The organism is Methylomonas rhizoryzae (genome assembly GCF_008632455.1).
GTDB lineage: Bacteria > Pseudomonadota > Gammaproteobacteria > Methylococcales > Methylomonadaceae > Methylomonas > Methylomonas rhizoryzae.
This window is the reverse complement of sequence record NZ_CP043929.1, coordinates 4,033,972-4,149,314: the sequence shown is the minus strand read 5'-3', so window position 1 is coordinate 4,149,314 and position 115,343 is coordinate 4,033,972. Positions and strand designations below refer to the sequence as shown.

The following is a 115,343-nucleotide window of genomic DNA, read 5'->3' as shown; positions in this document are numbered from 1 at the left end:
TGTTGATACAGGCGCTGGTAACGACATCGTCAAGCTGGTCGGTAAATTCGTCGGTACCGCTGTGGTAGACGGCGGTGCGGGCAATGACAAACTTGACTTGAGCGCTGTCGATATTGCCGACGTAACGGTTGCCGGTACTTCCGTATCGATTACGTTGCAAAACGGCGGTGTGATTAACGCCAGCAACTTCGAGAAATTCGTATTCGACTCGAATGGTACGCTGAGCAATGGCGGCATTAAAACCGTAGGTTTGACTCAACTTGACGACTTTTTTAACCCAGGTAGCTAAGGAGTTTCTTAGCTAAGAGTTTTACAGTCTAAATTGTTAAAACCGGGGCAGGCCTAAAAAGCCTGCCTTTTTTTTGTCCGAATTTTTTGATGATAGATTTAGCCGTTGCCGCCGAGTTCTGTTTGCCGACTAAGTTGACGGATTTACTGGAACTGGCGTTCCATGCGCTCGAAGCGGGAAATCTTCCGGATGCTTTAGCGTTCTCGGAGCGAGCCTGTCAGCTGACATCCCCTCCGCAAGCCAGTGCGCTGTTAGTCAGAGCCAATACCTTGATAAGGCTGGATAAACTGGATTTAGCGCTAGCCGATTATTGTGCTGCATTGCAACTATTGCCTACCAATTTGGACGTTGCTCGCGCGTTGTTGCGAGCCTGTTGTCTTGATAGGGTCCGCTACCGGGATTTGTATCGGCGCACACTGACCAATATCTTACGATTGGCGCCGCAATTAGCCCATGAACCGGAAGTGGCGGAATGGGTCAACGCGGCGGAATTGGCCGCTTTTGGTTGCGTTTGGCGCGACGGCGAGTTTATATGCGGTTGGGCTGTCCGGCGAGATATGCCTAGTAGGACATTACAAGTTGAAATAGATGGAAACTTCTTCGAAGCCGAATGTTCGATAGCCACACCCGGCTTGCAACAATTGGGGATAGGTGACGGCTTGAATGGTTTTCGCTTCCAATTGCCGGACGAATTTTCATTGTTGAGGCTGGGCATCGCAGGAGTGAGTCTTTGGGGTTGCCCGATCCAAGGGAGGTCGGTAACACCTGCACAGGCAGTAGTCCAAACCCGCGTTGCCATTTCCGAAGCCGTTGATGTCGTCGTGCCGGTATATGGCGGTCGTCAGGAAACCCTGCAATGCATTCAGTCCGTGCTGTCGGCTAAAACCAATATCGCTTATAGAATTGTGGTGGTGGATGACTGTTCGCCCGATCCGCAACTAGGTCGAGAACTGCGACGCCTGGCGTCGGATAAAAAGATTATCTTGCTGTTGCGGCCGATCAATGCCGGATTTTCCGGTGCGGTGAATACCGGGGCGAGTCTGGACGACAACCGTGATTTGGTTTTGTTGAACGCCGACACCCAGGTATTCGATTATTGGTTGGACAGGCTGCACGCGGCGGCATACCAAAGCGAAGACATCGGCACGGTCACGCCGCTATCTAATTTCGGAGAATTGGTCAGCTATCCGCAAGCCATGAAAAATAATCCGGTAGGCGATATACGGCAGGCTGAGCAGTTGGACGCGTTATTGCGCGTCATTGCATCGGAGCGAGTGATCGACTTGCCGGCCGGTGTCGGGTTTTGCATGTACATTAAACGGGTTGTTTGGCATCGGGTCGGCGGATTGGACGAATTCCTGTTCGGACGCGGCTACGGCGAAGATACCGACTTGTGTTTGCGGGTTCGGCAAGCCGGCTGGCGTAACGTTTGTGCGGCGAACACCTATGTGGTGCATTGGGGCAGCAAGTCTTTCGGCGCGGAAAAAGCCCATCTGGTCGCGCAAAATTTGCCTAAGCTGTATGCCAAATATCCGGGGCATGAGGCCGAATACGACCACTTTTTGAATACCGATCCATTAGGACCGTTGCGCCGGCAATTGCAGCGAACATGGTTGGCGCAAACGGCGGCCGGCAGCAAGGCGGTGCTGACGTTATCGCCTACCGATGCTGACGACCCGGACGGCCCGAGGTTTGAATTGAACGCCGTTGAACATCGGCCGGGACAATGGCGTTTGAATTTAAAGATGTACGGCATCACCGGCTTAGCGGTCATTTCCTACGATTGGCCGGAGCAAGGCGAACAATTGCAGCAAGACCTATTAGCCGCCGGCTTTTCCTGTCTGCACATTTCCGGATGGGCCGATTGGCCGGCCCGGCCGCTCGATTTTCTCACCAACGGTTTCCTGCCCTATCGGTTGAGATTGGATGACTATAGCGCTTATTGCCCGCGTCGGTACCGCTTGCAGGAGCAGGCAACAGCCTGCGCCGATCCTGCGGATATTGCGATCTGCCAAGCCTGCGTGCACAAATTCGGGCCTTTGGCATACGGTTACCAAGGGATGGACGCCTGGTTGTCGCGCGCCAGACGATTATTGGGCGGCGCGGAAAAAATCACTGCCCTGAACGACGAGATAGGCGAAGCCCACAGTAAGCGTTTTCCTGAATTGGCACAGCGCATCGACATCGACAAGCCCGCTCGGTCTGCGGCTAAAGGGCAAAATCGTAAAAAACCGGGCGCAAGCGTGTTGGTCAGGGCGATGCGGGTGGCGGTATTCGGTCAGGCCTCATCCAGCGGTTACTATCGCTTACAGCAGCAGGTGAAAAACGCTTGGGAGAGGCAAATTGATGTACAGTGGTTCATATTCGGCCATAGCATTAGCGACAACGATTTGCGGCGCTGGCCCAATGTCCATCTGGTCGAGGTTAGCGATACCGCTGACATCATCGGCAAGCTGGAGCTTTACCACGTTCAAGCTATTGCCGCCTTTGCCGATGACGAATACGAGCGTAAATTGGTCCACGATGTCGCTGGTCGACTTAACATACCTTTATTACAAGAAACCCACTTCACTCATTAGCAATGACAAGTTCTGTTGGCGATAGCCGTTTTAGCGGTGCTTTATTGGGCCGCAACGGCGATTATTTGCTGGGCTGGGCCTTGGATAATCGCAATCCGGATGCTTTGGTCGTTATCGATGTTTGCGGAGACGGACAATGGTTAGGCACCGTCAGGGCCGGGCACCACATGCCGGTCAAACAAGCCGAGCTCCCCGATAGCGCCCAAGGCCATTTTTTCATATTCCCGGTTCCGCGCTACGTTTGGCAAGGTGTAGCGAGAATCGACGCTAGGATCAGCAACCACGATCACTGCTTGCCCGGCAGCGTGTTCACCCGCTTGGAAGCGGATAGACCGTTGCCTAGCCAGACCGATTATGTCGAAAACGACGGCAGTTTAAGGCTGTGGGGTTGGGCCTGGGATTTGATGGAGCCGCAAGCCCAACTGAGTGTGCGCGTCTACGAAGGCGACTCGCTACTGGCCGAATGCGAGGCCAAAGAACCCAGCGCCGAACCGGAAGCCGATTCCGGCAACGGCGTTGCGCACGGCTTCAGCCTGACATTGCCGTTTTCGTTGGCCGACGGCCGCGTGCACGAAGTCCGCGTGGTCACTGCCAGCGGCAAGCCGCTGGCCGGTAGTCCGTTGCGCGTGTTTTTGCCCGCCGGCGTGAAATCATGGGCGGCGGCGCTGGCATTGCCGGACGACGACCGGCGCATACTTAGCGCCATGATGGAACGTTATGTCTGGCATGTGCCGGTTTCCATGGACTTTTCCGCGTATCCGGTTTGGCGGCGCAAATTCGCCGCGGCATCGCCCGCGCACAGCGATACGATGCCGGTACTAGTCGCGGTGATTGGCGCCGGCGATATTTCGGTGACTATCGACAGCTTACTGTCGCAAACCCACAGTAACTGGGAGGCTTGGGTGCTAAGCGCCCCAGCCCGGCAACCGGCCAAGGACGCCCGCATCCTATATGTCGATGCCGGCCAATGGCTGCAACGAATCAAACAAGGTCCGAACCACTTCGCAGGAATTTTAAGTTTCGTAGAAGCGGGAGATGTGTTATTGGACGATGCGCTAGCGGAGTTGGCGCGACCATTCGCCGAACAGCAGGTGAACGTTGTTTATAGCGACTGTGAATACCTCGGCTCTGACGGCAGGATCATGCCCTGGTTCAAACCGGATTGGGATCCGGATTTGTTTCTTGCCGCGACCCCGTTGCATTATCTGTTCGGCGTTCGTGCGCAACTTATCGCAACGGCGAGCCAAGCCTTGCAAGACCCGAACGCTTGGCCATGGTTGGCGGTGCGGGCGGTGGGAGACGAAGTCGCTTCGATTCGGCATATTGCCAAGGTGTTGTATCGGCGTTGCGCACCACAGCAACCGGAGCATGCCCAAGCCATGCATGCCTGTGACGAGGTGCTGGCCGCCGGTATGCAACGTTTGCCCGGCGAGCATCGGCCGCCGCGTTTGTCTTGGCCGCAGCCGGCGGAATGGCCGAAAGTCACGTTGATTATCCCGACCCGGGACAAAGCCGATTTGTTGCGCCGTTGCATCGACAGCCTGGCCGGCACGGATTATCCGCATCTGGACATCATCGTCATGGATAACGACAGTGCCGAACCGCAGGCTTTGAGCTACCTTGAGCAACTTGCAAGCCGCGGCGGTGCGGTGCGGGTAGAGCCTTATCCCGGCACTTTCAATTTTTCGGCGATCAACAACCGAGGGGTGCAGCTGGCCGAGGGCGAACTGATCGGTTTGATCAACAACGACATAGAAGCGTTGGACGCGGGTTGGCTGAAAACGATGGTTACTCATTTGTTGCGGCCCGGAGTCGGCGCGGTCGGTGCCAAATTGTTGTGGCCTAACGGCATGGTGCAACACGCCGGCGTGGTGTTGGGTTTGCACGGCTTGGTCGGGCATATAGGCAACAACTGGTACCGCGATGATCCCGGCTATTTCGATTATAATCGAATTACCCGCAGCGTCAGCGCGGTGACGGGAGCTTGTTTGCTATGCCGGCGAGCCGATTATTTGGCGGTTGGCGGCTTGGACGAGACCGATTTCCCGGTCAATTTCAACGATGTGGATTTTTGTTTGAAATTACGCAGTTTGGGCAAGCGCATCGTTTGGACCCCGGATGCTACCTTGCTGCACGCCGAGTCGGCCAGCCGCGGCAAAGACAAGCAACCGGACCGGCGTAGCCGCTTAGCGCGTGAAAAAGACAAATTCATGCAAAAATGGCGGCATTGGATTATCGATGACCCATATTACAATCCTAATCTGAATTTGGAAAATTACAGCCATGCCGGATTGGCCATGCCGCCGCGCGGTCGCGCGTTGGCCGAATCGGATTATCCCGCTCTACGCGAAAACCAACAGCAAACACGAACGGACGAATGAAAATTCTCTTTATACATCAAAACTTTCCGGCTCAATTCCGCCATATAGTGGATTATTTGGTTAAAGTCGGCGGCCACGAGGTTTTGGCCTTGAAACAACCCCCTAATCGAGTCCAGATAGAGGGTGTCGGCGTGGCGGCATACCGGTTTCAGCACGAGCCGCAAGCGGACATTCATCCATTGCTGCAAGATACGGAAGCCAAAGTGTTACGGGGAGAAGCGGTGGCGGACGCATTGGTCCGCATTAAAGAGAAGGGCTATAAGCCGGACGTGATCGTCGTTCATCCGGGTTGGGGCGAAGCCTTGTTCATCAAAGACGTTTGGCCGGACGTCAAATTAATTTGTTATTTCGAATACTTTTACAACACCGTGGGTCAGGAATATAACTTCGACCCTGAATTCGAAAAATCCGATATCGAAGCCTTGGCCAAACTAAGGATGAAAAAAACCGCGATGCTGCAAGCCCTGGACGTGGCCGACGCCGGATGGGCGCCCACCAAATGGCAACAAAAAACCTTTCCGAAATGGGCGCAAAGCAAAATCCAAGTACTGCACGAAGGCATAGATACCGAATACTTCAAACCCAATCCCAAGGCCAAGTTTCGTATCGACAACAAAAACATTACCCTGACCCGCAAAGACGAGGTGATCACCTATGCCGCCCGCTCGCTGGAGCCGGTGCGCGGATTCCATACCTTCATGCGCGCCTTGCCGGAATTGATGGCGCAACGGCCGAACGCGCACGTGATCATCATGGGTAAGGAACAAGCTTCTTACGGTGCGGAGCCGGAAGGTTTCGATACCTGGCAGGACATGATGCTGGACGAGGTCGGGGTTTATCTGGATCCGGGCCGGGTGCATTTGGTCGGTTTTTTGAATAAAGACCAGTACCGCGAAGTGTTGCAAGTCTCCAAAGCCCACGTGTATCTGACGTATCCGTTCATCTTGTCGTGGTCGCTGTTGGAGGCCATGGCGTGCGGTGCGCCTATCGTAGCCTCGGCGACCGCGCCGGTTAAAGAGTTCATCCGGCAAGGGAAAACCGGCAGTTTGTTCGAATTTTTCGACGGCGACGGCTTGGTTAACGCGGTTATCAAACAGTTGGACGCCAAGCCGGCGCAATCCGGTAAAGTCACTCAAGCGGCCCGCGAATTGGTGGTTAACGAATTCAACCAAATCGAGTGCGTCAAGCGCTTGCTGGTCTTGATCGAGGCCACCCTCAATAAATAACGGCAGCTCAGGTCAGCGCTCGGATAGCCAGGCGTTGACCGCTTCCAAATCATTGCGGCCCAATAGCCCGGCCGCCAGTTTCAATTGCAGGCTGTTCAACAGGTAATCGTATTTGGCTTGTTCGTAATCACGGCGGATGCGAGCCAGATTGCGTTTGGCCGTCAACAACTCCGCTACCGAGCGGGTGCCGATTTCCAAACCTTTTTCGGTGGCGGCTACGCTGATTTCGCCGGATTGGCGAGCGGTGGCCAATGCCTGTAGCCGGCCGATGGCGGTTTGAACGGCTTCGAATGCGTCTTGGGTTTGCCGCTCGGCAGCCCGGCGTTGTTTATCGACATGTTTTAACGCGGCTTGGTACTGGAATTCGGCTTGCCGGACTTTGGAATCCACCATGCCGCCGAGATAAATCGGTACGTTCAGTTGCAGGCCGACCGTTTGCGAGTTGGAAATCAAGCCTTGCGGTCGGTCGGTGTCGGTGGTGCCGACGTTGCCGACCAAGTCCAAAGTCGGCAAATGGCCGGCGAATTGTACTTCCACGGTTTTTCTGGCCGCTTCGGCATGATGGCCGGCGGCTATCAAGGATAAGTTGTTTTGCGCGGCCCATTGCAACCAGTCGGCGGCATTGTTCGGTTCAGGCGTCACCGGTTGCCAATCCTGGCGTAACGGCGTCAGCGCCGAAACCGGCGCGCCGAGGATTTCCGTCAATTCGTTGCGGGCCGCTTTCAGTTTTCGTTCCGCTTCCAAGGCCTCGGCTAGCGCCTGGTCGAACCCGGCTTGCGCGTCTTGTACTTCCGGCAAGGCGCCGGCGCCCACCGCCAGGCGGCGTTGCATTTCCTGCAATTGCTTGGCTAGCGACAGTTGCTCGGCCTGGGCGTAAGTATGGGCGTTTTGCGCCAGCAACACGCCGAAATAGGCTTTTGCGCTGCGCAGCAGCAAGTTTTGTTGCTCGGCGACGAATTCCGCCTCGGCTTCGGCAATCTGGTTGTCGGCTTGGCTGAGTTGCAGCCAGTAATCGTGGTGGTAGATGGGTTGCGACAATTTAAGCGACACATGGCTGTCCCAAAAATATTGCAAGCCCAGTTGCTGGCGGCTGAAGGTGTTGGTGGTATCGTAGCGGTTGGCGTTGACGCTGCCTACCACGGATAGGGACGGCAGCAAGCGTGCCAGACTTTGCGGCTTGACTTCCAACAAGGCATTGCGATTCGCTTCCGCTTCCTGCAAGGTCGGATCGTTTTGCAAGGCCAGATCGTAAATTTGTAGCACATTCAGCGCAGTGGCGTGCGCCGCAGACACTAGCGACACGTATAGCACCAGCGCCACGCTTAACGGCTTGAATGGCGACTGCATGGTTACAGTTGCGGCATTTCGATTTGGCAACTGATACCGGCCGGAATCCGGCCGGCGGCGTTCTCCGCTTGCAGGCGCACGCCCAGCGTGCCGCTGGCGGCATCCAATACCGGGTCGATGACGCCGACGCGGGCCGTAAATTCCGCTGTTTCGCCGGCGTGCGGGAATACCTTGAATACCTCGCCCGTTTTGATTTTGCCCAAGGCCGCCGCCGGCAACACCACTTCGATGAACACAGGGTCGATTTTGGCCAGTTTCAAAATCGGCAGCCGGTCGTTGATTTGCGCGACTTCGCCGGGATGGTGGGAGCGTTCCAGGACGACGCCGTCGAACGGGCTCTTCAAGGTTTTCAAGCGGATCAGTTCCTCGTATTCGCGCACTTCCAATTCGGCGATTCTGTTGTTGTCGCGCGCGGCAATCAAATCGGCGGCGGCTTGTCTCTGGCTGCTTTCCGACTCGTCGACCGCGTTGGCCGATACGTATTGATCCTTATACAGCTCGCGGTCGCGCTCGAATTTTTTGCCGGAAAACTCTACCCGGCTTTGCGCGGCGAGTTGCGCCCCACGCGTCGTGGATTTGAATTTGGCTTGAGCGAAGCGGGCGCGTTCCACGCCGCTGTCCAGCGTCACCAACACTTGGCCTTGTTTGACCAGGTCGCCGCGATCGACTGCAATCGCTTCTATCAGTCCGTCCACTGACGCGCGAACTTCGACGATTTGGCTGGGTTCGATCAAGCATTCCACCGGTTTAGCTGCCGATACCGCGCTGAAAACCGCACAAATGCCGGCTGCCACCGGCTGCAGGGCCGCGGTTAAACGAAATTTCAAGCGCCCTCCTTGCCGGCAAAAGCCAGCATTGTATCGATTTGCCGATCGGATACCAGGGTTTGTTCGCGAATGCGAGCATTGCGCCGTTCGGCCCGCGACTGAGCGAAATGAGTCAGCAGCCTGACCCAGGCCGGCTTGATCAAGCCCAATGCCAACAGCGGACTCAAGCCGGCCGGCAGATATTGCTCGAACAAATCGTCATCCATCGCCACAATGGCCTGGGCGCTGCCGGGATCGCCCTGGCGGCCGGCGCGGCCGTAAAGTTGCCGGTCGATGCGGCTGGATTCCGCGTAGGCGGTCAATATGACGTGCAGGCCGCCCAGGTCGCCGACGCCTGACCCCAACTTGATGTCGGTACCGCGTCCCGCCATGTTGGTGGCGACCATCAGACTGCCGGCTTGGCCGGCAGCGGCGACGGTTTCGGCTTCTTCAGCGTCCTGGCGGGCGTTGAGCACTTTGTGCGGCAAGCCGGCTTCGCTCAAGAGTTGCGACAGGATCTCCGACGCTTCCACCGAGACCGTGCCGATCAATACCGGCCGGCCGCGTTCGCAGACTTGGAAGCGGGCGGCTTCCACTACCGCCCGCCACTTTTCGGTTTGGTTGCGATACAGGCGCGGCGGATACAACAGCCGTTGTACCGGCCGATGGGTGGGTATTTTCGAGGTTTTCAAGCCGTAGACCGACCAAAATTCCGCCTGCACCTCTTTGCCGGTGCCGGTCATGCCGGATAGGTGCAAATAGCGGCAGAAATAGCGCTGGTAGGTGATGCGCGACAAGGTGATTTTTTGCGGGCTCAAGGGGCAGTGTTCCTTGACTTCTATCAATTGATGCAAGCCGTACTCCCAGCTGCGGTCCGGCATCAGCCGGCCGGTATATTCGTCTATGATCTGCACCTTGTCGTCCTTAACCAGATAGTGGCGGTCTTTTTGATACAGATGCAGCGCGGTTAAGGCTTGATTGACCAAGTCCAGCCAAACCGATTCCAGCGGCGCCGGCAGGCCGGACGCTTCCCGCTGCAGTTTGGCTTTGGCGCTGCCGGCCGGTTTCAAATAGCTGCTGCGAGTCTTGCTATTCAACCAATAATCGTCGTCCTGTTGCAGCGTTTGCGCGACTGCAATCGCCGCCTGAAAAGCTTCTTCGCCGACGTAGCCTTTGCCGGGCCCCGAGATGATCAAAGGGGTACGGGCTTCGTCTATCAACACGCTATCGGCTTCGTCGACGATGGCAAAGCACAAGCCGCGCATCAGTAGCTTGGATGCCGGGGTGTCGCCGCGCAACCAGCGCAGAAAATTCAGGCGGCTGACGCTAAGCCATTCCTTTAACTGCAAGCGGTCGCGCAGATAATCGAAGCCCAAATCCTTGTTGGTGCAATAGGTAATGTCGGCCGCATAGGCTTGGCGTTTTTGATCGTTGGACAATTCGCTGTTGACCACTCCGACCGACAATCCCAGCGCGTTGTACAAAGGTTGCATTTCTTCGGCGTCGCGCGCCGCCAGATAATCGTTGACCGTTACCACGTGCACCGGCGCGCCGCTCAAGGCCGCGGTGGCCGCTGCCAAGGTGGCGGTCAGGGTTTTGCCTTCGCCGGTGGACATTTCGGCGATATGGCCGCGGATCAAGGCGAACGCACCTTGTAACTGCACCCCGTAATGGCGTTTGCCCATGACCCGGCGCGAGGTTTCGCGGATCAGCGCAAAGGATTCGACCACCAAGTCCCAAGCGAAGCCGCTGCGCCGCAAGCGGCGGCCGATTTGCGCCACCGCTTGTTGCAAGGCGGCCTCGTCCAGGGCCTCGAGGCGTTCGCTCCAGGCATCCACCGCAGCCACGAAGCGCTCCGGCGTGCGGTCGCGCGGACCGAGATTGAATAAATGACGGGCCGCCAGATTGCGCAAACGCCGGTCTATTGCGAATTCTTGCGGATCGGCTTTTTCCGGGTAGGGGCCGTTGGCGTAACGTTGCGGCAAGCGGTTGAGGGTGGCGGTCATCGCTTACACCGCCAGCCTGGATAAAAAGGTTTGTCTGATTCGGCGCCAGATTTGGCTGGCCAAAGGTTGCGCAGGATGCTCGAAACGTACGTGGGCGCGGGTGCCGTAAGGCAATACCGGGGTATCGGCGGCATCTAACTGCTGCGGGCGGATCAGGCTGAGGTCGAATTGAAACAAGCGGTTTATGGCCTTGGTCGGGCTTTTTTCGCGCGGGTCCAGTTCTTGTTGGCCGCCGCCTTCGGTCGCCAAGGCCGGACTGGGCAGCTCGGTATCGGCGGCAGGCACTTCGCGCAGCAAACGGGCCTGCAACACCTGCTCGGGGCGTTCGGCCAAGCGTACCTGAATCGCTTCCGTTTGATGCCGCACTAAGGCAATATCGGCTTGCGGTACGACGATGCGGACGATGTCGCGGGAGGGATCGACTACAAAGCCGATCAAATCGCCCTGGTGCAAAAAGCGGCCGGGCAGGTCCGGGCCGCGCTCCAGAAAAAACCGGCCGCTGCTGCGGCTGCGCAAGATCAAATCCGCCGCGCGTTGTTGTGCCCTGGCCAAGTCGGCTTGCGCTTGCAGTAGGGCGTGCCGGGTAATCTCCGCCTGATTGCGGTCTTGCCGCCATTCGGATAGGCGTTGCGCTTCTATGCCGGCAATCTTGGCCCGGTACACCTCGATTTGCGCCGCAAGGTCCGGGTCCTCGCTAATCACCAGAACGTCGCCCGGCTGCACCCATTGCCCCGGTGCGGCGACGATGGTGCGCACGAAACCGGGCGCGCCGGCTCTGACCTGGGCTTGCGGCGGTAACCATACCACCCCTTCGAACTGGGTACGCATCGGCATGGGCAACAATCCAACCGCTATGCATAATGCCGTCAGCGTTCCCAGGCTGACTAAAACCGCGCGTCGTCGGTGCGGGGCGAGCGTAGGATGGCCTAGCAAATAATTGCCGGCTTTATACGTCGGCAACAGCAGCAGCGAATAGGCGTAAAACAGGCCGAGCAGGGCGCCTAGCAGTAGATAGCGTTCGGCGATATACATGGCGATGCCCAGCATGACCGACAAGCGGTATAGGTAAGACAGCGGCGCGTACCACAAGAACCAGCGCTGCTCGCCGGGTGTGGCGTCGAAGCGCTCCGGTTTATGCACGCCGAAGGCGTAGCGGTTGATCAGAAAATACCAGTATTGCGGGCCGCGCCCGGCCAAGTTGGGAATTTCGCACCAGTCGGCCAGCATGTAATAGCCGTCGTAGCGCATTAGCGGATTGCCGTTAAAAATCAAGGTCGACACGCTGGCGATTAGCATGACGTTGTACAGAATGGAACGCAGCAAGCCGGGCTCCAGCAAGGTCCAAAGCAGCATGGCGCCGCTGGCGACCGCCAACTCGACCATCATGCCGGCTGCGCCGACCAGCACCCGTTGCCATTTATCCCGAAAACCGGCGGATGCGCTGGCGTCCACGTAAGGCACGATCATGCCCATCAAACTCATTAAACCCATTTCGTGCACCGCGCCGCCGTGGACGCGGGTGGCGTAAGCGTGACCCAGCTCGTGCAGTACCTTGACCAGCGGAAAGGTCAGCCACAGCGCGGCCAGATTGTGGGCCGAAAAAATTTGGTCGGCGAGGTTGCCGGTCAGTTCCTGCCAATGCTGCGCGGCCAGTGCGACCCCGAAGCTTACCCAAACCAGCCATAAGACCAAGCCCATCGTGCTGAAGCAGGGACGAACCAGCGGCAGGGTAGCTTGCAAAAATGCGTCCGGGTCCAGTAGCGGCACCCGCATCGACAGCGGATTGCGCAGATTTTTCCACAGCAGGCTGCGGGATTGTTTGTCCAGCCGGCTCAATAATTCGGCACTGTCCGGTGCCACGTCGCAGACCAATAAGTCGTTGGCGTGCAATTGCCCTAACAGTTGAATCACTTCGGTTTGTCCCGGCGCCTGGTCGCCCGCCAGTTCGACCGCGCGTTGCCAGATTAGGTCCAGCGTGCGCTTACCGTCCATGGCATGGATCAAACCGAATGCGGCCGGCGTCAAGCGGTGAGAACGGGCGTTGCGGGCATCGACCAGCACGTACCAGGGATGGCCGCGATAGCGGTGCTTTTGCACATCCACATGGTCGGCCAGCCGTGGTTTCAACTGAGCTACGCGGTGCCAGGAGGCGTCTAAAAATCGGGACATATCAGGGCAGCCAAGTCCAAAGGCCGATGCGCAGCCAGTCGAACAAGCGCCGGGTCCAGATGTGCCACAGGCTGGCTTCGCCCACGCCGATTTTGCCGATGCCTTCCATGCCGGGCCGCAGCAAGGGCTTGTCGCCGATGATTTCGGCTTCCACCCGAAAATAATTGATGCCTTCTTCGGCCGCCGCTACCGGGGTGACCTGTTTAACCGTGAACGGCAGTGGTTCGGCGCTCAGGCCGGCCAGCGTCATTCGACCGGATTGATCGGGGCGGACCAGGCTGATGTCGCGTTCGTCGACTTTCAAAATGATACGGTAGGCGTTTAGCGGCGTGATCTCGAACAACACGTCGCCTTGGTTGACCGGCGCGCCCAATTTTTGACTCAAATCGCCGGATACGACGATGCCGTCAAACGGGGCTTTGATTTCTGCGCGCGCCAGTTTTTCGTCGACCAAGGCCAGTTGTGCTTGCGCTTGCTGCAGCTCGGCGCCGAGCACTGCGGCGGCCGGGCGGTCGTGTTTCGCCAGCGCATCGCGGTATTTACGCTGATGCTGTGCGACTTCGCTAGTCAAACGCTGTTGTTCCAGCAACAAATCTTTATCGTCCAGGGCCGCTACGACCTGGCCGGCGCGCACGCTGTCGCCGGCACGCACCTCGGCTCGGGCCACGTAACCGTCGAACGGCGCCACCGCGGCGCGCTGAATCAGGCCTTCGATCACGGTTTTGGCGGTAATGCGAAAATCCGCCTGCACCCAGAACAGAGCCGCCAGCAACAAGGCGGCGGCGAACGTCGCCAGCTTATACACCGGATGCTCGTTACCCAGCAGGCCGTCTTTAACCGCTTGCCAGCGCTTTTGAAACTTGCCGCCCAGCCAGCGTTCGTGCAGATGCTTTTGTTGCAATAGCGCGGCCAGGCCGCTGCCCAGCAATTCGCCCAATAGCTGCTCGTCGGCGCCGGGCTGCCGGCCGGGTTCGAATTCGAAGGTCAGCACCCCGACGATGCGGCCGGGAATGCGAATCAAAAACGAGGCCACGGCGTGGCCGCCTTCGGCTTGCGCCAGTTGCAGGTGGTCGCTGACGATCAGCCGGCCGGATGGCGCCGGCGCCGGGCCGTCGCCGCCAGGCAAGACGATGGTTTGGTTTTGGTCGTAGGCTTCCTCCATGGCCCGCGCCAAGCGCTGCACCGATTCATGCGCTTGGCGGAAATGGGCGCTGTGCGAAATGGCTTTGACCTGCATTTGCCCGTTTTCCAGCCAGCCGATGCTGACCCGGCGCAATTTCAGGCGAGCCGTCAGATCGTTGACCAAGGCAAACAAGGCCTCCTGAAAGCTGGGCATTTCGGCGGTCATCAGCATCAGATCGGACAGGAAAGCGGCTTGTTCGGCGGTCAAAGTGCTTTGCCGGTAACCGTCACGCCAGAAATATTGAGTCAGCCAGGCCAGGCCCCAGGTCATTAAGTGGTTGGCGCGGGCGAACTGCGGGGCATCGTCGTTCAGCAAACGGATCACGGCAATTCCGTACAATGCGTCTTCGATTTGGATGGGCACTGCCAGCAAACTGTTTATCTTGGCCGACGGGCCTTTGCCGGCTATCCGCATTTCCAGACTTTGCCGTTGTTTTAAAGCGGATTGCGCCAAGCTCAGCAGGCCGGTTAAATCGGCTGGTTGCGCGGGCCACGCGGCGATGGGCAGCGACAATTTATCGCCTTCGGTTTTCAGCGTGACGATGCCGCAGTCGAAAGCTTCCAGGTGTTTGGCCAGCCACTGCAGCCAGGCCGAGCACAACTCCGGCAGCGGCGTGGCTTGGCTGGAGAGGGTGCTGAATTCTTGGGCCAAGCTGGCTTGTTGCATGCCCAAGCGGCCGGGGCCGACGTAAAAATCGGCTTTAAGCTGTTTGGGTGCGTTGGCTGCGGCCTGACGCGGGTCGGGTTTAGGCGTTGCTGCAGGCCGGGTTGGCGGTGAGGGATTTTGCATGCCGGACATTTTAGCGCTTGCTCGGCGGGTTTGATATGCCGCGCAAGATTGCTCGGACAGCGTCAGATTTTTTGCGCGATCAGGTAGGCATGCAGTTCCGGCACTTGCTCGTACTCCAAGTGTTTGCATGCGCAGCCCAAATTGATCAGTAGCGACAGGAAGCCGTTCGTCCCTAACGAAGAATAATAAACTTCCGGTCCCATGGCGTTATCCTTATGTTCGCCCGGCTCGGTGGTTCCGCCGAAGGAGAAGATCAGCACGCCGTTTTTATTCAAGCCGTCGACGATTTTGGTCAGCACCTCAACCTGCCGGGTCAGCGGGATATGCCAAATGCTGTCCCAGGCGGTGATAAAGTCGTAGCGTTTGGGGAAAATCCACTCGCAAATGTCTTGCTGGTGAAATTGCAGGCGAGGATGTTTTTGCTTGGCTAGTCTGATCATTTCGTCCGAAACATCGAGGCCTTCAGCTGCAAACCCATTATTCGATAATAGGTCGATTAACCTTCCGCTGCAGCCGCAGCCGATGTCCAATGCATGGCCGCGTTTGTGAGCGAATGCTATTGCTTTTTGGTGCTGGGCGATGCCGTTGCTGCGGTCGAACGCCGGGCTTTCCCATAAGTGGGTGATGCTATTGTAAGCCCGGCCGATTTCCAGCGGTGTCATGGCATTCCTTAAGATCTAACGGCTGCCGTAGGATAGTGGCCGAGCTATAACACGCCACGCTCTATTTCTTGCAGGTAGATGAAATGCGGCGCTTTTACCCCGGCCTTTTTCCGGATTTCCACCAGTTCGGGAGATTCGAAGAAGCGTCGGGCGTTTTCCAGCGAAGTCCACTCGGAAAAGTGGACGATATTATTTCCGTCCTCGTCGTAACGCAGTAACTGGTAACGGATTTCGCCGGCATTTTTGCGAATGTCCGCCGCCTGATCGAAAACGGCTTTCCATGCCGGATAAGATTCGACTTCGTGAATGATTAATACGTGTTGCATGGTGTCCCTCCGATTAATTAATAGACGGCAGATCCGGATAACTTAAGTTGGTGTAACTTTTGCTCCAATATTCCCGACAAAATCGCCAAACGCTTTTTCGCTATTTTTTACTTGCCGGATAAGCGAGCCGAATAGTGATAACAACCCATTGAGGATTGATGTTATGCAGCAACCGCAACCCGCTGAACAAGCCCTGTTTCCGTTGAATACGCCACTGTTCCCAAAATGCATCATACAGCTGCAGATATTCGAACCGCGCTATCTGAATATGATATCGGCGTGTCTGCGAAGCGGAGCGAGTTTTACCGTGTGCTTGCTACGGGAGGGATTTGAAAAACTGGAGGTGCTTGGCAATGCCGAATCACCCGCGCAACCGGTACCGATTTGTTATTCACTGGGTACCAGCGCCAGAATAATCGACTTCGGCCAAATGCCCAATGGCTTGTTATCTATTTCCTTACAAGGCGAACAACGCCAACGTTTGCGGCGAATTCGCCAACAAGCCGACGGACTGTGGCTTGGCCAAACCGACGATTTAGCGGAAATCAACGCCTGTCAGGGCGAAATTCCACCCATTTGGACGGCGGTGTTAAAAAGTTTAGGTAACAGTGGAATACTCGCTCATGCCGAAGCGGAGCTGCTTAGCGACCCGGAACTTGCGATGAACTATATTGCCATGTACGCACCGTTGCCAGCCTTTTTGAAGCAATCGTTGCTGGAACTGGATGATCTACAAATCCGTTGGCGGCGTTTGCGAGATTTTACCGCTCAAAATTTAACGCAGGTTTAGTGATCGATATTCGGTGTCCGAATTAACTCGGAGGATAGGTTGAAGGCCGTAGCATCTATCGTTACGTCGTTTCTCCGATTACGCTTCGCTAATCGGAGCTTGTATTATCCAACCGGACGAAGAATGGCTACGGCGGCGCATGCGCTGTTGCTACTGGGCAGATATATGCTCCTGCAATATCTGCATTCGCGCCATCCTTGGCGCTTAAACAATGGCGATGGCCGCGCACCAAGATTAGCCATCTGGTCAGTCTGGGCGTCAGCCTAAAAGAAGCGATCAAAACCGGCGTGAGCTCGAAATGGCCTTACGCCATGTCGCGGACGCCGATTACGCAAATGGCGATGAAGAACACGAGTGGTTAAAAGCGCAGGGCTTGGTATCGATCAAAGATCAGTGGGTTCGTTTTCATTACCCTGTTTCAACCGCTTGAGTAGGGACCCGCATGCTAGATGGTGTGGGGAGGGTGAGAGAGAAACTCGCCCTTACCCGATTAGGCAACTTACTTTATTTGAATATTTATAACGCCTACAGTAGAACGTTCCATTTTGTCATTGGAATTCTCAACTTTTGTCGAGATGGACTTAACGCTAGATTCTTCAACGGGAGTCTCTTTACCAGACATTGTAAATACCTTGAATTGTCCGTCTTGAGTTTGTACGGCGTAATACTCGCTCTGATTGTCTGGTAGGCGCACCAATAGAAATGGAGCAGGTGGTCCGCTTGGATAACAACCTACAGGCGGTAGCAACCAGCACGTAACGTGGTAAATAGTTTGGCCTAGATCTTGGTAAAACTGACCATTTTCGTCGGTCGTAACGTTAAACCGCCTATCTTTATGCCCGAAGTCGCCTGGCGAATTCATGACTAAATCTAGCCCGCCTAACCCATAAGTGGCGGGCAAAATGAATTGTATTTCTTTGCCAGATATCGGCTGATCAGATGATGAGGTGAGCCTACCAGACACAGCCAAATTTCCAATTCCGCTTCCTGGGGCAGCACAGCCCTCAATTAATAGGCCAAGTATCGGTGCAAAAATAAAAAGAACTCTATTCATGCTTTCGCCTAACGTAGAGCTAAGCCGACCGCTGGAGCGTAGCGGAAGCGGGTCGGCTTGAGCGCCGGGTTAGGCAGGCACGGCACGCTAACTCTCCATTGAGATGCCATCAATTTTGCCTGCACCATCAAAATGCACCGAAACGACGTAATCCGTGACCTCGTCTGGAAGTGTGAAGTCAAAAAACTCAATGTCATCTTCACCCCAAGACGAGCGAAGTTGGAGCAAGCCAATTACAGCCGTTGGTTTTGGGGTACTGGAGCCAAGATGTTGCTGCCAATAACTTTGTGGAAGCTCCTCCAAATGGTGCCCAACAAACAAATTAACGCTGTCCTCACCTGCCTCGGTACCGAACGCGTGCTTGATGGCATCCAGTGCCAACTTTTGCCGTTTTTCAACTTCGATTGTCATAATGGTCTCTCTTTGCCTGCATAACTAGCTATTAGATAGTTCCGTATATCTACCGGAAAACGAGGTCACTAAATATAAGTTATTGATAAACATAAAATATTACGCCTGTATATCACGGGGAGCAATTGAAAATGCCCGGTAAACATCCATTTACTGTCGTTAAATCATTCTAAACGATAATCCGCTACGGCTCGATTTCGAAAAACTCACCAATTCCAATCGTCGTAAGCGCTTCCTATCGCTATCGTTTCGAAGCTGGCTGTGGTGCCCGATTGGAGCGGAGGTGGTGTTTCAACCGCTCAAACCAAGCCGCACCCGGTTCCCGATACGCTTGCCTGCTTGCTCGTCCCGGACTGGACACAACCTTATGCCGGCAATAAGCTAGGCCTTTTCGATCAATTCGGAGGCAAGCCATGGAAAACTGTTATCGCAGCACACCCAAATTAGTCGGCGCTTTTTTCGATCTGTTATATCAGCATCCCAGCATGCTGATGGCATCGGTTGCCGGCTTGAGCATCTTGGCCGCCGCTTGGTGGTACAAATCCGGTAACAAGCCGGGATGACTGCCGTTAAGCGGCCCGTATCTCAGTAAACGCTTCTAAGGCCCGGGACGCGGGCGAAAGCTGAATTCCCCGGCGTTTGCGGCCTTAGCGTCGGATCCGCGGGGGGCCCCACCGGATTATTTCAAGCCGTACACCTTTAGCTGGCTGCAGACTTTGAGTTGATTGTCCGGTACGCTGCAATTGTCGACGTCGCCTACCCGGTAAATCATCACGTACACTCGGCCGTTGACGACGACCGGCGGAATCATCCTGGACATTTTGCCCAAGCCGCCGTGGGTGTCGTCGCCGGTGCGGAATAAGCGGCGCAGTTTGTTGCCGGGCAGGATGGTGGTGGCGTCGTAAGCGACCAGCTGGCCTTCGCCGAAATCTTTGTTGGCATCGCCGTATTTGGGGTATACCGCCCACAGCAGGGCGGTACCGAAGTCTATGGCATGCGGAAATGCGGAACTGGTCGAAGGCCTGCCGGACACCATCAGCAAGCCGCCCGGCATGCCGCCAGGCGATTCCACGTCTACCGAAGCCATGTCGTCGCCCTCGGCGCGAAAGGTCGGCAACGCACCGTCTACCGTAGAAAAGTTATAGGTTTTCAAGCGGGAGTTTTCGCCCCACACGTAGACGATGCCGCCTAGCTGGTCGCGTTGCGCCAGGGCCAAGGCGTGAATGTGGTGCATTTTGTTGTTTTCCGGATCGCCGCACGGTACGAACCAGCCGTGGTCGCTGTTGCCGGCCGCAGGGCACGGCAAGCTGCGGTTGAGACGCTGCGCCCTGTCCCAATTTTGCGCTTGATCGCCGCCGTAATAGGCAGCGACCAACGGCGGCTTGGACATCAGTTGATTGAATTTATCGCTTTTGCCCAAATTGAATTTGTCCAACGAATAAATGATGCCGTCTTTGGTGCCCTGCAGCAGCAGACTGGAGCCGGGCACCAACATCGGCCCGGCGGCGCCGAAGTCCCAATCCGCCCCGGCCGCGCCGTGGGCGGCGCGGCCGCAGGACACTTCCGAGTTGTTGTCGTTCCATAAACAGCCTGCACCGCTGGTACGTTCGTCCATGAAAGCCTTGTAATAATCCACCAATTGCAATACCGGCCGGGAGCCGCCGCTACCGGGTACGAAACGCAATTTGAGCATGCTCTCGGCCAAGTCTTCGCCGCCGTTGTTGGAGGTGCCGTTAGAGGTTGCGGCGTAAATCATGTCGCCTTCGGTAACCGGCGCACCGCCGGCATGCCAGATTCCGGCGCCCCAGGAATTGAAGCGGGTGGCGCAAAACATGGCGGGCTGGTTGGAAAATCCCGGCTGTGCTAACAAGCCGCGCGTATCGTAGGCCAGCACGAAGCCGTGCGGATTTTTCCGCCCGCCCAAATTGGATTCGGCATTGGCGGCAAAGGCCAGTACCAGTCCGTGGTTGTCGGTCAAGGCCAAGCCGGCGCGCAATTTGGGATAAACGTATTGTTTCTTCTGACCGTTTTCCATATAAGTGGCGTCGGCGTCGTTAAACCAACAGCCGTTGCCTTCCTGCGACTGTCCCCAAATTCGCACCGGTTCTGCCTTGCGGCTGCCGTCCAGCGGATTCAGCGCGTACAGCCAGTAATCGCGAAAGCGGTTGTCGTGGGTGTTTTTTCGCTGCCAAGCCGCAACGAACAAGGTATTGGTAGCCGGATCGATAATAGGCGTCGCCGATATGCCCCAAGTGGGGGTGTGTTTCCACATGTCCATGTCTTGCGAACTGACTTCCGGACCGAGTTTGACGTTGTACACCGTGGCATTGGTACGGCCGTTGATGCCGATCACCTCGTTTTTCATGGTGGTGACGACGACCAAATCGTCGCCGCCGGCGGCATTTTCCAGCACTAACGGCTGAGTTTCCACTTTAGCGTTGAAATCGTAGGTTCTGAGCAAACCGAAGCGCTCCGGGTTCACGTTGCTTTTATTCAACAAAAACTCTTGGTTGTTGGCCGCGGTGCGAAACTGATTACCTGCGCGTTCGGTAATGCTTACAGCGTGTGCATTGGCCATCATCCCTGCAAAAACCGCCGTCCATAAACTCAATCGTAGGTAGTGCATGGCAAACTCCGGTAGCGGAAAGGGTCGGCTGAGCCTAGAGGGTAACATTGCCGTTTGTCAAGACATATTCCGTGCTGCCCGGCCGGCATCTTGAACTATAGTTTCAGCAATCTTGTTTCCCGCAATAAGCTTATGAAACCGTGGTTGCATACCTTGCTGCTTTGCCTGTGGCTTTATCCGCATTATTGCATCTGCGCCGAAACGGATGAAGTGCAGGTGTTAATCGACGTGTCCGGCAGCATGAAGCAGAACGATCCCAACAATTTGCGGGTGGACGCGGCGGAATTACTGATTGATTTGTTGCCGGACAGCACCAAAGTGTCCTTGTGGCTGTTTGCGGAAGACGTCAAGTTGCTCAGCCATACCGACGCGCTGGATAGCGACTGGCGCAAAACAGCGCTGAAGTCGTTAAAAGCCATTCATTCGCGCGGTGCCTTCACCAACATAGAACGCGCGCTCGAAACCGCTACGGGGCAAGGGTTTGGCGGCACCGGCAACAAAAACCTGATTCTGTTGACCGACGGCATGGTGGATATTTCCAAAGATATCATGGTCAGTGCCGATTCCAGGGAACGCATCTTGAGCGAAGGATTACCCCGATTGATACAACGCGGCATCAAAATCAATACCATCGCTTTGTCCGACCAAGCCGATAAACCATTGCTGCACAGTTTGGCTTACGACAGCGGCGGTTGGAACGAAATCGCCGTCACCGCCGACCAATTGCAACGCGCGTTTTTGAAAATGGCGCAAAAAGCGGCTCCGCGCGACACCGTTCCCTTAACCGACAACCGCTTTACTATCGACGGCAGCATTCGGGAGTTCTCGGTGTTGGTGTTCAAGCAAGCCGGCGCTAATCCCACCCGCTTAATCGACCCGGACCGGCAAAGCATAGATTCCGAATCCAAACGGCCCAATGTCGCGTGGCTGGCAAACCCGTCATACGATTTGATTACCGTTAAGCAACCGGCGCTGGGCAGTTGGCAGATTCAAGCGGCTATCGATCCCGACAATCAGGTGATGATTCTGACCGATTTACAATTGGTGCTCGAAGGACCGGGCAATTTCGTGTCCGAATCGGAAGCTGTCCCGTTAACGCTAAGTTTTACCGAACAAGGGCAACTGATTAGCCGAGCCGATTTTTTACAACTGATTTCCCTGTCCGTCGCCGTGGACGAGCAGGCGGCCGCGCCCATCCCCGCTTCGGCAGGGCAAGCGGGATTTTTTAGTCATCAAATACCCGGACTATCCCGAGGCAAACATCGCTTGCACATCGTCGCCGACGGCAAAACCTTTCAACGTGAATTGAATCGAGACATTGAAGCGGTTGCCCAAGTCGTTCGCCTGGAAAAATCCGTAAACGTCGACAAGCGCCAAGTCGGCTTGACGTTTCAACCCGACATCGCGGTGCTTGACGTGGCGGCAATGAGCATTACCGCGCACGTTCAAAAAGGCGAAGAAGCCGCACAAAGCCAAGTAGTGACGGCACAAAACGGCATATGGCAGATGCAAATCGAGCATGTTCCCGCAGACGTGCCACTGCACATACGCTTTGACGTCACCGCAAAAACCCTGGACGGAAACGCTATCAGCCCTACCTTGCCGGCGATTACGATAGATGAAAGCTGGTTCGCATCCGCCAGCCCGGCCAGCGTCGCTACCGACGAGAAAGTAACGCCGCCATCACCCGAAACGCAAACCGAACCGGAATCCGTACCCGCGCCGCCGATGGAGGCGGCGGAAGCAACCACGAATTGGGCAATGGTTATCGGCATTGTAACGTTCGCTAATTTACTATTGTTCGGGATTGGATACGCCGTTTACCGTGCGCTGAACAAGTCCAATCTGAAAAAACAGCAGCAACTTTTGGAGAAGCTGACGTGATGACCGCTGACGCCGCATTGATAGTCTTAATGGTGGAATTACTGGCCGGCGTAGTGCTTTTAGCCGGGATTCTGTTTTTTATGTCGCGAAAAAAACAAAACCGGGAAATCGAAGCGATCGATAAATTCATCAGCAAATTCGATGAACAAATGTTTCTGAAAAATCAGCCTTTAGAGCAACTGTTAACCGACAATTGCGGGCTGGACAAACAATCGATCGACAATGTGTTGCACGAGGTTTCCGAATCGGAACGGGCGCTGCTGCACAGCGTGATTCAATTTTTCCTGCATCGGGAAATGGCCTTGCTCTCCCAGATCGACCGAAAAATCGGCCAATTGTCCGCACCTTACCAACGTTTGCTGACCGACGTTGCCGCCGGTAAAACCACGCACAGCGTAACCAAAGCCCCACCGGGGCTGGAACGAATCAACGAGCAATTAGTGTTGCAGTTGGACACTGCAATGAAAACCATAGACGAAATCAGCGCGGAATATGCGCGGGTATTTGCAGGTCACCAAAGCCAACTGGAATTGGAAAACAGTAGTAAAAAAATGCTGCAGATATTTCAATCCACAATCGATGCGGCCAAGCATCATTCCAAGCAGTGAGGCGCCGGGATGAATTTGCTATGGCTGATTGGTTCGTTGACGACGGCATCGGTTGTCATCTTGATTACCGGCGTATTGCTTCTGATCTGGCGAAACAAAAACCAACGCCACCGGGATTTCGAACGGCTGCTGGACGACATTAAAAACCGCCAAACCATGCGCGGCAATCTTTTGGCCCGCCGTCTGGCGGATAAACTCAACGTCGATAAAACCGATGCCCTGGGGCTAAGCGAACAACTGATCACCGCCGAAAAATTGTTTTTGCAACAATTTATCGACCAACAAATGCAACAAAAGCCGATAGAACAGTTCTACGAACAACTTTGCGAGCTGTTAGACAGCTATCTGGCCGTCACTTGCCCTAAATGCCATGCCTCGAACAGCGCGCCCAGCTCCCACGACGCCACGCCTTTAACCGAAACTACCGGCAGCGAACCCGCGCATTCCGAAAATGCCGCTAACCCGGATGAACCATCCTGGGGCGACGTTTTTGACTGACCGCCGGTCACGGCGTAAGCAGCTCCGGCCCCATTCGCTCACTCTTCAACATCCGCACACCCACTCCCTACCCTAGAAACGTGAAACGTTACGCAGCCCTTTAACTAACGGGCCAAAAAAGCGGTCACCCGCTCACAGATAAATCCGGGGATTTTGATAAATTTTCACTCGAAATTTTAATTAACTCAGCAAGTTGGTTCGGTTGGTTTGCTTGCTGAGGTTTTCGCTGTTCAAGGTGACCGAGATGAAAACAAATACAATACTGCTTGCCTTAGCGTTGGCTATGGCATTTCCTACCAGCGTGAGTGCCAATCTGTTTAAAGAACAACACCACACGATCTATCACGTAGCAAAAAACAAAACGCTACTCCAAGTAACTAATCAACTGGCTAACCGTAGCGGGATTTCGTTCGAAATCAATGCCGACGTCGAGCAAGATTTGATTAACCGAAAACTTGCTGCCGCCAACTGGACGGAAGCTTTAAATCAACTGTTGGAAGGTTATAACTTTTCGGTTGAAAGCTTAAACGACAAAATTACGACGGTGGTTATCAGCGGCCGTAACGGCAGCGGCAATATCGCCGCGGATAGCGCGATCGAAAAGGCCAAGTTGATAGTGGTGCAACCCGAATCGAATGCCAATTTGCCGGAACAATATCGGCACTTCAATCAAGGCTCGGTCATGAACGTTGCTTTACCCATGGATGAATTACGGGATGTGGCCTCCGGCGACGACTTCGTATTGGACCTGCCGATAGGTCAATATACCGTCCGCCACGACAGCCAAATCGAACACGAAGACGGCAGCTCGACCTGGATGGGTTATCTGGGAGACGAGGGTAAAGGTTACAGAATTTATCTGTCAGAAGGCGACGCCGGGGTGATTGGAAACGTTTATACCCCGGACGGAGCTTACAACATAGAAACCGTCAACGGCCAAACCGTCATTGTGGACGTTAGTCAATCGGGCTTGGCAAACGCCGGCTTGGAACACGATGAAGTAGAGCCGATACCCGGTCAGCCGGCAACGATGAACAACCCGCTCTTGAGCATGAACAGCGAACTCGACAATCTGCAGATCGCAGCGGAACAAGCCAAAGCAAATGCCGAAACTTTGGCCTCCCAAGCGGAAACCCTATTGGCCGACTATCAGCAAGCCATCGCCGACGGCGTAGCGATTAAATCCGAAATTGCCAATTTAAAGTCCGAATTGCGGACGACAAAAGCCCAACTAACGGCAGTGCGCAAAGCGCTGGCAACCGCTAAAACCGATACTCAGTTAGGCGCGCAGCTTGCCCAATTCACTCAACAACTGAAACAAATTAAAAATGAATTACGCGCCAGCAGCAAAGCCCTGCGTACAACGCTAAAAGCAATCAAACTTGCCAAAGCCGGCTATAAGAAAAAACTCGCGCTGGCCAAAGCGGCACAAGCCAACGCGCTACAAGCGCAAGCAAGCTACGAAGCGCAAAAATCCGGCTCCAATGATACGGTCGCCAACAATTCTTCAGACAAGGTTATCGTCGATCTGATGGTGTTGTACACCACGGAAAATCAAACCGCCGACTACGCCAAACAACGTATCCAATATCTGGTAGACGTATCCAACCAAGCGTATCAGGATTCAGGCATCAACATGCGCTTACGACTGGTGCACACTCAGAAAACGCACTATTCGGAGGCTAGCGCGAATGCCACCGCCTTGTTCGATTTAGCGAACGACAACGGCGCGTTTGCGGGCACCGCCGCGCTACGCAATCAATACGGAGCGGATTTGGTCGTGTTGTTTCGCCCCTTACACGCCGCAACGGCCGGCAGCTGCGGCACTACTTACGTAGGCTTTGCCAACGGCGGCGACGCTCAAGCAAACACCGGTTTCGGAACGATAGGCGATGGTTATTCAAAAGACGAAGACGATAGCTTTTTCTGCGGTTCCAATACGTTTACCCACGAACTAGGCCATAGTTTCGGAACGGTTCACGACCGCGAATACAGCAGCTTTGCCGGAAAATTCGATTACTCCTACGCATGGGGTGTGGATGAAAGCTTCGGTACAATTATGAGTTATAAAGGCCCGGCGCTGATGTTGTTTGCGACGCCTGACTTAAGCAGCGAATGCGCCGGCGCTCCTTGCGGTTTTGCGGAAGGCGATGCCAATGCCTCGGATCAAGCCAAAACCATCAATTACACCGCACCTTTGGTTGCGGCCTATCGTCCGACTACCGTCAGCGTTCCGGTCATCGAATAAAAACCGGCGTAATCGTCTCCGGGAGCCTAAGCGTCTCCCGGATCATCGACGGCAAATACATGCGCTGCCCACTCCGTTTGCAACACAGCCCCCACTACTCAGCCGCCAAATATTGCCCCGGCCCTAACGGCTCTTCGTATCGGATGCCCTCCGGGAAATAAGCGTCCGTATTCGCAGCGATTTCCCGGGCAGCCAGAAATTGTGCGTAATAATTTCTGGACGCGAAACCGAAGGCCGGCCCATCGTAGTAGCGGACGATACGGGCGAAATCTTTACCCATATTGGATTGAGCCCGTTTCATTCCGCCGATACCGTGATTGTAGGAAGTGACCGCACTGGGCCAATCGCCTAATTTGCCGTAGGCATAACTCAGGTAGCGCGTCGCTCCGACGGCAGAGATAAAAGGGTCCAAGCGCTGATCGACCCGATTGTTGCCCGGCATAAAAGTCTGTGCAGCCGCTTTGGTGAATTGCCACATGCCTACCGCCCCCGCCGACGAACGTGCGGCCGGCTGAAACGAGGATTCCACGTGAGGCAACAAAGCCAATTCCTCCGGTAATCCGGCATCGCGGAAAATCTTTCTGAACTGTAAATTGTAACGTCCGCTGATTTCCATGCCCCGTTTGAAGCGCTCGCGCGTACCGCGTTGCGCCCTAACCCGGTCACCGGCCCCGGCCAACACGGTATTTACCGACAATCCGGCGCGTTCGAATTTATCGATCAACATTCTATCCTGCGGGGTTAATGGCGCGTTGTAACGGAGCTTGCTTTCCAACCCTGCGAGCTGACCCTTCCAATAATCCCGGCGCTCGGACATTAGACGCTTTTGTTCCGCGGTCAAGCCTTCGCCGACATAACCCGGCAGCGTCATCACTTCATACACGACATTCATATAGCGGTCGTCGTGATACGCCACTTCCGAACGCTGCCACACCGCGTAAGTCTTACGCCAAAAATCTACGGCAGGCTCCAATTCCGCCGGTTTGGGGAATTGCCCCGAATAACTCATCGCCGACACTACCTTAGGCGGCGGATTAGCGTTACGGGTATAAGTTCGATAAGACGTTGAATTATCCCGCTTTAACGCAGTCGTCTTAGGCGAACAACCACTTGCTAGGATCAAACAAACGGGCAGGGTTACAAAAGCAAAATGGAATCGATTCATCGTTTTATCGCGGGGTGGACAGCATGGACGAAAAACAACTGCGCGGTCGATTTGTGACGCAATCGCCAAGTTTTTCAAGGAATAATAGCGCTAATTTAAAGATTACGTGAATAGCAAATTTGAAGTGGATCAAATTTCTTGGGAGGCTGTTTTATAACGAGGCGCTTGAAATAAAAAGCCGCCCCCCGTCGAACAAGCATCTGTAAAAGGAGGAAATCAGCCGGGCCCAGTGTATTGTAGCCGTACCTGCTTACAACGCGGTCAAATTGCCGAAACGCGGCCGCCTCTATTGCTTTAGGTCGCAGTCGTTTGTTTGAAAGGTAAAAGCCTCGCGGCATCGGTTTGGTATTTTAAAACATGCTGTTTTTCACGCTCGGTAAAATCGGCAATCAATCTGGCAAACCGTGGATCCTTGATCCAATGGGCGGATTGGGTAAGTATCGGTTCGAAACCTCGGGCAATCTTGTGTTCGCCTTGCGCGCCCGAATCGAATCTCTGCAAGCCCTGTTGAATGCAAAATTCCAGCCCTTGGTAATAACAGGCTTCGAAATGCAAAACGTCGTATTCTTCGCGGCATCCCCAAAAGCGTCCGTACAGACAATCCGACCCGACAAAAAATAAGGCTGCACCGACGTAAGCGGCGTCTTTAACTGCGAATACCAATATGCAGCTCTCCGCCATCTCTTTGGCGATTTGTCGAAAAAAGCTTTCGGACAAATAAGGCTCGCGCCGCCGTTTGTAGTAGGTCATCGAATAAAACTGAAATGCCACATGCCATTGCTCCGGAGTAGCCTCCGTCCCGGCTATTTGCAACATATCGATGCCTTGTTCGGTTACCCGCCGGCGTTCTTTCTTAATCATTTTGCGTTTGCTTGCATTGAGCGCCTGCAAATAATCGTCGAAATCTTTATATCCCCGATTAAACCACTGAAACTGTACATCATGGCGAACGATCAATTGCATCTCCCGCAACATGCCCAACTGTACCGCGTCGGGAAACAAACAATGCCAAGAGGAAATAGCCTGAGCGCGAACGTGGTCTAACACTAAATTCCAAATCAAACGCGCATCGACTTCGGGCGCAATCAACAACCGCGGCCCCAGACAAGGCGTGAACGGAATCGCGGTCAACCATTTGGGGTAATATTCCAAACCGTATCGTTCATGCGCCAGCGCCCATTGCTGGTCGAACACGTATTCACCCCAGGAATGCTGCTTCTGGTACATAGGCAACGCGGCAATCAGACTTTCCCCTTGCAGCACCAACAAATGCCTTGCCTGCCAACCGGTAGCAAGGCTGGCCGCACCGCTACGCTCTAAAGCCGATAAATATTCGTGGCGAAGGAAGGGATAAGCGTCGACCAATAAACGATTCCAGTCCTGTGCCGCCACTTGGGCCAGACTGGCGATAACTTTTACTTGCATCGGCATTCGCGCTACAGTCAAAACTTCACCATAGCACCGATTGTCCGCCATGACGACTGAAAAACCCTTCTCGCAAGCCTGCGAAAACAACAAACAAGCGATATTGGAAATTTTGCAAACGGTCTTCGTAAAGCCGACGACGATTTGGGAAATCGGCAGCGGGACCGGCCAGCACGCCTGCTATTTTGCCGCCAACCTTCCGCACCTGTTCTGGCAAGCGACCGATCGCCGGGACAATTTGCCCGGCATTCGGCTATGGCAAGCGGACGCAAAGCTAGCGAATCTTGGACAACCGCTATCGCTGGACGTCAACGATGAAGCTTGGCCGGCCGAACGAATAGAAGCCGTGTTTACCGCCAATACCCTGCACATCATGAGCCAAGCGGAAGTCGAAACCTTGTTCCTGCGTTTGAACGTCTACCTATCCGAACAGGCGATTCTCTGTATTTACGGTCCCTTCAACTATGCCGGGAATTACACCAGCGCCAGCAATGCCCGCTTCGATGCGTGGCTCAAAGAGCGCAACCCTTTAAGCTGCATCAAACATTTCGAACACATCGCCGGACTAGCGGCGCAAATCGGCATGACGCTTACAGCCGACCATGCCATGCCGGCTAACAACCGCTTATTGGTTTTTCAACGCCGAACGGATTCTCAACCGACTAGCCTAAATTAGTCCCAAAGCCAACCGCCGCCAACCCAATAAGAGGGAGGCGTTTCATCTTGAATTACCATCCCGCTGTAGACCTGAACAATAGACCGTCTGCCTTTCCCGTGAGACCGGCGACTGTCAGGAGCAAAACGTCTCGCTACTTGTCTAATTGCGCTTAACAAACAGTAGCGCCAAATCAGGCTAGACCGGGGCCGACGAAAATAACCATAAACAAAAGTTAACTTTTGTTAAATTTTGGTTATCATCCAGCAATACGGCAAGAGATTGCCCCCCATCACTACAAAAATAACAATCAGCGGAGGTTACGGCCATGAAACCGCAACAACGGCACACCATCACGAGCAGCAACAACGGCTTCACACTTAAAACCTTGGTTCAGTCCATACGCGATAAGCATCAGAAGCCTTCCGCCGACAATCGGCCCAACCATCCGCCTTATTCTCCGCAACACCTTAAGCTGGAACGCCTGGAGCCGCGCCTTTTGCTCAGTGCGGACCTCGCAATCGACATCGGCCAAGACCTGGCCTTGGAAAACCAAGTGCCGGGCGACCGCATCTCGGTCACGCTGAATCTAAGCAACGACGGCGATGCCTCGGTCAGCAAACCGGAAGTCGCGGTCTGGGCCTCTTTAGACGACATGCTGGACGAAAACGACATTTTGCTGGGCAGCGGCAAAGCCACCGGCAAATTGGCGGACGGTCAGGATAAAACCGTAAAACTCAAGCTGAACTTGCCGAAAGACTTAATCCCCGGCGATTACACCTTGTTCGCGGAGGCAGACCCGAACGCGAAGCTCACCGAAAACGACGAGACCAACAACGTCACCAACATCGGCACCCTGAACAACATTTGGGCGTTCGGCGAAGTGGACGGCCACAAAGGCAACGTCACCTTAAACGTCGAGACCGAAGACGGTACCGAAGCCAGCTTCAAACTGACCGGCGGCGGCAGCGGCAGCGTCAGCTATGCCGACGGCCAATTCGCTATCCAGCTGGCCGATACCGGCAACCGCTCCAACCTGACCGTCAACATCAAAGACGGCGACGGCAGTATAGGCAGCATAACCAGCGCTACCGGCCTCAGCTCGATCAAGCTGATCAACGCGCCATTACAAGGCGATATCCAAATCGGCGGCAATCTGGCCAAACTCAGCTTGGACGACGTATTGGGCGGTAGCGTGGTCATTGAAGGCACCAGCGGCAAGCTGAACGTCACAGCCAAAGACATCAAAGACCTCAGCTTCGACAGCGCCACGGCCATCGGCAAATTCACCGCCAACGAGTGGCTGGATGCCGACGATACCGCCGACAGCCTAACCGCTCCGTCGTTGGCGGCCTTGAAAATTAAAGGCGATTTTCAAGCCGACCTGAACTTGTCGCAAGCCGACGCCAAAGGCATGACCCTGGGCAGCGCCACGATAGGCGGCGACAGCAGCGGCGAATGGTTAGTGCTAGGTAAAACCGGCCGTTTGTTGTTGGACAGCACTTCCGGCAGTTGGCACGGCACCTTTACCGGCGAAATCAGCTTATTGAAAACCAAGGGCGATTTGGCCGGCACGCTGGATACGCCTAACGTCAAAAACTTGCAAGTCGGGCGGAATCTGAACGCCGCCGTACTCAACATCGGCGCCAACCTGGGTAGCGACGGTGCCTTGGGCGGCACCGGCGATGCGGCCGACAGCTTCGGGCAGGCCGCCATCGCCAACTTCTTCGTTAAAGGCGACGTCGCCGACAGCCGGATTCGCATCGGCATGAATCCGACCAACGGCAGTTACGACGACGGCGACGACAGCTTGCTGAGCGGCACCCCGTTCAAAAAAATCACTGTGCAAGGCGACTTGACCGGCACCACCAAAGTGTTTGCGGCCGCCTTCCCGGCTCGGGTCAAAATCGGCGGCAGAAATCAATCGTCCGCTGATGTGGATCAGTTCCTGACTCAAGCCCCCGGCCAGGAAGTATTGATCGACTTGTCCGCTGCCTTGCAAAACCCCGGCACCAACAACGTCACCAACAACATTGGCGTCAGCGGAACCGTCGACACCTCCGGTACCGGCATTCAACTCAAGGTTCGATTCGACGACGCCACCGGCTACAGCGACTTCAGCGGCAAAGTCGGGGATGGCGGCAGTTTTCAAATCAGCCATCAAGAATTGGTTGCGCTATTCCCGAACCAGCAAATAGCCGACGGAGCCCATACCATTCACTTTTTAGCCACTAATGCCGAAGGCGGCACTAAGTCATTCGACCTTAGCTTTACGCTGGATACGGTAGCCCAATTCGCCAGTTTCGGAGTCTCCGAAACCGACGCGGTTGGCGGCGACACCAGCAAAACCGCCGCCGCCAACGTAGTGTTGCGCGGTAGCGCCGAAGCCGGCTCGCAAGTCAGTTACGGCAACCAAACGGTTTTAGTCGGCAACAACGGTAACTTCACCCTGCCCGGCGTAGCACTGACGCTTGGCGACAATAGCATCACTTTAGCCATTACCGACCCGGCCGGCAATGTCAACCAATTAACCCGCACTTTGACCCGGGTCGATCAAACCCAGGCCGACCCGGTACTGGCCTGGAACGACATTGCCTTGCACGCCATCCAGCGCGACGTGACCGACCCGCCGATCGCCACCCGTATGTTGGCCATGCTCAGCTTGGCGCAATACGATACCTTGGCGGCTATCGAAGGCACGCAAGCCTATATGGTACAGCGCTCGCTAACCGGCGAGGTCGACGCTCAGGCCGCCTTGGCCACCGCCGCCTACCGCATTTTGACCTTGAGCTACCCGGCGCAAAAAGCCACTTTCGATGCAGCTCTAGCTTCCGATCTCACCCTGATAGCCGACGGTGCGGCCAAAGACAACGGCATCGCCTTGGGGTTAAGTATTGCCGATGCGGTCTGGGCCATACGCGAAAACGACGGCTCGGACGACTACGATACTTATATCGGCAGCGAAGAACCCGGCGCCTGGCGGCCTACCGCCCCGGCTTTCGACTTACCGGACGAACCGCATTGGGGGAATGTGACGCCGTTCGCCCTGGATTCGGCGGACGAATTCCGCCCGGCCCCGCCTCCGGCCTTGGACAGCGCCGCATACACCGAAGCCGTCAATGAAATCAAAGCTCTAGGCAGCGCCGACAGCAGTACCCGAACCGCGGACCAAACGGAACAAGCCTTGTTTTGGGCCGACGGCAAGGGCAGCTTCACCCCGCCCGGGCATTGGAACCAAATCGCGTCCGAAGTCGCTTTCGCCCAGGGCAACAGCCTCAGCGCCAACGTGCGCTTGTTTGCCCAATTGAACGTCGCCCTGGCGGACGCCGGTATCGCCTGTTGGGACGCCAAATACACCTACGGCCTGTGGCGGCCGATAACCGCCATTCAAGACGCCGAGTTCGACAACAACCCGGCCACCGAGGACGACGACGACTGGCGGCCTTTGCTTCTTACCCCGCCGCACCCGGAATACGTATCCGGCCACTCCACCTTCAGCGCCGCCGCCGCGACGGTATTGGCCGCCACTTTCGGCGACGACGTCGCGTTCAGCACCACTTCGGCGACATTACCCGGCGTCACTCGCGACTACACCAGTTTTAGCGAAGCCTCGCAAGAAGCCGGCCGCAGCCGGGTGTACGGCGGTATTCATTACGAATTCACCAATCAGGCCGGCAACGCGCTGGGCAACCAAGTCGCCAACGCGGTTCTGACCCGCTTTGCGCTGACCGAAGACACCCAGGCGCCGGTAGTCATCGTCGACAATGTCGCCGCTTACGCCAAAGACAACCCGACCCTGACCGGACAAGTAGTGGACAATCTATCCGGAGTAGCCGGCGCGCAATACCGCATCGACGGCGGCGACTGGCAAACGCTGAACCTGGATGCGGAAGGCAAATTCAGTATTTCCACCGCATTTGCGTTGGACGGCTCAGCCGACGGCAGCCATAGCGTATCCATCATGGCAACCGACGCCTCCGGCAACGCCAGCGGCGCCTATACCCGCACCTTTACGCTGGACACCCAAGCGCCGACCGTCACCGTAACCAGCTTGGCCGAAGGCGACAGCTTGACCGCCAACATCCGCTTGAAAGGCAGCGCAGACGGCACCGGCACCACGCTGACCATGCTGAATTACCAATTCGACACCGGCACGGTGCGCAGCTTGATTTACGACAGCACCGGCAAATTCGACGACTTATTGCAATACGGCGACTTGAGCGTCGGCGAACATAGTTTGAAAATCACCGCCCAGGATTCGGCCGGCAACCAAACCGTGCAAACCTTGACGGTCAAGGTCGACGCGCTGGCACCGTTTACCATCACTAAAATCAGCCCGGCCGACGGCAGCGCCAACGTCGGCGTCACCCAGCGTCCGCAAATCAATTTCAGCCGCGCGGTCAACCCCGCCACGCTGACCGGTAAAAATCTGTACGCTACGGCGCCGGACGGCACCAAACTGGCCACCACCATCGTTCCCGCGGCCGACGGCAGCTTCGCCTGGCTGTTTTTCACCAATCCCATGCCCGGCGGTTCGGAAATCACCATTCATGTGGACGGCTCCAAAATCCGCGCCGCGGCGGACGGCAGCTTTCTGGACGCGGACGGCGACGGCACGGCCGGCGGCGAGACCACGGTCAGCTTCACCACGGTTAGCACCACGGCCATTACCGGCACTAAATTGATCGGCAAGGTGGTCGACCCCGGTCCAGACCTGGAGCCTATGACTTTCGACGACATCCGCCGCGGCCCGGACGGCGTGCCGCATACCGCCGATGACGTGTTCAAATTGCCGATAGCCCACGCCAAGGTATTTATCCTGGGCCACGAGGACCAATTCGTTTATACCGATGAAAACGGCAATTTCGAGCTGACCGACGTTCCGGCCGGCGAAGTGAAATTGGCGATAGACGGCCGCACCGCCACCAATGCGCCGGACGGCGTATTCTTCCCGGAAATGGTCATGGCGCTGGAAATCAAAGCCGGCGTCACCAACACCGTGATGGGCAGCATGGGCAGCGACGAAGAAAAACTGGCCAATGCCGACCGGGTGGAAGCCTATCTGCCGCGCATCGCCAATACCGTATTGCAGGACGTCAGCAACAGCGAACCGACCACCATCACTACGGCCAACGCCGACGCCGCACCGAATCTGACCCCGGAAGAGAGGGAAAAACTAACCCTGACCATCAATCCCGGCACCGCCGTCGGCGAAGACGGCACTATAGTGGACAACGCGCAGATCGGTATCGCCACGGTACCGCCGGAATTGGTGCGCGACATGCTGCCGCCCGGCGTGTTGCAACACACCTTCGACATTACCATCCAGGCGCCCGGCATCGCTACCTTCACCGACCCGGTAGAGATTACCTTTCCTAACGTATTCAACGCCGCACCGGGTACCAAACTCAACATTCTGAGTTTCGACCACACCACCGGCATGCTGGTCATCAACGGCACCGGCACCGTATCGGCCGACGGCTTGACCGTGGTTTCCGACCCCGGTTCCGGCGTGCGTGCGCCGGGTTGGCACGGCATGACGCCGCCCGGAGGTTGTGGCGGCGCCCCAACTCCGCCGATGCCGCCGCACGAGCCGGATCCTAACGACACCAGTGATCCGAAAGAGTACATTACGCTGCCGCTGATTACCGACGAAGGCGGCAGCTTCGACTTCCCGGACATGAGCTGGACTGCGCCCGATCCGTTACCGGATACGCCGCCGACTCCGCCCGATCCATCCGGCTGTCCGCAACCGGCCCCGGATTTACCGGACGAAAAACAGCCCTACATCCAGGTTACCATCACGGTCGACGGGCCGCTGGGCGATTACATGAAACAAACCGGCGACGTCGCCCTGACCGGCGATTCGTTCGCATTGCGCGCAGGCACCGGCATCACCAAGACCTTCGACATGGTGGCTAAAACCTTTGCCGAGCTATCCGCCAACGGCATGAAAGACTTCGAAAAGAACGTGCTGTTCGGCAGTTCCATCACCATCGAGGAAGTCACCGGCCGGCCGGACGGCAGCACCCACACCACCACCAAAGAATATCTGTTGACCCGTTATGTGGACGCTACCGACGACAACCATACCGACGGCCAGACCGAATTCTCCAAAACCATCAACGACGGCGCTGCCGGTATCCACCGGGTTGCCCCGATCGAATTCCGCACCGGCTCGCAAAAACCCGAACTGAACATCAGCAGCGGCACCCATTTCTTCGACGCCTCTTCCAGCGGAGAACTGTGGTTCGATCCGGTCAGCTCGGGCCTGCTCAGTGCAAGCGAGGAACTGACAGACGAATTAGAGATTAAAAACCCGCAAAACGGCGACGTGGCCGGCACGATCGACTTAAAGGGCGTCGGCGCGGACAAGCAAGTGTGGGATATCGACGTCAGCAGTCTGGAATCCACCCTGGCCTCCATCGCCGGCGGCAGCGACGGCAACGTCGATTATTCCTTCGTTAGCGCTGCCGAAATCAAGCTGTTCGATAATTTGGAAGACGACGGTGTTACCGCCAAACCGAACGAACGCAGCGATCTGGCCAACGACATCGCGACCGCGATGTACGGTTTCTACAGCGGCTTTACCGACGGCTTGGTAGGCGGCGGCACCTTGCTGGGCGACGAAATCGAAATCGTATTCAGCACTTATAGCGAAGGCGGCGTCGCCAAGGCCGGCTTGTACGGCACTTCCAGCCCGGCCGGCGGCGTGGATAACGTATTCGACCAAAGCAGCGGCTCCAGCGAAGATACGGTCTCCACCGTCATCAACAACATGAACAACTACAGCAAGGCCGAGCTGGCGTTCAGACTGGACAATTCCATTAACCCCGAATACGACGGGGACGTCAACGTCCATCCCGACACCCATTTCGAATATTGGGATTTGGCCGCGCAAGCCACCCCGCGGGCAACCTTTATTCAAATGGTGGCTGAGACCGCGGCGCACGAATTCGGGCATACCCTGAGTTTGGCCCACACCTACAAAACCTTCGCGCCTAATCCCAGCAAACAAACCGGCCCCGGCAACACGCTGGACTTAATGATGGGCCATGCCGGCGACTTGCCGTCCTCGCACGGCGGCAATCTGTCGCTAAAAACTCAAACCAGTACCGCGCTGAAAATGTCGCTGGATTTGAACTATACCGCGGCCGACGCACAAGTCATCTCCAATTACTATTACCAAAACATTGTGGTGGAAGGCGGTTTCTCTACCCCGGCCGAAGATGGCGGCGAGGAGCCGGAAACCCCCAACCTGGTGTTCCAAGGCCCGCATTTGGCGGTATTCGACGCCGACGCGGAAATGGGCATCTTCGGCGACATGGATTTCGGCAACGTAGCGGTCGGCGGCACGGTGCAAAAAAACCTGTTGCTGATCAATTACGGCAACGAAGACCTAAGCATAGCCGGCCTGACCTCGGCCGGCGGCGCGTTCACGTTGGGTAATCTAGCCCCGAACACCGTGCTGCATCCGGGCGAATCGGTTAACGTCACGCTGAACTTCAGCCCGGCAACTATCGGCAGCTTTACCGGCACGATCAATCTGAATAGCAACGCAGTCAACGGTCTAACCAAAATCGATCTGGCCGGCTTCGGCCAAAACGCCGCAGCCACCGCAACGGCGGTTTACGCCAACAACAATTTTGGCGGCGCCGATCTGACAACCGGCCAAGTCACCCGCAGCTTCACGGTGCGCAACGACGGCCAACAAGACTTGGTAATTTCCGGCCTGTCGATAGCGAACGGTGCCAGCGACTTTAGTCTGGTCAACGCGCCAAGCGACCTGGATACCAATCCGATCACGCTGGCTTCCGGAGAAACCTACACTTTCGAAGTCAAATTCGACCCCAGCGCTACCGGCTTGTTGCGCGGCACAGTCAACGTCACTACTAACGACCCAGCTAACGGCACCCTGAAAGTCAACGTGGTCGGCACCGGTTACGACAAGTCTTACCAATATCATTGGGGCAACGATTACGTCGCGGTCGAAGTCGACGGCACGGTGTTACGCACCCAAAGCGGCAACGACGGTTATTTCGAATTCTTCCTGCCCTCCGACAAGGCTTACAAAATCACGGTATTCGATCCGGAAAGCGGCTTGGTCGCCCACGGTTCCGGCACTACCCCGGCTTCCGGCGGCGGTACCGATCTGGCCTCCGGCCTAGTATTCCGGCCTTCCACCGCCATCGACACAGACGGCGACGGTTTGCCTGACGACGCCGAATTCGCCATCGGCACCAACCAGAACAAAACCGACACCGATAAAGATTCGCTGGACGATTTCACCGAAATCGAGCAAGGCTTGGATCCCTTGGGCGGTTTGGCGATACCGACCGGCATCGTTTCCTCGGTCGGCCTGCAAGGCAGCGCGGAAGCCGTCGCCATGCTCGGCTCGACGTCCGGCGATTCCGGCTTGACCGCACTGGTCGCTACCGGCAACAAAGGCTTGGCCATCATAGATGCCTCCAAATTCAATTCGCCGCAGGTTTTGGCCGAGCTGGCGCTGGACGGCAACAACACCGATGTGGCGGTGGACGCAGCCCGCAACATTGCCGCGGTGGCCGGCGGCAGCGCCGGTCTGCACATTGTGAATATCGCCGATCCGAGCAATCCGGTGCTCAGCAAAACCTTAGCTTTCGTCAACCCGGTCACCCACGTCGACATTCGCGACGGCGTGGCTTTTGTCACCACAGGTACCGACATCGCAACTGTCGATTTGAACACCGGCGAACTGATAAACACCTTGAATTTATCGGCGTTGGGCGGCAACACCCTGGCCGATCTGGCCATAGACGGCAACACCCTGTTCAGCCTGGACAGAAACAACGTGTTGCGCACGATTGGCATTGCCGGCGACGAATTGACGCCCCTGGATTCGCTGAACGTCGGTCTCGGCGGCGGCAAATTGTTCGTGGGCGGCGGGGTGGCCTATATCGGCCGCAACGACGGTTTCAACGGCGGTTTCTCGACGGTAAACGTCAGCGACCCAAGCAACCTCAGTTTGTTGAGCGGGCCGGACAGCACCAACCTGGGCGGTAACGCCATCGTCGCCAACGGATCCGGCTTGGCGGTCAGCGTCGGCAACCCCGGCGGCGTATTCGGCAACAACGCCTTGGACGTGGTCAACGTCGCCGACCCCACCGATACCGGTAATCTGGTTACCCGCATCGACTTGCCGCAAACGCCTAAAGACGTCGTCCTGGCCAACGGCTTGGCCTTTGTGGCCGACGGCAGCGGCGGTTTACAAATCGTCAACTACGTCAATTTCGACACCTTGGGCGTGGCCCCAACCGTCTCCATCAGCGTCGACGGCATAGACGCCGACCCGGCCACCGACGGCATTCAAGTGTTGGAAGGCCACAGCATCCGCATCCTGCCGACTATCACCGACGACGTGCAGGTTCGCAACGTGGAACTGTTGGTCAACGGCCAAGTGGTCGCCAACGACATTGCCTTTCCGTTCGAACTGTTCACCCAAGCACCGGCCATCGCCACAGGCGGCGACAGCTTTACCGTGCAAATTAGAGCCTCAGATACCGGCGGCAACGAAGCCTTGTCCAACTTGATCACGGTGGACGTGGTGCCGGACACCTTCGCGCCCAACGTCACCTCGGTCAACGTCAACGAAGGCGAAGAACGTTACATCGTGCGCGCCATCAATGTCGTATTCGACGAACCGATCGATACCGAGCTGTTAACGTCCACCGGCGTCACCTTGATCGGCGCCGGAACCGACGGCGTGCTGGATACCGAGGACGACGTCAATATTCCGGTGAGCATCGACAGCCGCGCGTTCGGACAGCGGGTCAGTTTCCTGATCGCCGGCATCCTGCCGCCCGGACCTTACCGCTTTACCCTGCCGGCCACCGCAATCAGCGACTTGGCGGGCAATGGCCTGGCGGATCCCATAGTACGCAACTTCAGCATCCGCACGGCCAGCGATATCGTCGCCGCATCCGGCGTACCGGACGTGCCTACCGCACCGGCCGCCAACCCGGGGCAACAATTCGGCATTTCGGTACCCTTCGATCCGTCCACCGCTAAAGCGGATTTCACCGTGATAGACGCCGGCGGCAGCCAATCCACGCTCAGCCTCAAGGCCAACCGCTGGGACAGCGCCACCGGCGTCGCTTATTTCGTGGTCCCCATGAACGCCGTCACCGCCGACATTGTCGTGTATTCGCAAGTCGGCGAGGTGCGAACCGATTTTGCCGACGGTACCTTCCCGTTGCAAATCGTGCCTGTCATTAGCGGTTTCGAAATCAACTCGGTCAGCAGCGACGGCAGCAGCGCCAGCGTCACCCTGTACGGCAGCGGCTTCGTCGAAGGCAACGGCAGCGAATACCGCTTCGGCAACGGCGATAGCGCGTCGGTTGTGCAAGACTTAGACCCAAGCAGTGGCCCGGACGTACAGCAAACTTACGACAACAACCTGAACCAGTACGTCAACAGCCGGGTGGTACTGACCGTACCGCTGACCGACGGGGCATTCGGGCCGATTACGGTCAAAACCGGCGGCGGCGTCAGCGCGGCCTTCACCACCAGCCTGGACGGCATCGCCGCCACCGCCTTGTCCGGGACGCCGGCCGACGCCGGTCAGGCCTCGGCCAACCCCGGGCAAAGCATCACCATCAGCGGCGCCGACCTCAGCGCCACCACCGACGTGCTGTTTAGCTATACCGATTACAACGGCAATCCGCAGATGGTCAAGGTCAGCCCGGCTACCGTGTCGGCAGACGGCAGCAGCGCCACCGTGACCGTGCCTTACGACGCCAACGGCATTGCCAGCTTGCGCCTGTTCGGCAGCGACAGCCGCTTGAGTCTGCAAATCGTGCCGGTACTGCAAAGCTATAGCTACAACGGCAATCTGTTGCTGTACGGTGCCGGCTTCGTCGAAGGCGGCAGCCAGTTCGCGGTCGGCGGGGTTACGGTCGACGACACCGTCGTCGACGACGGGGTAGATGTCAGCTATTACTACGACTACACCCGCAGCACGTACATCAACAACGGCCACGCGATTTTGGATTCCGCCGACCTGCCCAACCACGGCTTCGGCAGCATCGTGGTCACCACCGCCGGCGGCAGCAGCGCCGGCTTGCCGTTGAACCAATTGAAAGTAGCCGCCGCCGGCACCAATCTGGGCGACCTCGCCATCGATGCCGCCGGCGATTTGTGGGTGAGCGATTACACCAACCCCGGCCATTTGCTGCGCCTAGACCCGGACAACGGCGCCGTACTGCAAACCATCACCCTGACCAACAGCTTCGGCACGCCGTATTTGTACAACCATTCCGGCCTGCAAATCGTCGCTGCCGAGATGAGTTTGAACGGTACCAACGTACCGGCCGGCAGCCTGTTGGTATTCAACGGCTACCCGAACACCGACCAAGTGTTTGCCGTCAACCCGGCCGACGGCAGCATCCTGGCCAGCCTGAGCTTGAGCGCCAACCACGATTTGACCGGCGCGGTATTCGACCCCGCCAGCGGCAACCTCTTCCTGACCGCCAACAACGGCAATCAAATCGTCGAAGTCAGCGCCGCCGACGGCAGCGTGGTCGCCAGCTTCGAACCGCCGTACAACATCCAAAGCTGGAGCGGCCTGGCCATCGACCCGGCCACCGGCCACCTGTGGCTGGGCGCTTACAACGGCGGCGGCGAGCTGGTCGAATACGCCATCGGCGCCGGCGGCACCAGTTTGACCGAAGTCGGCCGCTACGACGCCGGCGGCCAGGGCATAGACGGCGGCAACCGCATCAGCGGCCTGAGTTTTGCCGCCGACGGCAGCCTGCTGGCTGCAACCACCAGCGGTATCGTGGTCAAAATCGACCTGGGCAAAGACGCCGCCACCTTGGCTCCGACCCTGACCGCCATCGACGCGCTGGCCGCGGCCGGCACCCCGGCCGACGCCGGCCAAGCCTCCGCCAACGCCGGCCAGATCATCGAACTGACCGGCTCCAACTTCGGCCCCGGCACCCAAGTGCTGTTCCCGGTCCGCGACAGCAACGGCAACGTCGGCTTGCAAGCCGTGGTGCCGCAGCTGATCAACGCCGACGGCACCCGCCTGCAGGTGCTGGTACCGCCAACCGCCACCAGCGGCGACGTCCGCATCAGCAACCTCGGCACCCGCGACTTGGGCTTTACTAGCTATACCGATTCGATCTACCGGCAAGTCACGGTCAGCTTCACCGCCGGCAGCGACAGCGCAGAAGTGCGCTTCGCCGACGGCGGCTTGGAAGACTTAAGCAACGAAAGCTGGGGTATCGATAACGTCCTGGTCAAACAAGGCGGCAGCACGGTATTCCAGGACGACTTCGAAGGTGGCGCCGACGCCGCCTGGAGCGATCCGGCCACCAGCAGCGCCTATCAAGCCAACTTCACCGAGTTTTCCGGCCGCTTCAACAACGCCAGCCAAACCCTGAACTTGAGCGGCTTGACCGCCGGCCAGACCTACACGCTGAGTTTCGACTTGTACGTACTGGACAGTTGGGACGGCGTCAACGGCCCGGACGTGTTCGACGTGTCGGTGGACGGCGTCAGCGTATTGCACGACAGCGTCAGCAACTACAATCTGCAAGTCGCGCAAACGCTGAACAGCAGCGACGGCATCCGCCTGCAGATCGTACCGACCCTGACCGGCATGGACGGCCGGCCCAACCAGGAAAACCTGTTCTACCTGTACGGCTCGGGCTTCATGGAAGGCGCCAGCACCCTCACTATCGGCGGCATCGCCATCCCGGATCAATACCTCAACCAAAGCCCGTTGGACATCTACAGCAACAACACCGCCCTCAACGCGGTGTCGCCGTTGACCCTGGACGGGCCGATCCGTATCACCACCGAAGGCGGTTACGCCGAACTGGCCGGGCCGACTTTCGGCAACCAGCCCTTGGCCGGCTTTACCGGCATCCAGGCCCAAGCCGCCAGCGGGCTGGCGGCAGACGCCGACAGCCCGGCAGCCAACACCGGCCAAACCATCGTTTTGACCGGCCAGGGCTTTACCTACAACACCCTGGTGCAGTTCCAAGGCATAGACGACAGCGGCCAAGCCGGTCTGATTACCCGCACCGGTACCCCGAACGGCGACGGCACGCAATTGACCATCCAGGTACCGGCCTTGGCCGTCACCGGCCCGGTCACCGTCTTGGGCAGCAACGCCAGCTTCGAGCTGCAAGTCGTGCCGACCCTACGCTCGGTCGGCGGCACCATCGCCGCCGGCAATACCCTGGTCATCGAGGCTTCCGGATTGAATGCCGATGACTTGATCATCAACATCGACGGCCGCCCGGTCGGTGACTTTAGCGTTCGCACCTTGTACGACGGCACGTATTCCTATTACAACGACCAGCAATTGCTGACACTGACCGTGCCCAACGGCATTACCGCCGGCGTGATAACCGTTGGAACCGGCGGCGGCATCGCCAGCCTGCGCCTAGGTGCTAACATCACGGTGCTGGACCCGCTCAGTCCGGCCGACGACGTCGGCGGCACCTTGGATACCGCGCTGACGCTCAACGTCGGCAGCAATCAAAGCCGGCAGGTTAACGGCAACATAGGTGGCACCCTGGCCGGTTTCGACGTCGACATGTACCGTATCGACGTTAACGGCGGCGACGTACTGAGTTTCGACCTGAGCAACAGCAATGATGACTACCATATCCTGAGAATATTCGATGCGGACGGCAATCAGCTGGACATCAACTATTTTTACAGCAACACTACCGAACAAATGCATTGGACCGCACCGGCCGGCGGCAGTTATTTCGTAGGCATCAGCGGTGCTTACAACTCCAGCTACGACCCGAACGTCAGCGGCAGCGGCGAATCGTCGTTCTATACCGGCGATTATGCGTTAAACATCGAACGATTGGCGGTCGATAGCTCTCGTCTGACCGGCATTACCGCCACCGCCGCCAGCGGCACCCCGGCGCAAGCCGGCGTCGCCTCGGCCAATACCGGGCAAACCGTCACCTTGACCGGCAGCGGCCTGACCAGCGAGGATCAAATCGTTTTCACTTCTATCGATAGTTCCGGCAATCTGTATTCCAATACCGTCGATCCAGCCAGCGTGGCAGAGGACGGCAGTAGCCTGACCGTCATAGTGCCCAGCGACGCGACGACCGGCTCCGTCCGTTTGGAACGCGATTCCAGCGGCGTATTGCTGCAAATCGTCCCTTCCCTGGAGGACGTCAGCATGTTCCCCAACGCCGATTTCATCGGCGGTACCCTGAACATCAGCGGCAGCGGTTTCACCGAATCCAGCACCACCATCAACATCGGCGATCAAGTCATCGTCGACTACAGCCGCAGCTATAGCCCCTATGTCAGCAACACCAGTTTGAGCTTGACGGTGCCCGACGGCGCAGCGACCGGCCCGATCCAAATCGTGACCGCCGGCGGCAGCAGCGCGATATTCGATTTGAGCTTAACCGGCATCAGCGCCACGGCCGCCAGCGGTACCGCCGGCGGCAGCGGTGCATCGGCAACCTCCGGGCAAACCGTCACGCTGACCGGTAGCGGCTTCAAAAACTCGACGAGTGTCGTGATGAGCGTGGTCGATCCATCCGGCACCGCTAAAGACATCATCGTCCGCCCGTCTTTGGTCAATGCCGAAGGCACCGAAATGCAAGTGATCGTACCTTTGAACGCGATTAGCGGGGTAGTGAGGGTACTCGGCGACAAAACCGCCACGGCCTTGGAATTGCAAATCGTACCGACGATCACCGGCATGGATGTAAACAGCGTCGCTGCCGACGGCAGCAGCGCCAACATCACCCTGTACGGCACCGGTTTCGTCGAAGGCAATAACAGCGAATACCGCTTCGGCGCTAGCGGCTTGGTCTTGTTAGACGCCGGCGCGAATACCGGCCCGGACGTACAGCAAACTTACGACAACAACCTGAACCAGTACGTCAACAGCCGGGTGGTACTGACCGTACCGCTGACCGACGGGGCATTCGGGCCGATTACGGTCAAAACCGGCGGCGGCGTCAGCGCGGCCTTCACCACCAGCCTGGACGGCATCGCCGCCACCGCCTTGTCCGGGACGCCGGCCGACGCCGGTCAGGCCTCGGCCAACCCCGGGCAAAGCATCACCATCAGCGGCGCCGACCTCAGCGCCACCACCGACGTGCTGTTTAGCTATACCGATTACAACGGCAATCCGCAGATGGTCAAGGTCAGCCCGGCTACCGTGTCGGCAGACGGCAGCAGCGCCACCGTGACCGTGCCTTACGACGCCAACGGCATTGCCAGCTTGCGCCTGTTCGGCAGCGACAGCCGCTTGAGTCTGCAAATCGTGCCGGTACTGCAAAGCTATAGCTACAACGGCAATCTGTTGCTGTACGGTGCCGGCTTCGTCGAAGGCGGCAGCCAGTTCGCGGTCGGCGGGGTTACGGTCGACGACACCGTCGTCGACGACGGGGTAGATGTCAGCTATTACTACGACTACACCCGCAGCACGTACATCAACAACGGCCACGCGATTTTGGATTCCGCCGACCTGCCCAACCACGGCTTCGGCAGCATCGTGGTCACCACCGCCGGCGGCAGCAGCGCCGGCTTGCCGTTGAACCAATTGAAAGTAGCCGCCGCCGGCACCAATCTGGGCGACCTCGCCATCGATGCCGCCGGCGATTTGTGGGTGAGCGATTACACCAACCCCGGCCATTTGCTGCGCCTAGACCCGGACAACGGCGCCGTACTGCAAACCATCACCCTGACCAACAGCTTCGGCACGCCGTATTTGTACAACCATTCCGGCCTGCAAATCGTCGCTGCCGAGATGAGTTTGAACGGTACCAACGTACCGGCCGGCAGCCTGTTGGTATTCAACGGCTACCCGAACACCGACCAAGTGTTTGCCGTCAACCCGGCCGACGGCAGCATCCTGGCCAGCCTGAGCTTGAGCGCCAACCACGATTTGACCGGCGCGGTATTCGACCCCGCCAGCGGCAACCTCTTCCTGACCGCCAACAACGGCAATCAAATCGTCGAAGTCAGCGCCGCCGACGGCAGCGTGGTCGCCAGCTTCGAACCGCCGTACAACATCCAAAGCTGGAGCGGCCTGGCCATCGACCCGGCCACCGGCCACCTGTGGCTGGGCGCTTACAACGGCGGCGGCGAGCTGGTCGAATACGCCATCGGCGCCGGCGGCACCAGTTTGACCGAAGTCGGCCGCTACGACGCCGGCGGCCAGGGCATAGACGGCGGCAACCGCATCAGCGGCCTGAGTTTTGCCGCCGACGGCAGCCTGCTGGCTGCAACCACCAGCGGTATCGTGGTCAAAATCGACCTGGGCAAAGACGCCGCCACCTTGGCTCCGACCCTGACCGCCATCGACGCGCTGGCCGCGGCCGGCACCCCGGCCGACGCCGGCCAAGCCTCCGCCAACGCCGGCCAGATCATCGAACTGACCGGCTCCAACTTCGGCCCCGGCACCCAAGTGCTGTTCCCGGTCCGCGACAGCAACGGCAACGTCGGCTTGCAAGCCGTGGTGCCGCAGCTGATCAACGCCGACGGCACCCGCCTGCAGGTGCTGGTACCGCCAACCGCCACCAGCGGCGACGTCCGCATCAGCAACCTCGGCACCCGCGACTTGGGCTTTACTAGCTATACCGATTCGATCTACCGGCAAGTCACGGTCAGCTTCACCGCCGGCAGCGACAGCGCAGAAGTGCGCTTCGCCGACGGCGGCTTGGAAGACTTAAGCAACGAAAGCTGGGGTATCGATAACGTCCTGGTCAAACAAGGCGGCAGCACGGTATTCCAGGACGACTTCGAAGGTGGCGCCGACGCCGCCTGGAGCGATCCGGCCACCAGCAGCGCCTATCAAGCCAACTTCACCGAGTTTTCCGGCCGCTTCAACAACGCCAGCCAAACCCTGAACTTGAGCGGCTTGACCGCCGGCCAGACCTACACGCTGAGTTTCGACTTGTACGTACTGGACAGTTGGGACGGCGTCAACGGCCCGGACGTGTTCGACGTGTCGGTGGACGGCGTCAGCGTATTGCACGACAGCGTCAGCAACTACAATCTGCAAGTCGCGCAAACGCTGAACAGCAGCGACGGCATCCGCCTGCAGATCGTACCGACCCTGACCGGCATGGACGGCCGGCCCAACCAGGAAAACCTGTTCTACCTGTACGGCTCGGGCTTCATGGAAGGCGCCAGCACCCTCACTATCGGCGGCATCGCCATCCCGGATCAATACCTCAACCAAAGCCCGTTGGACATCTACAGCAACAACACCGCCCTCAACGCGGTGTCGCCGTTGACCCTGGACGGGCCGATCCGTATCACCACCGAAGGCGGTTACGCCGAACTGGCCGGGCCGACTTTCGGCAACCAGCCCTTGGCCGGCTTTACCGGCATCCAGGCCCAAGCCGCCAGCGGGCTGGCGGCAGACGCCGACAGCCCGGCAGCCAACACCGGCCAAACCATCGTTTTGACCGGCCAGGGCTTTACCTACAACACCCTGGTGCAGTTCCAAGGCATAGACGACAGCGGCCAAGCCGGTCTGATTACCCGCACCGGTACCCCGAACGGCGACGGCACGCAATTGACCATCCAGGTACCGGCCTTGGCCGTCACCGGCCCGGTCACCGTCTTGGGCAGCAACGCCAGCTTCGAGCTGCAAGTCGTGCCGACCCTACGCTCGGTCGGCGGCACCATCGCCGCCGGCAATACCCTTGTCATCGAGGCTTCCGGATTGAATGCCGATGACGTAGTCTTCACGATTGACGGCATCGCCGCTACCGTAGTTGACATCCGCACCCTGCGCGACGGCAGCGGTTCGTCCAAAGATCAGCAGCTGGTTACGCTGACGGTTCCGGACGGTGTAAGCGCCGGGGTGATTGGCGTCAGTACCGGCGGCGGTAGCGCCGGCCTGACCACAGGCGCTAGCGTTACCGCTTTGGATAATTTGGCCCCGGCCGACGACGTCGCCGGTACCTTGGCCGACGCGCTGGCCTTGACCATAGGCAACAACCAAAGCCAAGAGGTCAGCGCCAGCATAGGCGGCACCCTGGCCGGTTTCGACGTCGACATGTTCAAACTCAATGTGAACGGCGGCGACGTATTGACCTTGAACGTAGACACCGGCGACAGTTATCACTTGCTACGCTTATTCGATGCCGACGGCAACCAGTTGTCGTCACGCTACTTCTTCGCCGGAGACTCGTCCGAGCTGCAGTACACTGTACCGTATACCGGTAGCCTATACCTCGGCGTCAGCGGTTACTACAACGCCAACTACGATCCCACCGTCAGCGGCAGCGGCACCAGCTCATCGTTGGTCGGCGATTACACATTAAGCGTGGAACGATTGGCCGGCAGCACTACCCGCTTGAGCGGCATTACCGCCACCGCCGCCAGCGGCACCCCGGCGCAAGCCGGCGTCGCTTCGGCCAATACCGGGCAGACCGTCACCTTGACCGGCAGCGGCCTGACCGGCGACGACGACGTGGTCTTCACGACGGTCGATAGCAGCGGTAATTTGCGCGAACAAACCGTGTCGCCCACCAGCGTCGCCGAAGACGGCAACAGCCTACAAGTCGTGGTGCCGAGTACCGCGATCAGCGGCCAAGTCCGCTTAGCACGCGAAAACGTCGGCATTCTGCTGCAAATCGTACCGACGTTGAACGACTTCAGCATGAGCGCCGGCAACGGCTTTATCGGCAACAACCTTACCATCACCGGCAGCGGCTACATGGACGGCGCTACTACCGTCTCGATCGGTGGCGTCGATATTCGCGACTATAGCTCGTCCTATTTACCATACGTCGACTCCGCCAGTCTGACGATTCCGGTACCTGACGGCGCGGCCGGCGGGCCCATCCAAATCACCACAGCCGGCGGCACCAGCGCCGCGTTCGGGCCGAGCTTCACCGGCATTACCGCGACCGCGGACAGCGGCAGCGCGGTCGGCGAAGGCGCTTCCGCCAATCCGGGCCAAACCATTAGCTTGACCGGCAGCGGCTTCGATGCCACCACCGACATCGTGTTCCAAGTGGTCGATCAATCCGGCAATCTGAGCGATGTCGTGGTCAAACCGACCAGCGTCAACGAGGACGGCAGCGAAATCCAGGTGCAAGTGCCGTGGAATGCGGTCACCGGTACGGTGCACATCGTCGGCGACCAAAACGGCGCCGCTTTGTTGCTACAAATCGTCCCGGCGGTTACCGGGGTGGAAGTCATCGGCATCAACGGCAGCTCGATGCAGATTTACCTGTACGGCAGCGGTTTCGTGGAAGGCGCAAACAATGCTTACCGTTTCGGCGCCGACGCCGACAGCACGGTCATATACGATCCCGGCACCGGCACCGGCCCGGACGTGCAGCTGATCTACAATGCCACCCTTAACCAATACGTCAATGGCCGGGTCTATATGACCGTGCCGATCACCGCAGGTACCTTCGGGCCGATCGGCGTGGTCTCCGCCGGCGGCAGCAGCGCTGCGTTCAACGTCGATCTGGCCGGCATCAGCGGCACCGCCGCCTCCGGCACGCCGGCCGACGCCGGTAAAGCTTCAGCCAATCCCGGTCAAAGCTTTACCCTGAGCGGCAGCGGCTTTACCGGCACCAGCGACGTATTGCTGACCTATACCGACTATGACGGCAACGAAAAAACGGTGCGTATCCGCCCCGATTCGGTCGCCGACGGCGCCGGCAGTGCAAGCTTTACCGCGCCGCTGGATGCCAACGGCGTGGTCAAAGTGCGCATGTTGGGCAGCGATACCACCTTGGAGCTGCAAATCGTACCTTTGCTGGACAGTTTCGACTACAACGGCAGCTTGTTGCTATATGGCGCCGGTTTCGTCGAAGGCGGCACCCAATATGCCGTTGGCGGGGTTACCGTGGACGACACGGCAACCGGCGACGGCGTGGACGTCAGCTATTACTACGACAACAATAGAAGCACTTACGTCTACAACGGTTATGCGGTGCTGGACACCGCCGATCTCGACCACAACGGCTTCGGCAGCGTCGCGGTCACCACTGCCGGCGGTACCAGCGCCGGTTTGGCGTTAAATCTGCTGAAAGTGACGGTGGCAGGCACCAATCTAGGCGACGTTGCCGTCAATGCCGCCGGCGAATTGTGGGTCAGCGACTATAGTAACCCCGGCCATTTGCTACGCATCGATCCGGCTAACGGCGATACCTTGCAAACCATTACCCTGACCGATGCCTTCGGTACGCCGTATCTTTACAATCACGCCGGACTGGAAGTATTGACTTCCGACATCAGCCTGGGCGGCACCAACGTGCCGAGCGGCAGCCTGCTGGTATTCAACGGTTATCCGAACACCGACAAAGTCTTCGCGGTAGACCCGGCCGACGGCAGCATCCTGGCGACGCTGACTTTGACCGCCAACCACGATTTGACCGGCGCGGTTTACGATCCCGGCACCGGCAACCTCTTCCTGACCGCCAACAACGGCAACCAAATCGTCGAAGTCAGCGCGGCCGACGGCAGCGTGGTCGCCAGCTTCAGCGCGCCGTACAACGTGCAAAGCTGGAGCGGCTTGGCCATCGATCCCAACACCGGCCACTTGTGGCTGGGCGCCTACAACGGCGTATCCACCCTGGTCGAATATTCCATCGACGATGCCGGTGCCACGCTAACCGAAGTCAGTCAGTTCGACGCCGCCAGCCAAGGCATAGACAGCAACAATCGGGTCAGCGGTCTGGCCTTCCAAGCGGACGGCACCTTGTTGGCATCGACGACTCAGGGCGCCGTGGTCAGCTTGACCTTGGCTTAAGTGACGTTCCTCCAGTACCCGCACTGCTGCCAACCGGTGGCGGTGCGGGTGTTTGGGATATTGGCTGTACTCGATTGTCCTAGCTTAGCTAGCATTCCCGTCAACTCGGATATCGCCAAACCGGGACACTCGGCGCAGAACAACAACCATAGTGCAAACAACGAATTGAGCGGTGCCCATAATAACTACCTAGCTTTCGGGATATACGGAAAGGCAATAAATTAGAACCGGAGGATGAACAACGTGAAGCCCATCGTTCGCGACCTATGCACCTCAAATGCCCGGCTAAGCGATACAGGAACCGCTAACATGGCAACCTCTAACGCTGCTTTTGGCATAGTCCGAATGATATACAGTTGGGAAAAACCCCTGGCAGTCATAAAGTTATTGGTACAACACCGCTTTTGTAGTAGATATACGGAAACTATCTAATCACTAGTTATGCGGACAAGACAATGAGCCATGATCCAATATTCAATTGATACTAACGAAAGAGAGATTATATATGTTGCTCTAGCCCTAACGAGCGTGGGAATCGTTTCGCTAACGCACGTCTTACTTGAGGGCACTACGTTGCAGGAATTTGCCGCCCCTTCAGCAATGGTAGTTTTTTTAGCTTTGATTGGGCTTTATGACAAATTTTTCTGGAAGTACGTTAGCGCAGTCGGACTTAGCAACATCCCTAACCTAAATGGTGTTTGGGAAGGGACATTAGAAAAAAATAATGGACAGGGCTTCCCGGTATCAATGCATGTAACTCAAACGTGGAGAACTATGCAAGTTAGCATGGATACGGACACAACTACAGGATCTTTGCAGGTTGCAAGTATAAGTGTGTCAAACAAAAACCGTCCTATCGCGAAATGGATTTACAATCTGCGCCCTAGGAATTATGCACTACAGGAAGGATACAACCCACACGCGGAGGGTGTGAATGAATTTAGAGTTATCAGAAGCGGTAGTGAAATGAAACTCGATGGTTCATATTACAGCAGTCAATTTCGTGGCGGGAAAATTGTGCTAAGTAAAAAGTAAGATAATCCATAACAAAACGCTCAAGCCGACCCGCTTCCGCTACGCTCCAGCGGTCGGCTTAGCTTTGCGTTAAGCATCCTATGAAATTGAGCCACCAAGAATACATAGAGAAAAATCGAAAACGTGCAGTTGAGGTGGCAAGCGGAATGCTTGAGGGATCTATACCTTATCTAGCAGGCTGTTGATTTTATCTCCCCTGTAACCCGCATTGGCTGGTTGAGTCAGATGTGTTGGTAAATCATAAAGTATTGTTCTAAATGATAAAATAGTTCTATCTCCAATATATTGCACTGTCCCCATGCGCGGCGCCGACATTACTCAAGAAGACCTGTTCAGTTACCGAACCCTGGAAAGCCGGATTCCCAAAAAGCATCCGCTACGCAAGCTGCGTCAAGTGGTCGACTTGTTGCTCGCCACGCTAAACGACGAGTTCGACGCGCTCTACGCTCGTCGCGGTCGAGATTCCATTCCGCCGGAACGCTTGTTGCGCGCCAGTTTGTTGCAAGTGCTATTTTCCATCCGTTCGGAACGGCAACTGGTGGAGCATATCGACTTCAACCTCTTGTACCGCTGATTTGTCGGCTTGACGATAGATGACGAGGTGTGGGATCACTCGACCTTCAGCGCCAACCGCGACCGTTTGCTCAACGAACGGATCAGTCGTTTGTTTTTCGAACGGGTACTGGCCTTGGCCGAGTGGAAACAGCTGATCTCTGACGAGCATTTCTCGGTGGACGGCACACTGATTCAAGCCTGGGCCTCGCACAAGAGTTTCGTCAAGAAAGACGGCTCGACCCCGCCGCCGGAAGATGGCGGCCGCAATCCCACGGTCAACTTCAAGGGCGAGAAACGCAGTAACGAAACCCACGCCTCGACCACCGATCCCGATGCCCGGTTGTACAAAAAGAGCGAGGGCGACAAATCGCAGCTGGCTTTCCTCGGTCATGCCTTGATGGAGAACCGTAATGGCTTGGTCGTCGACGTCGAAGTCACCCAGGCCACCGGCACCGCAGAACGCGAGGCGGCCCATGCCATGGTCAAACGCACGATCCACAAACCGGGCGCGACCTTGGCCGCCGACAAAAATTACGATACGCAGGATTTTGTCGCCAAGTTACGCCAGCGCAAAGTCACGCCGCATGTCGCCAGCAAAGACAAAGGCTCCGCCATTGACGGTCGCACAACCCGGCACGACGGTTACCGTAAAAGTCTCAAAATCCGCAAGCGGATCGAAGAAGTCTTCGGTTGGGCCAAGACAGTCGGCCCGCTACGCCAAACCAAGTTCCGGGGGTTAAAGAAGGTCGCCGCGCAAACGATTTTTACCTTTGCCGCCTATAACCTGACGCGCATGGGTACCATTTTCGGCTGGCGATACAGTACCGCCTAGGCGGTGGTGCGCCTGAAATCCGCCAAAAGGCGGAATTTAACGCCCTTCGGGGCGAATATAACCGGCTAAAACCGGTTTTTGAGGTGTGATCGGGCTTCCAGAAGCCCAACAAAACCAAAAAATGGTTTTGAAGCCGAAGGCATATAGGCAAATTTCAACACCCTGCTAGAAGGCGCCATTGAGTTGTCGTCACTGAGATTTGAAGTTGGTTTGCCAGAAGACGACAAAGACTTTCTGGCATTCACTCTGGTTTCATCGGAAATTGACCATTTGCCGATTGGTGCGCCGAGGCAGTTTTGGTCGCGAGAAGCTCTTTCTCGTCTTGAGCCTGAAATACAGCGGTCTATAAAGTGGGCAAAAGAAGTTTCTATATCTGAATGTAAGTCTATTTTGGCAAGGTTCAATGCTTAACCAACGGGTCAACTTGACCGGCAAAAGCTACGCTCCTATAGTCGCTACGCTTTCGCCGGCAAGTTACCCTTATCGTTATGTTGCAAGGTGAGCAATGGGTTTGCAGGAAAAATGGAAAAGCATTGAGCAAGAATTGATGGCTGCATATCAGTTGCTCCCTGAGAATGTCATCGAATCCGATAATGGATACAGAGAAAATGATTTCTTGTCCTATATTGAAGCCAATGAACTGCTCCTTGCAATGGAGGAACTTGATGGGGTGATTGAAGATAATCCGAGCCCCGGCAAGGAGTTTTGGACTCATCTCATAAATGCAGCAAAATTAATGAATCACAATCATGCCATTAGATATGAATCTATCCGTTCGGCAACATAACACGGCGCTCCAGCCGACGGTAAGCGATTGTTGAACGACGTAGTTGCGCAGAAACGGCCAATGGTTTAGCCGTTATGGTTTAGGCCGTTTGATTGGCAATATGCCAAGGCAGCAGTGCTTCGAAATCCTCGGCGGTCTTTGCTGAGGGTAACTTCCGGAACAAATCAACCAGATAGGTGTAAGGGTCGATGCCATTGGCCTTGCACGTTTCGATCAGCGAGTAGAGATTGGCGCTGGCACGGGCGCCGGCCACCGTGTCGCAAAACAACCAGTTGCGGCGACCGACGACAAAGGGACGTATGGCATTTTCGCAGAGGTTATTATGTGTGCCTTGCTAAGGCGCATCTGATTCGTCGGTGTAAATCCGACCCGGCTAACTCTCGCTCCAGCCGGAAGCACTTGGGGCGGCTCGGGAGGTAACAAACGGGCTGAAGCACTCCAAGAAAAGGTCTCCCTGGGAGATCAGCGGGCCATGCGGGCCATAACGTGAGTGAACACTGAGCAGGCCTCGAAATGTCGTCGTGGGAGCCGACCCGCCATAATAACGGGGAAGGCCGATGCTTTTACGGAATCGAGCGACAGAGTCGTAAGAGTCCCACCGGGGTAGTGGTGATAGCACGCATGGGAGAGATCAGGTGGGCAACAAGGGAAGTCCCTGTGGGTGCCCTGATGGCACCGGGCAACGGCGATCCCGTGAGGGATGGAGCCGGCCTGCAGGGATGGCGGAGGGGCGCGTAGTAGTGGTGAAGCCGGGTAACGCCGGTAGAGCGAAGGCGCCCTGTTTCGAAACGTGATGAGGAAAGTGATAAGAGCTAAGGGGATTGACGTGAGTCTACCAACCTCGACAAGTACGGTTCAGATATTACAGACTTCATTGCAGGCGAAAGCCAAAGCAGAACCAGACTACCGTTTCTACAGCCTATGGGATAAAGTCTGTCGTATCGATGTGTTGCAAGTTGCCTACCGGCGCTGCCGCGCCAATCGTGGCGCTCCTGGCTATGATGGCATCCGCTTCGAGCCGATCGAAAACCAAGGGCTAGACGGCTGGCTGGAAAGAGTGCGGCAGGAGTTAGTGGTCGGCGAATACCGGCCGCAGCCCCTGTTGCGCGTGTGGATACCCAAGGCCCAAGGCGGACAGCGTCCTCTGGGCATTCCGGCTATCCGTGACCGCGTGGTCCAGATGGCGGTGTTGTTGGTGATCGGTCCGATTTTTGAAGCCGACCTGCTTCCCCGACAATACGGATTCCGACCTGGAGTCGATGCCAAGATGGCGGTCAGAATGATCCATTTCGGTATCTCCCAAAGGGGCAAACGGGAAGTCGTGGACGCCGATTTGTCTAACTACTTGAACACGATTCCCCATGGTGATCTGATGCGCTGCGTTAGCCGCCGGATCGCGGACGGCACGGTGCTGGCTACGATCAAACAATGGCTAAACGTAGCGGTGGTGGAGCATTGCGAACACGGTGAGCGCCGAACCACGGAAGCGAAGGACACGGGTCGAGGCACCCCGCAAGGCGGTATTATCTCGCCCTTGCTCAGTAATCTTTACTTCCGGCGCTTTCTTTTAGCCTGGCAGAAATTTGGATTTGCCGACCGGCTTCAGGCCGAAGTGGTGAACTATGCCGATGATCTGGTGATTCTCTGTCCGAAAGGACGGGGTCAGGCAGCCATGGAGGCCATGCGGTGGCTGATGAACCGACTGGGGCTGACGGTCAACGAGAAGAAAACCCGTCTGGCTATGCTGCCAGAGGAGCAGTTTGATTTTCTTGGTTACACCCTGGGCCGATTCTACGGCAAGGATGGACGCCCTTACTGGGGAACACGTCCGTCGAAGAAAGCGATCAAGCGATTAAAACAAGGTATCCATGACGCCACGTCATCGCGCTGGAACGCCAAACCGGTGCAAAGCCGGATTGACGAACTCAATCCGATGATTCGAGGTTGGGCGGGTTATTTCAATCAGGGACCGGTCTGCCCAATCTACCGATGCATCCAGGATTACGCGGAGCGACGGCTGCGAATCTGGTTAATGCGCAGACGTGGTCAGCGCGGAACGGGGTATCGCCAATACCCTGACGAGTACCTGTATGAAACTCTGGGGCTCTACCGCCTGCCACGTACGCGCGCCGACCTGCTGAACGCGAAGGCTTGAGGTTCGAAAGAAAGCCGGATGCGGGAAATCTGCACGTCCGGTTTGACGAGCGAGATGTGGAAACGGAGCGATGGTTAGGCTAATGAGGCACTGCCAAACGAAAGAGGCAGCAACAGTTAGGCCTAACCTTAGGCCATCGCGCCACATCTCGACTCTACCAATAGGCCAAGCACCGTTCTCGACAAAGCGGATCAGCTTCGGCCATTGCGACGACAGGTAATGCAAGGCCTTACCCAGCAAACTGCCGGGGGTGACCGCATGCAGATGCTCTACCAGCAAGCCTTCGATCTTGGCTAACACTGGTTTGCTCAACTGTTGCCGCTGCTGTCCACGTTGTTCGACGCTCAGGTCTTTCGCTTTGGCTTCAATGGCGTAGAGTTGGCCTATGGCGGCAATAAACTGCGTCGCCAGTTGTTCCGGGCCGCGCACGGCTTTGGGTATGGCGGTTTCGGCTTCGACAAAGTAACGGCGCGCATGCGCCCAACAGCCGAGGTGAATGACACCGCGCACCGCCGCAATGGTGTTATACACTTCATAGCCGTCGCTCATCAGGACCGTACCGGGTTTGATGCCGTCATACAGCGGCTGCGCATGCGTGCCGCCGCGCCCCGGCGTGTAGCTGAACAGTCGGATCGGCGGCCCGGAGCCGGTCATCTGTGCCCACAAATAACTTTTCGTTTGCGCGGCGCGCCCGGATTCCTTAAGCACCTGCACGGCGGTTTCGTCGCCCAGGATCAGATCGGCCTCCAGCAGATGGTCGCGCAGTAAATTGATGATGGGCTGCACCGCCTGCCCGACCCGTACCATGCTGGCCGCCAGCGTGGTGCGCGACAGATCGCCGCCGAAACGGCTGAGTAATGCAGCTTGTCGGTACAGCGGCAGACCATCCTGGTATTTGGCGGTGACGATCCAGGCCAATGCGGCTTCGGTGAATAAGCCTTTGGGAATGATGCGAACCGGTGCCGGCGTCACCCGAATGCTGTTGTCGCAGCAGGGGCAGGCATATTTGATACGGTGATGCTGAATCACCCGAACCTGTTGCGGCACGATGTCGAGTTGCTCGCTGATTTCGGCGCCGATTTCCACCAGCCGACTGCCGTCATGCGCGCAGAGGCGTTCGGCTTCCGGCAGTTCATGCCGCACAATCTCGCGCGGCAGATGCGGATCGAGTGGTTTGCGGCCGCGTTTTTTGCGGTTGTGGCCGGCCACCTCGATCGTTTCGGGCGTACTTTCCTCGGCGACCGGTGCACCTTTAGGGGCTAAGGCTTCGGCTTCGTTCAGGAATAGGTCGCGTTGTGTTGGGTTGGCCCGCGCTTCAGACTTGGCGGCATACAGCTTATGCAAAAAGGCATCCACGCGTTCTTTCAAACAATCACGCTCGATCGTCACTAACCGCAGTTGTTGAGTCAGCCGTTGTTGCTCGGTCAGCAAGGTTTGCTGGTCGGATAGCAACGCTTGGTATTCGTCAGCGGACAGCGTGATGGTGGTCGTCATGCCGCTATTTTATTCGATTTAAGCCATTGTTTCAGCTAACTTTTGCATACCTTCGTGCCGGATGCGGCCGCATCGCCGCCAGGTCAATACCGGCTAACAGCCAGTGCAGTTGCTCGACCGTCAACGTGACGACAGCCGCCTCTTTCGGCCAGCAAAATCGATCCGTCTCCAGCCGTTTGAGCATCAACCAGAAACCGGTACGATCCCACAGCAGCAGTTTGATCCGATCCCGCCGCCGATTGCTGAACACATAGATGGCCGGCTCAAAGGGGTTCAGGCCTAATGCCTGCTCGACCAACAATGCCAAGCCATTAATGGCCTTGCGACCATCGACCGGCTCGCGGTGTAGGAAAACCTTTAATCCCGGTTCGAAGCGGAACATGGCAGCTCGGCTAAGACTTTCAAAATCAATGGTAGATCGGTCAGCGCACCAGAGGGCAACGCCAGTTTAACGCCGTTGGGCAACTCCGCATTGAGTATCGACTCAGCCGATTTTTCAGCGTTCAGTGAATGAACGGGTACAAAAGCCGGCAATGCTAACGGAATGTTCGTGTTCGGTTGCCCCGTTTCACGGTAAAGCCCCATCCACTTGCGCAGCAGATTGGCATTAATACCGTATTCCAGCGCGACCTTGGCTACCGAAATACCCGGTTGCAAGCAAACGTCCACCAACTCCCGCTTGGCTTCCGGATCATACAGACATCGGCCGTCTCGACCATGTCCCACGATTAATGGGCGCGATAATTGAATCTTGTGCTCCTTCATAGGTGTCCACCTTGTGATAAGTGGACACTATCTTCACGCCTTTCGGTCTGCTTATACAGATGTGGTTAAAAGATCGCTTACTTTGTGATCGTTGCGGCGAGTTAATTTATCGCAGATCAATTCATGTAGAAAATTTGAACTTGTATGATACAGGCTCTAAGCAAGCATATATAAATTCGCTTGTTAAGCTAGAAAATGTTAGTGAGGAAGTTGCAACTTCTTGGGCAGAGCATGGCCTTTTTGAGCTTTGTACATTAAAAACAAGAAACTGTCTTGTGTGTAACATGAAGCTTGAAACTTGGCAGGCAAAAATGTGCTTAAAGTGTGGCGCAGACTTTGAGCCTTGGGGTAAATTCAATGTTAAGACATAACCAGTTGCTCCAGCCGACCCAAAAAACGCTACACGCTTTTCGCTCGGCCGATCTTCAACGTTAGGAAAAGGTGATCGAATGTTTCTACGGAATTTAAATCTTTTCCTACCGTATTTTAGTCTGCTAAGTACTGTGCTGGGTACTATGCTTTCCGGCTTTATTTACATCTTCTTTATGAAATTTTTCCCCGAAACCGCTAATCCATATTTGGTGCCATTTACATCGTATTTACTTATTGCAATTGCGCTCATTATTGTTTGGCACAGCATAGGCCTATCTCCAAGCACAATTATTCCTGAGCGTGAAAAACGTTTTAAGCAGGGGCATCTTTTAGTGGCTATAGCAAATGTCATAAGTATCAGCACCACAGCGCTTGTGTTACTTATTGTCTTCAAATATGCAGCCTTCGGAAATTTGCCTTTCCTCTTAATGCCATTTGCGCTTTTTGTAATCGTGGCGTGGATTGTTGGTTTAATTATGATCTGGAGTTCCCGCGCCAATGCCTAACCAACGGGTAAACTTGACCGGCAAAAGCTACCCTTGTCGTTAGGCCGCATGACGACCCTCGTTCTCCTCCCCGGCATGGATGGCACCGGGATCTTGTTCGAATTCCTGCTGCCTCACCTTCCTCCCGGAATCGTCCCAAAGGTTGTCTCATACCCCGCGCGTGAGTCGCTGTCTTACGACGAACTCACCAACTTCGTGCTCGGGCAGTTGCCGGACCCGCCCTTCGCGATTCTTGGTGAGTCCTTCTCAGGACCGGTAGCGGTAGCTGTTGCTGCTAGGAGCGCACCTCTCGCGGTAGTTCTGGTTTGCTCGTTCATTGGCAATCCAAGGCCGATGCTCACGCCGCTCAAGGCACTGCTCGGCTGGCTGCCATCGCCAGCAATGCTCGTCGGCCCCTTGAGCCTGGCACTCATGGGATGGAACCAAACCCCAAACCTACGCGCGGCACTGTCGTGCTCGCTCGAGACGGTCGAGCCGGTGGTGCTTCGGCACCGCGCCGCCGCAGCACTTTCGGCCAACGCTCGCCCCAGCCTTGCACTGCTGCGCTGTCCCATCCTCTACCTACAGGCGACTCACGATCGAGTTGTCCCTTCTTCGTGCGCCCGAGAGGTGCTGCGCGTCCAACCGGCCACCACGGTAGCCAAGCTGGAGGGGCCACACTTCCTGCTCCAAACAAGGCCAGCCGCAGCGGCACAGGCAATCGAACAGTTCCTCCGCCGGTCCGAGAATGTTGATAGGGATAGTTTATCAACCTATTCGGATGTCCTTTTTTATTAGACCACTACAGTTAATAAACCGGTTACGCTTATCCGCGCTTATGGAGTGTTAAGCCCAGATTGACGGCGATATGAGCCAATTCCGCGCTGGTGTCGACCTGCAGCTTTTTCTTGATTTGCGTCGCGTAGTTGGCTACGGTTTTTTGGCCCAGGCATAGTTGGTCGGCGATGCGTTGTACCGTCATGCCTTGTGCCAATAAGCCGAATACGTCGAATTCACGGGGCGAAAACGCCGCAATCGCACTCTGGTGATCGCTGGGTTCGTGCAGGTCTTCAACGGATTTCAATAAGCCGGTTTCGATGTAACGCTCGCCGCCGGCGATGCGCTGCAAGGCTTCAACCAAGATTTCGGGGGCGCTGTTTTTGGTGATGTAGCCTTTGGCGCCGGCATTAAGTGCACGATTGACGTATACCTGTTCGTGATGGACGCTGAATACCAGGATCAGCGCCGAGCCGTCCCGCTGGACAATGCGGCGTATCGTTTCCAAGCCGCCTATGCCGGGCATGGACAAGTCCATGACGATGACTTCGGGTTTTAATTCTTCCACCATTCGGATGGCTTGCTCGCCACGAGAAGCTTCGCCGATCACTTCTATCGTTTCGCTGGCCGACAGCAACATTTTGAAACCCGCCCGCACTACGGCGTGGTCGTCCACCAAAATGATTTTCGTTTTTGTACTCATGTCAAAGGTATGGAAGCGGTAATGGTCATGCCTTGGCCCGGTCTGGAGTTTACGTTGAACTCGCCGTCCAGCGAGCGTATGCGTTCCGCCATGCCGCGTAAGCCGAAGCCATGTTTTAAAGTATCCGGATTGCAGCCTTGTCCGTCGTCCGCGACTTTCAGTTCCAGCCTATTGCCGTTGTCGGCAAAGTATAAATCGATCTTTAAGCGGTTGGCTTTTGCGTGGCGGAGCGCATTGGTTAAACACTCTTGTATCACTCTGAATAATTGGCGAATCAGGTTTTTGTCCAGTGTGTCGACGGCCTCGTCGCAATCGATTTCCAGTCGAAGATTGGGGTTGCGTTCGGACCAATGGTTTAAAAGATCCTCTAATGTAGCCTTCAAGCCCAGTTCGGTCAGCATTAAAGGATGAAGTTGCTGCATCATAGAGCGTACGACGCTCATCAAGTGATCGCAAATCTGCCCGATCGATGCCGTGATTTTTTCGGTATCGGCGTTTCGGTGCGCAGCGGCAACCGCCATGACTTTAATAGCCGTCAGCGATTGACCTAATTCGTCGTGCAACTCTTGCGATAAGTGCTGACGCTCCTCTTCCTGTATCGCTAGTGAATGTTGGGTAAGCGCTCGGTTTTCCTGGCGAGTTTTATCCAATTCTCCCGTCATGTGGTTGATCGCATTAGCGATAGCGTCGAACTCTTGCGTGGAAAACGGCGGGAGTTTATAGCGATATTGGCCGGTTTCTATGGTCTGTAGACCCGAAACGATGATATCTATAGACTTCAACGACTTATTGAACACTAGGTTGACGGCTAGGAAGGTTAGCAGGGTTAAAGCCGAGATAGAGGTAAAAAACGCCACGCTTTCTTGCCAGACTTCGGTGATTTCGTCTAGCGGTTGCGCCTCGATGATCAAACTGACGGTTTCCCCGTCTTCGGTTTTTAGCCGGTGTTGAACTTTAGGGTATTCCTCTTTCACCCAATGTATAAACCAAGCCGGCGGTAAATCCCGGCTGTGGCTGGGTAACGGTTCGCCTGTGAAATGCACCAGTTGGCCGTCCGGCTTGTGCAATTGAATGCTTAAGTGCCGGGTTTGCCTTAAAGCGCTGAGACGGGATAAATCGGTGATTTGCTGTAAGGACGACGTATCGGTAATGCCTAGCGTGATGAGTTGCAAGGCTAAGCGAATCGAGGCATCGACTTCTTTTTCCACGGAAAGTCTGGCTTGCCAAACGACAATTGCGCCGCCAAGTACCAGGATGCACAGCGACGAGCATAAAATGCGGAAAAGGATTTGGTACCGAAGGCTCATGCGTTAAAAACCGTTAAACCGAGTATTATTTGGGAAGTACGGTTTATCGGCGATAGGAAAAATTCTTTTTTATATGTGAGCCAACGATTCAAGCCTTGGATGGCTGGTATAGCCGGTTTATGGCGCCGAATAAAACGCCGCTCGTGCGCGCGGCGTTTCCCATGAGGTCCCCCATTCTGCGAAGGTAGGAGGGCGAATATCTTTTATCCTATGTAGCGTAAGGTTTAGATTTGTTCGGAGCGTTGCTTTAGGTAAGCGGCGAATTCGGTTTTTATTTCGGGATGTAACAGGCCGTATTCTACGTTTGCCAGCAAAAAACCGAACTTCGAGCCGCAATCGTAACGCTTGCCCTCGAATTCGTAAGACAACACGGCTTCATCGTGCATTAAGGCAGCGATGGCGTCGGTGAGCTGAATTTCCCCGCCGGCACCGCGTCCGGTAGTTTCGATTTTTTGAAAAATGGCCGGGGTTAGAATGTAACGGCCAACTACGGCGATGTTGGAGGGTGCGACCTCCGGTTTGGGTTTTTCCACGATGGATTTTAGCCGACCAACGCGGGGCGCCATTGCGTTGTGCTCGACGATGCCGTATTTGTGGGTTTCTTTCGGGTCCACTCTTTCCACGCCTAAAATGCTGCTTTGTTCTTTGGCGAACAATTCCGTCATTTGCTTCATACATCCGCGCGCGCCGTCTTCGATCAGATCGTCGGGCAATATGACGGCAAAAGGCTCGTTGCCGACTACCGGTTTGGCGCACAACACGGCATGACCAAGTCCGAGCGCTTCGGCTTGGCGTATGAATACGCAGGAAACATGGGGTGGCAGCAGGTTTTGCAGCATTTTTAGCAATTCGGTTTTACCGTTTTTCTCCAACTCCTTTTCCAGTTCGTAAGATTTATCGAAATGGTCGGGAATCGAGTTTTTGTTGCGGCCGGTGATAAAAACCATGGTGTCTATGCCGGCCGCGATAGCTTCTTCAACGGCATACTGAATCAGCGGTTTATCGACTACCGGTAGCATTTCCTTGGCCACGGCTTTAGTGGCGGGAAGTGACCGTGTGCCGAGGCCGGCAACCGGAAATACAGCTTTAGTGACTTTTTGACTCATAGTGACTTTAGGTTGATGGTTGGTTTTGACGAATCCATGTTGGCAGCCTAGCATTTATTAATTCTTAAGCGTCGGCGGTTAGTTCGGGTTGTCGAGTTGGCGAAAATCGTGTCGGTTATGGGTTGTCGCCAGACGGCGTAGCTTGGAATCTAACGTGCCTAAACGCAATTAGCTGCGGTGGTCTGATTATTTTAGGTGATAATGCCGGTAATTTTTCACTCTTTCTGGAGAGATAGTGCGATGTTAAGACTGTTGGCGGCGCTATGGCTGGCGTCGATACCGGGTGCGGCCGCTATTGCAGACGATTTGATGCAGATCTATCAGCTGGCCAGGGAAAACGACCCCGATGCGAAGATAGGCGTTATCGATCAAGCCGCCGCTGCCGAAGTACGTTCGCAAAGCATCGCACAGATGTTGCCCAATATCAGTTTTACCGCGGACAGTTCGCGCAATCGTTTGGAAAGCCAGAGCTTTTTAGGGCAAACATTACAGCACTTTTGGAACAGTTCGCTAGGTATATCGCTCAAGCAACCGGTTTTTCACTGGGAGCATTGGATAGGGCTGGATCAGGCGGACAACAAGATTGCGCAAGCGGAAGCGCAAAATCAGGCCAAACAACAGGATTTGATGGCGCGCACGGCCGAAGCCTATTTCAATGTGCTGGCTGCTCAAGACTATTTGACCTTTAGTCTGGCGGAGAAGAAGGCGATCGAAAAACAGCTCGAGCAAGCCAAACAGCGTTTCGACGTCGGCGTGATTGCCATTACCGATGTCTATGAGGCTCAAGCAGGATACGATAGAGCCACGGCTTCGGTGATAGAGGCGGAGAATACTATCGATAATCGAAAGGAAGCCTTGCGCCAGATTATCGGCGAGCATCCCGCCGGTTTAAGTGCATTGGGACAAAGCGTACCGCTGGGCGAACCGGCTCCGCAGGATATATCGGCCTGGGCGCATAGTGCCGAAAGCAATAATTTTTCTATCGTCGCGCAGATTAACCAGGCCGAATACATACGTAAAAGCATTGAGTTACAACAAGCCGGGCATTTGCCGACCGTCGATCTCGTCGCCCAATATCAAGAGCAAGACAATCGCAACCTGTACGGGTTACGCGGGAATACTGAAAGTTTCGGTTTGCAGCTCAATTTGCCGTTATTTCAAGGCGGCGGGGTTGCGTCCAAAGTCAGACAGGCGGAATACGCTTATCAAGCGGCGCGCGAAGAATTGATCAAAGTCAAGCGTAGCGTGAATCGTCAAGTGAAGGACGCTTATCGGGGGGTTTTGACCAGCATTAATACGGTTAAAGCTTTGGATACGACGGTAAAGTCTGCGGAATTGGCCGTCGAAGCCGCGGAGGCCGGGTTTGAAGTCGGTACCCGGACCATGGTGGACGTATTGACGGTGCAGCGTAATCTCTATAAGGCCAAAAGCGATTATGCGACCAGTCGATACAATTATCTGATCAATGGCGTCAAGCTCAAGCAGGCCGCAGGCAGTTTAAGCGAAGCGGATTTGCAAGACATCAATCGGTATTTAAACAAAGTAAGCGATTAGTGGTTTAGGCGATTTCCTGTATTGTCCGGACAAACTCAGGGTTTTAAATTGGGAATGGCCGGACTCTTGGGTCGACTAATTATTGAGCGGATTGATATGTTAAAATCGCGTCAGCACGGTTTCAGGGCGACCATTTCGTTTGATCGCTCTACCGTATTGTTTGGACGTCGCTAGTCTGCGCAATGTCCGCTCAATGTGTTTGTCGTTAACTCAAATTGAAAACTCTCATGAATAAACCAAAGAAAGTGGCAATTCTTACCGCAGGCGGTTTAGCGCCTTGCTTGAACTCGGCTATCGGTAGTTTGATCGAGCGCTATACCGAGATTGATCCGAGTATCGAAATTATTTGCTACCGGGGCGGTTACAAGGGCTTGCTGTTGGGAGATTCTTATCCGGTCACCGAGGCGGTACGTAAAAAAGCCGGCGTGTTGCAAGCTTTTGGTGGGTCCGTGATCGGCAACAGCCGGGTCAAGCTGACTAACGTTAAAGACTGCGTGAAGCGCGGTTTGGTCCAAGAAGGCCAGGATCCGCAAAAAGTGGCGGCCGACCAATTGGTTAAAGACGGCGTCGATATTTTGCATACCATAGGCGGCGACGATACCAATACCGCGGCGGCCGATCTGGCGGCATTTTTGGCTTCCAACGACTACGGCTTGACGGTAATCGGTTTGCCGAAAACGGTCGATAACGACGTATTTCCGATCAAACAATCCTTAGGTGCATGGACCGCGGCCGAGCAAGGTGCGCGTTATTTCTTAAACGTGGCGGCCGAAAATAATTCAAACCCGCGCATGCTGATTGTGCACGAAGTCATGGGTCGTAACTGCGGATGGTTAACGGCGGCCACCGCGCAAGAGTACCGTAAATTGCTCGATAAAGCCGAGTGGCTGCCGGAGTTAGGGTTGTCGCGCGAATCCTACGAGGTGCACGCGGTCTTCATTCCGGAAATGGATGTCGATTTGGCGGCGGAAGCGGCGCGGCTGCGAGCGGTGATGGACAAGGTCGATTGCGTTAATATTTTCGTGTCCGAGGGCGCGGGAGTCGAGGCCATCGTTGCGGAAATGCAAGCAAAAGGCCAAGAAGTGCCGCGCGATGCGTTCGGGCATATTAAGCTGGATGCGGTTAATCCGGGTAAATGGTTCGGCGAGCAATTCGCACAAATGATAGGCGCCGAAAAAACCTTGATACAAAAATCCGGTTATTTCTCGCGCGCCGCGGCGGCTAACGTCGATGACATGCGTTTAATCAAGTCTTGCGCGGATTTGGCTGTCGAGTGTGCGTTTCGCCGCGAATCCGGCGTTATCGGCCATGACGAGGATAACAATAATGTGTTGCGGGCTATCGAGTTTCCGCGCATCAAAGGCGGCAAACCTTTCGATATCGATGCCGAATGGTTTGGTCAAATGTTGGCACAAATCGGTCAGGCTAAGGGTAACAAAGTCGACGTCAGTCACTAAGAGGTTGCCAACGCGCGCCAGCCGGTAACGCCGGCTGGATTCGCAATACGCAAGCGATAAGCACAAAAAAGCCGCTGTACAGCGGCTTTTTTGCGGGCGGGCAAGATATTAACGTTTCGAGTATTGCGGACGTTTTCTAGCTTTGTGTAAGCCCACTTTTTTACGCTCTACCACGCGGGCATCGCGGGTGACGTAGCCGGCTTTTCTCAGCGGAGAGCGGGATGCTTCGTCGAATTCGATCAGCGCCCGGGCTAAGCCGTGGCGGATGGCGCCGGCTTGACCTGATGGGCCACCGCCGCAAACGATAATGTTGACGTCGAAATCGCCGCTTTTGCCCAGCAATTCCAATGGCTGTCTTGCGATCATTTCGTCGGTTTTGCGACCGAAATATTCTGCGACCGGCCGGCTGTTAATGATGAATTTTCCTGAGCCGACGGTGGCGTAGACGCGGGCAATCGAGCTTTTGCGACGACCGGTTCCGTAGTATTGAGCTGCCATAAACTAATTACCTGTTTAAAAATCGAGTGCCTTGGGTTGTTGAGCTTGGTGGTTATGCTCAGGACCCGCGTAAATTTTAAGTTTTTTGAACATAGCCCGGCCTAAAGGATTTTTAGGCAGCATGCCTTGTACGGCGGTGCTGATAATGCGGTCGGGAAAAGTTTGTCTCAGTTTACCCAAAGACGCGGATTTCATGTTGCCGATGTAGCCGGTATGACGATAGTAGATTTTGTCTTTTTCTTTGTTGCCGGTAACGCCCACTTTCTCGGCATTGACGACAATGATGTAATCACCGGTGTCTACGTGCGGGGTAAATTCCGGTTTATGTTTGCCGCGAAGACGTCGTGCAATTTCAGTAGCAAGGCGACCAAGCGTCTTTCCTTCTGCATCAATTACGTACCAATCGCGCTTAACTTCTGCGGGCTTTGCACTAAATGTTTTCATCTTTGCTTCTCAAATGTTCGAGGCTATATAAAGACCGGCGATTATACTGTTTTGTGCGGCGGGCTTCAAGCGCTATCTAGGTTTGCCGATGCCGGAGCAGTTGAGCGCGTTTTGGCTGTTGGCGTTATGGTCGGCTTGCGGCGCGGTTTCCGTGCTTTTGCGGTGTTTGACCACAAAATACAAATTGCGGGCATAGATTAACAAGCCACCGGCCTGCCCGAAAATAAACACCGGATCCTGTTTGTGGATTGAGTAGATCAGTAAAGTCGAGCCGCCCAATAGGCTGAAATACCAGAACATGACCGGAATTACGCTTTTCTTTTGCCGTTCGCTGGCCAGCCATTGCACCAGAAAGCGTGCGGAAAATAGCGCTTGGCCGACGAAGCCGACAATCAGCCACAGGGTATTGCTATCCATGCTTCACCTCGCTGACGATAGGCAGGCTATGGCGATTGCGTAACCAAAGCACGCCGAGCATGTCGACGATGCCTGCCAATAAGCGGTCCATGGTGCCGTATTTGGATTGGCCGTGGCTTCTGGATCTATGGCCGACTTTTACCGAAATCACTTGTCCGCCGGCCGTTTGTATCATGGCGGGCAGGAACCGGTGAATGTGGTCGAAATAGGGTAGCGATAAAAATTTGTCGCGCCGAAACAATTTTAGGCCGCAGCCGGTATCGGGGGTGTCGTCGTGTAATATCGCCTGACGGATGCCGTTGGCGAATTTGGATGAAAAACGCCGCCAGCCGGTATCGCGGCGCCGATGTCTGTGGCCGGCCAACATCCAAAGCCGGTCCGATGGTTGTTGCCGGTAAGCAAGTATCAAATTCGCTATGTCGGCAGGGTCGTTTTGCCCGTCGCCGTCCAGGGTAGCTATCCATTCGTACTTGGCGGCGACGATGCCGCTGTGGATTGCGCGGCTTTGCCCGCAGCTGCGTTGGTGCGTAAGGATGCGCAGTAGCGGGCAATGGTTTTGGATTTGCAATAGTGTTTGCAAGGTGTCGTCGGTACTGCCGTCGTCGACGAAAATGATTTCGCAGCTTTCCAGACTGCTAAGTGCTTGTTGGATTTCATCTATCAGCGGAGCAACGTTCTCCGATTCGTTATGCACCGGAACTACGACCGATATTTTCATATTTGAGGCAAGTCGAGAAATTAGAATTGAGTGGGTTATTTTAATCGAAGAGTGTTGCTTTTATTACGGCTTGTGCGGTTTGGGTTTGAGGCGGTCGTCCGCGTTTTGAAACGCCAGCCAATACTCGCGGTGCGCTTGCAGAAAACCGGCGCGCTCGGGCTTTTCCCGATTAACCGACAACAGGTAACCGTTGGGATGTTGCCTGTACCAGTCTTTGGCTTGTTGCGGTTGAATAACGGCTATTGGTTGAGTCAGTCGACCTAGAAAATGTAGCTGGCCTTGGTAGTCGCCGATAAAGGCGTTGGGTATCTGTTGCTCGTCCAATTGCTTTAAAAAATTGGCGGCGGGGCGTAAATCGTATTGCGAGCCGGCGTCTCGAAAAAAGTAAAAGAACCCTATGCATATGCTGACTGTCATCGCGGCGGCGATTGCCGCTATCGGCAAGCGGCCGCGGACTAAGGCGTAAAGCGTTAGCGTTAGGGCGATGGCGGCGACGCTCAAGCCCCAGGTCGGTTCGATTGATTGCGCCCAACGCAGATCTGCCAAACCGGGTAAACTTGGGATCAGTGCTAGCAGCCCGCCTATCGCTAACAACAATAAGCCGGGTAACGACTCCAGTGCGCGCTTGCCGATTGTTTGCGGCAGGCTTGAATAGCGGGCGCAAATTAATGCGAAGGCCGGCAATGCCGGAATCAAGTAGTGCAATTGTTTGCTCGGCAGCAGCGAAAACAATAAAAAAGCGCTTAACAACCACAGCCAGCAAAACCGCAAGGCCGGGTCGGATTTGATTAACTGCCATTGACCGCCGCGCCAAAGTGGCCGCCAACTAATCCAGGGAAAAGTCAGCAACGGCAAAAACAGCAAATATAAAAAAAACGGTCGGGCGTGGATTCTAGTGCCGGCAGCCCTGTCCGCGGTTTGATGCCATAAAATTGCACCGGCATAATTTTCGCCGCCGGCTGCGGCTGCGGGTATTGCCCAACACAAAGCCAAACCCATGCCGGCCGATAGGGCGATCACTAAATGAATGAACCAGCGCTCAGGTACTGTTTGCAACCAAAAGCGAACCGTCAGCGCGCACGGCAATAAATACAGCAGTACCACCGGGCCTTTAGCCAATAAGCCCAGTCCGGTCGCTAAGGCAAAACAACTCCAGCCGAGTAAGCGGGCGGCGGTTTGGGACGCCGCGATTAAACCCAGCATGCCGACAAGCACGCAGTCGGTGAGCAAGGTATCGAACATGGTTGCCGTGGCAAACAAGGTCCACGGCAAAGTGCCGAGTAAAAACCAAGGGCTAGTCCATGCAACTTTGGGTGAGTTTGGCCAAAGTTTGGCGGCAAGCGTGCGAATCAGTATCAAATTCAATAGCGAGCAGAGCGGTCCGACCAGGCGCGGCGACCAGTCGTTGATGCCGAAAACCGACCAGCCGGCATGGATCAGCCAGAACAACAGCGGCGGTTTATGGCTGTAAGGCTGGCCGTTCAAATAGGGGACCAAAAAGTCGGCCCGTTGCCACATTTCCCAGGCGACGCTGAGATAACGGGTCTCGTCCAGAGGAATGATGGGGCGAAATAATAAGGTCGCGGTTAACAAGGCCCATAGCGGAAAAATCCCCCAACGGTAAAGCGAAGCGGCGGATGCCGGTTTAAGGGCAAAACTGGACAGGGGATTGCTCATCATTAGTGGGTAGCAGGAAGTCGGCTAAAGCCATGCCAAGATTGTGCCATTTTGCTGTGAAGCGGTTAGTGGTTGATGCCGGCTGTATCCGTTCGGCCGACACCCGCTTTCCGGCTGTTAGCGTATGCTGCAAACTGTGCGGGGAGTGGTTGAAATGGCCTGGTCCGGTTCAAATTCACCAAAGGCATTAGGCGTTTTCAAGTTGCCAAGTCAGTTGTTCGCCGGCCCTTAACGGCGTAATCGAAGCCTCGCCTTCGCCGTAGCGGTCGGGTACCGTCCAGGTTTGCTTTTGCAAGGTGATGCGATCGGTATTGCGCGGCAAGCGGTAGAAATCGGCGCCGTAAAAACTGGCAAAACCTTCCAGCTTGTCCAATGCCCGGGCTTGTTCGAACGCTTCGGCGTACAACTCCAGCGCGGCGTGGGCGCTATAACAGCCGGCACAGCCGCAGGCGTTCTCTTTAAGATGGGTTGGATGCGGTGCGCTATCGGTACCCAAAAAGAATTTGGGATTGCCGCTGGTGGCGGCCGCGAGCAGGGTTTGACGGTGCTGCTCGCGTTTCAGGACAGGCAGGCAATAGTAATGCGGACGAATGCCGCCGGCCAGCAAGGCGTTGCGGTTGTATAGCAAATGCTGTGGCGTGATGGTGGCGGCAACGTTGGGGCCGGCTGCGGACACGAATTGCACCGCGTCTGCCGTTGTCAAATGTTCGACCACGAGGCGTAACTCGGGAAATTGCCGGACGATTTCGCTCAAATGGTTATCTACAAACAGCTTCTCGCGATCGAAAATATCGTATTGCTCGCCGGTGACTTCGCCGTGTATCAATAACGGCAGCTGGTAGCGCTGCATCGTCTCGAACAAGGGATAAACGGCGCGGATGTCGCCAACCCCGGCGGCGGAATTGGTGGTCGCACCGGCGGGGTACAGTTTGATGGCGTAAACGTGTTCGGACTCGGCGGCTTGTTGGATTTGCGTCGGCGGCGTGTCGGCAGTCAAATACAAGGTCATCAGCGGTTGGAAGTTAGATTCCGCTGGCAGGGCGGACAAAATTTCCTCGCGATATTGTAAGGCCTGAGCTACGGTAGTGACCGGCGGCTTCAGGTTCGGCATGACGATGGCGCGGGCGAATTGCCGGGCGCTATGGGCGATGACGCTTTTGAGCAGGGAGCCGCTGCGGACGTGTAAATGCCAATCGTCGGGGCGGGTGAGAGTCAAACGGGTAAGCGATGCGTCCATTTTTACGCCAATAGTGTCAACTTCGATTAAAATGGTCGGCATTCTATCACCAAGGGCCTTGAAAACGATCAAGGCAAGCCTTATTCAGAATTCGTTTTTTCGATTTTATTTTTGGGGAGTAGCCATGCCTATCTACGAGTATCAATGTAACGCCTGCGGCCACGAGCACGAAGCCTTACAAAAACTAGGTGCCGAACCGTTGCTGATTTGCCCGGCCTGCAACCAAGCGGAATTGAAAAAGAAAATATCCGCCGCCGGATTCCGTTTGAAAGGCGGCGGCTGGTACGAGACCGATTTCAAAAGCGGTAGCAAAAGGAATGTCGCCGGCGAAAACTCCGGCGGCAGCTCTAACAACTCGCCTGCCGGCGGCGGTTGCGGCGGCAGTTGCGCCTGCCACTAGCCAAATCAGTTGCGCCGGTATTCGTCATCGGCGCCTATCTTCGACCGGGCCTGCCTTGTTGCAGTGCGGCCCGGCCCAACTATTGCCAATTAGTGATTTTTTCCGAGACTCGATATGCGTAGCCACAAGTGTGGAGAACTGAATACCCAACATTTAGGACAAACCGTCGCGTTGTGCGGCTGGGTACACCGTCGTCGCGACCACGGCGGCGTGATTTTCATCGACTTGCGCGATAGAGCCGGTCTGGTTCAAGTGGTGTTCGATCCCGATGCCCAGGCGAGTTTCGCGATAGCGGAACACGTGCGTAGCGAATATGTATTGCGCATCGAAGGCATTGTCCGCGACCGGCCGGAAGGCACGCATAATCCCAACATGGCTACCGGCCAAATCGAGGTATTGGGCAAGCATATCGAAGTGTTGAACGAATCCGAGACGCCGCCTTTCCCGTTAGAAAGCGAAATCGAGGTCAACGAGGAAACCCGCCTGCGTTTCCGCTATATCGACTTGCGCCGCACGGCCATGCTGGAAAAAATGAAAGTGCGCCGCGACGTGACCCGCCATTTGCGCCAGTATCTGGATGCCAACGAGTTTTTCGAAATCGAGACGCCTTACCTGACCAAGGCCACGCCGGAAGGTGCGCGCGATTACATCGTGCCCAGCCGTACCCACCAAAACTCGTTTTTTGCGTTGCCGCAATCGCCGCAGTTGTACAAGCAGTTGTTGATGGTGGCCGGCATGGAGCGCTATTACCAAGTCGTGCGTTGTTTCCGCGACGAAGATTTGCGCGCCGACCGCCAGCCGGAGTTCACCCAGCTGGATATCGAGACCTCGTTCATGAACGAAGCCGAAATTATGGCGGTGATGGAAGAAATGATCCGCCGCTTGTTCAAAGACATCATCGATGTCGATTTGGGCGAGTCGTTCCCGGTGATGACTTATGCCGAAGCGATGCACCGTTACGGTTCCGACCGTCCGGACTTGCGGATTCCGCTGGAACTGGTCGACATCGCCGACGAAATGCGCGAAGTGGATTTTAAAGTGTTTTCCGGCCCGGCCAACGATCCGCACGGCCGGGTAGTGGCTATGAAATTGCCGCAAGGCGGCGACTTGAGCCGTAGCGAAATCGATATCTTGACCAAATTCGTCGGCATCTACGGTGCCAAAGGTCTGGCCTACATCAAGGTTAACGACTTGGCTGCCGGTGTGGAAGGCTTGCAATCGCCTATCGTCAAATTCGCGCCGGCCGACGTTTGGGCCAAGGTCATGGAGAAAGTAGGGGCCGAGAACGGCGACCTGATTTTCTTCGGCGCCGACAAGGCCGACATCGTCAACGAAGCCATGGGTGCGTTGCGAGTCAAACTGGGTTTGGAGCGCAGCCTGCTGACCGGCCCTTGGAAGCCGCTGTGGGTCGTGGATTTTCCGATGTTTGCCTGGGACGAAAAAGCGCAACGTTACACGGCGATTCACCACCCGTTCACCGCGCCGAAATGTTCGGTCGACGAATTGAAAGCCGATCCCGGCAAGGCTCTGTCGCGTGCCTACGATTTGGTGCTGAACGGTACCGAAGTCGGCGGCGGCTCGATTCGGATCAACCGCACCGAGATGCAGCAAATCGTATTCGCGATTTTGGGCATAGGCCACGACGAGGCTCGCGAGAAATTCGGCTTTTTGCTGGATGCTCTGCGTTACGGTGCGCCGCCGCACGGCGGTATCGCCTTCGGTTTGGACCGCTTGGTGATGTTGATGACCGGCGCCGGCTCGATACGCGACGTGATTGCCTTCCCGAAAACCCAGACCGCGGCTTGCCCGCTGTTCAATGCACCGGCGCCGGTCAGCGAAGAACAGCTCAAAGAACTGGGAATACGCTTGCGCAAGCCGGCAGGCAGCGAAGAAAAATAAGGCCGCTAATCAGTCGCCCAGCCGCCGGTGCGGCTCGGGTGAAAATCCAGTTGTCTACCCGAGGAGCACCAACGATGAAAACGATATCGACAGTTTCCAGCATTTGCGTTGCCGGTTTGCTGGCCGGCTGCGCGCAGACGCCATCCGGCGCAGGACAAGTATTGGCGCAAGCCGCCGCGCAACAAGCGGTCGGGACTCTCACCGGTTCTTCGTCCCAGCTCGGCTTGGTGACCCTGTTGGTCGATAAACTGGGAGTAAACCCGCAACAAGCTTTAGGTGGGGCCGGGTCCATCTTCGCATTGGCGCAGCAGTACATGAATCCTAGCGATTTTACCCAGCTCAGCGGTAGTATCCCCGGCATGGATCAGTATTTGGGGGCGGTGCCGCAAAGCAGCGGTTCCAATGTATTGCTGGGTTCGGCCGCGACCTTGCTGGGCGGTCAGAACAGCGGACTGGGCAAGCTGGCGGCATTAGGCGGATCGTTTCAGTCCTTGGGTATGAATGCCAATATGGCGAGTCAATTCGTCCCGGTCGTGTTGCAGTACGTGCAAGGTCAAGGCGGCAGCGGGGCGATGAGTTTATTGCAAAGAGCGCTGTACTGAACCGGCGGCGCAAACGATTAGAGTTTGATGACAGATATGACGACTTCCGCTTTACCGATACACGATTACGCCCTGTTAGACGATGCCGAATGCGATATGCGCATAGAAGCGGCCAAGGCTAAGTTGGGCAAGCGTTGCATAATCCTGGGTCACCACTATCAACGCGACGAAGTGTTCAAGCACGCCGACGCGTTTGGCGACTCGCTGAAGTTGTCGCGTGAGGCCGCGCAGTCCGAAGCCGAATATATCGTGTTCTGCGGCGTGCATTTTATGGCCGAAGTGGCCGATATTTTGTCGCGCCCGGAGCAGATCGCCATTTTGCCGGACATGGCGGCCGGTTGTTCGATGGCCGACATGGCCAATAAAATCAAAGTTCAGCAATGCTGGGACGAATTGGCCAAGATCATCGACGTTGAAAACTGCGTAACGCCGGTCACTTACATCAACTCGGCAGCCGATTTGAAAGCGTTTTGCGGCCAACACGGCGGTATCGTCTGCACCTCGTCCAATGCACAAAAAATCCTGAACTGGAGTTTCGCGCGACGGGAGAAAGTGCTGTTTTTCCCGGATCAGCATTTAGGCCGCAACACCGGTTTCCGAATGGGTATCCCGTTGGAACAGATGGTGACTTGGGATTTCAATAAAGCGCAGGGTGGCCTGACCGAACGACAAATTCGTGAGGCTAAAATAATCTTGTGGAAAGGCCATTGTTCGGTGCACCAAGCCTTTCAACCGGAGCAAATCGACGACTTCAAACAGCGGCATCCTGAGACCATCGTCATTTCCCACCCGGAAGCCTGTTTCGAGGTGTGCGAAAAATCCGATTACATCGGTTCCACCGAAATGATTTTAAAGATAGTCCGCGAAGCCGAAGCCAACACCCGTTGGCTGGTAGCGACCGAATTGAACTTGGTCAACCGGCTGGCGCAGGAATGTAAAGCGCAAGGCAAAAGCGTGCACTTTATGGCGCCTACCTTAAGCATGTGTTCCACGATGTTCCGCACCGATCCGCAGCATTTGTGCTGGGTGCTGGAAAATCTCGCCGCCGGCCATGTCGTCAATCAGGTAGCGGTGCCGGCCGCGCAAGCCGCGCTGGCCAAATCGGCGCTGGATAACATGCTGGCGGCTTCTTGAGACGATTTGCGCTTAGGCGGCCGTAGCCGACGGATGATCGGTCGAACGCCTTAGAGGATGTGGCGGCTTGCCGCAGCCTTTGTCCGGCGAACGGCTGCTTGCCTTTCCGAATCGAATTTCCCAACTTAATGAGCAGGGAGCCAAGGTAAGTATTACCGCTGAGCATGAAAGGCGGATTGGCAGGTGCGGGCACTTTGCCGCGGCCACAGTCTTGCCCATTGCGACGGAGCGCATCCCACCATGACTTTCACAGTAATCAAGCATGAGCCAAGAATATAACGCCGCCGCGATCGAGGTACTTAGCGGTCTGGACCCGGTGCGTAAGCGTCCCGGTATGTATACCGATACCACCCGCCCCAACCATTTGGTGCAGGAAGTGGTGGACAACAGCGTCGACGAAGCGCTGGCCGGTTTCGCCGACAACATAGAAGTCGTCTTGTTCAAAGATGGCTCGATCAAGGTAGTCGACAACGGCCGCGGCATGCCGGTCGATATTCATCCGGAACAAGGCATTCCGGGGGTCGAAGTGATCCTGACCCAACTCCACGCCGGCGGCAAGTTTTCCAACAAAAATTACCAATTTTCCGGCGGATTGCACGGCGTCGGGGTGTCGGTGGTCAATGCCTTGTCCGAAAAGTTGCTGGTGGAAATCAGGCGCGGCGGCGGCGTTTTTCAAATGGAATTCGCCGGCGGCGATAAGATCGGCGAATTGCAGCAAACCGGCACGGTCGGCAAAAACAACACCGGCACCAGCGTGCATTTCTGGCCGGACGGCAAATACTTCGATTCCAATCGGGTATCGGTCAGCAAGCTCAAGCAGGTGTTGCGGGCCAAGGCGGTGTTATGCCCCGGTTTGAAAATCGTCTTGGTCTCGGAGCTAAGCGACGAACGCATCGAATGGTGCTATCAAAACGGTCTGCAAGAGTATTTGCTGGATCGGATCGGCGATGCGGAAATTTTTCCGCAGCCGCCGTTCATGGCTAATATGGCCGCCAGCAACGAGGCGGTGGAATGGGGCATCGTCTGGACTCCCGAAGGGTTGGCGGAGGCGGTGGCCGAAAGTTATGTCAATCTGGTGCCGACCGCGCAGGGCGGTACCCACGTCAACGGCTTGCGAGCCGGTTTGACCGAGGCGATGCGCGAATTCTGCGATTTTCGCAACCTGCTGCCGCGCGGCGTTAAAATCGCCCCGGAAGACGTTTGGGAAAACTGCCATTTCGTGTTGTCGGTCAAATTGGAAGATCCGCAGTTTTCCGGGCAAACCAAGGAACGCCTGAGTTCACGCGAATGCGTGGCCTTTGTGTCCGGCGTCGCCAAGGACACCTTTAGCCTGTGGTTGAACCAGCATCCGCAAGAAGGGGAGAAAATCGCCGAAATCATCCTCGTCAGTGCGCAAAAACGCTTGCGCTCGGCCAAGAAAATCGTGCGTAAAAAAGTGACCGCCGGACCGGCTTTGCCCGGTAAATTGGCCGATTGTGCCGCACAGGACATTACCCGCACCGAGTTGTTTCTGGTCGAAGGCGATTCGGCCGGCGGTTCCGCCAAGCAGGCTCGCGACCGCGAATACCAAGCCATCATGCCGTTGCGCGGCAAGATTTTGAACACTTGGGAAGTCGATTCCAACGAAGTCATGGCATCGCAAGAAGTGCACGACATCGCGGTGGCGCTGGGCATAGAGCCGGACAGTGCCGATTTGCAGAATCTGCGTTACGGCAAAATTTGCATACTGGCCGATGCCGACTCGGACGGTAACCACATCGCCACCCTGATTTGCGCCTTGTTTTACAAACATTTCAAACCCTTGGTCAAGGCCGGCCACGTGTTCGTGGCAATGCCACCGTTATATCGCATCGACGTGGGTAAAAAGGTGTTTTACGCTTTGGACGAAGCCGAGCGGCAAGGGGTGTTGGCGCGGATAGAGGCGGAAAAACTGTCCGGCAAAATCAATATTCAACGCTTCAAAGGTTTGGGCGAGATGAATCCGTCGCAGCTCAGAGAAACCACGATGAACCCGGATACCCGCCGGCTGGTGCAGTTGACCGTGGACGACGACGGCGAAACCTTCCAGCGTATGGATTTGCTGTTGGCGAAAAAGCGCGCCGCCGACCGCAAGAGCTGGTTGGAGGAAAAAGGCAATTTGGCTGACGTGTAGTGTTGCAGCCGGTTGATGAGATTAGCATGCGGCTGAAGGCGACGTAATGGCGGGCTGGCGGCGGCAAAGCTTATGGGCGGCATGCGTGCTGCTGCTATGCTTGGCGACCGTAGTGTTTTTCAACCACTTTCCGCGCTATCTGGCCGGGCCGCAGTTGTTGCGGAACCCGGGTTTCGCGGATGCGCTGACCGGCTGGCAAGTAACGGGTGCCGGCACGGCCGAGGCGGTAGCGGGCAGCTTGCGCTTGGGTTTGGCGGAGGCCAAAGGCGGCGTCGAAGTCAGCCAAACCATCAAGGCGCCGCCGCTAGGCAATTTGTTGCAGCTGAGTTGCCACGTCAAAAGTCAGGCTATTCAGCCCGGCACCCGCGGATGGGAGCTGGGCTGGCTGGTGCTGCTTTCCGTTGACCGGCAAGGCAAGCCGATTTACGCCTACCCGCATTTATTAACCGCATTGACCGGCAGCCGCGCTTGGACGGCGGCGACACAGGTATTTGCCGTGGCTGCCGGCGTGACTGAGTTGAAGGTGGCCGCGCAACTGATGCACAGCCCCGGCGAGCTTTGGGTCAAGGATTGCCGATTAAGCAGGCTGGAACTGTCTCAACATTTCCACGCCTGGCGTTACGCCTTGTTGACGTTGTGGATAAGCTTGGGGGCGGGTCTGTTGCTAGCTTGGCTGCGTAGCGGTTTGTTGAAAGCGCAAGACCCGGTGAAATGCTTGTTGACTATGGGCATTCTAGCGGGAGTATTGATGCCGGGGAGCGTGAAACACCAAGTCGGCGGCTGGCTTGTCCGTTATGGTCTGCAGTCTGTCGCCTCGGCTGATGTGTTTTTCCAAAGCAGCGATTTTCCCTATTTCGAAACCGCGTTACATTGGCCGGATTGGGACATGTTCAAACTAGGCCACTTCGGCCTGTTTGCCTGCTTGGCATTCGTGCTTGGCGTGAAAGGAAGCGGGCGGCGGGTTTTACCGGCCTTGGCGCTGTTTGCCGGCGCTAGCGAAGTCTTGCAGTTGTTCATTCAGGGCCGTACCCCGAGATTGAGCGACATCGCTATCGACTGCGGCGGGGTGCTATTAGGTGTACTGGCGGCGGCTTGCGCGAAAGCACTGGCCAGCCGGGCGCCGTTTCGCCGATGATATGCATTTTGACCCGTTTGCGCGCCTAATTTTGCCTGCAATGCCTTTTCGTTCGCCCTATTCGCACAGTACCAACCTGATCGGCGTTGCCAGCGCTTGCATCGCCAGTCATTTGTTTAACGACGATCCCAAACCTTTGCATATCGCCGGCACCCGAGAATCGGCGCCCGGCTTGTTCCAGCAATTGGAAACGCAAGATTCGATGCAGGCGTGCGGGCAACTCTTTCAAGACTATATGTGCGTGGTGTTCGGCTTCGAGACCGAGCAGCGATTGCGCGACGACGCCAGCGGCCGTAGACGCTATCGCAACAGTTATTTGCGGCTGATACAGGATTGGGGCTTGGATTCCAACAACGCCCAAGGCGCGGTGTTTAAAGGTTGGGTGGAAAGCCGCTTCGGTTTGTTTCCCAATTATCATAAACAGCGCATCACCGGCTTCATGACCAAGGATTGGTTGGACTACGTTCAGGAAAAAATGAACAGCCGCTACCACAACAACTGCATCTACATGCAGCTGGATTTGCTGTACGAATATTGCCAATGGGTGATAGAGCGTTTCCAGGTACCGGCAGCGGTTCGCAAAACTCTGTACCGTGGCGTCAACGCCTTGGACGAGCACGAAATTTTGGGCGACGAAGATAAGCAACACAAAATCGTGCGTTTCAACAGTTTGATGTCGTTTACCGATCAACGCGACATTGCCGGCGAATTCGGCAGTTATATCCTGGAAGTCGATGTGCCTATGGTGAAATTGGTGTTTTTCAGCGAGTTGCTGCCGCATCACGCGCTGCACGGCGAAGCCGAATATTTGGTGATAGGCGGCGATTACCGGGTCAAGGTGGCCAGATGGTAGACGAGACGGAATTGGCCGACCGGGCGTTAGGCGCCTACTTGGGTTTTGCTTGCGGCGACGCCTTGGGAGCGACCGTGGAGTTCATGTCGCCCAAGCTTATCCGCCGCCGCATCGGCGTGCATCGCGACATTACCGGCGGTGGCTGGTTAGGACTGGACGCCGGGCAGGTTACCGACGATACCCAAATGGCGTTGGCGTTGGGCCAAGCGCTGATCGACCGGCAAGCTTGGGATTTGCGCGCGATTGCGGACAATTTCGTCGCTTGGTTGCAAAGCGAGCCGCCTGACGTCGGCAACACCTGCCGGCGCGGTATCCAGCGCTATCGAGACACGGGCTTTCTGCACGGCGAGCCGAGGGACGACGAAGCCGGCAACGGCGGCTGCATGCGCAACCTGCCGGTGGTGCTGGCGACCTTGCGGCAGCCGCAGCTAATGCTCGATTGCAGCTTGCAGCAATGCCGCTTGACCCATCACCATCCCTTGGCCGATTCGGGAACCCTGGCCATGGCGCAGATGCTGCGCAGTCTGCTGCTAGGTGGCGACGCGGTTGCCTGTAGCCGCATCGCCGAGGATTTGATTCAAGCCGCTCCTCAGTTCGAATTCCGGCCCTATCCCGGCAAGGCTTCCGCTTATATCGTCGATACCGTGCAGACCGTGCTGCATTATTTTTTTGCTACCGACAGTTTCGAAGATTGTCTGATCGCAACGGTCAATCAGGGCGGAGACGCCGACACTACCGGAGCTCTGGCCGGCATGCTGGCCGGCGCCTATTACGGCCTCGACGCGATACCTCAACGCTGGCTGGATGCCTTGGACGCCGAGGTAGCCGGGCAGATACGTCGGCAGACTTCAGCTTTGCTGGCGCTGGCCGACAACATTAACCAGACTTAAGGCGACCGACATCGGGCGACATGTGTGTGCGGCTCATACATCTATCGGTAATACGTTTGCTTGGCCGTTTATTCGTCAAACGCAAAGAATCCGCTAGGCTATGGGGGCGATAGTCGCTAAGCCTTTGCTTGGTCGGGCTGGCGCGCTTAAGTCAGGCGGAGCCATGGCTCGGTAACTGGCACATATATCGCTTTGATTGAAATACTCAAGTTTTTCGACCGGTCGGTGACAAAGTTATGACGGATAAGTACGCTATCGACAGCCACAAATTGGTTTACCACCCGCGCCGGGTCGCGCAGTGGCTGGATGGCCGCGCCGACTGGGAACGGGCTAAGGCTGTCTATCCGATCTACATGGAAATCTCGCCGGTCGGCGCTTGCAACCATCGCTGCACCTTTTGCGCGGTCGATTACATCGGTTACCAGGCCAAGCGGCTGGATGTCAAAATTCTGGCGCAGCGCCTGGCCGAGATGGGCCGGCTCGGCGTCAAGAGCATTATGTACGCCGGCGAGGGCGAGCCGATGCTGCACAAAGAGATCAACGAAATCGTCAAGGCCAGCGTGGATGCCGGCATCGACGTATCGTTCACCACCAACGGCACGCTGATGAATGCCAAATTCATCGAACAATCGCTGCCGCTGACTTCCTGGATCAAAGTGTCGTTGAATGCCGGCAGCGCCGAGACTTACGCGGCGATACACCGCACCAAGCCGGCGGATTTTGATTTGGTGTTGAACAACCTGCGCGCGACGGTCGCGTATAAGCGGGCAAACGGTCTGGCCTGCACGCTGGGCGCGCAGATTCTGTTGTTACCGGAAAACCGCCACGAGATCGCTACCTTGGCCGGGATCTGCAAGGACATCGGCCTGGACTATCTGGTGGTCAAACCCTATTCCCAACACCTGTTCAGCGAGACCCGCGTTTACGAAAACCTACGCTACGACGATTTGCTGGGCATGGCCGAAGAACTGGCGGCTTTTAACGGCGACGGCTTCAACGTGGTGTTTCGCGAACAAACCATGAAAAACTACAGCCAGTCGGACCAACAGCGTTATAAAACCTGCCACGCCACGCCGTATTTTTGGGCGTATATCATGGCCGACGGCGAGGTCTACGGTTGCAGCGCCTATCTGACCGACTCGCGCTTTGCCTACGGCAACATCGCCGAACAAAGTTTTCAGGCGATTTGGGAAGGCGAGAAGCGCCGCGCGAATTGGCATTTCATCGGCCACGAACTGGACATCCACGAGTGCCGCAAAAACTGTCGGATGGAAGCGGTGAATCAATATTTGGACAAATTGGCCGACAACCAACCCGCTCATGTCAATTTCATTTAAGGATCGCGCATGAAGGTCATCGTCACCGGCGGCGCCGGATTTATCGGCAGTCATCTGAGCCGCGAACTGTGGCGCCAAGGCCATGAGGTCAAGGTCATCGACAATCTGGTCGGCGGCCGCAGGGAAACCATCGCCGACTTGCTGGAACAGGAGCGCTTCGAGTTTCATCAGGCCGACATTCGCGATTTTGCCGCCATCGCGCCGCTATTCGCAGGCGTCGATTGGGTGTTTCATCTGGCCGGTCTGGCTGACATCGTGCCGTCCATCGAAAAGCCGCGGGCTTATTACGAAACCAACGTCGACGGCACCTTCAACGTGTTGGAAGCGGCCCGCGCGGTTGGCGTCAAACGCTTGGTGTATGCCGCGTCGTCGTCCTGCTACGGTTTGGCCGAACAGTTCCCGACTCCGGAAACCGCGCCGGTCAAACCGCAATACCCGTATGCGCTGACCAAGTATCTCGGCGAGGAATTGGTGTTGCACTGGGCGCAGCTTTACGGCTTGCCGGCGCTGTCGTTGCGCCTGTTCAACGTCTACGGCCCGCACGCCCGCACCACCGGCGCCTACGGCGCGGTATTCGGGGTGTTTTTGGCGCAAAAGCTGAACGGCAAGCCGTTTACCGTGGTCGGCGACGGCAAGCAAACCCGCGACTTTACCTATGTGACCGACGTGGCCAACGCTTTCATCGCCGCCGCCGAGTCGGAGTGGGTCGGCGAGGTGATGAACGTCGGCAGCGGCGGCAGCTACAGTATTAATAAATTGGTGGGGTTGCTGGGCGGGGACATCGAATATATTCCCAAGCGGCCCGGCGAGCCGGATTGCACCTTTGCCGACACCCGCAAGATCCGGGAAAAGCTGAATTGGCGACCGCAAGTCGATTTTGAGCAGGGCGTAGCGAATATGCTGGCGCATATCGATTATTGGCGGGAAGCGCCGCTGTGGACTTCGGCTTCGATCGCCGACGCCACCGCCGATTGGTTCAAATACCTGGACAAATAAGGAGACCGCTATGCCCATCGTCAAAGCCGCGGGACAGTTTGCGCAATTGCTGGCCGGCTGCCGTTTCAGCGATGCGGCCGGCGCCGAATTGGACGGCGAAGGCGTCGTCGCCGAGGTCCTGGCCGAATTCGCGCGGGTCAAGCAACAACAGGCCAAGGTCATCATCCTCGGTAACGGCGGCAGCGCGGCGATTGCCAGCCATGTGATCACCGATCTGCGCAACGTCGGCGGCTTATGCGCGTTGACCTTGCACGAGGCGGCGCCGTTGACCTGTTTTACCAACGATTTCGGTTACGAACAGGCTTTCGCCAAGCAGGTCGCGGCCTTCGCCTATCCCGACGATTTGTTGATCGCGATCAGCAGCTCCGGCCAGTCGGCCAACATCGTCAACGCGGTCGCGGCCGCCAATGCCAAGGGTTTGGCGGTGCTGACCCTGAGCGGTTTCAAGCCCGACAATCCGTTACGCAAACTGGGGCGCTGGAACGTCTGGCTGGACAGCAGCCATTACGGCATGGTCGAGCTGGCGCATTTGTTCGTGTTGCACCACATCACCGATCATTTGATAAAAACCTAAAGCCATGTCCACCACCAAAATTCTGTCGATCGAGCAACTGGCCCAGCGTTCCGCCGAATTGAAGGCACAGGGCAAAACCGTGGCGCTGTGCCACGGCACCTTCGATTTATTGCACATCGGCCATATCCGCCATTTGCAGGCCGCCGCCCGCGAGGCCGACGCACTGCTGGTCAGCGTCACCGCCGACGAATACGTCAACAAAGGTCCCGGCCGGCCGGTGTTCAATCAATATTTACGGGCCGAAAACATCGCCGCGCTGGCCTGCGTCGATAGTGTGGCGATCAATCATGCGGTGACCGCGGTCAACGTGCTGGACGCGGTCAAGCCCGATCTGTACGTGAAGGGCAGCGACTACAAAAGCACCAGCGACGATTTGACCGGCAATATTCAGCACGAACAAGATGCGGTGGAACGCCACGGCGGCAAGGTGTTTTTCACCGACGAGCTGACCTCCAGTTCCACCCGCTTGCTGAACGAATATTTCGAGGTGTTCTCCCCGGAAATTTCCGCCTATCTGGACGAATTCAAGGAGCGGATCTCGGCCAACGCGATGATAGAGCAACTGAAAGGTTTGCAGAGCCTGAACGTGTTGGTGGTCGGCGAGGCCATCGTCGATGAATACCATTACACCTCGGCCTTGGGCCAGTCCGGCAAGGGCAACGTGTTTTCGGTCAAATACCACGACTACGAACGCTTTGCCGGCGGCGCGATCGCGGTCGCCAATCACGTGGCCGAATTCGCCGGCAACGTTACCTTGCTGTCCGGGTTGGGCGCGACCAAGAGCCACGAAGACTTCATTCGCACCAACCTGAATGCCAACATCGACCCGGTGTTTTTCTTCAGCCAGGATAGGCCGACTATCGTCAAACGCCGCTACGTCGATGCCGATATCGCCAAGTTGTTCGAAGTGTATTTTTACAACGACGCGCCGCTACCGGAAGAAACCAATCGCAAGATCGTGGCTTGGCTGGATCGGCATTTAGGCGATTTCGACGTGGTGATCGTGCCGGATTTCGGCAACGGCTTCATTTCCGGCGAGATGGTGGCGGCCTTGTCCGGCGGCGCCAAATTCCTGGCCGTCAACGCCCAGGTCAACAGCGGTAATCGCGGCTACCATTTAATTACCCGCTATCCGCGCGCCAATTTTCTGTCGATGAACGAACCGGAACTGCGCTTGGCCGTCCATGACAGAGGCGGGGCGATCGAAGAGCTGGCCGGACAACTGGCCGATCGATTGCAGGCCAGCCATATCGCGATCACCCGCGGCACCAAGGGCGCGTTGTTGCTGGATCACATTAAAACCCAATACAAGATTCCGGCCCTGTCGTCGAAAGTGGTGGACCGCATCGGCGCCGGCGATGCCTTTTTGTCGCTGGCCGGACTGTGCCTAGGCGCCGGTCTGGCGCCGGACCTGGCCTTGTTCGCCGGCAGCGCGGCGGCGGCGCTGGACGTGCAAATCGTCTGCAACCGCGAGCCGGTGCGGGCGGTGGCCTTGTTTAAATACATCACCACTTTGTTGAAATGAACTCGCTAAATTCGGCCGAATTACTGGATTTGTATCAGCGGATGCTGCGCATCCGCCGGATCGAAGAAGCCATTGCCGAGCGTTACGCCGAGCAACAAATGCGTTGCCCGACCCATTTATGCATCGGCGAGGAAGCCATCGCGGTCGGGGTCTGTGCGCATCTGACCGACAGCGACAAAGTATTCAGCAATCATCGCGGCCATGGCCATTATCTGGCCAAGGGCGGCAGTCTGGTCGGCTTGATTGCCGAGCTGTACGGCTTTGCCGAAGGTTGTTGCGGCGGACGTGGCGGCTCGATGCATTTGAGCGATTTATCGGCCGGATTTATCGCCTCCACGCCGATCGTCGGCGGCACCGTGCCGGTGGCGGCCGGTTACGCCTGGGGCGAACAGCGCCGGAACTCGAAAAACGTGGTGGTAATCTTTTTCGGCGACGGCTGTTTCGAGGAAGGCGTGTTGCACGAGACCATGAATTTCGCGGTGCTGAAGCAACTGCCACTGGTGATGGTGTGCGAGAACAACCAATATTCGGTGATGACGCCGCTGTACGAACGCCAGCCGGCCCGCGACATCTACCCCATCGCCGCCGCCCACGGCTTACAAGCCGTCAGCGGCGACGGCAACAAGGTCGAGCAAGTGTACGCGCTGGCGGAAAATGCCATCGCCGCTGCTCGAAATGGCGCTGGTCCGCAATTTTTGGAATTGCATACCCACCGCTGGCCGGAACATTGCGGGCCGAACGAAGACGACGAGCTAGGTTACCGCTTTCCCGGCGAGTTGCTGGCCTGGAAACAACGTTGCCCGTTGTTGCATACCGGCCGGACATTGGCCGAGGCCGGCGTCGCCGCCGAGGCCTTGCTCGACATCGAGCAGCGGATTGGCGCCGAGATCGCCGAGGCCTTCGCGCGGGCGCTGGCCGGCCAACCGCCGGAATTGGCCGACATGGAGCGGCATCTATATGTCTGAGACCTTGATGCTGAGTTACGGCGCGGCGATTCGCGAGGCGCTGGACGACGGGCTAAACCGATATCCGGACATGCTGCTGATCGGCGAAGGCGTGCCCGATCCGAAAACCATTTTCGCCACCACCCAAGGCTTGCGCGAGAAATACGGCGCCGAGCGGGTACTGGACATGCCGCTGGCCGAAAACGGCATGACCGGCATCTGCATCGGCGCGGCGCTGGCCGGCATGCGGCCGGTGCTGGTGCATCAGCGTATCGACTTCGCGTTGCTGGCGATGGACCAGCTGGTCAACAATGCCGCCAAATGGCATTACATGTTCGACGGTAAGCAAAGCGTGCCGTTGGTGGTGAGGGTCATTATCGGCCGCGGCTGGGGGCAGGGGCCGCAGCATTCGCAAAGCCTGCAAGCGATGTTCGCCCAGGTGCCGGGTTTGAAAGTGGTGATGCCGACCACGGCCGGCGATGCCTACCATTTCCTGCTGGACGCGATTGCCGACGACGGCCCGGTGTTGTTCGTCGAGCACCGCTGGTTGCATCACGTGATCGGCGAAGTCGATAAACAGCGGCCCGCGGCCGGCTTGCGCGGCGCGGCGGTACTGCGCGCAGGCCGCGACATCAGCATTGCCGCGTTCTCGCATATGAGCATCGAAGCGCTGAAAGCGGCGACCGTGTTGGCCGAGCACGGTATCGAAGCCGAAGTGATCGACATGCGCTGCCTGACCCCGCTGGATGTCGACAGCGTGGCCGGGTCGGCGGCCAAAACCGGTTTGTTGTTGGTGGCCGATTGCGCGCCGGAAATGGCCTCGCTGGGGCATGTGTTGATCTCGCGCTTGTATCAGCGCCAGCCAAACACCTTAAAACAAGCGCCTTGCCTGGTCGCTTATCCGAACCATCCGGTGCCGACCACGCATTTTCAGGCCAACCATTACTACCCCGGCGCGGAGCGGATCGCCGAAGCGGCGCTGGAATTATTGGCGCAACGGCCGCTAATGGATACGCTGCACCGGCAATTGCAATCCGATTTGGCCAAGGATCAGCCCGACCGCAGTTTCGTCGGCCCGTTTTAACTTATTCGAGAACTCGCCATGTCCAAACCCGAGCACATCAACCGATTCGGCAATGCCGCGGTTACCTCCATCCCTGAAGACGCGCCGCTGTTCAACAAGCCGGGCCACAAGCTGAGAACGTCCAACCAGATTGTCGATCGCAGCGCGTTGTCGCAAGACTACCAAGTCATCGACACCAGCCAATTAAGCCGTTTGCCGGGGCAAAAATTTAAGACCGTGAGCCACGACGGCCAGGAAGGCATCGTGCGTTTGGAGGCCGGTTGCGAGCATGAGCCTTCGGTACCCAATCAGTTCACCGGGCCCAGCTTCCGCACCCAGCGCGAACGCTTTCGCTTCGACGGCCACAAGATGATGCACCATCTGGACCGCGTGCAAGCCTGGCAAAACGGCCAGCGCTTCGCGCCGGTGCATATCGACATGGGCCTGACCAAGTTCTGCAATACCGCGTGTCTGTACTGTTACGCGGTGGTGCAAAACATGACCAAGGGCGCGATGATAGGCCGCGAGGCCTTGCTGAATTTCGTCCGCGACTGCGGCAAGTTGGGCGTGCGCTCGTTGGGCTTCATCGGCGACGGCGAGCCGACGCTGAACCCGACCTTGTACGACGCCACGGTGTTGGCCGGCGAACTGGGCATAGACACCGCGATGGCGACCAACGGCATCGCCTTGGACATGGAGCGCGCCCACGACCTGCTGAAGAACATGAGCTATATCCGCTTCAACCTGTCCGCCGGCACCCCGGAAGGTTTCCGCCGGGTGCACCAATCGGTGGAAGGCAATTTCGACTTGCTGATCGCCAAGATCCGCGAACTGGTCAAAATCAAGAAAGAAAACAATTACAAATGCACGATAGGCCTGCAAATGGTGCTGATCCCCGAGTGCTTCGACGAAGTATTGGCCGAAGCCCGGCTGGGTGCCGAACTGGGCGTGGATTACTTCGTGATCAAGCACTGCTCGGATTCCGAATACAAGGAAATCGGCATCGATTACGACGCGTATCTGAACGTCAACGATCTGTTGAAACAAGCCGAGGCATTGAGCAACGAGCACTATGTGGTGCAGGCGAAATGGAACAAGATCAATGCCGCCGGCGAAACCAATCTGTATAAGGACGGCTACCGCAAATACGACCAATGCTTCGGCACGCCGTTTTTGCTGCAAATCTCCGGCAACGGCAAAATCTATCCGTGCGGGCCGTTTTTCAACAAGGAACGCTTTTACATCGGCGATTTGCACAGCGATTCGTTTTACGACTTGGTCGCCAACAGCGAGCGTTACTGGCAAGTGCATAAGGACGTGGCCGAATCGGTGGACGTTCACAAGGATTGTGCGATTGGCTGCCGCCAGGACTACGTGAATAAGTTTCTGTGGGATTTAAAAAATCCGCCGGAACACATCAATTTCATCTGACGCTTAACCGATGGCCGAAACGGTGTTGGACTGTTTTTATCTGAATATCGAGGACGCTTATCGAGCGGCCGAGGCCGGGCATACGGTGGCTGGCGCGGACGGCCGCCGGCGCCAGGCCTATTGCTATTACGACGGCCCGCTGACCGATATTACCTTGCCGAATTTTATTCAGGTTTCGGCCGAACGTTTCGTCGAATTCTTCTCGCACAACCAATTGCCGATTCCCGGCAAAATCGCGATTTCCCAAGACGGCAAGCTGCATTTCGACGATATGCCGGCCGACATCGTCGAGGAAATTCGCCAATACCGGGCCACATACACGCCGGCCGAATCCATCCATTTCGATACCTATTTCGTCGATCCGTTACTGGCCTTGAACGTGGCCAAACAGCGCAACCGCGTTACCTGCGGCCACCCGACCATAGACGGTCTGCAAGTGTGTTATTACCGGGGCGAGTTGCCGGAACACGCGCTGGAAAATCTGCTGCATTTGGAGTTGGACGAATTCGAGGACTTTTTCGTGCGTTCCCGCTTGCGCATGCCCGAGGATATTCAGATACCCGACGGATTGGAACAGGACGTGCAAACGGCGGTTCGTCAGGATATTGCCCATGCGGTCGAATCGGTCAAGCGGCGGCGTATCGCCTTGATTCAGCAATTGTTGAACAAAGCCAAGGCGTTGCGGCCGGGGCCGAATAGCGGGCGACCGCGCATGTTTGTCCCCAGCAGCCGCCTGACCACGGTGATGCAATACAGTTCTCGGGGTATCGCCAAGGCTTTTGCCGCTATGGGTTGGGAGACTTTGGTTTACATCGAGGCCAACGACATGGAAGGCAGCAATACTGTCGATATGCTGCGAAGTTACATCGACTTTGCACCGCACGCCTGTTTCTACGTCAACAGTTTGAACAACAGTTTCCTGCACGACGAGGTCGTCAATCTGGTGTGGTGGCAGGACCTGATGCCGCAGTTAAAAAACCGCCAGCCCTTGAATTGGCGGGATAGGGATTTCAATTTCTCGATCACGCCGCAATTCGATCACTATTTGACGGACTGCGCGGCTAAGCAGGTGGAGCGTTTACACTTCGTCATCGACGATGCGGTATTCCACAACAGTGGTGGCGGCGAGCGCGCCGAGCGCGTGGTGTTCATCGGCAGTTCCTACCGGCCGTTCGTTAATTTCGCCGATACCCGGCACCGGCAGGCTCTGGATGGGTTGACGGCAGTGATGGAAAGCGGCGGCACCTTCGATCAAGCGACGGTGGCCGCTATCGCCGCCGCGGCCGGTCTGGATTACGAATTCGTGTTTTGGAAGTTGCTGCATTACGCCACGCGCGATCATTCGCTGCATTGGCTGTGCCAAGCGAGGTCCGAACTGCCTATCGACGTGTACGGCCGTTATTGGGAGCAAGACGACTTAATCGCGCCTTATTTTCGGGGTGAACTGGCGCACGGCGAGGCAGTAGCCGAGGTTTACCGCCGTGCCCGCTATGCGCTGGTCTGCCATCCGTTCGAAGTGAATTCGCAGCGCTTGGCCGAAGTGGCCGCCTGCGGTTGTATTCCGTTGGTTTACGATTGTCGCGACGTGGCCGAAGCGCCGTATTGGGAACGGCATTGTCTATTCTTCAAAACCGCCGCCGATTTGCAGAACATACTGAGCCGGCGCTTACGTCCGGCCGAGCCGCCGGAATTATTGGCGGCACAATTTACTTACAAAGCCGCCGCGCACCGGGTCGGCGAAGTGGCCGGGCTGGCATCCTGGGCGAATCCGGCGGCGCGAATCGAGGCTATGGGCGATGCGTTGTTGCCGGATTCGTTCGGCGCACGGCTCCGCTTGCAGTGCGACAGCGCGGCTACCCGCCGGGCTTGCCTGGGCCGCTGGCAAGCGAATTTAGCGGCCTTGGCGCAACATCGTCCGCAATTGCATGCTCAGCTGATGCAAGCGTGGCAGACGTTGCATGCAGAAATCGAGCTGGGCAGCCCGATAGGCGACGAATTTTGGCGCATCAGCGTGTCGTTATCCGGCCGTGCGGCCTACCGCTTGGACATCGTCGCTTTGCTGGAACATCGCGCAATGCTTGCCGACAACGCCAAAACCATGACGCGGGAAAATACCTGTTGTTACGCGTTGGCCGGCATCGGCGCCGGCTACGAGTTGCTGGCGGCATTTCAGGCGAGCGAGCGGCCGATTCCGGAAATGGCCGAGTTCGAAGTGCCGCTGTATGTGTTCGAATCCCGCCCGGACATGTGGTTGTTGAATCTGCTGTTGCACGATCTTGTTCCGCTATTGGCCGCGCCGCGCCTGCGCATTTACCACGGCGAGCGGCTGGCCGAGCGAATCGAGGCCGAGTTTGCCCGCTTCGAGGCAGCGCTGCCGGACGTCTTGTTCAACTTGGACCCGGGCGCCGAGTTCGGCGCCGAAGCAATTTTCCAACGGGTGATCGACGCCAAGCAGAACAGGGCGCAACGCCACGCCGACAATCTGCGCGACGTGGCGGAATACTATGCGGGCATAGGTATGGATGCCTGGCGAGACAAATTTCGCGAAGAGCGGCGCGGCGAACTGCGGGTGATGGGGTTTATCTCGCGTTTTTCCAGCTATTTAAAATATTGCATGCGCGACTGGCTGGACGGCTTTGAACGCCTGGGTGCGAATGTCCAGTTGTGCAGCGAATCGGAAAATTATTATTTGAGCACCATCGAACAGTTGCTCGACGACATCAATCGTTTCAAGCCGGATCTGATTTTGACCATAGATCATTTCCGTCACGAATACCAAGGCATCCCGCAGCAATTGCCGTTTGTCAATTGGATACAGGATATGTTACCCAACATTCGCTTCAATCAAATTGCGCCCGGTCCGTTCGATTTGAATTTCGTGTTTGCCCAGCGCTGGCTTAGCTTTAACACCCTGCCGTTGTATCAAGACTATCCACTGCAATTTTTGCCCTTGGGTTTCAATGACAGCCAATATCACCCATTGCCGCAAACGGTTAGCGAGTGCGACGTATTGCTGGTTAGTCATCTGGAAGCACCGGGCGATACCTTGCAGCCGTTACGCGACCCGGCGTTGCAGTTGAATCTTAACGCCGAGGAAGCGGACTTGATTCGGCGCGGCGTGCTGAGTTTGACGCAGTTGCGTGCCCTATACGCCGTCCTGGAAAGTCATTGCGCGCCGATGACGATGGCCGAATTCGAGGAGTTTTGCACCGTGCATCCGGGTAAAACCGCGGCCGATTTTCGCGATTTGTTTGCCCGACATGGCTACACGCTTAGCGACGAGGTCCTCGACTTACTGCTGTGCCTGAAAGGCAACCGCCTGCATTGCGAGTATTTGAATCGCATGAAATATTGGCCGATCCGGTTGTTGGCCGGGGCTTTTCCGAATCTAAAGATTCAAGTGTACGGTAAACATTGGGAGGCCTATCCGGCGTTTGCCGGCTTAGCTAGAGGCGTGGCCGAAAACGGTGCGGCGCTGAACCGCATCATGCAACAGGCTAAAATTTGTTTGAATGCCAATCCCGGAGTGACACTGCACATGCGGGCCCTGGAAATTATCGCCGCCGGCCGGTTTATGTTGTCTAGGCAGATGCTTTACGACGGTTCGCCGTTGCGCGAGTTCTTCGATGCCGACGCGGTAGTGCTGTACCGCGACGAGGCGGATTTGCTGGCCAAAGTCGAGTATTACTTGAACAACCCGCAGGCGCGCGAGCGGGTTGCCGCCAATGCGCTGCGCGGTCTGGACCAGAAATTGTCATATCGGGCTGTTGCCGAACGAATTTTGGCGGCGGCGGTACAGCGCTTTTGTGCCCTGGAGCCGGTATGAGGTTGCAACATCTGGCGTTGTTCATGCCGCGCAATACCCCGTTTTATCGACGCATTTACGGTTTTTTGCGGGACGCATTCGCCAGTCTGGACGTGCGGGTTAGCGGCGGTTGCGGTTTGCTGGACGATGCGCAAATGCTCACTTGGTTGGTCAAGCACAAGCCGGACGCAGTGTTCGAAATGAATCGGGTCAAGAACGAAGTGCCGGCTTTACACCGGTATAAAATCCCGCATATTGCGTGGATCGTGGATTTTCAGGGACGGACCGAGGCGCAAATCGCCGGCAGCGAAATCACCTATTTTTTCGATCCGGGCTGGGATGTCAACTACCGCACCGGCGGTTTGCAGGATTGGCTGCCGCCCGGTACTTGCGCGCAAACCTTTCAGCCGCTGCCCGGGGCCTTGCCGGCGGATGTGGAATTCAATTTTATCGGTCATATTCCGTTGCCGTGGAGTGCTGCCGAACTGGCGCGACCGGTCGCGGCGGATTCGGCGCTGAGCTTTGCCGAATTGTTGCAGCGTTACGACGGGCATCTACAAGCTACGCGCGAGCAAATCAAAACCCACGGCGATTTAAAGCGCATCATCGACGCGCTATTGGCCGAAGCAGGCGCGACGCCGGAACCCGAATTTTTAAACGCCTGTTATTACGACTTGATGGAGCGGACCAAACGCGTGCAAAATCGCACGGAGCTGTTGAATTTCGCGCTGGGCAAGTCGAAGTCGATTGCGATTTACGGCAGCGCCAACTGGGCGCAATGGCGCGAATACCGGCCGTTTTATCGGCATTTTCTGGATTGTCCGGCCGAATTGAACCGGGTGCATCAATATTCGCGCATCAATTTGCACGACGGCGTGAGTTTTCACTTTCGCGCCATTGACTGTCTGGCTTCCGGCGGTCTGTTGTTTTGGTACGATAACGACGAGGTCAATTCAGAAGTTTTGCTCGGCCGCGGCTTGCACGACCACTTCGACGCCAGTCGACACTACTTTGCCTTTAAACGCGAGAATTTCGAACACGTTTATCATCAGGCCGCGGAGTGTCGGGCCACGGGGCGTGCTATCGTCGCCGAGGTGCGGGCGCTGATCGCAGCCAAGCATACCTGGCGCGCCCGCGCCGAAAAAATCATTCACGACTTAGCCTATGTCTGACAGGTGATTGCGATGAGAACCCTCTTGATTTCCCCCAGTTATTATCCGCAGGCCAACGCTTCGTACTATCCGTTGGGCCTGGCTTATATTTCGGCCTATATCCAGAGCCAAGGCCATCAGGTGGTAGGCTTGAACTTCAACCACATGCCGATGGAAAAACGCAATCCGGTCTTGCGCGATACCTTGTTGCACGAAGCGGTCGATATTATCGGTATCAGCGGTTTGACCGTGGCGTTTAACGAGATCGACCGTTTGATCAAAGCCATTCGGGACATTCGCGCCGACGTGCCCATCGTATTGGGCGGCGGCATTACCTCGGTGGAAGGCGAATTGATGATGGACACCTTGCGGCCGGATTACGCGGTAGTCGGCGAGGGCGAGTTGATTTTCACCCGCTTGTTGAAAGCCTTGGAGGAAGGCGACGACGTGCGCAAAATCGCCGGGATCTGGTGCTGGGACGCCGATAGGCCCAAATTCACCGGCGAGGGTGAGTCGCCTAAGTATCTGGACGACTTGCCGTTGCCGGATTTGGACTCGTTCGGGATACGCGAGCATATCGGTTTACAGGGCGAACACGGTCAGTTCTCCTATCATTTGACCCGGCTGGACGCCGGCCGCTCGTTCCCGATTGCCGCCAGTCGATCCTGCCCGTTTAAATGTACGTTTTGCCATCATGCCGGCATGGGGGCGTATAAAAAACACGACATTGGTCGGGTGGTCGAGCAAATCGAGGGTTATATTCAAACCTACGGCATCAATAATTTTTCGATTTACGACGAATTATTCTCGGCCAATAAGGCTAGGGTGGTCGAGTTTTGCGATTTGCTGAAACAGCGCAAACTGAATATTCAATGGTTTTGCCAGTTGCGCATGGATCAGCTGGATTTGCCGATGCTGAAAATGATGAAGGAAACCGGCTGTAATTATATTTCCTTCGGCATAGAGAGCGGCAGCGACGCGATATTGGGCAGCATGAAGAAAAAAATTACCAAGCAAACGATTACCGATGCGGTAAAAATCGTGCGCGAGGCGAAAATCGGCATACAAGGTAATTTCTTATTCGGCGATCCGGCCGAAACTCAGGAAACCATCCGCGAGAGTTTGCAGTTTCAACAAGACAATCAATTATATTTTTGCGATTGGTCGGCGGTGATTCCCTATGCCGGTACCCCTATTTACCATTATGCGTTGGAAAAAGGCTTAATTGCCGATCGCGAAACCTTTATGCGCAGTTTATGCAATATTTCCGGCTATTTATATAACAGCCAGGTCAATATGACGCAGATGAGCGACGAGGAATATAAGGATTGGTATATTTCGTTGCGCGAGTTGAACGATGAAAATCACCGAAAGCGCTGTACCAAAGTGGTGGCCGGCGAGATTTTGGAGCGCTGGAAATCGAGAATCACCATCGAGTGTCCCTGTTGTAGCCATCAACAAACCCTGGATTTGCCATTTCCGTTCGAACAGGACGAAAACGGCCCGATTTTAGCCGGGCCGGTCGGGGTGCAAGGCATGAACGTATTATGCCCGGATTGCGGGCGGAAAATGCATTTGAAAGCCAAGGATATTCCGCATATGCAAGGGGTTTACCAGCGTTTTCAACGCGCGCTGGATGAAATCAAGGCTAATGGGCAAAAAGCCATTTTCACGCCATCGCTGGATCGATTTGCCAAGGTATTTTTGGAAGATATGCATATCGATGAGAATATCGTTGAGGCTGTGTTCGATACTCGGTCATTCCGTGAGAATAAACTCTTTTTAGGTCATTCCACGGCGTTGATCGATAGTAATAATATCGAGCAATTTAATGACAAAGTTGTGGTCATTTTGCCGTGGGTTGAGTTTCGTAACCTGATCGACCGACTCGAACGACACCACGTAAAGCCAAGGCAGTTAATTAGCTGGAATTTAATGTTCGCCGATGCTTGATCTAAAAAGAAGGATACATCGAGTATCGGTATTGATGCCAAAGGATAATCCATGGTATTGGTCGGTGGCGGCGCAAATTGCCCAAGGATTTTCCGCACTGGGTCTGCAGGCGAGTTATTACTGCGGTACGCTTACCGAAGCGGAGTTGGCGGGCTGGGTGGCGTGTCATAAGCCGCAATTGATATTCGATATGAATTGCTCGCGGGCGGATAGGCCGGGTCTTGGTTCGGACATTTTTCATATTTGCTGGGTGGTCGACTTTAACGGTCGCAGCTTGGAGGCTTTTGCCGGAAGCGATATTACCTATTTGTTTGCCGCGGAATGGCTGCAGAGTTGCGGTAGTCGGGAAAATTACCATTGGCTACCGCCCGGAGTGAGTGCTGAATGTTATTTTCCGCAAGCGGGAGCGTTTAGTCATATTGCTTCTTTTGTCGGACATATTCCCAAACCATGGTCTGAGGCGGAGTTGCAGCGGAATATCGCCGCCGGAGATCGAGTCTTGCGGTTTGCCGATGTTTTGCCAATGTTGGAGGATACCTTAACGCGGCACAAATCCCGCTATGTGGTGCAGGCCGATTACAATGCATTGCTGAGCGAATTGGCAACACAGCACTTTGGCGTAAATATTCGATTCGGTGCCGTATTGGATTACGATTTAAGCGGGCGCTTGATTCGTTTGCTTAACCGCCGGGCCTTAGTGGATCAGTTGGTCGAGATAGAGGGATTGGCTATCTATGGTCCGGACAATTGGGCGTTATGGCCGCAGTATCGACCGTTTTATCAGCGATTTTTGTCATCGGTCGATGAGCTACGCGCCGTTTACAATCAATCGCAGATTAATTTTCACGAGGGCTGTAGCATGCATTTTAGAGTGGTCGATGCCATGGCTTGTCGCAGTCTGTTGTTCGTAAAAAATCATGGTTACCACGAAGGAGATGCGGGGCTTGATCGCTTCTTCGAACCGGGAGTGCATTACGTCGCGTTTCAGGCCGAGAACTTAATCGAGCTGTATCAATACTATTCAAATAATACCAATCTGGCCGATAAAGTCAGAGATGCGGCATTTCAAGCCATCACTGCGCAGCATACCTGGCGCCATCGCGCCGAGCAAATCATCGAAGATCTGGCGGCAACTTGAGTCCTATCGCCGGTAACACGACATCAACTATCGGGAGTGTGAAATGATCGAATGCGCAGTTCAGGAAGCGGTGGCCAGTATTGTCGATCAAGGCTATTACGTGTTACGCGATGCGGTTAATCTGGCGGATTTGGTCGATTTCGCCGCCGCTTACGAGAACGTATTTAGATTGGAACCGCCTCAAGTACATACGGTAACGTTGGATAACGGTCATCTTTACAACGTACACCATTCCACTTTACGTAAATTTACCGGGTTTGAGGCGTTATTGAAATTTTTCGACGCGGAAAAATTGCGGGATGTCGTGCATGCCTACATGAACTTGTTTTTTGATTATCCGCGTAACGACGTTCATGAGGTCTTTGAGGTAGAGCATAATTTTAAGCTCGGTAGCACCAACGGCAGTCCGTTGCATTTCGACATGGTGCCTTCACTGAAAACATTTATATATCTGGATCGCACGACCCGGGACAATGGCGCGGTGCGGGTGTTGCCCGGCTCGCACGTGCCGGCGCGCGAGTTTGCGCTACGAGCCTTGCAACAAAATCCGAACCCGTTGGTTTCAGATAGTTTTTTGTCCGATGCCGCTGCGTATGAGCAACTGCATCTCGAAGGCGAGCCCGGCACTATTATTTTTTTGGATACCTACTGTCTGCACGGTGGCGGAATTCTAAGCGGGAATCGTCCGCGGCGCAGCGTGCGGGCGGTTAGTTGGGCCAGGCCTCTACACCAACACTATTTTGTCCATCCAGTGTTTAACCGGGTAGAGGTTAATCCGAATTATCAAAAGTTGGGTTTTTACAATCCTTGTCCGGTGACCGCCGAATTACCGCCGCATGACCTCGGCAGTATGTACCGCGAAATTTAATCTACCAAGCACTACGAATGACCGTAAACGCCGCGATCGAAGATAAAATTGCCCAGTGCACTGCATTGGTGGCGGAGCAGCCGAACGATGCGCAATTACACTTGAAATTGGGAGTGTACTATTTGCAGAGGGATACTCAAAAAATCTCCGACGGGGTCTGTGCCGAACAGCATATATCCCGGGCAATTTCGTTAGGTTGTGGATCTGCTTTTGCGTTTTTCCACTTGGGATTGGCGGTACGCATGCAAGGCAAGGGCGGTTGCGACCACTGGTTTCGCGAGGCGATTCGCTTAGATCCGGGACATTACGTGGCGCGTCAGTTTCTAGCGCACGAGCATTTGATCGAGGGTGATCTGAAAAGCGCGCAACGCGAGTTGCGTGCGGCTTCGGCCTTGGCGCCGGAAGATCGGGAAATCCAAAATGATTTGCACGATATAGAGGCCATTCTTAGCGAACATAAACAAAAAGTAAACATTGCCCGCTGGCCCGCTAAGCTGAGCGATTTTGCAGATTTAGATCAATGTATCGGAAAGCATGTGTTACAGGGAGTTGCGCCGACCAACTTGTTTAATGGCCAATCGAAAATATGTACCTTCGGTTCCTGTTTTGCCGGCAATATTGCCAGAGTGCTACGCAAATTTGACGTCGATGCAGAAAATATTACGTTTGGCGAGTATATAAACAGTACGTTTGCCAATTTAGCTTATTTGCGTTGGGTTGCTGGCGAAACGATTTCCGATAAACTCGGGCATCGGCTTGCCGAAATTTTCGATCAGCCGGCCGAAAGTTACCGCGAAAAAATTGCCAAAGCGCAATTGTTGATTATTACCTTAGGCGTGGCTCCGGCGTTTTTCGAACTGGAAAGCGGCGAATTCGTTTTGCCTAAAGCCAGTCAGATCAATATGCGCTTGTTTGCCGCGAAATATCACTTTCGAACTACAACAGTGGACGAAAACTTAAATAACTTAAAAGCCATGGTGGCGCTTGTCAGGCGATTATCACCCGCCGTTACTATTGTCATTACGGTCTCACCGGTGCCGCTAGCGGTAACTTTCGAATACGATTCGCCCATTGTCGCCGATTGCGTTTCGAAATCGGTGTTGAGAATTGCCGCGGACCAGCTGATGCGCGAGCGAATTCCCGGTATTTATTATTGGCCTTCGTTCGAAGTGGTACGGTGGGTCGGTGGATATCGTGGCGATGCGTTCGGGGCGGAAGACGGTTCAACGCATCATGTTTCCGAACAGACCGTCGATTCGATTATTCGAGCATTTATTCGCCAATGTGGCGATGCCGAGCTGCAACATAGAATGACGTTATGAGAACGAGCAAATTGTTTGATGATGTTTTTAGTGTGTCGCATGCGGCGCTTGAGCTAAAAAATGTAATGGCTCAACGGGTACTAGCGGACCGAGTGCCGGATTTTTTAAAGGAAGAAAGCATTAATGCCCATGCCATACAGCTTAGTTTGCAAGCTTACGATCCAGAGCGTTTAAAGCATAAGGCACGTTTATTGGTAAATTCCGCGTCGGAATTTTGTGCGGGATTAACGTCGGCGTTATCAGCTCACGGCTACGAAGTGATTAAATCGGACGGAAACTCCGACTCGGAAGCGTCAGCCGGCGATAAATGTCATAGCGATCTTATCGTAGCCGATCAAATTTTTTCCAATCAACGTTTCGGTGAATTTTATTTAGGGTTTCTGGCGGAACATCGGCGAGATTTGACCGAAAAACTTACGGGTTGTATTGCGGCAGATCGGCCGGTCGTGGTTTTTACGGCGAAAAAGGTATATTTCAATCAACTGCGTATGAGTAAGGTTTTACGCGACAAGGGCTATCGGACGATCGCGTTGGTGTTTGATTGCTCGATGGCCCAACACCAAGCGGGTTTTTTCGATGAGGTTATTTACACCGACTTGTTGAGTTTTTTGTTGTTTTTAAACAAATTCGACGAAGATGTGCTATTGCATACCCAAGGCTGGTTATTTAGATACCACATCCCTGTTATTATAGACATGTATAAATCCACGCGCTGTAAGCAGATTATCGAGATGATGGACAGTCAGTCGTTTTATCTGCCGGAATCTTTATTTAGTAAGTTTCCTAATTCTTTGAAACAGGCATGGGGCGATAATGTCCTGGAGAATCATGCCGTGCAGCTGGCTTGCGAATATTACATAGTTCATCATTCCGATGGCGTTATATTCAACGGCGATGAAACTTATCGCGAACCCCTAGTCAAGCGCGACTCCCAAGGATTGCGCGATAAACATTTAGCGTTTCCGGCTTTGCCGTTAAAAGATTTTTTTTATATATCTAATCAATCTAATCAGCAAAAACGTCTTGTGTTCGTCGGAGGTATTCCACCGTTGACGAATAACCGGCCTCATGAGTTATTCGGCGACTCGCAGCTGCTCAATTTAGTAAAAAGCCTCATCGATAGCGGATGTTATCTTGATATTTATAATAATCCGTTATTGGCGCCGGAGTCCGAGTATAAACGATTGTATCCTGATTATATGGATATGGCCAAAAGTAGTGATAGATTCAATTTTTATGCCGGCGATATGCCGCAGTATATCAATCAAATAATTTCCGCTTATGATATTGGTCTTATGGTTTACGATTTTTGTGGTACATATGCGGGAGATTTGCACTTTAAACATCTCATCCCGACTAAGTTATTTAATTACTTAGAGGCAGGGTTGCCGGTATTGGTAAGCGAGCGATTTTCGGCTGTGTGCAATATAGTTAAAGAATATGATATTGGTGTGATTATCGGGCCGGATGAGCTGGATCTTATTCCAGAGATCGTTGCAGTAACCGATATTGCCCGATTGAAAAAAAATGTTGTGGCTGCCCGAGAAAAGTTGCAAATGCATAACAATATCGACCGGCTGACCGGGTTTTATCAACAGGTGATGGCCTGAGCTCCAGCCCGCGCTGCCTGTGGTGTCGCTCTTGCGCAGCGGCGTGCCGATCAAACCTTTGCAGGGGGTCAATTAGTGGTGCCGATTGTCAATCTCCGCTTCTAATAATGAAGGCTGGACAGCGAATTTCGGTTAGTGCACGGCGAGAAGGGGCAATGTGGACAGAGGTAGCTAATGTCACCGATTTCCTGTGCCGCCGATTGGTGGGTAAGCGCAGTGGGAATATAGAGCTCCACGTCCAGCAAGCCGTCGACGCCGGACTTGATCAGCGCATCGATTTCGTTCAGCGAGACGTTGCATATCGACGGTTTTGCGTGCCGGGTTCCGCTCGGAGTCGGTAGCGCTGCGGGTAATGCCGGTAGCGGGCGGTGCAGTTTTTTCGCTAGCGATCCGGTGGGCGGCAAGACTTGGCTTTATATTCGAAATATTCATCGCACACTGCGGATTTCAATGGCAAGGTTGCGGGTATCAGTCAAGATTGATGCCATTTTTCGGCAACGAGACGGCGACGGTGTGCTTACTTCATCTTTTATCAAGGCTCCGGCGGTAATAGCCGGCTGAGCAAGGTATGCAGAGCGTCCGGGTTCAGCGGCTTGTGCAGCAGCAGATAGCCTTCCTGCTCGGCTTGCGCCAGTGCCGGTGAGTCGAACTCGCCGCTGATCATCGCGCCGGCGGCTTCCGGGCAGCGCTCCAGCAGGGCTTGTAGTAATTCAAAGCCGCTTTCCCCGGAGCGCAGGCGCTGGTCGCAAAAAATTGCCTGCGGTTCGAATCCTGTTTCCAGCGCGGCCAATGCCTCGGAGGCCGACCCGGCGCAGACCGCGTTGATGCCCCAGGTATCGAGCAGCGCCTGCCAGGCGCTGCGTACTTGCGGTTCGTCGTCCACGATCAAGCAGCGGCCGTGCAGCCGAATAGGGCGCTTGGCCGTTACAAAGGACGCGTTGCATAATTCGGCGCGGCGTTCGCCAACATCGGCCGCCGGCAGCCGTAACCAGAAACGGGAGCCCGATCCCCGGCGCGAACTCAAGCCTTGGCTGATGCCCATCAGGTCGGCACAGCGGGCGACCACAGCCAAGCCCAGACCGTGGCCGGCATTGTCGATGCGCCAGGCGTGCTCGGGGCGGAAGAACGGCGAATACACGCGCTGCAGGTCGGCTTCAGCGATACCGACACCGGTGTCCCAGACTTCGAATTGCCATTGGCCGGCGCGGCGTCTTATTGTCATCAGTACCCCGCCTTGCCGGGTGTAGCGCAAGGCGTTCTGCATCAGATTGACCATCGATTGTTTTAGCAGCAACGGATCGGCGTTGACTAAGGCCTTGCCGCCGCTGGTGCGTATCCGTAATTGGATGTTGCGGGCCGCCGCTTCTTCCCGGAACAAGGTAGCAATGTCGGCCATCAGCGGGTCGACGGCCACCGCTTGCAGTTGCACCGGTTGGACGCCGAGTTCGATTTTGGATAAGTCGAGCAGGGAGTTGAACATTTGGGTCACCGATTGCACGCTTTGCCGCAAGTCCTGCAAGGCCGGACGCAATGCCGGGTCTTGGTTGCGGTGCGAGATCGATTCGATCAGAAAGCCCATCGCATGCACGGGTTGCCGTAAGTCGTGGGCGGCGGTGGTGAGGAATTGGTTTTTAGCGCGGAGCGCCGCTTCGGCTTGTTCCTTGGCGAGCCGGTAATCTTCGGCCAGGCGTTTGCTGTTTTCCTCCAGCTTGACCTGTTGCAGGAAGAAGCGGTGGGCAATCGACGAGTGGCGGTGGATGGAGACGATGTAACTGGCGCACAAGGGCATGACCAAATGCCAATGCTCGGGGAAAGCCCACGGCGTCAGCAGCGTGCATCCGCCCCAACCGGCATAAAAAAATCGTTTGAAGGCACTGAACAGCGGCGACTGGTGCGTGGCATTGGCGGCCATAATCGCCGCCAGGCTCATATACAGCAGCAGGGCAAATTCGAACGGTACCCGGCCGGCTATCACGGCTGCCAACGCCATTAACCCCAGGCCATGGGCCAAGGCCATGCGCAAAATGACCGGCATCCATTTTCCAATCGCTTCAGGGGTGCTAAGGTGATAACGGTCACGTTGGTAGTGGCGAAATTGAAGGCGTACTGCTGCCAGTGCCACGAGATATGCCAACGTCCAAACCAGCAGCCCCCAGGCATTTTGATCCAACTGGTATTTCCAATAGACGAACGGCATGCCGACGAAAGGAATGATGGTAATGCCGAACACTAGCCGATTGTGGGTCATATCCAACAGGCTGGCCTGGCCTTCCGGCGTCAGATCCTCAAAATGCAAGCGAGTGCCGGCCGAATCTGTCTGGGCCGATTGGGAGGTCATGGATTTTCCAGCCGTCGCCCGCGCAGCATTGTGATCACTTCGATTCGGTTTTTCGCGCCCAACCGCTCCAATATGCCGGTGACGTGTTCCTTGACGGTATGTTCGGACAGCGACAGGTTCAGAGCGATGCGTTTGTTGGGCAGACCTTTCAGCATCATCGCCAGCACCTGGCCCTGGCGTGGGGTTAAACCCAGCTCGGCGGCCGTAACCGGCAGCTCCCGAGTCGGCGCAAATCCGGCCGCCTGCGGGTGGAACCAGGAATCCCCGGCCATGACTGCCTCAACCGCTTTGGCAAAGACACTAGGGGCTGCTTGCTTGTGGATGAAACCGTCCGCGCCTGCGGAGGCGACTTTGCCGGCGACGGCCCGGTCGTCGTCGGCGCTGATCGCCAGTACCCGTATGGCCGGGTGGCATTGTTTTAGCTGCAACAGCAGCGGTAACGAAATGCCGTCCGGCAACCAGAAATCGATCACGGCTAACGCCGGCGGCTGGCCGGTTTCCAGCAATCGCCAAAATTCGCCGACGCCGGATATGGGGGCGGCGCGGGAAAAACCGCAATGAGTGACCAAATAATCGGCGATGCCGTGCGCAACCAGCGGATGGTCGTCCACAACCGCTGCCCATGCCGAATATTTCACGTTAATGCTCCCTTGGGAATCGACAGCGGGGCTAAACATTCAGTCCGCGGCAGAGCTGCTAGTGGCTGGATACATACAGCCTAAATCCTGCATGCCGCAGCTGGTTAATAATGTATCCATATGAGTCTATTGACATATGGCGGAATTTTACAATTATGCTTTCCAAAAAATAATGGACATCAAAGTGTCCGCGCTTATCTCGATAAGTCATATGGATACTGCAGGCTTCCTGTTTTCGGATGGCAGTCTTTAGATGTAAATGGTTTGCATCTTAACAGATTCCAACGTCTATCCTAACCCCACTACGGTAGGGTTTCACTGTCCGGGGCCGGTGCTGATAATGCCTCGCAAAACCGCAGCCGATTTTTGCTTGTTTCCGTTTCCGACGGGCTATATGAAGCTTAAATTGAGTGACGCCGCCACGACGGCTCCGGCTGCGCATGCCCAACTGTTCGATCGCGGGGCGGCGGGCAGCTGCCGGTCCAGCTAAGAGCGATAAAGCCGAAGCGACGATTTAAGCCGGCAATGTGTCCGAAGTTATTAGAGAAGAGCGTATGAAAAAATCATTTATAGCCGCTTTGTTAGCGGTGTCGCTTAGCAACGGTCCGGCCAATGCGGCGGCGACTGTGGTCGATTTCGAAGGCATTTCCGACTGGGATCTGGTCGACGGCTACGGCGGTTTGTCGGGTTGGGAGTCGATGTACGCCCAGGTGTCGAGTTATTCGGAGTTCGAAGCGCACGCGCCGGAATTGGGCGAGAATCGGTTGCATAGCCATGCCGGCGAGCTGACGTTCGACCATGGTCCGGTGATTTTCCAAGGCATGTATTACAACTATTGGGGATCGGATACCAACATCAGTTTTTCGCTGTTCTATCAGGGGCAACAGGTCTACAGCTCTCCGTTAGACAGTGCCAATCAACCACTGGGGATATATTGGTTGGCATCGGGCTACGCCGGATGGGTCGACAAAATCCAGTTTCATGGCCAAAGCGGTGACGGATTGATTGTCGATAATCTGACCTACTCCACCGCCCCGATACCCCTACCGCCTGCCGTCTGGCTATTTGCTGCCGGCTTGAGCATTGCTTGGTTCCGCTCGGCGCGGTGCGCGACTGCAAGCCCCGGAATTGCGCAAAAGTTGTCGTTGACGGTCAAAACCGAAGTCTGTTTATAAATTTCGTTAGCCGTCGTTTTTGCTTCGGCTTTTCCGCTGAATCGGGTGGCGCCCCTCTATTGCCGCGATAGTTCTTCATCTCTCTTCCGGACCGCGGTAGGACGCGCCGTAAAGGTTGACGGCTTTCGGCTCGTGGGCGCGGTGAAAACCGGTGGTGCGATGGGGCGCACCAACCGCCGCTCGCTATCCAAGTGTGGCGGCACATGTGCGGCACGACCTATTTCGGCGGTTCCGGCTTAGCAGCCCAATTAGCTTGCTTCGGCCACCGGCCATCCGTTTGCCGAGTGATAAGCCAGCGTGAGTAAATAGACTAGCTGTAATACGGCTTCCGGTTGTTGCCGGCCGATCGTTAGTTTCTGTTGCAATAGGTCTAACCCCAAAGCGGCGAATTGTGCCTGCGAGGCGTCGAGGCGGGTTGCCGAGCAATGGGGGTAATCCTGCAAGGTTTCCAACGCGCTGCGGCAGAGTTCCGCCAGCGGCGGCTCGGCGGTTTGTTCGAGCGGCCGGTTTTTGAAGCGGCCGAGCAAACGCGTTAACAGGTCCAGGCGGTGCTTTTCCGGCTTTTGAAAATCGAGTGATTGCCACTGATCCCGGTAAACGCATAGCGCTTCGAATTGATGACTGTGGTCGGCGATGACATGGCGAATCACCAGATGAAAGTCCCGGGCATTTTTCAGGCTTTGTAGGTTGACTAAGCGTTCGGACATGCCTTCGCTATAGGTTTGCCGGACCAATAGCCGCTGGCTTCTATCGTTGACCAGTTGCAGCAGCAACTGCTGCCGGGTTTCGTCGAACTCGCACGCTAGGCAACGCTCGACTTTGAGCAGTGCGTAACCGTATTCCGGTAACTCGGTTAACTGCATCCAGTCTTGGGTATAGACCCATTCAAAGGCCTCATCGCTTGGTTTGGCTTCGGTCTTTTGGCTTAAACTGAGGCCGTTACGCGGATTGTAGGTCGCCGCGTGCAAGCGCAGATAGCGGCCCGGCAAATCTCGATTGAGCGGTGCGCCGGACCATAAACTGCAGTTTTTCCAGGCTTCGGCAATGCTGAAACCCCGGCCTTTGCCGCTGCGCGCCAGACTCGCGCTAAAAATCCGCCCGTCGTCGCTCAGAAACAGCATATTCAATCCCAAGGCACCGCTCACCGTGCGCCATTGATGGCCGCCGAGACACAGTAAATACAACTCCGTTGCGTGCCGCTCCTCCTGCTCAGCCGCCGGCAGCGTCGAATCGGCCCACGCATAGATTAAGGCTAGTTGCCGCAATATCGCTGCGTTCGGGTCCAAACCTTGCGCTTGGCTGCGGCGCTCGACCCATTCCTGCAATGCCAGCACGGCATTGCCCAAGCGCGGTTCGCCGCCGTTTTTCAGCTGGGGTACCAGACTCGTCAATTCGCTCAGGTTGGCGGGTTGCAGGTTTCTGACGCCGGTTTGCAGCAGAATGCAGGTTTGCGTTTTGACTTGTCCGCATAATTGTTCGCGCTGTTGTCGGTATTCGCTTTGCGCCGCTTGCTGTTCCCGCTCCAGCCAGTCGGGCCAGGCGGACGGCGGTTGGTAAAGCAGTGCGGCGATCAAGCGTTCGCTGGCCGCGCCGGATTCGCACAGCACCGCATCCAGTCCTTCGCCTTGGCGAATGACGGCTTTTTGCTGCAGCCAACTGACTTCGACATGACGCTCGGCGATGCGGATTTCGGCCTGCGGCCAAGCCCCGCTTTGCCACAGCCGGTACGCTTGGCGGCAAGCGGCTTTGCCGGCGCTGTCGAACAATTGGGGGTGGTCCAAAGCGGGTGGCGTAAAACTTTGCGCTTGGTGGTGGTTGAGATAGTCAATGGCCGCCGCGACGATATGTTTGCATAGGCCGGTTGCCGGACAGTTGCAAACGCTCTGTTCGATGCGCGCCGGCAAAATTTTGCCTTGCTGGCTTTCGAAATCGAATTGCCAGGCATCGCTTTCCTTGGCCGTCCATTCGACCTTGGTTTTCTCCAGCGATTTCGTTGCGCGCCGTACCAAGCCGGGACTGCTGAGAATTTCCAATTGCTCGATACCGAACACGCTATAACTCCATGGCTTTGGCCAGCCAATCGGCAAACACGTCCGGGCTGAGCGATGCGATCTCCATGCCTAATTGCCCAAGTTTAGCGGTCATCGCGATGTCGTAAAACGGGGTCGCATCGGCCGCCATCGCGGTAATGCCGAGCATTTTGATACCGCTTTCCAGCATCTGTGCCGCTTGTCGCAACAATGCGGCGGGCGAAGCGCCTTCTTCGAAATCGCTGACCGTGGCGATGACGGTGCGCCTTGGTTGCTCGGCCAATTGCTGGCAGTAGCTCCACGCCTTGGCGATATGGGTGCCGCCGCACATTTGGCCGGACAACAATACTTCCACCGGATCGTGCGCCTTGGCGGACAAATCGACGACATTGGTATCGAACAACACCAGTTTCAGATCGACGCACGGCAATCGCGCCAAAATCCCGGCGATCACCGCACTGTAAATCACCGAATCCATCATCGATCCGCTTTGGTCCAGGCATAAAATGACCCGCCACGGCAAATGCTTTTGGCTACGGGAGCTGAAATAGATGGTTTGCGGCAGCAAGCACTGCCGTTGCCGGTCGTAATACTTGAGATTGCGGCGGATGGTTTTGGGCCAATCCAGATTGGCCAACAGCGGTTGCGGCGAACTTTGGTGGCGGTTCAATCGGCCGCTGAAGGTTTGGTTGAATTTCGGTTGCAGTTGCTGCAGCAATTCGTCGACCACGGTTTGGATGATGCGCCTGACTTCCTGCATCAACTCGGGGCTTAGCTCGGCACGTACCGCCAGCAACTGTTTCAGCAAAGCCAGGTTGGGCGTCAGGTTGCCGAGGCAATCCTTGTTTTTCAACAATTCCTTGATGCCGAATTCGCGCACCGCATGGTCCTGAATTTTTTCCCGCACGGTTTTCGGAAACAAACGGTCGGCCCGATGCAGCCAATCGACCACCTGCAGTTGGGAATCGTCCAGTGTGCCGGACGTCCGCAGACCGCGGCGTTCCAATTGTTTTTTATAGAGTTGCTCCAACACTTGGTCTTGTTGGCTCTGTTGCCGGCTTAACGGCACCGAGCACAAATGTTTGTTGGCAAAACGGCCGAGTACCAAACGCCAACGTTGTTCCAAACTGCTAGTCATGCCGTCTCTCCTTATTCTGAAAATCATGGTGGAAGCATTCGTTTGCCGGGGCGATTGCCATGCCTTAATGAGCTTCACTCATCTGGTTCCAGCCAATGTTCGAGGCCGTCGGCTTTAAGTTGCGCGGCGAGTTGTTGCTGCAAGTGGCGGGCCTGCAGCAGCAAGTGTTCGTCCACGTCGGCATTGAACAACGGTGGTGCCGCCTGCCAGCCGTTCAATTCGCACAGTGTATCGCCGAGCTTTTCGACCGCTGCCGGGTCGAGATGGCTGAACAACAAACGCAGTTCCGGCAAGGCCGACATAAAGCGTTCTTCGTCCCAGCCGGCCAGTAGGCGGTTGAGCAAGGCCGGTAATCCGAGCGCATCGTCGTGCAGCAAATAGTACGGCGTTACGGTGATCACCGCGTTGACCGCCTGGTAAGCGGCCTCCGGGGCGTAGTCGAACAGTTTGCCCAGCGCCGCGCACAATTCCGCCGGGCCGCCGTCGCCCAGTTCCGTCAGCAAGGCGAGACAGGCATAGCGCAAAGCGACGCTCAATTCGCCGTATTGTTCCAGCCAATGCAGACGCGCCTGCCAGGCATTTTGCCAGTCGTCGGTCAGTGCTTCGGCGCATTCGCGGGTGATTTCCCGGATTTGCAGCAATAAGCGCAATCCCGCCGAAGTTGGCAGCGAGTTGAGCGCCGGCAGCATAAACATCAGCTGTTGCCAGGCTTGCTTGACTACCCGGCGGATCGGCTCGGCGTAGTGCTCGAACAACTCGTTTTGGTGTTGGCGCAGGCGCAGCAATAACAGTAAAAACTCCGCCAATTGCCCGCAATCGCTGCAATCGTTCAACTGCTGTCCGATTTGCCGCCACAGCTCATGAGCCAAGTCCAAACGCTTCATCAGCAGCAGTTGCACGAAAAACTTCTGGTGTTCGGCGAGGCTCAGATCGCGCAATTCGGCCAATTGTTCTTGGATACGCTGATTCAACAAGCTTTGCCAATCCGGCGCGGTGAGGCTCAAATCGACTAACCGGGCTTCCACCCACGGAGTCCAGGCATACTGCCATTCTTCGCTGCGCAAATGCAGATGCAGGCCATGCTCCCAGTCTGGCCCGGCGGTTTTTTCGGCAAAGCCCAGACCGATAAATCGGCATTGATATAACAGCGCCAAGCGCTCGTTGTCGCGTTGCCGGATAGTGAAGGTGGTGGTGACTTTGGTGGTCTGCTCCAGTTTGAAACGGGCGCGCTTCAACAGGCGATAGACTTCGTCGACTAACGGCAAGGGCGGCAAAGCGCTGCTGACTTGCCCCAGTCGGTCGCCGGCCAGCAAGCTGCACGCCTGTTTCAATAAAGGCTCGTCGCCGGCTGCGTCGTGTTTGATCAGCACGCTGCGCAGGCCGTCCAGGATGTCGTACAAGCCCGGCCAGGCATGGCCGCGCAATTGCTGCAACTGCATCGCTTGGTAAAACACCGCCTGCTTCGCGGCGGTATTCATCTGTTGCCGAAATAAGGGATGTTGGTGAAGGTCGGCAAGCACTTGCAATAGTAATTCCTCCGCGACACCGTATTCCGGCAAGTCAGAGCGCCACTGCAACAAGCGCCGGTAAAACCCGGGCACCGGCATGCCCGCGCTGTAACCGCTTAAGGCGTCGAGACGATCCTCGCTGTAGCGGACCAGCCAACTAGGGCTTGCCTGCTGCGGTTTGTGGGACGGCGCGTTTTGCCAATCGAGCAAAGCATAGGTGTGGAAACCGCCGGTTACCACCACGCAACGTTGACCTTTCCCGGCATGGCGGGCGATTTCGCCGCGCATGAAGCGTTCCCGCGCGCCATCGCCGGAATCGGCGATGGCTTGCTCGCTGTAGGTCAAACGGGCGGCGGTGCAATAATCGAAAACCCGGCCGAAAAATTGTGCCGGGTCGTCGAAACGTCTTAGCTCGAACCAACGCTCCCATAACTCGTCGCCATGGCGGCAGCGCGTCGTTTGCACCAGTTTGCGGATGAACTCGCTGTGCTGCAAATACGCTTCGTGCAGAAAGCTGATGCCGCCGTGTTCCCGGTCTTCCCGCTGCCAGGCCTTGTCGGCTATCGGTAAGTCGATAAAATAGAGACTTTTGTTGTGTTGTCGGCCCCAGCGCAACGCGACCCATTCGGGGCTGGTGTCGTACAAAGGGTAAAAACTGTTTTGGCCGTACAGGGCCACCGGTGGTACGGTCTGCGCGTCCAACAGCGTTTCGAGCTGGCGATTGAAATCCACCGCGCCTTCGATCAATACCGCGTCCGGCTGCACGCTGTCCAGCAATTGCCTTAAATAAATGCTGCAAGCGGGGCTATGGTGGCGGATCGGCGCCCAAAAAATGCCGTCGTCGCCGGCGAATTTAGCGCGGGCGGCTTGGAGCTGCGGGGTAAGCGTGTCTTGGAGCATGGCTGTATGCGGTACCGGCGGCGATGCTTGTCAGGTTGTTAGCCGCCTAGCCAGAGCTTTCTGCCCGCCTCGAAAAAACCTTTCCAACGTCCGTCTTTTTTGGCGCGGTCGCGCACCACGACGTCCAGATAATGTGCCAGCTTTTTCCGCTCGTCCGGTTTGTCTTTCAGGATGCTGCCTTGCATTTGTTCGGCAACTTGCGAGCTGCACGGCCGGCTGCCCATGTAGTGGTTTTGCAGGCAGCAGGCATAGGCGATATTGACGGCTTCGGCGGTCGACAGCACCGCATCCAGCGCTTTGACGGCGGCCTGCTTTTCGCCGCGCAATTCGTCGAAGGCGGTGACCAGTACTTCCAGCACATCGTTGTCCATCGCCGGTTGCAACGACAGGCGCGACAGTTTTTCGGCAACTTGCTGGCGAATCAGGCGTTTTTCCAGTTCCACGTCGCGAATCGGGTAAACGGTTTCGAAATTGAAGCGCCGCTTCAATGCGCTCGACATTTCGTTGACGCCGCGGTCGTGCAGATTGGCGGTGGCGATCAGATTGAAACCGGGTTTGGCGGCCGTGACGCGGTGCAATTCCGGCAGCATGACTTGCTTTTCCGACAATAGCGAAATCAGCGCATCCTGGATTTCCTGCGGACAACGGGTGACCTCTTCGAAGCGCGCCAGCGAGCCGCTTTGCATGGCGCGATAAATTGCGCCGGGAATCAGCGCATCGTCGCTGGGGCCGCGAGACAGCAGCAAGGCGTAATTCCAGGAATATTTGATGTGTTCTTCGGTCGTGCCGGCGGTGCCTTGCACGATTTTTTGCGAGTCGCCGCTGATCGCCGCGCTCAACAGTTCCGACAACAACGATTTGGCGGTGCCCGGTTCGCCCACCAACAGCAAGGCCTGATGGCCCATCAAGGTAACGATGGCTCGCTCGACCAAGGCGTCGTCGCCGTAAAACTTCTGGCTAATGCCCAATGCCGCGTTGCCGATTACGAAGTCCCTCACGGCCTGCCCGGACAATTGCCAGCCGGCAGGCTTGGGACCTTTATCCTGCTCGCGTAGAGTTTGCAACTCTTGGTGAAACAGCGATTCGGCGGCTTGTTTAATCACCTCTGACATGTTTATTTACCCCCGCTCACCAAGGCGATTTGTGCCGCCAATCGGCATCGAAGCTGCCTTTGGCGGCAACGGCTTCGTAATCCAGCATGGCTTCGTAAAGTAAGCTGCCCGGTATGGCGTGCAGCGGTTTAAAACTTTCCTCGCTGACCCAGCCGCGTTGGTCCGGGGTTGTGAAGGCCAGATGGAATAAAGTCGCCGCGACGTTTTCCTCCGGCAGGCAATTGCCGCTGAATTCGATCGTCACGCGGGTGTTCAAGGAGGCGAAATCTTTGTAATAGTGAGTGAAAAAGCCGCCGTCTTCCGCCGCGGCCCGCTGGTAGCCGCGCTTGGTCAATACGCCGCGCAGGGTAAAGGCATCGGTCATCCAGCCTTGATGGTAATCCAATTGCTTGCCGGCGAGTTCGGCATCGGTCAGTTCATGTTGCGGCAGACTGAACTGCTCGAACAAGGGTTTCAATTTTTCGTCCTTGAAATGCTTTGCCCAAGCTTTCGCTTCCTCTTGCGGCAACTGGCCGGCATGGGCCACGCTGATCCGGGCGTCGTCGGCCAGTTCGTAGGTTTCGTCATCCAGGTCGATCAGTTCCAGCTCGGCGGTCGGCCGTAAGCGGCGCGATTCCCCGTTTGTTTCGACTTGCCAAACCAGGCGTTGCAACAAGCGCTGCATCAGCGGGTGTTCCAGTAGGTAAGCGCGCCATTCGGCACCTTGCCAAACACGGCCGACGCACATCGCCTCGTACAAACGCTGGGTTTGCATTTCCAGCACTTGTTTCAGTTCTTTCTTGTTATTGGAAAAATCCGCCTTGGCCTGTTTGACCGCTTCGGCGTCGTCGTCCTGGCGCGGGGCCGGCAAGGACTTGAGGGTTTTGCCGGCTTGGTTTTCCAGAATGAGGCTTAGGTCGTTGTTCAGTTTCAGGATTAGACTGCGCGTACCGTAGGACAGTTGTTGCGTGCCGTTGCTTTCGAAGCCCGCGGTAGGGATGGTGCGGTCCGCCAATTCGTCGTGGCTCCAGCCGTTTCTGGCGGCAATGGCGGCAACCAGTTCGTTGGCCCGTTCCTGAACGGATTTTGTGCGGTGGCGCCGGGCCACGGCGAGCAGCAACTGGATTACGGTCGGATCGTTGTTGTTGGCCAAGGCGGTCAGCAAGGCTTCGATTTGTGCGCGTCGGGTGTAATGGTCCTTCATGTATCGTTTGACGACCAGCACCGCATCGGCCGGCTCGGCATAAGCCGCCAGCGCCAGGATGCCTTTTTCGCCGATTGCCGAGCCTAAATACTCGGCCTTTTTTTGGTTGAATAACTCGCGGTAAGCGTCATCCAAGGTTTTATCCGCATATTGCTTGCCCCAGTCGCTTTTTGCCCAACGCTGCCAACTATCGAAAAGCCCTTGATGGTACTGCTTGGCATGGGCATGTGCCGCGTCGTCGCCCGGATTCAAGGTGTCCTGGCGGATGAAAGCATGCAGTATGGTATTGCCCAAGGCTTTTTGACTCCGGTCATCCAGTTGCCGCACGTACAAATCCAGCAAGGGATTGCCCTCGGGTTGTTTGAGTTTGCAGGCCAATGCCAGCCACCATTGCAAAACGTCCCGGTCTACCGCTTCGCCGCTAAGCCATTTGAGTGTCGGCAGCGCGTCGAACGGAAACCAGCACAATCCTTTCGGCAGCGCTTGTTTTAAATGGATCTGCGCTTCTTTCAACATCGTGGCCGGCGCCAGATAAGCGCTGATATTGCAGCCCAAGTCATGCAGCGTGCCAAGCAATACGGCTGTTGCCGCCGGATGTTTTTCTTTTTTCAAGGCCGTCTGCAGCGCCGGAATTGCCTGGTTCAGCTTCAATTCGGCAATCCAGTCGGCGGCGACGATGCGTTCGTCGGCTTTTCCCGAGCTTAAGGCGTCGATGATGCGCTGCGGCGCTATGCCGTAGCCGCTTAAAATCGACCGTGCCAACGGACCGTAGGTTTTAGCGGGCGACAAGGCTTGTTGATACAACACTTGCAGATACATGTCCGGAATCACCGGGAACTGCGCCAGGATGGCCATGCCGCGCGCGAGTTCGAATTTGCGGTATCTGTCTTCCCGGCTTTCCAGCAGACCAAAGGCTTCTTTGAGATAGTCTTCGTTCTCGGCAAAAAACGGCCAGATCGCCATGCCGTAAGTATCGGGCAAGCTCGCATCGGTGTTCCAATAATGAATCAACAGCCATTGCGCCAATTTGCGAATGTCGCCTGCTTGTGTGCGGACCAGCTGTGCCAACTGGCGTAAATCGGTAATGACGCCGGGATGGGCGGTAAACCATTGCCTGGCTTGGGTCATCTCGATATTTCCTTGAAAAAAACGGACTAAATGGACGGCTTTGAAGTCGGCATCGGCAAACAAATCGGCTTTCAAGCACAATTCCTTGAGCTTTTTAAAATCGCTATCCGATTGTTGGCCGGTCAATTGCCCGACGCTTTGCCGAATTCGTTCGCTTAAGCCTAACTCGGTCGAAGCGCCCAACAATTTATCCAAGTCGCGTTTGATGTGGTCGGCTTTATAAGCCAGCCAGCTCTTATAGTTTTTTTGTTGCCAGTCGTACTGGGTTTTTTGAGCGAGGTTTCCGGTCCGCTCTGCTTCGGCGGCGCGCTCGTAGGCTTTGAGCGATTTGGCGTACTGGTCCGTTAATGTGTCGAGCCAATGTTTGCCGATGGGTGCTTCCGATTCCAACGGGCTCCATTCCGGCAGTTCCAACTCGGCATCGGCGGTTTGCCGGGCCGCCGCCTTGTTCGCCAAAGCCTGGCCGATGGTTTCTTGTATGGCCTTGCTGGGTTCGCTGCTTTGCCACTTTTTCAATAAGTCGACCGCTTCGTCGCCGATCATGACCGGTAACGTCGGCACCAATGTTTTACGCGCTGCGTTGTCGAAACCAAGGTAATGCGCATCCAAGTAGGCCAACAATTTTTCCGCACTCAATTTCGGTATCAACGGTAGAGCCGTTTGCCGCACTTGTTTGCTTTTGTCGCAAAGCAAAGAAACCACGACCGCCAGCACGGCATCCAAATTTTGTTGCGGCAACAAGCACTCCGCCAGCACTACGCGGCCCGAATAGTGTAGTGCCGCCAAGGTAGCGCTAAGGTCGGGGTCTTGCAGTAATGCCGGCCAGTCGAAGCGCGACGCCAATTTTTTAACGAAACCGCAATTCCATTCGTTTTCTCTGCGTTCCAGCAAAACCGGCATCCACTGTGCGACGTCCAAATCGTTTTGCCGGGTCAACGATAAAAACCAGCGTTGATCGTAATGCTGCGCCAGTTCGGCGCGATCCCCGGCGAAGGCATGCAACATATTCAGCTCGGAAACCAAGACCGCAAACCAATCCGGTACTTCCGCCAGATAATGTCGACGGATGTTGTTCATATCGGCGCAGGCGGCCATGACCACGCCCAAGCGTCGGGCTATTTCGATATCAGCCAAGAGGTCGGAGCGATACAGTTTTTCGAAGTTTTCGTATACCTTGGTGGCTTTCTTTTGATGTTCCGCACCCAGTTGGTAATACCCGTAGTGATAGCGCGGTGCGGAAACTGCGGCCGTTTGCAATTGTTCGCGGCTGAATTGCCCCAAATGCGCCGGGATAGCGTGATTGTCTCCGGATAGAATGTAACGGGCAATGGATTTGGAAATCCCTTTTTCGTATTCGTCCAACAAGGTGAAACACGCTTGAACATCGGATTGACTATTGAACATGTGGTTTATTCCCGGAGACATTCATTGCGTTCTTTTAGGTGCTGGTTGCGGAAATTGAAATGTCGGCAGCGAATGACGGTTGATTTTTGCCGCAGCATGCCGAAAAAGGCAACGCGTTTGCGGCGGTAGCCGAAAACTGTCGATTAGAGCCGAAATAGACTAACACAAAAGATATGTCTCACGGTGAAGAGGCAGTTAAGGCACAGGGCTGTTCATTCCGGCTGACCGGTCCTTTATCCAACTGCCGCACGCAGTGGGAACAAGAATGCGGCGTCATTTAGTGATGCAATCCCGCAAACCGGGAAATTATTTTCGGCTATCTGCATTCTAGGATAGGAAAGCAGCTCGACTCATGTTTTCAGACTGCACCGTTTTGAGCAAAACACGGTTGGATTGTAGCTGGGCGCAATAACTTGTTATGTGTAAAAGTTGGTTGGGAGTAATGGCCGTTATCGGCCATCAAGAGACAGTCACAAATTTTAAACGAGGGGCAGGTTAATGGCTTATTGCTGCCGATGATTTTTGTTTTGGGTTAAAAACCCAATGGACTTTTAGCTTATTTGGCAATAGCACTGGGTATCGTTTAGGCGTAACATTAAGCTTTTAAGCAACTTGACAGGTATAAATCATTCACACCAGAGGAGAAAGTTTATGAGTGATGACATGCAAACAATTGACTCAAGTGTTGCAGGTGGCTTGGCTATTTACGCCATGCTTTCAGCAAACGCTTATGAAAAGAAAGCTGGTCGAGTCCGCTTTGATCTCAGCCAACTTGGATGGGTACGCGTAGACCTCGACGGCGAGCCTACCGAAGAACCCACAAAGGAACATAAACTCTCCGGTCTTGCTTACGATATCTATGAGAAAATCGGCTCAAATAAAGTAGTGTTTGCATTCCGTGGGACCGACAGCAAAGAAGACTACCTAACAGCAAATCTCGCTATTCCTCCATTTAATTTCCAGTATCGACAAGCACGCAAAGCTGTCGGTAAATACCTCAGCGAAAATAGCCAAAAAAATGTTGTTGCTACCGGGCATTCACTTGGCGGCGGTTTGGCGCTAAGCGTATCAGTTCACCATGGCGTTAAGGCTTTTACATTTGACCCATCACCTCGCATTTTTGACGGTATTGGAGATATGCATGAGCCAGCTGAACGCGTAATAGTCTATCAACAGGGTGAGATCCTTCAAAAATTCCGAGAGCACTGGAAAAAAGTTTCAGATGTTGTTGAAGAAAAAAACATTTATATGTGCAATTACCCAGAAGTATTCGGCGAGCACAGCAGACACAGAGGAGACCTACTGGCTAAAGGTTTGCTACTAGATGGTATCAAGAGCAATCCTGAATTAAGTGCTGTTGTAGTGCTTGAATAGCACTGTGCCCAACTATAGGCTCAAGCCGCTACACTCTCTGGAGGATATATGCGATTTAAAAATTTATTAAAAATCACCGTTAATCTATTGTGCGGATTTTTGATCGCTGGATGTTCACCAAACCAGCTCTACCGAGTGCCTCCTACTGTCGATAACGCTAAGCCGAAAGATATCTTTGTCCTCATGGATGGCACTTCAAATAATCCTGAGGTGCCTACAAACGTGTTTCGCTTGTACGAAGAAATCAATAAGTATAATGATCAACAAACAATCGCAACCTATATTGAGGGAGTGGGTAACGAGGAATCATTAGTTGGCTCGACATTATCCGATATATTTGCCACCGGTATGGAGGCTCGGATATTGCAGG

Annotated in this window: 78 protein-coding genes and 3 pseudogenes (2 of these 81 only partly in view); 47 read left to right on the top strand and 34 right to left on the bottom strand. The window is 55.9% G+C overall.

Translation table 11 applies throughout. The annotated features are described in order from the left end of the window. From F1E05_RS18250 to F1E05_RS18235, 4 genes are all read left to right on the top strand, one after another. Positions 1-289, top strand: partial view of a calcium-binding protein gene (locus tag F1E05_RS18250; RefSeq protein WP_150051010.1) — the 3' portion only. It extends 536 nt beyond the left edge of the window; 289 of the gene's 825 nt are visible here — the last part of the coding sequence; its start codon lies beyond the left edge, outside the window; it ends in the stop codon at positions 287-289. Between the two features lie 89 nt (positions 290-378). Further along, entirely contained in the window at positions 379-2,868 is a 2,490-nt protein-coding gene (locus tag F1E05_RS18245; protein ID WP_150051008.1) for a glycosyltransferase family 2 protein, read from the top strand. Positions 2,869-2,870: 2 nt separating this feature from the next. Further along, entirely contained in the window at positions 2,871-5,249 is a 2,379-nt protein-coding gene (locus F1E05_RS18240; protein ID WP_150051006.1) for a glycosyltransferase family 2 protein, read from the top strand. Then, a complete protein-coding gene (locus tag F1E05_RS18235; RefSeq protein ID WP_150051004.1) occupies positions 5,246-6,475 on the top strand; it encodes a glycosyltransferase family 4 protein in 1,230 nt (409 codons plus the stop codon). Before F1E05_RS18240 ends, F1E05_RS18235 begins: the two co-directional genes overlap by 4 nt. A gap of 12 nt (positions 6,476-6,487) precedes the next feature. Here F1E05_RS18235 and F1E05_RS18230 read toward each other — a convergent pair whose 3' ends face one another. Genes F1E05_RS18230 through F1E05_RS18200 form a run of 7 tightly spaced genes read right to left on the bottom strand, consistent with a single transcriptional unit; the run spans position 6,488 to position 15,763 of the window. Further along, complete coding sequence (locus tag F1E05_RS18230) at positions 6,488-7,822, bottom strand: TolC family outer membrane protein (RefSeq protein ID WP_150051002.1); 1,335 nt, start codon at positions 7,820-7,822, stop codon at positions 6,488-6,490. 2 nt (positions 7,823-7,824) lie between these two features. After that, a complete protein-coding gene (locus tag F1E05_RS18225; RefSeq protein WP_190303193.1) occupies positions 7,825-8,649 on the bottom strand; it encodes an efflux RND transporter periplasmic adaptor subunit in 825 nt (274 codons plus the stop codon). After that, positions 8,646-10,634 (bottom strand): preprotein translocase subunit SecA, encoded by a 1,989-nt coding sequence (locus F1E05_RS18220; protein WP_150050998.1) that lies wholly within the window; start codon positions 10,632-10,634, stop codon positions 8,646-8,648. Before F1E05_RS18220 ends, F1E05_RS18225 begins: the two co-directional genes overlap by 4 nt. 3 nt (positions 10,635-10,637) lie before the next feature. Further along, positions 10,638-12,803: a hypothetical protein gene (locus tag F1E05_RS18215; RefSeq protein WP_150050996.1), complete on the bottom strand. Its 2,166-nt coding sequence runs from the start codon at positions 12,801-12,803 to the stop codon at positions 10,638-10,640. A gap of 1 nt (position 12,804) precedes the next feature. Next, positions 12,805-14,784, bottom strand: a complete 1,980-nt coding sequence (locus tag F1E05_RS18210; protein ID WP_190303192.1) for an efflux RND transporter periplasmic adaptor subunit — start codon at positions 14,782-14,784, stop codon at positions 12,805-12,807. A 53-nt stretch (positions 14,785-14,837) separates the two neighbouring features. Further along, positions 14,838-15,437, bottom strand: coding sequence for a class I SAM-dependent methyltransferase (locus tag F1E05_RS18205; protein WP_150050992.1), 600 nt, complete (start codon positions 15,435-15,437; stop codon positions 14,838-14,840). Positions 15,438-15,481: 44 nt separating this feature from the next. After that, positions 15,482-15,763 carry an antibiotic biosynthesis monooxygenase gene (locus F1E05_RS18200; protein WP_150050990.1) on the bottom strand — a complete coding sequence of 94 codons (282 nt, stop codon included), beginning with the start codon at positions 15,761-15,763 and terminating at the stop codon, positions 15,482-15,484. Positions 15,764-15,926: 163 nt separating this feature from the next. Between F1E05_RS18200 and F1E05_RS18195 the strand changes: the two genes are divergently transcribed. Further along, complete coding sequence (locus F1E05_RS18195) at positions 15,927-16,553, top strand: LON peptidase substrate-binding domain-containing protein (RefSeq protein ID WP_150050988.1); 627 nt, start codon at positions 15,927-15,929, stop codon at positions 16,551-16,553. 197 nt (positions 16,554-16,750) lie between these two features. Beyond that, the gene (locus F1E05_RS20350) at positions 16,751-16,915 is read left to right on the top strand and encodes a hypothetical protein (protein WP_190303191.1); all 165 of its coding nucleotides are present in this window, start codon (positions 16,751-16,753) and stop codon (positions 16,913-16,915) included. A 137-nt stretch (positions 16,916-17,052) separates the two neighbouring features. Here F1E05_RS20350 and F1E05_RS18190 read toward each other — a convergent pair whose 3' ends face one another. Beyond that, positions 17,053-17,607: a hypothetical protein gene (locus F1E05_RS18190; RefSeq protein ID WP_150050986.1), complete on the bottom strand. Its 555-nt coding sequence runs from the start codon at positions 17,605-17,607 to the stop codon at positions 17,053-17,055. A gap of 87 nt (positions 17,608-17,694) precedes the next feature. Next, complete coding sequence (locus F1E05_RS18185) at positions 17,695-18,018, bottom strand: DUF2004 domain-containing protein (protein ID WP_150050984.1); 324 nt, start codon at positions 18,016-18,018, stop codon at positions 17,695-17,697. A gap of 413 nt (positions 18,019-18,431) precedes the next feature. Between F1E05_RS18185 and F1E05_RS20345 the strand changes: the two genes are divergently transcribed. Continuing rightward, positions 18,432-18,581, top strand: a complete 150-nt coding sequence (locus F1E05_RS20345) for a hypothetical protein (protein WP_190303190.1) — start codon at positions 18,432-18,434, stop codon at positions 18,579-18,581. Between the two features lie 116 nt (positions 18,582-18,697). Here F1E05_RS20345 and F1E05_RS18180 read toward each other — a convergent pair whose 3' ends face one another. Beyond that, positions 18,698-20,644, bottom strand: coding sequence for a hypothetical protein (locus F1E05_RS18180; RefSeq protein WP_232056703.1), 1,947 nt, complete (start codon positions 20,642-20,644; stop codon positions 18,698-18,700). A 132-nt stretch (positions 20,645-20,776) separates the two neighbouring features. Here F1E05_RS18180 and F1E05_RS18175 point away from each other — a divergent pair, with 132 nt between their 5' ends. From F1E05_RS18175 to F1E05_RS18160, 4 genes are all read left to right on the top strand, one after another. Further along, the gene (locus tag F1E05_RS18175) at positions 20,777-22,528 is read left to right on the top strand and encodes a VWA domain-containing protein (protein ID WP_150050982.1); all 1,752 of its coding nucleotides are present in this window, start codon (positions 20,777-20,779) and stop codon (positions 22,526-22,528) included. Beyond that, entirely contained in the window at positions 22,525-23,136 is a 612-nt protein-coding gene (locus F1E05_RS18170; RefSeq protein WP_150050980.1) for a hypothetical protein, read from the top strand. The genes F1E05_RS18175 and F1E05_RS18170 overlap by 4 nt, the downstream gene beginning before the upstream one ends. Positions 23,137-23,145: 9 nt before the next feature. Beyond that, positions 23,146-23,634 carry a hypothetical protein gene (locus F1E05_RS18165; protein WP_150050978.1) on the top strand — a complete coding sequence of 163 codons (489 nt, stop codon included), beginning with the start codon at positions 23,146-23,148 and terminating at the stop codon, positions 23,632-23,634. A 244-nt stretch (positions 23,635-23,878) separates the two neighbouring features. Next, the gene (locus F1E05_RS18160) at positions 23,879-25,882 is read left to right on the top strand and encodes a reprolysin-like metallopeptidase (RefSeq protein ID WP_150050976.1); all 2,004 of its coding nucleotides are present in this window, start codon (positions 23,879-23,881) and stop codon (positions 25,880-25,882) included. Between the two features lie 94 nt (positions 25,883-25,976). Here the strand turns inward: F1E05_RS18160 and F1E05_RS18155 are convergent, their stop codons facing one another. Together F1E05_RS18155 and F1E05_RS18150 are read right to left on the bottom strand one after the other, a co-directional pair. Next, the gene (locus F1E05_RS18155; RefSeq protein ID WP_232056702.1) at positions 25,977-26,891 is read right to left on the bottom strand and encodes a lytic transglycosylase domain-containing protein; all 915 of its coding nucleotides are present in this window, start codon (positions 26,889-26,891) and stop codon (positions 25,977-25,979) included. A 450-nt stretch (positions 26,892-27,341) separates the two neighbouring features. Next, positions 27,342-28,472, bottom strand: a complete 1,131-nt coding sequence (locus F1E05_RS18150) for a GNAT family N-acetyltransferase (RefSeq protein ID WP_150050972.1) — start codon at positions 28,470-28,472, stop codon at positions 27,342-27,344. 49 nt (positions 28,473-28,521) lie between these two features. On the opposite strand from F1E05_RS18150, the gene F1E05_RS18145 reads away from it, so the two are divergent. From F1E05_RS18145 to F1E05_RS18125, 4 genes and pseudogenes are all read left to right on the top strand, one after another. Beyond that, positions 28,522-29,148, top strand: coding sequence for a DUF938 domain-containing protein (locus F1E05_RS18145; protein ID WP_150050970.1), 627 nt, complete (start codon positions 28,522-28,524; stop codon positions 29,146-29,148). A 307-nt stretch (positions 29,149-29,455) separates the two neighbouring features. Continuing rightward, positions 29,456-49,888 carry a choice-of-anchor D domain-containing protein gene (locus tag F1E05_RS18140; protein ID WP_150050968.1) on the top strand — a complete coding sequence of 6,811 codons (20,433 nt, stop codon included), beginning with the start codon at positions 29,456-29,458 and terminating at the stop codon, positions 49,886-49,888. A gap of 573 nt (positions 49,889-50,461) precedes the next feature. Beyond that, on the top strand, positions 50,462-50,923 hold the full coding sequence (locus tag F1E05_RS18135; protein WP_150050966.1) for a Cap15 family cyclic dinucleotide receptor domain-containing protein: 462 nt from the start codon (positions 50,462-50,464) through the stop codon (positions 50,921-50,923). Positions 50,924-51,221: 298 nt separating this feature from the next. Further along, a pseudogene (locus F1E05_RS18125) lies at positions 51,222-52,310 on the top strand (IS5 family transposase). Between the two features lie 65 nt (positions 52,311-52,375). On the opposite strand, the gene F1E05_RS20340 reads toward F1E05_RS18125, so the two are convergent. After that, entirely contained in the window at positions 52,376-52,714 is a 339-nt protein-coding gene (locus F1E05_RS20340; protein WP_190303188.1) for a hypothetical protein, read from the bottom strand. A 101-nt stretch (positions 52,715-52,815) separates the two neighbouring features. On the opposite strand from F1E05_RS20340, the gene F1E05_RS18115 reads away from it, so the two are divergent. Then, entirely contained in the window at positions 52,816-53,097 is a 282-nt protein-coding gene (locus tag F1E05_RS18115) for a hypothetical protein (RefSeq protein WP_150050964.1), read from the top strand. Between the two features lie 79 nt (positions 53,098-53,176). Here F1E05_RS18115 and F1E05_RS18110 read toward each other — a convergent pair. Continuing rightward, positions 53,177-53,419, bottom strand: a pseudogene (locus tag F1E05_RS18110) (transposase domain-containing protein); the annotation flags it as partial. Between the two features lie 471 nt (positions 53,420-53,890). On the opposite strand from F1E05_RS18110, the pseudogene ltrA reads away from it, so the two are divergent. Continuing rightward, a pseudogene (gene ltrA / locus F1E05_RS18105) lies at positions 53,891-55,093 on the top strand (group II intron reverse transcriptase/maturase); the annotation flags it as partial. 33 nt (positions 55,094-55,126) lie between these two features. Here the strand turns inward: ltrA and tnpC are convergent. From tnpC to tnpA, 3 genes are read right to left on the bottom strand one after another with little or no spacing between them, the layout of a single operon-like run. Then, positions 55,127-56,746 carry an IS66 family transposase gene (gene tnpC / locus F1E05_RS18100; protein ID WP_232056701.1) on the bottom strand — a complete coding sequence of 540 codons (1,620 nt, stop codon included), beginning with the start codon at positions 56,744-56,746 and terminating at the stop codon, positions 55,127-55,129. 31 nt (positions 56,747-56,777) lie between these two features. Continuing rightward, the gene (tnpB, locus tag F1E05_RS18095) at positions 56,778-57,128 is read right to left on the bottom strand and encodes an IS66 family insertion sequence element accessory protein TnpB (RefSeq protein WP_150050962.1); all 351 of its coding nucleotides are present in this window, start codon (positions 57,126-57,128) and stop codon (positions 56,778-56,780) included. After that, complete coding sequence (tnpA, locus tag F1E05_RS18090) at positions 57,104-57,511, bottom strand: IS66-like element accessory protein TnpA (protein WP_190303187.1); 408 nt, start codon at positions 57,509-57,511, stop codon at positions 57,104-57,106. The genes tnpB and tnpA overlap by 25 nt, the downstream gene beginning before the upstream one ends. A gap of 59 nt (positions 57,512-57,570) precedes the next feature. Here tnpA and F1E05_RS18085 point away from each other — a divergent pair, with 59 nt between their 5' ends. The 3 genes from F1E05_RS18085 (at position 57,571) to F1E05_RS18075 (ending at position 59,166) form a co-directional block, all read left to right on the top strand. Beyond that, a complete protein-coding gene (locus F1E05_RS18085) occupies positions 57,571-57,882 on the top strand; it encodes a hypothetical protein (RefSeq protein WP_150050960.1) in 312 nt (103 codons plus the stop codon). Positions 57,883-57,960: 78 nt separating this feature from the next. Continuing rightward, positions 57,961-58,389: a hypothetical protein gene (locus F1E05_RS18080; RefSeq protein WP_150050958.1), complete on the top strand. Its 429-nt coding sequence runs from the start codon at positions 57,961-57,963 to the stop codon at positions 58,387-58,389. Positions 58,390-58,437: 48 nt separating this feature from the next. After that, positions 58,438-59,166, top strand: coding sequence for an alpha/beta fold hydrolase (locus tag F1E05_RS18075; protein WP_150050956.1), 729 nt, complete (start codon positions 58,438-58,440; stop codon positions 59,164-59,166). A gap of 28 nt (positions 59,167-59,194) precedes the next feature. Here F1E05_RS18075 and F1E05_RS18070 read toward each other — a convergent pair whose 3' ends face one another. The 3 genes from F1E05_RS18070 to galU form a co-directional block, all read right to left on the bottom strand. After that, entirely contained in the window at positions 59,195-59,848 is a 654-nt protein-coding gene (locus F1E05_RS18070; protein WP_150050954.1) for a response regulator transcription factor, read from the bottom strand. Further along, positions 59,845-61,155 (bottom strand): ATP-binding protein, encoded by a 1,311-nt coding sequence (locus F1E05_RS18065; protein ID WP_150050951.1) that lies wholly within the window; start codon positions 61,153-61,155, stop codon positions 59,845-59,847. Before F1E05_RS18065 ends, F1E05_RS18070 begins: the two co-directional genes overlap by 4 nt. 224 nt (positions 61,156-61,379) lie before the next feature. Beyond that, positions 61,380-62,261 (bottom strand): UTP--glucose-1-phosphate uridylyltransferase GalU, encoded by an 882-nt coding sequence (galU, locus tag F1E05_RS18060; RefSeq protein WP_150052081.1) that lies wholly within the window; start codon positions 62,259-62,261, stop codon positions 61,380-61,382. Positions 62,262-62,501: 240 nt separating this feature from the next. On the opposite strand from galU, the gene F1E05_RS18055 reads away from it, so the two are divergent. Both F1E05_RS18055 and F1E05_RS18050 read left to right on the top strand, forming a co-directional pair. After that, positions 62,502-63,815 carry a TolC family outer membrane protein gene (locus tag F1E05_RS18055; RefSeq protein WP_150050949.1) on the top strand — a complete coding sequence of 438 codons (1,314 nt, stop codon included), beginning with the start codon at positions 62,502-62,504 and terminating at the stop codon, positions 63,813-63,815. A gap of 227 nt (positions 63,816-64,042) precedes the next feature. Beyond that, positions 64,043-65,272, top strand: a complete 1,230-nt coding sequence (locus F1E05_RS18050; RefSeq protein WP_150050947.1) for a pyrophosphate--fructose-6-phosphate 1-phosphotransferase — start codon at positions 64,043-64,045, stop codon at positions 65,270-65,272. Between the two features lie 108 nt (positions 65,273-65,380). Here F1E05_RS18050 and rpsI read toward each other — a convergent pair whose 3' ends face one another. From rpsI to pyrC, 6 genes are all read right to left on the bottom strand, one after another. Then, complete coding sequence (gene rpsI, locus F1E05_RS18045) at positions 65,381-65,770, bottom strand: 30S ribosomal protein S9 (RefSeq protein WP_150050945.1); 390 nt, start codon at positions 65,768-65,770, stop codon at positions 65,381-65,383. Positions 65,771-65,785: 15 nt separating this feature from the next. Beyond that, the gene (gene rplM / locus F1E05_RS18040) at positions 65,786-66,214 is read right to left on the bottom strand and encodes a 50S ribosomal protein L13 (protein ID WP_150050943.1); all 429 of its coding nucleotides are present in this window, start codon (positions 66,212-66,214) and stop codon (positions 65,786-65,788) included. Positions 66,215-66,286: 72 nt separating this feature from the next. Next, positions 66,287-66,631, bottom strand: coding sequence for a lipid-A-disaccharide synthase N-terminal domain-containing protein (locus tag F1E05_RS18035; RefSeq protein ID WP_232056700.1), 345 nt, complete (start codon positions 66,629-66,631; stop codon positions 66,287-66,289). Further along, complete coding sequence (locus F1E05_RS18030; protein ID WP_150050941.1) at positions 66,624-67,349, bottom strand: glycosyltransferase family 2 protein; 726 nt, start codon at positions 67,347-67,349, stop codon at positions 66,624-66,626. Before F1E05_RS18030 ends, F1E05_RS18035 begins: the two co-directional genes overlap by 8 nt. 63 nt (positions 67,350-67,412) lie before the next feature. Beyond that, on the bottom strand, positions 67,413-69,029 hold the full coding sequence (locus tag F1E05_RS18025; protein ID WP_232056699.1) for an ArnT family glycosyltransferase: 1,617 nt from the start codon (positions 69,027-69,029) through the stop codon (positions 67,413-67,415). A 184-nt stretch (positions 69,030-69,213) separates the two neighbouring features. After that, positions 69,214-70,263 (bottom strand): dihydroorotase, encoded by a 1,050-nt coding sequence (pyrC, locus tag F1E05_RS18020; protein WP_408631340.1) that lies wholly within the window; start codon positions 70,261-70,263, stop codon positions 69,214-69,216. A 124-nt stretch (positions 70,264-70,387) separates the two neighbouring features. On the opposite strand from pyrC, the gene F1E05_RS18015 reads away from it, so the two are divergent. From F1E05_RS18015 to F1E05_RS17910, 22 genes are all read left to right on the top strand, one after another. Beyond that, on the top strand, positions 70,388-70,663 hold the full coding sequence (locus F1E05_RS18015) for an FmdB family zinc ribbon protein (protein WP_150050937.1): 276 nt from the start codon (positions 70,388-70,390) through the stop codon (positions 70,661-70,663). Positions 70,664-70,777: 114 nt separating this feature from the next. Continuing rightward, positions 70,778-72,562 (top strand): aspartate--tRNA ligase, encoded by a 1,785-nt coding sequence (aspS, locus tag F1E05_RS18010; RefSeq protein ID WP_150050935.1) that lies wholly within the window; start codon positions 70,778-70,780, stop codon positions 72,560-72,562. Between the two features lie 74 nt (positions 72,563-72,636). Then, positions 72,637-73,164: a DUF2780 domain-containing protein gene (locus F1E05_RS18005; RefSeq protein WP_150050933.1), complete on the top strand. Its 528-nt coding sequence runs from the start codon at positions 72,637-72,639 to the stop codon at positions 73,162-73,164. A gap of 36 nt (positions 73,165-73,200) precedes the next feature. Further along, positions 73,201-74,298, top strand: a complete 1,098-nt coding sequence (nadA, locus tag F1E05_RS18000; protein WP_150050931.1) for a quinolinate synthase NadA — start codon at positions 73,201-73,203, stop codon at positions 74,296-74,298. Between the two features lie 262 nt (positions 74,299-74,560). After that, entirely contained in the window at positions 74,561-76,450 is a 1,890-nt protein-coding gene (gene parE, locus F1E05_RS17995; protein WP_150050929.1) for a DNA topoisomerase IV subunit B, read from the top strand. A gap of 46 nt (positions 76,451-76,496) precedes the next feature. Beyond that, a complete protein-coding gene (locus F1E05_RS17990; protein ID WP_150050927.1) occupies positions 76,497-77,585 on the top strand; it encodes a VanZ family protein in 1,089 nt (362 codons plus the stop codon). A gap of 40 nt (positions 77,586-77,625) precedes the next feature. Beyond that, positions 77,626-78,438: an NAD(+)--dinitrogen-reductase ADP-D-ribosyltransferase gene (locus F1E05_RS17985; protein ID WP_150050925.1), complete on the top strand. Its 813-nt coding sequence runs from the start codon at positions 77,626-77,628 to the stop codon at positions 78,436-78,438. Beyond that, on the top strand, positions 78,432-79,328 hold the full coding sequence (gene draG / locus F1E05_RS17980; RefSeq protein WP_150050923.1) for an ADP-ribosyl-[dinitrogen reductase] hydrolase: 897 nt from the start codon (positions 78,432-78,434) through the stop codon (positions 79,326-79,328). Before F1E05_RS17985 ends, draG begins: the two co-directional genes overlap by 7 nt. A gap of 236 nt (positions 79,329-79,564) precedes the next feature. Next, on the top strand, positions 79,565-80,665 hold the full coding sequence (locus F1E05_RS17975; protein ID WP_150050921.1) for a radical SAM protein: 1,101 nt from the start codon (positions 79,565-79,567) through the stop codon (positions 80,663-80,665). 9 nt (positions 80,666-80,674) lie between these two features. Then, positions 80,675-81,661: an SDR family oxidoreductase gene (locus tag F1E05_RS17970; protein ID WP_150050919.1), complete on the top strand. Its 987-nt coding sequence runs from the start codon at positions 80,675-80,677 to the stop codon at positions 81,659-81,661. A 10-nt stretch (positions 81,662-81,671) separates the two neighbouring features. Continuing rightward, the gene (locus tag F1E05_RS17965) at positions 81,672-82,235 is read left to right on the top strand and encodes an SIS domain-containing protein (RefSeq protein WP_150050917.1); all 564 of its coding nucleotides are present in this window, start codon (positions 81,672-81,674) and stop codon (positions 82,233-82,235) included. Between the two features lie 4 nt (positions 82,236-82,239). After that, the gene (locus F1E05_RS17960; RefSeq protein ID WP_150050915.1) at positions 82,240-83,760 is read left to right on the top strand and encodes a PfkB family carbohydrate kinase; all 1,521 of its coding nucleotides are present in this window, start codon (positions 82,240-82,242) and stop codon (positions 83,758-83,760) included. After that, positions 83,757-84,725, top strand: a complete 969-nt coding sequence (locus F1E05_RS17955) for a thiamine pyrophosphate-dependent dehydrogenase E1 component subunit alpha (protein WP_150050913.1) — start codon at positions 83,757-83,759, stop codon at positions 84,723-84,725. The genes F1E05_RS17960 and F1E05_RS17955 overlap by 4 nt, the downstream gene beginning before the upstream one ends. After that, positions 84,718-85,788: an alpha-ketoacid dehydrogenase subunit beta gene (locus F1E05_RS17950; protein ID WP_150050911.1), complete on the top strand. Its 1,071-nt coding sequence runs from the start codon at positions 84,718-84,720 to the stop codon at positions 85,786-85,788. Before F1E05_RS17955 ends, F1E05_RS17950 begins: the two co-directional genes overlap by 8 nt. 18 nt (positions 85,789-85,806) lie before the next feature. Continuing rightward, complete coding sequence (locus tag F1E05_RS17945) at positions 85,807-87,198, top strand: radical SAM protein (RefSeq protein WP_150050909.1); 1,392 nt, start codon at positions 85,807-85,809, stop codon at positions 87,196-87,198. Positions 87,199-87,208: 10 nt separating this feature from the next. Next, the gene (locus F1E05_RS17940; protein WP_150050907.1) at positions 87,209-91,024 is read left to right on the top strand and encodes a glycosyltransferase family protein; all 3,816 of its coding nucleotides are present in this window, start codon (positions 87,209-87,211) and stop codon (positions 91,022-91,024) included. Continuing rightward, positions 91,021-92,175, top strand: coding sequence for a glycosyltransferase family protein (locus F1E05_RS17935; RefSeq protein WP_150050905.1), 1,155 nt, complete (start codon positions 91,021-91,023; stop codon positions 92,173-92,175). The genes F1E05_RS17940 and F1E05_RS17935 overlap by 4 nt, the downstream gene beginning before the upstream one ends. Positions 92,176-92,187: 12 nt before the next feature. Then, positions 92,188-94,107 (top strand): B12-binding domain-containing radical SAM protein, encoded by a 1,920-nt coding sequence (locus F1E05_RS17930; protein ID WP_150050903.1) that lies wholly within the window; start codon positions 92,188-92,190, stop codon positions 94,105-94,107. 34 nt (positions 94,108-94,141) lie between these two features. Next, the gene (locus F1E05_RS17925; RefSeq protein ID WP_190303186.1) at positions 94,142-95,245 is read left to right on the top strand and encodes a glycosyltransferase family protein; all 1,104 of its coding nucleotides are present in this window, start codon (positions 94,142-94,144) and stop codon (positions 95,243-95,245) included. Between the two features lie 43 nt (positions 95,246-95,288). Further along, a complete protein-coding gene (locus tag F1E05_RS17920; RefSeq protein WP_150050899.1) occupies positions 95,289-96,113 on the top strand; it encodes a phytanoyl-CoA dioxygenase family protein in 825 nt (274 codons plus the stop codon). Between the two features lie 17 nt (positions 96,114-96,130). After that, positions 96,131-97,435 carry a GSCFA domain-containing protein gene (locus F1E05_RS17915; RefSeq protein WP_150050897.1) on the top strand — a complete coding sequence of 435 codons (1,305 nt, stop codon included), beginning with the start codon at positions 96,131-96,133 and terminating at the stop codon, positions 97,433-97,435. Next, positions 97,432-99,045 carry a glycosyltransferase family protein gene (locus tag F1E05_RS17910; protein ID WP_150050895.1) on the top strand — a complete coding sequence of 538 codons (1,614 nt, stop codon included), beginning with the start codon at positions 97,432-97,434 and terminating at the stop codon, positions 99,043-99,045. The genes F1E05_RS17915 and F1E05_RS17910 overlap by 4 nt, the downstream gene beginning before the upstream one ends. Positions 99,046-99,146: 101 nt before the next feature. Here the strand turns inward: F1E05_RS17910 and F1E05_RS17905 are convergent, their stop codons facing one another. From F1E05_RS17905 to F1E05_RS17895, 3 genes are all read right to left on the bottom strand, one after another. Further along, the gene (locus F1E05_RS17905; RefSeq protein WP_150050893.1) at positions 99,147-99,449 is read right to left on the bottom strand and encodes a hypothetical protein; all 303 of its coding nucleotides are present in this window, start codon (positions 99,447-99,449) and stop codon (positions 99,147-99,149) included. A gap of 128 nt (positions 99,450-99,577) precedes the next feature. After that, positions 99,578-101,383: an ATP-binding response regulator gene (locus F1E05_RS17900; RefSeq protein WP_150050892.1), complete on the bottom strand. Its 1,806-nt coding sequence runs from the start codon at positions 101,381-101,383 to the stop codon at positions 99,578-99,580. Beyond that, positions 101,380-102,021, bottom strand: coding sequence for a LuxR C-terminal-related transcriptional regulator (locus F1E05_RS17895; RefSeq protein WP_232056698.1), 642 nt, complete (start codon positions 102,019-102,021; stop codon positions 101,380-101,382). The genes F1E05_RS17900 and F1E05_RS17895 overlap by 4 nt, the downstream gene beginning before the upstream one ends. A 554-nt stretch (positions 102,022-102,575) precedes the next feature. On the opposite strand from F1E05_RS17895, the gene F1E05_RS17890 reads away from it, so the two are divergent. After that, on the top strand, positions 102,576-103,196 hold the full coding sequence (locus tag F1E05_RS17890) for a hypothetical protein (protein WP_150050887.1): 621 nt from the start codon (positions 102,576-102,578) through the stop codon (positions 103,194-103,196). Between the two features lie 248 nt (positions 103,197-103,444). On the opposite strand, the gene F1E05_RS17885 is transcribed toward F1E05_RS17890, so the two are convergent. The 5 genes from F1E05_RS17885 to F1E05_RS17865 all read right to left on the bottom strand — a co-directional run bounded on the left by F1E05_RS17885 (position 103,445) and on the right by F1E05_RS17865 (position 113,599). Further along, positions 103,445-105,247, bottom strand: a complete 1,803-nt coding sequence (locus F1E05_RS17885) for a hypothetical protein (protein WP_150050885.1) — start codon at positions 105,245-105,247, stop codon at positions 103,445-103,447. Position 105,248: 1 nt separating this feature from the next. Continuing rightward, on the bottom strand, positions 105,249-106,364 hold the full coding sequence (locus F1E05_RS17880) for a VWA domain-containing protein (RefSeq protein WP_150050883.1): 1,116 nt from the start codon (positions 106,362-106,364) through the stop codon (positions 105,249-105,251). A 74-nt stretch (positions 106,365-106,438) separates the two neighbouring features. Then, positions 106,439-108,772: a DUF5682 family protein gene (locus F1E05_RS17875; RefSeq protein WP_150050881.1), complete on the bottom strand. Its 2,334-nt coding sequence runs from the start codon at positions 108,770-108,772 to the stop codon at positions 106,439-106,441. A 38-nt stretch (positions 108,773-108,810) separates the two neighbouring features. After that, complete coding sequence (locus F1E05_RS17870; RefSeq protein WP_150050879.1) at positions 108,811-109,884, bottom strand: ATP-binding protein; 1,074 nt, start codon at positions 109,882-109,884, stop codon at positions 108,811-108,813. Positions 109,885-109,900: 16 nt separating this feature from the next. Continuing rightward, on the bottom strand, positions 109,901-113,599 hold the full coding sequence (locus F1E05_RS17865; protein WP_190303185.1) for a DUF4132 domain-containing protein: 3,699 nt from the start codon (positions 113,597-113,599) through the stop codon (positions 109,901-109,903). Between the two features lie 651 nt (positions 113,600-114,250). Between F1E05_RS17865 and F1E05_RS17860 the strand changes: the two genes are divergently transcribed. Together F1E05_RS17860 and F1E05_RS17855 are read left to right on the top strand one after the other, a co-directional pair. Next, positions 114,251-114,973 carry an alpha/beta hydrolase family protein gene (locus F1E05_RS17860; protein WP_150050875.1) on the top strand — a complete coding sequence of 241 codons (723 nt, stop codon included), beginning with the start codon at positions 114,251-114,253 and terminating at the stop codon, positions 114,971-114,973. A 48-nt stretch (positions 114,974-115,021) separates the two neighbouring features. Next, positions 115,022-115,343: the 5' end (the start) of a phospholipase effector Tle1 domain-containing protein gene (locus F1E05_RS17855; protein WP_150050873.1), read on the top strand. It continues 1,049 nt past the right edge of the window; 322 of the gene's 1,371 nt are visible here — the first part of the coding sequence; it begins with the start codon at positions 115,022-115,024; its stop codon lies beyond the right edge, outside the window.

Excerpts from the sequence above, each read along its gene's own strand:
- F1E05_RS18245 (WP_150051008.1), top strand. The coding sequence starts at position 379 with ATGATAGATTTAGCCGTTGCCGCCGAGTTCTGTTTGCCGACTAAGTTG.
- F1E05_RS18240 (WP_150051006.1), top strand. The coding sequence starts at position 2,871 with ATGACAAGTTCTGTTGGCGATAGCCGTTTTAGCGGTGCTTTATTGGGC.
- F1E05_RS18235 (WP_150051004.1), top strand. The coding sequence starts at position 5,246 with ATGAAAATTCTCTTTATACATCAAAACTTTCCGGCTCAATTCCGCCAT.
- F1E05_RS18230 (WP_150051002.1), bottom strand. The coding sequence starts at position 7,822 with ATGCAGTCGCCATTCAAGCCGTTAAGCGTGGCGCTGGTGCTATACGTG.
- F1E05_RS18220 (WP_150050998.1), bottom strand. The coding sequence starts at position 10,634 with ATGACCGCCACCCTCAACCGCTTGCCGCAACGTTACGCCAACGGCCCC.
- F1E05_RS18215 (WP_150050996.1), bottom strand. The coding sequence starts at position 12,803 with ATGTCCCGATTTTTAGACGCCTCCTGGCACCGCGTAGCTCAGTTGAAA.
- F1E05_RS18210 (WP_190303192.1), bottom strand. The coding sequence starts at position 14,784 with ATGTCCGGCATGCAAAATCCCTCACCGCCAACCCGGCCTGCAGCAACG.
- F1E05_RS18205 (WP_150050992.1), bottom strand. The coding sequence starts at position 15,437 with ATGACACCGCTGGAAATCGGCCGGGCTTACAATAGCATCACCCACTTA.
- F1E05_RS18200 (WP_150050990.1), bottom strand. The coding sequence starts at position 15,763 with ATGCAACACGTATTAATCATTCACGAAGTCGAATCTTATCCGGCATGG.
- F1E05_RS18195 (WP_150050988.1), top strand. The coding sequence starts at position 15,927 with ATGCAGCAACCGCAACCCGCTGAACAAGCCCTGTTTCCGTTGAATACG.
- F1E05_RS18190 (WP_150050986.1), bottom strand. The coding sequence starts at position 17,607 with ATGAATAGAGTTCTTTTTATTTTTGCACCGATACTTGGCCTATTAATT.
- F1E05_RS18185 (WP_150050984.1), bottom strand. The coding sequence starts at position 18,018 with ATGACAATCGAAGTTGAAAAACGGCAAAAGTTGGCACTGGATGCCATC.
- F1E05_RS20345 (WP_190303190.1), top strand. The coding sequence starts at position 18,432 with ATGGAAAACTGTTATCGCAGCACACCCAAATTAGTCGGCGCTTTTTTC.
- F1E05_RS18180 (WP_232056703.1), bottom strand. The coding sequence starts at position 20,644 with ATGCACTACCTACGATTGAGTTTATGGACGGCGGTTTTTGCAGGGATG.
- F1E05_RS18175 (WP_150050982.1), top strand. The coding sequence starts at position 20,777 with ATGAAACCGTGGTTGCATACCTTGCTGCTTTGCCTGTGGCTTTATCCG.
- F1E05_RS18165 (WP_150050978.1), top strand. The coding sequence starts at position 23,146 with ATGAATTTGCTATGGCTGATTGGTTCGTTGACGACGGCATCGGTTGTC.
- F1E05_RS18160 (WP_150050976.1), top strand. The coding sequence starts at position 23,879 with ATGAAAACAAATACAATACTGCTTGCCTTAGCGTTGGCTATGGCATTT.
- F1E05_RS18155 (WP_232056702.1), bottom strand. The coding sequence starts at position 26,891 with ATGAGTTATTCGGGGCAATTCCCCAAACCGGCGGAATTGGAGCCTGCC.
- F1E05_RS18150 (WP_150050972.1), bottom strand. The coding sequence starts at position 28,472 with ATGCAAGTAAAAGTTATCGCCAGTCTGGCCCAAGTGGCGGCACAGGAC.
- F1E05_RS18145 (WP_150050970.1), top strand. The coding sequence starts at position 28,522 with ATGACGACTGAAAAACCCTTCTCGCAAGCCTGCGAAAACAACAAACAA.
- F1E05_RS18140 (WP_150050968.1), top strand. The coding sequence starts at position 29,456 with ATGAAACCGCAACAACGGCACACCATCACGAGCAGCAACAACGGCTTC.
- F1E05_RS18115 (WP_150050964.1), top strand. The coding sequence starts at position 52,816 with ATGGGTTTGCAGGAAAAATGGAAAAGCATTGAGCAAGAATTGATGGCT.
- tnpC (WP_232056701.1), bottom strand. The coding sequence starts at position 56,746 with ATGACGACCACCATCACGCTGTCCGCTGACGAATACCAAGCGTTGCTA.
- tnpB (WP_150050962.1), bottom strand. The coding sequence starts at position 57,128 with ATGTTCCGCTTCGAACCGGGATTAAAGGTTTTCCTACACCGCGAGCCG.
- tnpA (WP_190303187.1), bottom strand. The coding sequence starts at position 57,511 with ATGAAGGAGCACAAGATTCAATTATCGCGCCCATTAATCGTGGGACAT.
- F1E05_RS18085 (WP_150050960.1), top strand. The coding sequence starts at position 57,571 with ATGTGGTTAAAAGATCGCTTACTTTGTGATCGTTGCGGCGAGTTAATT.
- F1E05_RS18080 (WP_150050958.1), top strand. The coding sequence starts at position 57,961 with ATGTTTCTACGGAATTTAAATCTTTTCCTACCGTATTTTAGTCTGCTA.
- F1E05_RS18075 (WP_150050956.1), top strand. The coding sequence starts at position 58,438 with ATGACGACCCTCGTTCTCCTCCCCGGCATGGATGGCACCGGGATCTTG.
- F1E05_RS18070 (WP_150050954.1), bottom strand. The coding sequence starts at position 59,848 with ATGAGTACAAAAACGAAAATCATTTTGGTGGACGACCACGCCGTAGTG.
- F1E05_RS18065 (WP_150050951.1), bottom strand. The coding sequence starts at position 61,155 with ATGAGCCTTCGGTACCAAATCCTTTTCCGCATTTTATGCTCGTCGCTG.
- galU (WP_150052081.1), bottom strand. The coding sequence starts at position 62,261 with ATGAGTCAAAAAGTCACTAAAGCTGTATTTCCGGTTGCCGGCCTCGGC.
- F1E05_RS18055 (WP_150050949.1), top strand. The coding sequence starts at position 62,502 with ATGTTAAGACTGTTGGCGGCGCTATGGCTGGCGTCGATACCGGGTGCG.
- F1E05_RS18050 (WP_150050947.1), top strand. The coding sequence starts at position 64,043 with ATGAATAAACCAAAGAAAGTGGCAATTCTTACCGCAGGCGGTTTAGCG.
- rpsI (WP_150050945.1), bottom strand. The coding sequence starts at position 65,770 with ATGGCAGCTCAATACTACGGAACCGGTCGTCGCAAAAGCTCGATTGCC.
- rplM (WP_150050943.1), bottom strand. The coding sequence starts at position 66,214 with ATGAAAACATTTAGTGCAAAGCCCGCAGAAGTTAAGCGCGATTGGTAC.
- F1E05_RS18035 (WP_232056700.1), bottom strand. The coding sequence starts at position 66,631 with ATGGATAGCAATACCCTGTGGCTGATTGTCGGCTTCGTCGGCCAAGCG.
- F1E05_RS18030 (WP_150050941.1), bottom strand. The coding sequence starts at position 67,349 with ATGAAAATATCGGTCGTAGTTCCGGTGCATAACGAATCGGAGAACGTT.
- F1E05_RS18025 (WP_232056699.1), bottom strand. The coding sequence starts at position 69,029 with ATGATGAGCAATCCCCTGTCCAGTTTTGCCCTTAAACCGGCATCCGCC.
- pyrC (WP_408631340.1), bottom strand. The coding sequence starts at position 70,263 with ATGGACGCATCGCTTACCCGTTTGACTCTCACCCGCCCCGACGATTGG.
- F1E05_RS18015 (WP_150050937.1), top strand. The coding sequence starts at position 70,388 with ATGCCTATCTACGAGTATCAATGTAACGCCTGCGGCCACGAGCACGAA.
- aspS (WP_150050935.1), top strand. The coding sequence starts at position 70,778 with ATGCGTAGCCACAAGTGTGGAGAACTGAATACCCAACATTTAGGACAA.
- F1E05_RS18005 (WP_150050933.1), top strand. The coding sequence starts at position 72,637 with ATGAAAACGATATCGACAGTTTCCAGCATTTGCGTTGCCGGTTTGCTG.
- nadA (WP_150050931.1), top strand. The coding sequence starts at position 73,201 with ATGACGACTTCCGCTTTACCGATACACGATTACGCCCTGTTAGACGAT.
- parE (WP_150050929.1), top strand. The coding sequence starts at position 74,561 with ATGAGCCAAGAATATAACGCCGCCGCGATCGAGGTACTTAGCGGTCTG.
- F1E05_RS17990 (WP_150050927.1), top strand. The coding sequence starts at position 76,497 with ATGGCGGGCTGGCGGCGGCAAAGCTTATGGGCGGCATGCGTGCTGCTG.
- F1E05_RS17985 (WP_150050925.1), top strand. The coding sequence starts at position 77,626 with ATGCCTTTTCGTTCGCCCTATTCGCACAGTACCAACCTGATCGGCGTT.
- draG (WP_150050923.1), top strand. The coding sequence starts at position 78,432 with ATGGTAGACGAGACGGAATTGGCCGACCGGGCGTTAGGCGCCTACTTG.
- F1E05_RS17975 (WP_150050921.1), top strand. The coding sequence starts at position 79,565 with ATGACGGATAAGTACGCTATCGACAGCCACAAATTGGTTTACCACCCG.
- F1E05_RS17970 (WP_150050919.1), top strand. The coding sequence starts at position 80,675 with ATGAAGGTCATCGTCACCGGCGGCGCCGGATTTATCGGCAGTCATCTG.
- F1E05_RS17965 (WP_150050917.1), top strand. The coding sequence starts at position 81,672 with ATGCCCATCGTCAAAGCCGCGGGACAGTTTGCGCAATTGCTGGCCGGC.
- F1E05_RS17960 (WP_150050915.1), top strand. The coding sequence starts at position 82,240 with ATGTCCACCACCAAAATTCTGTCGATCGAGCAACTGGCCCAGCGTTCC.
- F1E05_RS17955 (WP_150050913.1), top strand. The coding sequence starts at position 83,757 with ATGAACTCGCTAAATTCGGCCGAATTACTGGATTTGTATCAGCGGATG.
- F1E05_RS17950 (WP_150050911.1), top strand. The coding sequence starts at position 84,718 with ATGTCTGAGACCTTGATGCTGAGTTACGGCGCGGCGATTCGCGAGGCG.
- F1E05_RS17945 (WP_150050909.1), top strand. The coding sequence starts at position 85,807 with ATGTCCAAACCCGAGCACATCAACCGATTCGGCAATGCCGCGGTTACC.
- F1E05_RS17940 (WP_150050907.1), top strand. The coding sequence starts at position 87,209 with ATGGCCGAAACGGTGTTGGACTGTTTTTATCTGAATATCGAGGACGCT.
- F1E05_RS17935 (WP_150050905.1), top strand. The coding sequence starts at position 91,021 with ATGAGGTTGCAACATCTGGCGTTGTTCATGCCGCGCAATACCCCGTTT.
- F1E05_RS17930 (WP_150050903.1), top strand. The coding sequence starts at position 92,188 with ATGAGAACCCTCTTGATTTCCCCCAGTTATTATCCGCAGGCCAACGCT.
- F1E05_RS17925 (WP_190303186.1), top strand. The coding sequence starts at position 94,142 with ATGCCAAAGGATAATCCATGGTATTGGTCGGTGGCGGCGCAAATTGCC.
- F1E05_RS17920 (WP_150050899.1), top strand. The coding sequence starts at position 95,289 with ATGATCGAATGCGCAGTTCAGGAAGCGGTGGCCAGTATTGTCGATCAA.
- F1E05_RS17915 (WP_150050897.1), top strand. The coding sequence starts at position 96,131 with ATGACCGTAAACGCCGCGATCGAAGATAAAATTGCCCAGTGCACTGCA.
- F1E05_RS17910 (WP_150050895.1), top strand. The coding sequence starts at position 97,432 with ATGAGAACGAGCAAATTGTTTGATGATGTTTTTAGTGTGTCGCATGCG.
- F1E05_RS17900 (WP_150050892.1), bottom strand. The coding sequence starts at position 101,383 with ATGACCTCCCAATCGGCCCAGACAGATTCGGCCGGCACTCGCTTGCAT.
- F1E05_RS17890 (WP_150050887.1), top strand. The coding sequence starts at position 102,576 with ATGAAAAAATCATTTATAGCCGCTTTGTTAGCGGTGTCGCTTAGCAAC.
- F1E05_RS17880 (WP_150050883.1), bottom strand. The coding sequence starts at position 106,364 with ATGACTAGCAGTTTGGAACAACGTTGGCGTTTGGTACTCGGCCGTTTT.
- F1E05_RS17875 (WP_150050881.1), bottom strand. The coding sequence starts at position 108,772 with ATGCTCCAAGACACGCTTACCCCGCAGCTCCAAGCCGCCCGCGCTAAA.
- F1E05_RS17870 (WP_150050879.1), bottom strand. The coding sequence starts at position 109,884 with ATGTCAGAGGTGATTAAACAAGCCGCCGAATCGCTGTTTCACCAAGAG.
- F1E05_RS17865 (WP_190303185.1), bottom strand. The coding sequence starts at position 113,599 with ATGTTCAATAGTCAATCCGATGTTCAAGCGTGTTTCACCTTGTTGGAC.
- F1E05_RS17860 (WP_150050875.1), top strand. The coding sequence starts at position 114,251 with ATGAGTGATGACATGCAAACAATTGACTCAAGTGTTGCAGGTGGCTTG.